The organism is Micromonospora sp. DT229, from assembly GCF_049844505.1.
In the GTDB taxonomy this organism is placed as follows: Bacteria; Actinomycetota; Actinomycetes; order Mycobacteriales; family Micromonosporaceae; genus Micromonospora.
Genome location: NZ_JBNCLD010000005.1, coordinates 146,364 through 259,742 on the forward strand (window position 1 = coordinate 146,364; position 113,379 = coordinate 259,742).

At 71.5% G+C, this 113,379-nt stretch carries 103 protein-coding genes, 1 tRNA gene and 2 pseudogenes (1 of these 106 cut by a window edge); 60 read left to right on the plus strand and 46 right to left on the minus strand.

The genetic code is table 11. The features are described from left to right. The first annotated feature begins 143 nt into the window (after positions 1-143). Together ACLQ2T_RS10040 and ACLQ2T_RS10045 are read left to right on the plus strand one after the other, a co-directional pair. On the plus strand, positions 144-380 hold the full coding sequence (locus ACLQ2T_RS10040) for a hypothetical protein (protein WP_425765718.1): 237 nt from the start codon (positions 144-146) through the stop codon (positions 378-380). A gap of 72 nt (positions 381-452) precedes the next feature. Beyond that, positions 453-1,286, plus strand: a complete 834-nt coding sequence (locus ACLQ2T_RS10045; RefSeq protein WP_425765719.1) for a phosphoribosylaminoimidazolesuccinocarboxamide synthase — start codon at positions 453-455, stop codon at positions 1,284-1,286. 18 nt (positions 1,287-1,304) lie between these two features. Here the strand turns inward: ACLQ2T_RS10045 and ACLQ2T_RS10050 are convergent. Beyond that, a pseudogene (locus tag ACLQ2T_RS10050) lies at positions 1,305-1,758 on the minus strand (ATP-binding protein); the annotation flags it as partial. Positions 1,759-1,863: 105 nt separating this feature from the next. On the opposite strand from ACLQ2T_RS10050, the gene macS reads away from it, so the two are divergent. Both macS and ACLQ2T_RS10060 read left to right on the plus strand, forming a co-directional pair. Further along, on the plus strand, positions 1,864-2,991 hold the full coding sequence (gene macS / locus ACLQ2T_RS10055; RefSeq protein ID WP_425765720.1) for a MacS family sensor histidine kinase: 1,128 nt from the start codon (positions 1,864-1,866) through the stop codon (positions 2,989-2,991). Between the two features lie 14 nt (positions 2,992-3,005). Beyond that, the gene (locus ACLQ2T_RS10060; protein ID WP_425765922.1) at positions 3,006-3,647 is read left to right on the plus strand and encodes a response regulator; all 642 of its coding nucleotides are present in this window, start codon (positions 3,006-3,008) and stop codon (positions 3,645-3,647) included. Between the two features lie 106 nt (positions 3,648-3,753). Here ACLQ2T_RS10060 and ACLQ2T_RS10065 read toward each other — a convergent pair whose 3' ends face one another. Continuing rightward, a complete protein-coding gene (locus ACLQ2T_RS10065) occupies positions 3,754-4,323 on the minus strand; it encodes a DUF5709 domain-containing protein (protein ID WP_425765721.1) in 570 nt (189 codons plus the stop codon). A gap of 72 nt (positions 4,324-4,395) precedes the next feature. Continuing rightward, on the minus strand, positions 4,396-5,394 hold the full coding sequence (locus ACLQ2T_RS10070) for an SDR family oxidoreductase (RefSeq protein WP_425765722.1): 999 nt from the start codon (positions 5,392-5,394) through the stop codon (positions 4,396-4,398). A 136-nt stretch (positions 5,395-5,530) separates the two neighbouring features. Between ACLQ2T_RS10070 and ACLQ2T_RS10075 the strand changes: the two genes are divergently transcribed. Then, on the plus strand, positions 5,531-6,733 hold the full coding sequence (locus ACLQ2T_RS10075; RefSeq protein ID WP_425765723.1) for a glycosyltransferase: 1,203 nt from the start codon (positions 5,531-5,533) through the stop codon (positions 6,731-6,733). Here ACLQ2T_RS10075 and ACLQ2T_RS10080 read toward each other — a convergent pair. From ACLQ2T_RS10080 to aroA, 4 genes are read right to left on the minus strand one after another with little or no spacing between them, the layout of a single operon-like run. Continuing rightward, positions 6,688-7,635 (minus strand): hypothetical protein, encoded by a 948-nt coding sequence (locus ACLQ2T_RS10080; RefSeq protein ID WP_425765923.1) that lies wholly within the window; start codon positions 7,633-7,635, stop codon positions 6,688-6,690. The genes ACLQ2T_RS10075 and ACLQ2T_RS10080 overlap by 46 nt on opposite strands. Before the next feature lie 59 nt (positions 7,636-7,694). Further along, on the minus strand, positions 7,695-8,498 hold the full coding sequence (gene hisN, locus ACLQ2T_RS10085) for a histidinol-phosphatase (protein ID WP_425765724.1): 804 nt from the start codon (positions 8,496-8,498) through the stop codon (positions 7,695-7,697). Positions 8,499-8,553: 55 nt separating this feature from the next. Further along, the gene (gene rsgA, locus ACLQ2T_RS10090) at positions 8,554-9,702 is read right to left on the minus strand and encodes a ribosome small subunit-dependent GTPase A (protein ID WP_425765725.1); all 1,149 of its coding nucleotides are present in this window, start codon (positions 9,700-9,702) and stop codon (positions 8,554-8,556) included. Further along, entirely contained in the window at positions 9,672-10,973 is a 1,302-nt protein-coding gene (gene aroA, locus ACLQ2T_RS10095) for a 3-phosphoshikimate 1-carboxyvinyltransferase (RefSeq protein ID WP_425765726.1), read from the minus strand. Before aroA ends, rsgA begins: the two co-directional genes overlap by 31 nt. A 103-nt stretch (positions 10,974-11,076) precedes the next feature. Here aroA and ACLQ2T_RS10100 point away from each other — a divergent pair, with 103 nt between their 5' ends. The 5 genes from ACLQ2T_RS10100 (at position 11,077) to rsrA (ending at position 14,439) form a co-directional block, all read left to right on the plus strand. Continuing rightward, positions 11,077-11,787, plus strand: coding sequence for an SOS response-associated peptidase (locus ACLQ2T_RS10100; protein WP_425765727.1), 711 nt, complete (start codon positions 11,077-11,079; stop codon positions 11,785-11,787). 199 nt (positions 11,788-11,986) lie between these two features. Then, positions 11,987-12,379 (plus strand): WhiB family transcriptional regulator, encoded by a 393-nt coding sequence (locus ACLQ2T_RS10105; protein WP_425765728.1) that lies wholly within the window; start codon positions 11,987-11,989, stop codon positions 12,377-12,379. A gap of 77 nt (positions 12,380-12,456) precedes the next feature. Next, a complete protein-coding gene (locus ACLQ2T_RS10110) occupies positions 12,457-13,071 on the plus strand; it encodes an alpha/beta family hydrolase (protein WP_425765729.1) in 615 nt (204 codons plus the stop codon). Between the two features lie 263 nt (positions 13,072-13,334). Beyond that, positions 13,335-14,150: a sigma-70 family RNA polymerase sigma factor gene (locus ACLQ2T_RS10115; RefSeq protein ID WP_425765924.1), complete on the plus strand. Its 816-nt coding sequence runs from the start codon at positions 13,335-13,337 to the stop codon at positions 14,148-14,150. Position 14,151: 1 nt separating this feature from the next. Then, entirely contained in the window at positions 14,152-14,439 is a 288-nt protein-coding gene (gene rsrA, locus ACLQ2T_RS10120) for a mycothiol system anti-sigma-R factor (protein WP_327024220.1), read from the plus strand. A gap of 81 nt (positions 14,440-14,520) precedes the next feature. Here rsrA and ACLQ2T_RS10125 read toward each other — a convergent pair whose 3' ends face one another. Then, positions 14,521-14,595 carry a 50S ribosomal protein bL37 gene (locus ACLQ2T_RS10125; RefSeq protein WP_373684233.1) on the minus strand — a complete coding sequence of 25 codons (75 nt, stop codon included), beginning with the start codon at positions 14,593-14,595 and terminating at the stop codon, positions 14,521-14,523. A 197-nt stretch (positions 14,596-14,792) separates the two neighbouring features. On the opposite strand from ACLQ2T_RS10125, the gene ACLQ2T_RS10130 reads away from it, so the two are divergent. Both ACLQ2T_RS10130 and ACLQ2T_RS10135 read left to right on the plus strand, forming a co-directional pair. Further along, complete coding sequence (locus ACLQ2T_RS10130; protein ID WP_091447276.1) at positions 14,793-15,008, plus strand: biotin/lipoyl-binding carrier protein; 216 nt, start codon at positions 14,793-14,795, stop codon at positions 15,006-15,008. Continuing rightward, entirely contained in the window at positions 15,005-15,517 is a 513-nt protein-coding gene (locus ACLQ2T_RS10135) for a GNAT family N-acetyltransferase (RefSeq protein ID WP_425765730.1), read from the plus strand. The genes ACLQ2T_RS10130 and ACLQ2T_RS10135 overlap by 4 nt, the downstream gene beginning before the upstream one ends. Here ACLQ2T_RS10135 and ACLQ2T_RS10140 read toward each other — a convergent pair. Then, positions 15,514-17,184: a tetratricopeptide repeat protein gene (locus ACLQ2T_RS10140; RefSeq protein WP_425765731.1), complete on the minus strand. Its 1,671-nt coding sequence runs from the start codon at positions 17,182-17,184 to the stop codon at positions 15,514-15,516. The genes ACLQ2T_RS10135 and ACLQ2T_RS10140 overlap by 4 nt on opposite strands. Positions 17,185-17,377: 193 nt before the next feature. Here ACLQ2T_RS10140 and ACLQ2T_RS10145 point away from each other — a divergent pair, with 193 nt between their 5' ends. The 5 genes from ACLQ2T_RS10145 to ACLQ2T_RS10165 all read left to right on the plus strand — a co-directional run bounded on the left by ACLQ2T_RS10145 (position 17,378) and on the right by ACLQ2T_RS10165 (position 24,460). Beyond that, complete coding sequence (locus ACLQ2T_RS10145; RefSeq protein WP_425765925.1) at positions 17,378-18,409, plus strand: SIS domain-containing protein; 1,032 nt, start codon at positions 17,378-17,380, stop codon at positions 18,407-18,409. Positions 18,410-18,434: 25 nt separating this feature from the next. Further along, positions 18,435-19,985 (plus strand): histidine kinase N-terminal domain-containing protein, encoded by a 1,551-nt coding sequence (locus ACLQ2T_RS10150; RefSeq protein WP_425765732.1) that lies wholly within the window; start codon positions 18,435-18,437, stop codon positions 19,983-19,985. Positions 19,986-20,221: 236 nt separating this feature from the next. Next, a complete protein-coding gene (locus tag ACLQ2T_RS10155; protein ID WP_425765733.1) occupies positions 20,222-21,883 on the plus strand; it encodes a glycosyltransferase family 2 protein in 1,662 nt (553 codons plus the stop codon). Then, complete coding sequence (locus tag ACLQ2T_RS10160) at positions 21,880-22,899, plus strand: glycoside hydrolase family 26 protein (RefSeq protein ID WP_425765734.1); 1,020 nt, start codon at positions 21,880-21,882, stop codon at positions 22,897-22,899. The genes ACLQ2T_RS10155 and ACLQ2T_RS10160 overlap by 4 nt, the downstream gene beginning before the upstream one ends. A 4-nt stretch (positions 22,900-22,903) precedes the next feature. Next, positions 22,904-24,460: a glycosyltransferase family 39 protein gene (locus ACLQ2T_RS10165; RefSeq protein ID WP_425765735.1), complete on the plus strand. Its 1,557-nt coding sequence runs from the start codon at positions 22,904-22,906 to the stop codon at positions 24,458-24,460. On the opposite strand, the gene ACLQ2T_RS10170 is transcribed toward ACLQ2T_RS10165, so the two are convergent. Then, positions 24,444-25,889 (minus strand): glycosyltransferase family 39 protein, encoded by a 1,446-nt coding sequence (locus ACLQ2T_RS10170; RefSeq protein ID WP_425765926.1) that lies wholly within the window; start codon positions 25,887-25,889, stop codon positions 24,444-24,446. The two genes, ACLQ2T_RS10165 and ACLQ2T_RS10170, sit on opposite strands and share 17 nt — an antisense overlap. A gap of 446 nt (positions 25,890-26,335) precedes the next feature. Here ACLQ2T_RS10170 and ACLQ2T_RS10175 point away from each other — a divergent pair, with 446 nt between their 5' ends. The 4 genes from ACLQ2T_RS10175 to ACLQ2T_RS10190 are packed head-to-tail and all read left to right on the plus strand — an operon-like array spanning position 26,336 to position 29,784. After that, positions 26,336-28,048 carry a nitrite/sulfite reductase gene (locus ACLQ2T_RS10175; protein ID WP_425765736.1) on the plus strand — a complete coding sequence of 571 codons (1,713 nt, stop codon included), beginning with the start codon at positions 26,336-26,338 and terminating at the stop codon, positions 28,046-28,048. A 13-nt stretch (positions 28,049-28,061) separates the two neighbouring features. Then, positions 28,062-28,223, plus strand: a complete 162-nt coding sequence (locus tag ACLQ2T_RS10180) for a hypothetical protein (protein WP_327024228.1) — start codon at positions 28,062-28,064, stop codon at positions 28,221-28,223. Then, a complete protein-coding gene (locus tag ACLQ2T_RS10185; protein WP_425765737.1) occupies positions 28,220-28,981 on the plus strand; it encodes a phosphoadenylyl-sulfate reductase in 762 nt (253 codons plus the stop codon). Before ACLQ2T_RS10180 ends, ACLQ2T_RS10185 begins: the two co-directional genes overlap by 4 nt. Next, on the plus strand, positions 28,963-29,784 hold the full coding sequence (locus ACLQ2T_RS10190) for a sirohydrochlorin chelatase (protein WP_425765738.1): 822 nt from the start codon (positions 28,963-28,965) through the stop codon (positions 29,782-29,784). The genes ACLQ2T_RS10185 and ACLQ2T_RS10190 overlap by 19 nt, the downstream gene beginning before the upstream one ends. A 138-nt stretch (positions 29,785-29,922) precedes the next feature. On the opposite strand, the gene ACLQ2T_RS10195 is transcribed toward ACLQ2T_RS10190, so the two are convergent. Together ACLQ2T_RS10195 and ACLQ2T_RS10200 are read right to left on the minus strand one after the other, a co-directional pair. Continuing rightward, positions 29,923-30,180, minus strand: a complete 258-nt coding sequence (locus tag ACLQ2T_RS10195) for a WhiB family transcriptional regulator (protein WP_007072794.1) — start codon at positions 30,178-30,180, stop codon at positions 29,923-29,925. A gap of 443 nt (positions 30,181-30,623) precedes the next feature. Beyond that, positions 30,624-31,568 (minus strand): diacylglycerol/lipid kinase family protein, encoded by a 945-nt coding sequence (locus ACLQ2T_RS10200; RefSeq protein WP_425765739.1) that lies wholly within the window; start codon positions 31,566-31,568, stop codon positions 30,624-30,626. Positions 31,569-31,610: 42 nt separating this feature from the next. On the opposite strand from ACLQ2T_RS10200, the gene ACLQ2T_RS10205 reads away from it, so the two are divergent. Continuing rightward, positions 31,611-32,000 (plus strand): hypothetical protein, encoded by a 390-nt coding sequence (locus ACLQ2T_RS10205; RefSeq protein ID WP_425765740.1) that lies wholly within the window; start codon positions 31,611-31,613, stop codon positions 31,998-32,000. A gap of 7 nt (positions 32,001-32,007) precedes the next feature. Here ACLQ2T_RS10205 and ACLQ2T_RS10210 read toward each other — a convergent pair whose 3' ends face one another. Together ACLQ2T_RS10210 and sodN are read right to left on the minus strand one after the other, a co-directional pair. After that, a complete protein-coding gene (locus ACLQ2T_RS10210; RefSeq protein WP_327024232.1) occupies positions 32,008-32,415 on the minus strand; it encodes an anti-sigma regulatory factor in 408 nt (135 codons plus the stop codon). Between the two features lie 209 nt (positions 32,416-32,624). Further along, a complete protein-coding gene (gene sodN, locus ACLQ2T_RS10215) occupies positions 32,625-33,029 on the minus strand; it encodes a superoxide dismutase, Ni (RefSeq protein WP_327024233.1) in 405 nt (134 codons plus the stop codon). A gap of 85 nt (positions 33,030-33,114) precedes the next feature. On the opposite strand from sodN, the gene ACLQ2T_RS10220 reads away from it, so the two are divergent. From ACLQ2T_RS10220 to ACLQ2T_RS10230, 3 genes are all read left to right on the plus strand, one after another. Next, positions 33,115-33,447 carry a S26 family signal peptidase gene (locus ACLQ2T_RS10220; protein WP_425765741.1) on the plus strand — a complete coding sequence of 111 codons (333 nt, stop codon included), beginning with the start codon at positions 33,115-33,117 and terminating at the stop codon, positions 33,445-33,447. 139 nt (positions 33,448-33,586) lie between these two features. Further along, positions 33,587-34,765 (plus strand): NAD(P)-dependent malic enzyme, encoded by a 1,179-nt coding sequence (locus tag ACLQ2T_RS10225; RefSeq protein WP_425765742.1) that lies wholly within the window; start codon positions 33,587-33,589, stop codon positions 34,763-34,765. A 76-nt stretch (positions 34,766-34,841) separates the two neighbouring features. Beyond that, on the plus strand, positions 34,842-35,804 hold the full coding sequence (locus tag ACLQ2T_RS10230; protein ID WP_425765743.1) for a zinc-binding dehydrogenase: 963 nt from the start codon (positions 34,842-34,844) through the stop codon (positions 35,802-35,804). Between the two features lie 72 nt (positions 35,805-35,876). On the opposite strand, the gene ACLQ2T_RS10235 is transcribed toward ACLQ2T_RS10230, so the two are convergent. Both ACLQ2T_RS10235 and ACLQ2T_RS10240 read right to left on the minus strand, forming a co-directional pair. Next, the gene (locus ACLQ2T_RS10235; protein ID WP_425765744.1) at positions 35,877-36,860 is read right to left on the minus strand and encodes an alpha/beta hydrolase family protein; all 984 of its coding nucleotides are present in this window, start codon (positions 36,858-36,860) and stop codon (positions 35,877-35,879) included. Positions 36,861-37,027: 167 nt separating this feature from the next. Then, positions 37,028-37,921, minus strand: coding sequence for an alpha/beta hydrolase family protein (locus ACLQ2T_RS10240; protein WP_425765927.1), 894 nt, complete (start codon positions 37,919-37,921; stop codon positions 37,028-37,030). Between the two features lie 125 nt (positions 37,922-38,046). On the opposite strand from ACLQ2T_RS10240, the gene ACLQ2T_RS10245 reads away from it, so the two are divergent. Further along, entirely contained in the window at positions 38,047-38,217 is a 171-nt protein-coding gene (locus ACLQ2T_RS10245; protein WP_425765745.1) for a hypothetical protein, read from the plus strand. Positions 38,218-38,296: 79 nt separating this feature from the next. On the opposite strand, the gene ACLQ2T_RS10250 is transcribed toward ACLQ2T_RS10245, so the two are convergent. Both ACLQ2T_RS10250 and pta read right to left on the minus strand, forming a co-directional pair. After that, positions 38,297-39,412, minus strand: coding sequence for an acetate/propionate family kinase (locus tag ACLQ2T_RS10250; protein WP_425765746.1), 1,116 nt, complete (start codon positions 39,410-39,412; stop codon positions 38,297-38,299). Further along, entirely contained in the window at positions 39,409-41,499 is a 2,091-nt protein-coding gene (gene pta, locus ACLQ2T_RS10255) for a phosphate acetyltransferase (RefSeq protein WP_425765747.1), read from the minus strand. Before pta ends, ACLQ2T_RS10250 begins: the two co-directional genes overlap by 4 nt. A gap of 381 nt (positions 41,500-41,880) precedes the next feature. Here pta and ACLQ2T_RS10260 point away from each other — a divergent pair, with 381 nt between their 5' ends. Next, positions 41,881-42,531 carry a hypothetical protein gene (locus ACLQ2T_RS10260; RefSeq protein ID WP_425765748.1) on the plus strand — a complete coding sequence of 217 codons (651 nt, stop codon included), beginning with the start codon at positions 41,881-41,883 and terminating at the stop codon, positions 42,529-42,531. Beyond that, positions 42,524-44,761, plus strand: a complete 2,238-nt coding sequence (locus tag ACLQ2T_RS10265) for a bifunctional polysaccharide deacetylase/glycosyltransferase family 2 protein (RefSeq protein ID WP_425765749.1) — start codon at positions 42,524-42,526, stop codon at positions 44,759-44,761. The genes ACLQ2T_RS10260 and ACLQ2T_RS10265 overlap by 8 nt, the downstream gene beginning before the upstream one ends. 290 nt (positions 44,762-45,051) lie before the next feature. On the opposite strand, the gene ACLQ2T_RS10270 is transcribed toward ACLQ2T_RS10265, so the two are convergent. The 6 genes from ACLQ2T_RS10270 to ACLQ2T_RS10295 all read right to left on the minus strand — a co-directional run bounded on the left by ACLQ2T_RS10270 (position 45,052) and on the right by ACLQ2T_RS10295 (position 53,001). Further along, complete coding sequence (locus ACLQ2T_RS10270) at positions 45,052-46,101, minus strand: glycoside hydrolase family 6 protein (protein WP_425765750.1); 1,050 nt, start codon at positions 46,099-46,101, stop codon at positions 45,052-45,054. 5 nt (positions 46,102-46,106) lie between these two features. Next, complete coding sequence (locus ACLQ2T_RS10275; protein ID WP_013735712.1) at positions 46,107-46,286, minus strand: DUF6104 family protein; 180 nt, start codon at positions 46,284-46,286, stop codon at positions 46,107-46,109. Between the two features lie 93 nt (positions 46,287-46,379). Beyond that, complete coding sequence (locus tag ACLQ2T_RS10280; RefSeq protein WP_425765751.1) at positions 46,380-50,147, minus strand: multifunctional oxoglutarate decarboxylase/oxoglutarate dehydrogenase thiamine pyrophosphate-binding subunit/dihydrolipoyllysine-residue succinyltransferase subunit; 3,768 nt, start codon at positions 50,145-50,147, stop codon at positions 46,380-46,382. 271 nt (positions 50,148-50,418) lie between these two features. Continuing rightward, a complete protein-coding gene (locus ACLQ2T_RS10285; protein ID WP_425765752.1) occupies positions 50,419-51,234 on the minus strand; it encodes an ABC transporter permease in 816 nt (271 codons plus the stop codon). Next, on the minus strand, positions 51,231-52,163 hold the full coding sequence (locus ACLQ2T_RS10290) for an ABC transporter ATP-binding protein (protein WP_425765753.1): 933 nt from the start codon (positions 52,161-52,163) through the stop codon (positions 51,231-51,233). The genes ACLQ2T_RS10285 and ACLQ2T_RS10290 overlap by 4 nt, the downstream gene beginning before the upstream one ends. 190 nt (positions 52,164-52,353) lie before the next feature. Further along, a complete protein-coding gene (locus ACLQ2T_RS10295; protein WP_425765754.1) occupies positions 52,354-53,001 on the minus strand; it encodes a hypothetical protein in 648 nt (215 codons plus the stop codon). Between the two features lie 163 nt (positions 53,002-53,164). Between ACLQ2T_RS10295 and ACLQ2T_RS10300 the strand changes: the two genes are divergently transcribed. From ACLQ2T_RS10300 to ACLQ2T_RS10315, 4 genes are all read left to right on the plus strand, one after another. After that, positions 53,165-53,866, plus strand: a complete 702-nt coding sequence (locus ACLQ2T_RS10300) for a response regulator transcription factor (RefSeq protein WP_425765755.1) — start codon at positions 53,165-53,167, stop codon at positions 53,864-53,866. After that, positions 53,863-55,416, plus strand: a complete 1,554-nt coding sequence (locus ACLQ2T_RS10305) for a HAMP domain-containing sensor histidine kinase (protein ID WP_425765756.1) — start codon at positions 53,863-53,865, stop codon at positions 55,414-55,416. Before ACLQ2T_RS10300 ends, ACLQ2T_RS10305 begins: the two co-directional genes overlap by 4 nt. Before the next feature lie 62 nt (positions 55,417-55,478). Next, entirely contained in the window at positions 55,479-57,143 is a 1,665-nt protein-coding gene (locus ACLQ2T_RS10310; RefSeq protein WP_425765757.1) for a trypsin-like peptidase domain-containing protein, read from the plus strand. A 362-nt stretch (positions 57,144-57,505) separates the two neighbouring features. Beyond that, entirely contained in the window at positions 57,506-58,564 is a 1,059-nt protein-coding gene (locus tag ACLQ2T_RS10315) for a glycosyltransferase family 4 protein (RefSeq protein WP_425765928.1), read from the plus strand. 16 nt (positions 58,565-58,580) lie between these two features. Here the strand turns inward: ACLQ2T_RS10315 and ACLQ2T_RS10320 are convergent, their stop codons facing one another. Further along, positions 58,581-60,155 carry a serine/threonine-protein kinase gene (locus tag ACLQ2T_RS10320; RefSeq protein WP_425765758.1) on the minus strand — a complete coding sequence of 525 codons (1,575 nt, stop codon included), beginning with the start codon at positions 60,153-60,155 and terminating at the stop codon, positions 58,581-58,583. 135 nt (positions 60,156-60,290) lie between these two features. On the opposite strand from ACLQ2T_RS10320, the gene ACLQ2T_RS10325 reads away from it, so the two are divergent. The 6 genes from ACLQ2T_RS10325 (at position 60,291) to ACLQ2T_RS10350 (ending at position 67,572) form a co-directional block, all read left to right on the plus strand. Next, positions 60,291-61,121 carry a patatin-like phospholipase family protein gene (locus ACLQ2T_RS10325; RefSeq protein WP_425765759.1) on the plus strand — a complete coding sequence of 277 codons (831 nt, stop codon included), beginning with the start codon at positions 60,291-60,293 and terminating at the stop codon, positions 61,119-61,121. After that, positions 61,121-62,137 (plus strand): 1-acyl-sn-glycerol-3-phosphate acyltransferase, encoded by a 1,017-nt coding sequence (locus ACLQ2T_RS10330; RefSeq protein ID WP_425765760.1) that lies wholly within the window; start codon positions 61,121-61,123, stop codon positions 62,135-62,137. The genes ACLQ2T_RS10325 and ACLQ2T_RS10330 overlap by 1 nt, the downstream gene beginning before the upstream one ends. Before the next feature lie 9 nt (positions 62,138-62,146). Beyond that, complete coding sequence (gene cutA / locus ACLQ2T_RS10335) at positions 62,147-62,467, plus strand: divalent-cation tolerance protein CutA (RefSeq protein ID WP_425765761.1); 321 nt, start codon at positions 62,147-62,149, stop codon at positions 62,465-62,467. Positions 62,468-62,514: 47 nt separating this feature from the next. Beyond that, positions 62,515-66,042: an SCO7613 C-terminal domain-containing membrane protein gene (locus tag ACLQ2T_RS10340; protein ID WP_425765762.1), complete on the plus strand. Its 3,528-nt coding sequence runs from the start codon at positions 62,515-62,517 to the stop codon at positions 66,040-66,042. A gap of 91 nt (positions 66,043-66,133) precedes the next feature. Beyond that, positions 66,134-66,427 carry a 4a-hydroxytetrahydrobiopterin dehydratase gene (locus tag ACLQ2T_RS10345; RefSeq protein WP_425765763.1) on the plus strand — a complete coding sequence of 98 codons (294 nt, stop codon included), beginning with the start codon at positions 66,134-66,136 and terminating at the stop codon, positions 66,425-66,427. Continuing rightward, positions 66,424-67,572 (plus strand): FHA domain-containing protein, encoded by a 1,149-nt coding sequence (locus tag ACLQ2T_RS10350; RefSeq protein ID WP_425765764.1) that lies wholly within the window; start codon positions 66,424-66,426, stop codon positions 67,570-67,572. The genes ACLQ2T_RS10345 and ACLQ2T_RS10350 overlap by 4 nt, the downstream gene beginning before the upstream one ends. 57 nt (positions 67,573-67,629) lie before the next feature. Here the strand turns inward: ACLQ2T_RS10350 and rocD are convergent, their stop codons facing one another. The 4 genes from rocD to ACLQ2T_RS10370 form a co-directional block, all read right to left on the minus strand. After that, entirely contained in the window at positions 67,630-68,844 is a 1,215-nt protein-coding gene (gene rocD / locus ACLQ2T_RS10355) for an ornithine--oxo-acid transaminase (protein ID WP_425765765.1), read from the minus strand. Continuing rightward, complete coding sequence (gene ddaH / locus ACLQ2T_RS10360; RefSeq protein ID WP_425765766.1) at positions 68,841-69,656, minus strand: dimethylargininase; 816 nt, start codon at positions 69,654-69,656, stop codon at positions 68,841-68,843. The genes rocD and ddaH overlap by 4 nt, the downstream gene beginning before the upstream one ends. Before the next feature lie 442 nt (positions 69,657-70,098). Then, on the minus strand, positions 70,099-70,986 hold the full coding sequence (locus ACLQ2T_RS10365) for a thrombospondin (protein ID WP_425765767.1): 888 nt from the start codon (positions 70,984-70,986) through the stop codon (positions 70,099-70,101). A 157-nt stretch (positions 70,987-71,143) separates the two neighbouring features. Then, positions 71,144-71,833 carry an SDR family NAD(P)-dependent oxidoreductase gene (locus ACLQ2T_RS10370; RefSeq protein WP_425765768.1) on the minus strand — a complete coding sequence of 230 codons (690 nt, stop codon included), beginning with the start codon at positions 71,831-71,833 and terminating at the stop codon, positions 71,144-71,146. 572 nt (positions 71,834-72,405) lie between these two features. Here ACLQ2T_RS10370 and ACLQ2T_RS10375 point away from each other — a divergent pair. The 10 genes from ACLQ2T_RS10375 (at position 72,406) to ACLQ2T_RS10420 (ending at position 84,043) form a co-directional block, all read left to right on the plus strand. Beyond that, complete coding sequence (locus tag ACLQ2T_RS10375; RefSeq protein ID WP_425765769.1) at positions 72,406-72,612, plus strand: hypothetical protein; 207 nt, start codon at positions 72,406-72,408, stop codon at positions 72,610-72,612. Between the two features lie 118 nt (positions 72,613-72,730). Next, positions 72,731-74,092, plus strand: coding sequence for a glycosyltransferase family 2 protein (locus tag ACLQ2T_RS10380; RefSeq protein WP_425765770.1), 1,362 nt, complete (start codon positions 72,731-72,733; stop codon positions 74,090-74,092). Further along, positions 74,089-75,153: an ABC transporter ATP-binding protein gene (locus ACLQ2T_RS10385; RefSeq protein WP_425765771.1), complete on the plus strand. Its 1,065-nt coding sequence runs from the start codon at positions 74,089-74,091 to the stop codon at positions 75,151-75,153. The genes ACLQ2T_RS10380 and ACLQ2T_RS10385 overlap by 4 nt, the downstream gene beginning before the upstream one ends. Then, complete coding sequence (locus ACLQ2T_RS10390; protein ID WP_425765772.1) at positions 75,150-75,944, plus strand: ABC transporter permease; 795 nt, start codon at positions 75,150-75,152, stop codon at positions 75,942-75,944. Before ACLQ2T_RS10385 ends, ACLQ2T_RS10390 begins: the two co-directional genes overlap by 4 nt. After that, positions 75,937-76,743, plus strand: a complete 807-nt coding sequence (locus ACLQ2T_RS10395) for an ABC transporter permease (RefSeq protein WP_425765773.1) — start codon at positions 75,937-75,939, stop codon at positions 76,741-76,743. The genes ACLQ2T_RS10390 and ACLQ2T_RS10395 overlap by 8 nt, the downstream gene beginning before the upstream one ends. 1 nt (position 76,744) lies before the next feature. After that, entirely contained in the window at positions 76,745-78,388 is a 1,644-nt protein-coding gene (locus ACLQ2T_RS10400) for a hypothetical protein (RefSeq protein ID WP_425765774.1), read from the plus strand. Next, positions 78,381-79,265, plus strand: coding sequence for a TauD/TfdA family dioxygenase (locus ACLQ2T_RS10405; protein WP_425765775.1), 885 nt, complete (start codon positions 78,381-78,383; stop codon positions 79,263-79,265). The genes ACLQ2T_RS10400 and ACLQ2T_RS10405 overlap by 8 nt, the downstream gene beginning before the upstream one ends. Then, the gene (locus ACLQ2T_RS10410; RefSeq protein WP_425765776.1) at positions 79,262-81,223 is read left to right on the plus strand and encodes a TOMM precursor leader peptide-binding protein; all 1,962 of its coding nucleotides are present in this window, start codon (positions 79,262-79,264) and stop codon (positions 81,221-81,223) included. The genes ACLQ2T_RS10405 and ACLQ2T_RS10410 overlap by 4 nt, the downstream gene beginning before the upstream one ends. Continuing rightward, on the plus strand, positions 81,220-83,136 hold the full coding sequence (locus ACLQ2T_RS10415; RefSeq protein WP_425765777.1) for a TOMM precursor leader peptide-binding protein: 1,917 nt from the start codon (positions 81,220-81,222) through the stop codon (positions 83,134-83,136). The genes ACLQ2T_RS10410 and ACLQ2T_RS10415 overlap by 4 nt, the downstream gene beginning before the upstream one ends. A gap of 100 nt (positions 83,137-83,236) precedes the next feature. Further along, positions 83,237-84,043, plus strand: coding sequence for an Fpg/Nei family DNA glycosylase (locus ACLQ2T_RS10420; RefSeq protein ID WP_425765778.1), 807 nt, complete (start codon positions 83,237-83,239; stop codon positions 84,041-84,043). A 42-nt stretch (positions 84,044-84,085) separates the two neighbouring features. Here the strand turns inward: ACLQ2T_RS10420 and ACLQ2T_RS10425 are convergent, their stop codons facing one another. After that, positions 84,086-85,456, minus strand: coding sequence for an FAD-dependent oxidoreductase (locus ACLQ2T_RS10425; RefSeq protein WP_425765779.1), 1,371 nt, complete (start codon positions 85,454-85,456; stop codon positions 84,086-84,088). A gap of 12 nt (positions 85,457-85,468) precedes the next feature. Continuing rightward, the gene (locus tag ACLQ2T_RS10430) at positions 85,469-86,617 is read right to left on the minus strand and encodes a carboxylate-amine ligase (RefSeq protein WP_425765780.1); all 1,149 of its coding nucleotides are present in this window, start codon (positions 86,615-86,617) and stop codon (positions 85,469-85,471) included. A 297-nt stretch (positions 86,618-86,914) separates the two neighbouring features. Here ACLQ2T_RS10430 and ACLQ2T_RS10435 point away from each other — a divergent pair, with 297 nt between their 5' ends. Continuing rightward, positions 86,915-88,339 carry a carbohydrate-binding protein gene (locus tag ACLQ2T_RS10435; RefSeq protein ID WP_425765781.1) on the plus strand — a complete coding sequence of 475 codons (1,425 nt, stop codon included), beginning with the start codon at positions 86,915-86,917 and terminating at the stop codon, positions 88,337-88,339. A 190-nt stretch (positions 88,340-88,529) separates the two neighbouring features. On the opposite strand, the gene ACLQ2T_RS10440 is transcribed toward ACLQ2T_RS10435, so the two are convergent. Beyond that, the gene (locus ACLQ2T_RS10440; RefSeq protein WP_425765782.1) at positions 88,530-89,189 is read right to left on the minus strand and encodes a DedA family protein; all 660 of its coding nucleotides are present in this window, start codon (positions 89,187-89,189) and stop codon (positions 88,530-88,532) included. A 101-nt stretch (positions 89,190-89,290) separates the two neighbouring features. Continuing rightward, complete coding sequence (locus tag ACLQ2T_RS10445) at positions 89,291-89,881, minus strand: DUF1349 domain-containing protein (RefSeq protein ID WP_425765783.1); 591 nt, start codon at positions 89,879-89,881, stop codon at positions 89,291-89,293. 61 nt (positions 89,882-89,942) lie between these two features. Between ACLQ2T_RS10445 and ACLQ2T_RS10450 the strand changes: the two genes are divergently transcribed. Continuing rightward, entirely contained in the window at positions 89,943-91,595 is a 1,653-nt protein-coding gene (locus ACLQ2T_RS10450) for an alpha-amylase family protein (RefSeq protein WP_425765784.1), read from the plus strand. A 136-nt stretch (positions 91,596-91,731) separates the two neighbouring features. Continuing rightward, entirely contained in the window at positions 91,732-92,490 is a 759-nt protein-coding gene (fabG, locus tag ACLQ2T_RS10455; protein ID WP_425765785.1) for a 3-oxoacyl-ACP reductase FabG, read from the plus strand. Positions 92,491-92,588: 98 nt separating this feature from the next. On the opposite strand, the pseudogene ACLQ2T_RS10460 reads toward fabG, so the two are convergent. Both ACLQ2T_RS10460 and ACLQ2T_RS10465 read right to left on the minus strand, forming a co-directional pair. Next, a pseudogene (locus ACLQ2T_RS10460) lies at positions 92,589-92,993 on the minus strand (hypothetical protein); the annotation flags it as partial. Next, positions 92,986-93,372 (minus strand): hypothetical protein, encoded by a 387-nt coding sequence (locus tag ACLQ2T_RS10465; protein ID WP_425765786.1) that lies wholly within the window; start codon positions 93,370-93,372, stop codon positions 92,986-92,988. The pseudogene ACLQ2T_RS10460 and the gene ACLQ2T_RS10465, both read right to left, overlap by 8 nt. 142 nt (positions 93,373-93,514) lie before the next feature. Between ACLQ2T_RS10465 and ACLQ2T_RS10470 the strand changes: the two genes are divergently transcribed. Continuing rightward, a complete protein-coding gene (locus tag ACLQ2T_RS10470) occupies positions 93,515-94,423 on the plus strand; it encodes a Gfo/Idh/MocA family protein (RefSeq protein ID WP_425765787.1) in 909 nt (302 codons plus the stop codon). On the opposite strand, the gene ACLQ2T_RS10475 is transcribed toward ACLQ2T_RS10470, so the two are convergent. Then, positions 94,424-94,621 (minus strand): DUF2795 domain-containing protein, encoded by a 198-nt coding sequence (locus ACLQ2T_RS10475; protein ID WP_425765788.1) that lies wholly within the window; start codon positions 94,619-94,621, stop codon positions 94,424-94,426. Between the two features lie 86 nt (positions 94,622-94,707). Between ACLQ2T_RS10475 and ACLQ2T_RS10480 the strand changes: the two genes are divergently transcribed. Continuing rightward, complete coding sequence (locus ACLQ2T_RS10480) at positions 94,708-95,964, plus strand: erythromycin esterase family protein (RefSeq protein ID WP_425765789.1); 1,257 nt, start codon at positions 94,708-94,710, stop codon at positions 95,962-95,964. A 72-nt stretch (positions 95,965-96,036) separates the two neighbouring features. Here the strand turns inward: ACLQ2T_RS10480 and ACLQ2T_RS10485 are convergent, their stop codons facing one another. Together ACLQ2T_RS10485 and ACLQ2T_RS10490 are read right to left on the minus strand one after the other, a co-directional pair. After that, positions 96,037-98,277, minus strand: a complete 2,241-nt coding sequence (locus ACLQ2T_RS10485; RefSeq protein ID WP_425765790.1) for an MMPL family transporter — start codon at positions 98,275-98,277, stop codon at positions 96,037-96,039. A 35-nt stretch (positions 98,278-98,312) separates the two neighbouring features. Continuing rightward, positions 98,313-98,861: a TetR/AcrR family transcriptional regulator gene (locus ACLQ2T_RS10490; RefSeq protein ID WP_425765791.1), complete on the minus strand. Its 549-nt coding sequence runs from the start codon at positions 98,859-98,861 to the stop codon at positions 98,313-98,315. 128 nt (positions 98,862-98,989) lie between these two features. Here ACLQ2T_RS10490 and ACLQ2T_RS10495 point away from each other — a divergent pair, with 128 nt between their 5' ends. Then, entirely contained in the window at positions 98,990-99,760 is a 771-nt protein-coding gene (locus ACLQ2T_RS10495) for an isocitrate lyase/PEP mutase family protein (protein ID WP_425765792.1), read from the plus strand. A 65-nt stretch (positions 99,761-99,825) separates the two neighbouring features. Further along, complete coding sequence (locus ACLQ2T_RS10500; RefSeq protein WP_425765793.1) at positions 99,826-100,788, plus strand: DNA polymerase domain-containing protein; 963 nt, start codon at positions 99,826-99,828, stop codon at positions 100,786-100,788. A gap of 83 nt (positions 100,789-100,871) precedes the next feature. Here ACLQ2T_RS10500 and ACLQ2T_RS10505 read toward each other — a convergent pair whose 3' ends face one another. Next, complete coding sequence (locus ACLQ2T_RS10505; protein WP_425765929.1) at positions 100,872-101,408, minus strand: hypothetical protein; 537 nt, start codon at positions 101,406-101,408, stop codon at positions 100,872-100,874. Positions 101,409-101,642: 234 nt separating this feature from the next. On the opposite strand from ACLQ2T_RS10505, the gene ACLQ2T_RS10510 reads away from it, so the two are divergent. Beyond that, complete coding sequence (locus tag ACLQ2T_RS10510; protein WP_425765794.1) at positions 101,643-103,022, plus strand: serine/threonine-protein kinase; 1,380 nt, start codon at positions 101,643-101,645, stop codon at positions 103,020-103,022. A gap of 1 nt (position 103,023) precedes the next feature. On the opposite strand, the gene ACLQ2T_RS10515 is transcribed toward ACLQ2T_RS10510, so the two are convergent. From ACLQ2T_RS10515 to ACLQ2T_RS10540, 6 genes are all read right to left on the minus strand, one after another. Next, complete coding sequence (locus ACLQ2T_RS10515; RefSeq protein WP_425765795.1) at positions 103,024-104,037, minus strand: hypothetical protein; 1,014 nt, start codon at positions 104,035-104,037, stop codon at positions 103,024-103,026. Positions 104,038-104,135: 98 nt separating this feature from the next. Continuing rightward, on the minus strand, positions 104,136-104,699 hold the full coding sequence (locus ACLQ2T_RS10520; RefSeq protein ID WP_425765796.1) for an RNA polymerase sigma factor: 564 nt from the start codon (positions 104,697-104,699) through the stop codon (positions 104,136-104,138). Between the two features lie 135 nt (positions 104,700-104,834). Continuing rightward, positions 104,835-104,909 (minus strand) — tRNA-Arg (locus tag ACLQ2T_RS10525). A gap of 125 nt (positions 104,910-105,034) precedes the next feature. Then, complete coding sequence (locus ACLQ2T_RS10530; RefSeq protein WP_425765797.1) at positions 105,035-105,727, minus strand: winged helix-turn-helix domain-containing protein; 693 nt, start codon at positions 105,725-105,727, stop codon at positions 105,035-105,037. Positions 105,728-105,925: 198 nt separating this feature from the next. Beyond that, on the minus strand, positions 105,926-106,582 hold the full coding sequence (locus ACLQ2T_RS10535) for a DUF305 domain-containing protein (RefSeq protein ID WP_425765798.1): 657 nt from the start codon (positions 106,580-106,582) through the stop codon (positions 105,926-105,928). 1 nt (position 106,583) lies between these two features. Next, positions 106,584-107,390, minus strand: a complete 807-nt coding sequence (locus tag ACLQ2T_RS10540) for a DUF3105 domain-containing protein (RefSeq protein ID WP_425765799.1) — start codon at positions 107,388-107,390, stop codon at positions 106,584-106,586. Between the two features lie 100 nt (positions 107,391-107,490). On the opposite strand from ACLQ2T_RS10540, the gene argS reads away from it, so the two are divergent. The 4 genes from argS (at position 107,491) to thrC (ending at position 113,082) form a co-directional block, all read left to right on the plus strand. Next, positions 107,491-109,155 carry an arginine--tRNA ligase gene (argS, locus tag ACLQ2T_RS10545; RefSeq protein ID WP_425765800.1) on the plus strand — a complete coding sequence of 555 codons (1,665 nt, stop codon included), beginning with the start codon at positions 107,491-107,493 and terminating at the stop codon, positions 109,153-109,155. A gap of 7 nt (positions 109,156-109,162) precedes the next feature. Then, a complete protein-coding gene (gene lysA, locus ACLQ2T_RS10550; protein WP_425765801.1) occupies positions 109,163-110,548 on the plus strand; it encodes a diaminopimelate decarboxylase in 1,386 nt (461 codons plus the stop codon). 8 nt (positions 110,549-110,556) lie between these two features. Beyond that, a complete protein-coding gene (locus ACLQ2T_RS10555) occupies positions 110,557-111,858 on the plus strand; it encodes a homoserine dehydrogenase (RefSeq protein WP_425765930.1) in 1,302 nt (433 codons plus the stop codon). Between the two features lie 174 nt (positions 111,859-112,032). Further along, the gene (gene thrC / locus ACLQ2T_RS10560; protein WP_425765802.1) at positions 112,033-113,082 is read left to right on the plus strand and encodes a threonine synthase; all 1,050 of its coding nucleotides are present in this window, start codon (positions 112,033-112,035) and stop codon (positions 113,080-113,082) included. Positions 113,083-113,188: 106 nt separating this feature from the next. On the opposite strand, the gene ACLQ2T_RS10565 is transcribed toward thrC, so the two are convergent. Beyond that, on the minus strand, positions 113,189-113,379 hold the end of the coding sequence (locus tag ACLQ2T_RS10565; protein ID WP_425765803.1) for a TetR/AcrR family transcriptional regulator. It continues 379 nt past the right edge of the window; the window shows 191 of its 570 coding nt (coding positions 380-570); its start codon lies off the right edge, out of view — the gene reads right to left on this strand; the stop codon is at positions 113,189-113,191.

Consider the following 113,379-nt stretch of genomic DNA (forward strand, 5'->3'; position numbering starts at 1 on the left):
ACCACTGACTACGGCCCCGGACTTACAAGTCCGGGGCCGTAGTCGTTTCTCGGGACACCCTCCGGGCCGCTGTGCCGGTCCCGTCGATTTCGACACGCAGGTATTGGTCGACGGTGGTTGCGCCCGTCAACGAGGATGACGACATGTCTTCGTTGAGCAAATGGTGCGGCCGGCTCGGCACCCTCGTGGGCGTGGTCGTGCTGTCGGTGTTCGTCCCGGTCGCCGCGTGGGCCTCTACCGGGACCGGAGAACTGGTCGTCGAGGCTGCCCGGCGGCGGCGGGGTGGCGGCTTCATCGGCTTCCTGGGGCTGCTCTGCTGCCTGGCCGTGGTGGGCGTGATCGTGCTGCTGGTGCTCCGGATGACCCGCCGACGGCGCTGACCGGGCCCGGCCCGACCTCCTCGGGGCCCTTGCCTGTCGGCGGCGTGCCCGGCACATGGTCTACTTGTCGCCGTGGAACTTCTGCATTCGGGCAAGGTGAGGGATGTCTACGCCGACGGCGAGGATCTGATTCTGGTCGCCTCGGACCGCATCTCCGTCTATGACGTGGTGCTGCCGACCCCCATCCCGGACAAGGGCAAGCTGCTCACCGCGCTGTCACTGTGGTGGTTCGAGCAACTGGCCGACCTGGTGCCCAACCACGTCATCTCGGCCACCGAGGTGCCGGCGGAGTTCACCGGCCGGGCGATCCGGTGTCGTCGGCTGGAGATGGTGCCCATCGAGTGCGTGGCCCGAGGCTTCCTGACCGGTGGGGGTCTGAAGGAGTACGAACGCACCGGGGCGGTCTCCGGTGTCGAGTTGCCGCGCGGGCTGGTGGAGGCCTCCGCCCTGCCTGAGCCGATCTTCACCCCCTCGACGAAGGCGCCGGTGGGCGAGCACGACCAGCCGATGACCTTCGCCGAGGTCGTCGACAAGGTCGGGGCCCAGACCGCCGAACGGTTGCGTCAGTTGACTATCGACGTCTACTGCCGAGGCACCGAGCTGGCTGCGGAGCGGGGCATCCTGGTCGCCGACACCAAGATCGAGCTGGGCTGGGCGGCGGACGGCACCCTGGTCCTCGGCGACGAGGTGCTCACCCCGGATTCCTCCCGGTTCTGGCCGGCCGAGTCGTACCAGCCCGGCAGGACCCAGTTCTCCTACGACAAGCAGTACGTCCGGGACTGGGCCGCCGGTAGCGGTTGGAACAAGCAGGCCCCGGCGCCGGAGGTGCCGCCCGAGGTGGTCGAGGCCACCCGTGCCCGCTATGTGGACGTCTACGAGACGCTCACCGGCAAGCGCTGGGAGTAGCTCACTCCAGCCGGTGTCGTCCGGTGTGCTGCTCGGTGACTGCGGTGGTGGTGGTGATGCGTACCGTGGTGCCGGCCGGACCGGTCGCCACCTCCATGGCGTCGGTCAGTTCGCGGGCCAGCCACAGGCCCCAGCCCCCGGCGGTGTCGGGAGCCGGTCGGTTGCGGTTGTCCAGCCGCTGAATGCTGATGCCCCGGCCGTGGTCGGAGACCTCGCAGAGGATGAGCCCGGGCTCCGCCCACATCCGCAGCCAGCCCCGGCCCCCGCCGTGCCGCACAGCGTTGGTGATCAGCTCGTTGACGGCGAGCACGAAGTCGTCCAGGCGCTCCTCGCGCAGGCCTGCGGCGTGCGCACAGGAGGCGACCGAGTGTCGAAGCTCGGTCACCTGCGCCTGGTCGAAGGCATCGGCGATCAGGAGGGCATGTTCGATGGGCACCACCGTACGCGGTGTAGGCGGTTCTGCGTTCGTCATGGCCCTGTCCCGACAGAAGATCGCGGAGCGTTCCGCAGCATTTACCACCGTACGGCAGGGTTCATTGGGTCGCAGCGGCCGAAGTGGGAACCGATCACCTGTGGCATGGTGACCCACGTGCCGACGCCCGGTGGTTTCGAGGTTCCACTCTGGCGTGCCGTCGCGGTCTTCCGGGTGGCATCGCTGGCGTACGTCTGTGTGATCGTGGCCCGCGACGCGGACCGGTACGCCCACCCGTTCGCCGCCGGTGCGCTGGTGCTGGCGATGGCGGCCTGGACCATCGTCACCGCGATCGGCTACGCGGCACCGAGCCGGCGCGGCTGGCCGTTGCTCATCGCCGACCTGGGTGTCATCGTGGCCATTCTGCTGGTCACCCCGTGGGTGATGGGCCGGGAGGCGATCGAGGCGGGTCTGCCGACCCTGGCGGTCGCCTGGCTGAGCGGGCCGGTGTTGGCCTGGGCGGTCTCCGGTGGGCGGCGTCGTGGGGTGGTCGCCGCCCTGGTCATCGGCGGCACCGACCTGCTGACCCGGGGCATGGTCACCCCTACCGCGATCAACGGCGCCATCCTGATGCTGCTGGCCGGGGTGGTGGTCGGGTATGTCGCGCGGCTGGCGGTCCGGGCGGAGCAGCGGTTGCAGCAGGCCGTGGAACTGGAGGCGGCCACCCGGGAGCGGGAGCGACTGGCCCGCGACATCCACGACTCCGTGCTCCAGGTGCTGGCCCTGGTGTCTCGCCGAGGCGAGCGACTCGACGGGGAGGCCGGCGAACTGGCCCGGTTGGCCGGTGAACAGGAGGCGGCCCTGCGGGCGTTGATCTCCGATGCGGGTCCGCGGGCCACCGACGGGCCGATGGACCTGCGGGAACTGCTCGGCCGGTACGCCTCGGCCAGCGTCTCCCTGTCCACCCCCGCCACTCCGGTGCTGCTTGCTCCGCCGGTGGCGCGGGAACTGGCCGCCGCCACCGGGGCCGCTCTGGACAATGTGGCCCGGCACGGTGGGGGACGGGCCTGGGTGCTGGTCGAGGATGAGGGTGCGACCGTGACCGTGTCGATCCGGGACGAGGGGCCGGGCTTCCCTCCGCAGCGGCTCACCGAGGCCGCCGCCCAGGGCCGGCTCGGGGTGGCTCAGGCCATCCGAGGTCGGCTGGCCGACCTCGGCGGGACAGCCACGATCAACTCCGTGCCGGGCAGCGGTACCGAGGTCGAACTCACCGTGCCGAGGAGGAGACCGTGAGCGGAGTACGGGTGATGGTGGTCGACGACCACCCGATGTGGCGCGAAGGGGTGGCCCGGGATCTGGCCGAGGCCGGCCACGAGGTGGTGGCCAGTTGCGGCGAGGGCCGCCAGGCGGTCCGGGTGGTGGCCGCCGCCCGCCCCGACGTGGTGGTGCTGGATCTGCAACTGCCGGACATCTCCGGGGTGGAGGTGATCCGTGGGGTCCGCGCGGCCTGGCCGTCGGCCCGGGTGCTGATGCTCTCCGCCAGCGGGGAGCAGCAGGGAGTGTTGGACGCGGTGAAGGCCGGTGCCACCGGCTATCTGCTGAAGTCCGCCGGACACGCCGAGTTCCTGGACGCGGTACGGCGCACGGCGGCGGGGGAGCCGGTCTTCACCCCCGGCCTGGCCGGGCTGGTGCTCGGCGAGTACCGCCGGCTGGCGGCTGCCGGTGGGCCCCAGTCGGAGCAGGGCGACGGCACCCCCCGGCTCACCGAACGGGAGACCGAGGTGCTGCGGCTGGTGGCCAAGGGGATGTCCTACAAGCAGATCGCCGGCCGGCTGGGCCTCTCCCACCGCACGGTCCAGAACCACGTGCAGAACACCCTGGGCAAGCTGCAACTGCACAACCGGGTGGAGCTGACCCGCTACGCGATCGAGCAGGGTCTGGACGACTAGGCCGTCGCTGTGCGTGGGCTAGCGCCGTTTCGCCGAAACGGCGGGGTCTGGCTCGACCGGATACCGTCACTTCGGCGAGACGGTGCCAGACAGCCGCCACCCGGAGTCACACCGAGCGAGGCGGCCGGGTCTCGTTGACGGCCAGTTCCTCGGCGCTGGCTCCGCCGCCGGCGGCTCCCGCGTCGTACGCGATCGAATCGGCTTCCTGATCGGTGTGGGTACCCTCGTCCGGCTGGACCAGGCGGCCCACGTGGTCCTCCGTGGTGCCCAGCTGCCCGTGGTCGTAGAGGGAGACCGGGGAGTTCGGGTCGGAGGTCGGTCCCGGCTCCATCACGTCGGCGTCGAGCTGTGCCTGGGCGGCCTGCTCCCGACTGTCCGCCTCGGCCGCGATGTCCGGGTCCACCGGGGCGGCCAGAGGGTCGTCGACCGGCAGTTCGAACTGCTCCCGGCTCAGCTTGTAGTCCAGCGACTCACCGTCGAGCTGCTCGTCGGCGGTGACGCCGAACTCGTCGACGGCCACCGGTACGCGGTCACCGGGCAACTGGGCGGGCGCCGGGCCGTCCGCTTCCCGTCCGGTCAAGACGTCGTCCCCGGCCGTCGAGTCGTCATCGGCGGTGTCGGGCAGACCGTCGGCCTCGGGGTCGGACAGCGGGGCGGGGTACTCGTCTTCGCGCATACCTGCTCCACTACCCGCTGCCGGCGGTGCCGTAACCGGCCGGACCGGTGCCGATCCGCGGTGTCCCGGCCCTCAGCGCACCGTACGACGCTGGCGGGCCATCGCCGCGACCGTGTCGACCGCGCTACGGGCGGCGGCCCGGCCCAGGGCGGCGGTCATCCGGATCAGCTGACGGCGGCGGCCGTGCCAGCCACCGACCGGGATGCCCTCCCCGGCCGGACGGAAGACATTGCCCGTGCTGGGCGGGCGGACGGCGGGGCCGAACTGGGTGCGCCCGGCGTACCAGGCGAGGGCGCGTTCGGCCAACGCCGGGGCCAGCCGCCACTGGAGGCCGATCAACCGGGCTGCGCCCCCGGCGTACGCCTCACGGCGCGGACGGCGCAGCAGCCGCACGATCGTCTCCGCGACCAGCTCCGGAGGGTAGACCGGGGGTGGTGGGGCCAGTATCCGGCCGGTGTGGTTGGCGGCGTGCCGGAAGAAGGGGGTGTCGATGGCGGCCGGTAGCACCGTACAGATCGAGACGGCGCCCCGACCGGTGAGCCGCAGTTCCTGGCGTACCGTGTCGGCCAGGCCCCGGATGCCGTGTTTGGCGGCGTTGTAGGCGGACTGGTACGGCATGGCCACCTCGGCCAGCACGGAGGCGTTGTTGACCACCACACCCCCGCCGGCCGCGGCCAGGTGCGGCAGGGCGGCCCGCATACCGTAGGCGGTGCCGAGCAGATCCACCTCCAGCACCCGGCGGAACTCCGTCACCGGGATCTCGTCGAAGAGCCCGACAACCCCGACCGCCGCGTTGTTGACCCAGGCGTCGATGCGGCCGAACCGGGCCACCGCGCTCGCGGCCAGCCGCTCGACCGCCGCCGGGTCGGTGATGTCCGTTGGTACGACCAGGGCCTGCGCGCCCAGTTCGGCGCAACCCTGGGCCACCGTCTGCAACGCCGGCTCAGTGCGGGCGGCCAGCACCACCCGGCACCCGCTGCGCGCCAGGGCGTACGCGGTTGCCGTGCCGATGCCGCTGGAGGCGCCGGTGATCACCACCGTGCTGTCGCGGAGCGGTCGGGCGAGAGGCATTTGACACCGATACCCCACCCGGCCGCAGCTCATGCCGCCGCTCACAACCCGATCTGCCAGGTTTCGGCTCGTCGGAGGCCGGTTAATGGGACGCTCTGACCGGAGGACCACCGCCTATTTTGCATGGAGGTGACCCATGCGCGTCGGCCTTGTCTGTGCCCACGCCGCTGCGCCGACCTCCGGCGACGGAACCGTCGTCGGCACCTACCAGCACATCGCACGGGTGGCCGCTGAACTGGCCGGTCGAGGGCACGACGTGCGGGTCTACACCCGCCGGGACGATCCGGACCTGGCCGACAGCGACATCGTGGACGGTTACCGCATCGAGCGGGCCCCCATCGGACCGGTGACCCCGATACCCACCGCCGAACTGGTGCCGTACGTGTCGGAGTTCGGCAAGTGGCTGGCCGACCGGTGGGCGGCCGACTGGACCCCGGAGGTGGTGCACGGTCACTACTGGGTCGGTGGGCTGGCCGCCGCGCACGCCGTACGGGAGACCGACATCCCGGTGGTACAGACCTTCCACTCGCTCGGCATGGAGCAACTGCGTCACCTGGGCCCGCAGTACGACGGCCCGGGTACCCGTATCCCCCTGGAACGGGCGCTGACCCGGGCGGTGGACATCGCGGTGGCCCAGTGCAACGACGAGGTGGAGGAACTTACCCGGATGGGTCTGCAACGCATGTCCGTGGCGATGGTGCCGACCGGAGTGGACACCGGCCGGTTCCACCCCGACGGGGAGGCCGCCCCCCGCGACCAGCGTCCCCGGATCCTCTCCGTGGGCGGACTGGCCCCCGGCCACGGCCAGGAGGACCTGATCCGGGCCATGCGCCTGGTCGGGGAGGCGGAGCTGGTGATCGCCGGTGGCCCGCCGGCCAGTCAGTTGGCCGGGCACGCCGAGGCCCGTCGGCTGCGCGAGATGGCCGAGCGGGTGGGGGTGGGCGACCAGGTGCACCTGGTGGGTGCGGTGCCGCACGAGCAGATGCCCACCTGGTACCGCTCGGCCGACGTGGTGGCCTGCACCCCGCACTACTCCTCCGCCGGCCGGGTGTCCCTGGAGGCGATGGCCTGCGGTGTCCCGGTGGTCGGGTACGCCATGGGAGGCATCGCCGACGCCGTGGTCGACGAGGTCACCGGCAAGCTGGTGCCGCCGGGCGACGTCCGCACCCTGGGGATGACCCTGCGCCGGCTGCTCACCGACAACGCGGGCCGGTTCGCGTACGGGCACGCCGCCGTGGACCGGGTTCGGTGCAGCTACACCTGGGAACGGACCGCGACCGCCCTGGAACGGCTCTACGAGCGGGTGATCGGGCGGCGTAAACCGGTCGAGGCGGCCTGAGCCGACACTGGACCCTCCGCAACCCTGGGCGACATCCTGGGGTTCTGCCGGGGGGCTGGGGTGGGATCCTGCACGGCACGTGCGGTCTCCTGGGCCACCGCGTGATGATGTTGCGGCTCGGCGTACCGGGTCAGCCCGATGACGGCCGCCAGGGTGACCAGGAAACCCAGGCCGGCCAGCCATTCCCGGCCCGGCCAGATCTTGTCGTTGAGCAGCACCAACCCGATGATCGCGGCGGGTACCGCACCGGCGGCGTCCATGGCGGCCACCGCGGCCGTGGTGGAACCCCGCTGCATCGCCAGCCCCAGCAGCAGTTGGCCGACGATGGAGTGGCCGATGAGCAGATAGAGCAGGGGGTCGGCGAGGAAGGCGTTCCAGGTCGGGGCCGAGGCGAGCGGCCGGGCGGCCACCGCGGCGGCGGAGAAGCCCAGGCCGGCCAGGGCACCCAGGGCCACCGAGCCGGGTACGCCCTGCAACCGGACCGCGGGGACACCCAGCACCGCGATCGCCCCCAGCGCCCCCAGCAGGGCGATCACCCCCGCCATGCCCAGGGGCTTGGAGGGTGCCGGCTGCGCGGAGAGCACCAGCGCGGTGATCCCGCCGACGAGCAGGAACAGCAGGACCACCTCGGCCACCGGCAGTCGCCACTTCAGGACGATCACCCCGAGTACGGCGGTGACCCCCAGCCCGGCGGCCACACTGGCCTGCACCAGGAACAGGGGCAGGTCCCGGCGGGCCAGGAAGGCCAGCACGAACCCGGCGACCTGACAGACCAGACCGATCAGATAGGTGCGGTGTCCGGCCAGGCGCCACAGCAGCCCGGGGTCGAAGGTGTGCTGCACGGTGGTGCGAGCGGCGGCGACCGACTGCAACAGGTTGGCGATGCCGTACGCGACGATCATCGCCGCCAGAAAACACCAACTAGCGGTAGCCACCTGGCGAGGATAGAGGCAACCGGCCGTCAGCGCGCGGTCGGCCGACCCAGCCTCCGCAGGACGTCGGGGTGCAACATGCCGTTGCTGGCCACGGCGCTGGTCTCGGTCCCGGCGGGGGCCGGAGCACCCTCCAGATCGGTCATGATTCCCCCGGCCTCGGTCACGATGGGCACCAATGCGGCCACGTCCCACAGCGACAACTCGGGCTCGATCATGACGTCGAGTGCCCCCTCGGCCAACAGCGTGTATCCGTAGAAGTCGCCGTAGGCCCGGCTGCGCCAGGTGTCCCGCATCAACTGGAGCACCGGCTCCAGCCGACCGGACTGTTCCCAACCGCCCAGCGAGGAGTAGCACAGACTGGCGTCGGCCAGTTCGCGTACCTGGGACACCCGGATGCGCTCGCCACTGTCGGCGTCCGGGCCGGCGTACGCCCCGGCGCCCCGCGCCGCCCACCAGCGGCGATCCAGCGCCGGTGCGGAGACCACCCCGACGACCGGGCGGCCGTCCTCCAGCAGCGCGATCAGGGTGGCCCAGATCGGTACCCCCCGAACGAAGTTCTTGGTGCCGTCGATCGGGTCCACCACCCACTGCCGGGCCCCGACGGCGGGGGTGGCGCCGTACTCCTCGCCGAGCAGGCCGTCGTCGGGCCGCTGCTGCGCCAGCAGGGCGCGGATCTCGCGTTCCACCGCGGTGTCCGCGTCGGAGACCGGGGTCAGGTCCGGCTTGGACTCCACCCGCAGGTCCAGGGCGCGGAACCGGGCCATGGAGATGGCGTCGGCGGCGTCGGCGAGACGGTGGGCCAGAGTGAGGTCCTCGGCGTACCCGGTCATGGGTTGCACCGTAGCGAGGCCTCCGGTGGCCCACCGGATCGGGGCCGACCTGGGCTCATTCCGGGCGCCCTCGTGGATCTTGCTCGACCTCGTCGCGGGGGTTGGTAGCGCCGCGCGGGTCGGTCTCACCGGCCCGGGAGGCCAGCAACCGGTGGTACGAGGCCAGCCGGCGCGGGTCGGCCCGGCCCTCGGCCACCCAGGCGGCCAGGGCGCAGTCGGTCTCCTCGGGGGTGTGGGCGCAGTTCACCGGGCAGTCGACCGTGGCCTCGACCAGATCCGAGAACCCGTGCAGCAGGCTCTCGGCGGACACGTGGGCCAACCCGAAGCTGCGTACCCCCGGGGTGTCCACGATCCACCCCGGGTCCTCCGCTGCCCCGGCGACACGGGGCAGCCGCAGGGCCACCGCACTGGTCGAGGTGTGCCGGCCCCGCCCGATCGCGCTGACCGTGCCGACCGCCCGGGCCGCCTCCGGAACGAGGCGGTTCACCAGGGTCGACTTGCCGACCCCGGAGTGCCCGACGAGGACGGAGACCCGACCGGCCAGCAGGCTGCGCAGCGCGTCCAGTGCGGAGTCCGGCCGGATCAGCACGTACGGCAGTTCCAGCTCGGTGTAGTAGCCGAGCACGGTCTCCGGACCGGCCAGATCGGCCTTGGTCAGGCAGAGCAGCGGCTCGATGTCGGCGTCGTACGCGGCCACCAGGCACCGATCGATGAAGCCGGTACGCGGTGGCGGATCGGCCAACGCGCTGACGATCACGAGTTGGTCGGCGTTGGCCACCACCACCCGTTCCAGCCGCCCCTCCGCGGTGCTGGCGTCGTCCTCGGCGGTACGGCGCAGCACCGACCGGCGTGGCTCGATCCGGACGATGCGGGCCAGCGCCCCCGGGGCCCCCGAGGTGTCGCCGACCAGGCCCACCCGGTCACCGACGACGACCGACTTGCGACCCAGCTCGCGGGCCCGCATCGCGGTGACCAAGGGGGTCTCCGGGGCGGCTGCGGCCAGCACACAGGTGTACCGCCCCCGGTCCACCGCGATCACGAAGCCGTCCTGCGCGTCGCTGTGTAGGGGCCGGGTGCGGGTACGCGGACGGGAGGACTTGCCGGGCCTGACCCGTACGTCGTCCTCGTCGTACTCGCGTCGCTTGGTCGCCAGGACCGCTCCTGTCCGTCTGCTCAGTTCTTGCCGGTCACCATCGCCGACCACAGGGCCGGGAACTCCGGCATGGTCTTGGAGGTGCACGCCACATCGTCCAGCACGATGCCGGGCACGGCCAGGCCGGCCACCGCGGCGGCGTGTGCCATCCGATGGTCATCGTAGGTGCGGAACACCCCACCCCGCAGCGGCCGGGGTCGGATCTCCAGCCCTTCGGCCGACTCGGTGATGTCCGCGCCCAGGGCGGCGAACTCCCGGGCGAGGGCGGCCAGCCGGTCGGTTTCGTGGCCCCGGATGTGGCCTACCCCGGTGAACACCGAGGGGGAGTCCGCCAGCATGGCCAGCCCGGTGAAGGCGGGAGTCAACTCGCTGACGTCCGACAGGTCGGCGTGCAGGCCGCGCACCGTCCCGGTGCCCCGCACCGTGAGTCCCTCCGTGGTCAGCGCCACCTGCGCACCCATCTGCGTCAACAGCGAGCGCAGCCGCTCGACCGGCTGGGCGCTGCTGCGCGGCCAGCCCTGGAGGGTCACCTCGCCACCGGTGACCAGGGCGGCGGCGAAGAAGGGCACCGCACCGGACAGGTCGGGCTCGATCTCCCAGCCCCGGCCGGTCAGCGGGCCGGGCTCGACCACCCAGACGTCCGGAGTGCTGTCGTCCACGGCCGCTCCGGCGGCTCGCAGCATCCGCACGGTCATCCGCAGGTGTGGTGCCGAGGGCACGGGCGGGCCGACATGCCGGACCACCAGCCCACGGTCGAACCGGGGGGCGGCCAGCAGCAGCCCGGAGACCAGTTGGCTGGAGGCGGAGGCGTCGATCACGACCTCCCCGCCGGTGACCTGGCCGGTGCCCTGCACGGCCAGGGGCAGGCTGCCGGTCGCCGGGGTGTCCACCCGGACCCCCAGCGAGCGCAGCGCCTCGATGAGGGGCCCGAGCGGGCGGGTACGGGCGGCCGGGTCGCCGTCGAAGGTGACCCGCCCCACGGCCAACCCGGCCACTGGGGGCACGAAACGCATGATCGTGCCGGCCAGCCCGACGTCGACATGCGCCGGGCCGACCAGCCGGTGCGGCCGGACCAGCCAGCGCTCGTCGTCGGTGATCGACACATGGGCGCCCAGGGCCCGCAGCCCGCCGGCCATCAACTCGGTGTCCCGGGCCCGCAGCGGCTTGGCCAGGGTCGAGGGGCCGGCGGCCAGCGCGCTGAGCACCAGGGCGCGGTTGGTCATGGATTTGGATCCGGGCAGCCGTAGCGAGGCCGTGACCGGATCGGTGGCGGTCGGGGCGGTCCACGGCTGTAGCGGCCGGGTCGCGGTCGGGTTCCCCACGGTTACATTCTGCCGTGTCGCGGGCGGACGGTCCGTCGGCCGTCGCTCTCGCTCCCGGTGGACGGGACGTCGTAACCGTCGCCGACGCGCTAGCGTGTGCGGCATGTGCGGGAGGTACGCCACGACCCGGAGCTCCGGTGACCTGAGCGGGATCTTCGAGGCCACCGACGAGACCGCAGGTGACCTGGTCGCCGACTACAACGTCGCGCCGACCAATCGGGTGCCCCTGGTCCGGCTCGACGCGCAGGGGCACCGGGCGCTCTCGGCGGGACGCTGGGGGTTCCTCCCCGCCTGGTCCCGGTCGCCCGCCAACGCCGCCCGCATGATCAACGCCAGGGCCGAGACGGTGGCCACCAGCCGGGCGTACGCCGCGGCCTTCGCCCGCCGCCGGTGTCTGGTCCCCGCCGACGGCTGGTACGAGTGGGTCCGCCGGCCGGGTGGAGCGAAGCAGCCCTACTACATGACCTCGGTGGAGGAGTCAGTGCTGGCCTTCGCCGGCATCTGGTCGGCCTGGGAGGCCCCCAGTGGCCCCCTGCTGACCTTCAGCGTGGTCACCACGGCCGCCCTGGGCGAGTTGGCCGAGGTGCACGACCGGATGCCCCTGCTGCTGCCGCCGCAGCGGTGGGCGACCTGGCTGGGCTCCTCGGCGGACCCGACGAGCCTGCTGGCCCCACCGCCGCTGGACTGGCTCGCCGGCATCGAGATCCGACCGGTGGGGACGGCCGTGGGCAATGTGCGAAACGACGGTCCGGAGCTGATCGCCCGGGTGTCGTCGGCACCGGTCGATGACTCCGCCGAGGTGGGGTTGTTCTGAGCGGAGCCTCCGCGAATTGTCGGGAGTGATTTGCCGCGATTACGGGTGAAAGGTCAGCCGATCGTTCTGGCAACTTCCCGGCGAACTCTTGTCTCGATGTCCACAAATGCGATACAACACAGCGCCGGTGATGGCTATCGCTCCCGTCTAGGTGAGTGGTATTCATCGATGTTGCTGGTCCCACGGGGGAGGTGGGTGGATGACCAGGGCGCGTATGCCCCGTCCACATGAGGTAGCCGCTGCGCGGCGTGATCCGCGACTGTTGCGGGCCCTGCGCGAGCGCCGACAGGATGAAGCCTGGCGCACCAGGGGCACCTGTCAGAGTGTTGATCCGGAGACGTTCTTTCCGGCGCCGAACGAGCCGGCCGACGCCGCGGTGGCCCTGTGTCGCTCCTGCGATGTGCAGGGCTCCTGCCTGGCCTGGGCCCTGGAGGTCGGCGACTGCCACGGGGTGTGGGGTGGCACCACCCCGCGGGAGCGGCGGGCGATGCTGGTGGCCTGGCGCGACGAGGTGCAGCCGGATCCCGATGTCGCCAGCGATGCGGGACCTCCCGTCCGCGATCAACTACTCACTCTCGTCACCTCGCACTGAGGGGATCGTGGCCGGGGGCGGACGCCCGCCTGCCACAGTCTGCTCCGGCCTGGGGCGGCGGCCCGCAGAATGAGGCCGTGCCGCAGGAAGACATCATCCAGACACCACGAGGCCCGGCCCGGGTGGACATCGACATCCCCGAGGGGCCGCCCCGGGCACTGCTGGCCTTGGGCCATGGTGCCGGCGGCGGGGTGGACGCCCCGGACCTGCTGGGGCTGCGCGACGCCCTGGTGACCGCCGGGGTGATCGTCGCTCGGGTGACCCAGCCGTACCGGGTCGCCGGTCGGCGTGCGCCCGCGCCGGCCGGGCAACTCGACGAGGCGTGGCGGGTGGTGCTGGCCGCGCTGCGGGACCGCTGGCCGGGGGTACCCCTGCTGGTGGGTGGCCGATCCAGCGGCGCCCGGGTGGCCTGTCGTACGGCCGGCGAGGTCGGGGCCGTGGGGGTGGTGGCCCTCGCCTTCCCGCTGCATCCGCCCGGACGGCCGGAGCGCAGCCGGGCGGGGGAGTTGGTGACCGGTCTGCCCACCCTGGTGGTCAACGGCGACCGGGACCCCTTCGGGGTGCCCGAACCCGGTCCGGGGGTGCAGGTGGTGGTGCGGCCGGGGCAACGGCACGACCTGCGCGTCGATCCCGCCGGGACGGCCGCCGTGGTGCTCGACTGGCTGCGCGGACAGGGCTGGGCCCGGGGCTGACCGAGGCCTGAGCCGATTCGGGTCGGCGGGGGCGTACCGGCCGGGTTGGTTCGTCCGCCGTTTCCGGCTGCCGCGCCGGGTCGTTGCACCCGATGGTGTCGCCTGGATCACGGGCGGTGCCGGGCTCCCAGGCCCTTCCTGGTTCCGGCCGTGGTGCCTGCAGCCACGGTCGGGACCAGGATCGGGAGGGCACGAGGCGGAATGCCCGGACCTGCGACGGATGTTGCACCCCACGGACGAACACCGTGCGGAGGGGGTGAGTGGTGCCGATCCAGTGCCGGGACCGGGAGCGCGATGAGCGGGAGGCCGAGCAGCTCAGGCAGCTGTTGGCCGGTCCGCAGTGGCCCGCGGCGATGCCGCCGGCCGAGGTGGCGACGGGCACACCCGTCGGAACCCGAACTCCCGGTAGGTCTGGGCGCGTATTCTCGGCGGGGAAGCATCCGACCCGAGGGGATGTGCGGTTGACCACCGAGAAGACGGACGAGCGCAGGGCCCGGTTCGAACGGGACGCGATGCCATTCGTCGACCAGTTGTACGCGGCGGGCCTGCGGATGACGCGCAACCCGGCGGATGCCGAGGATCTGGTCCAGGAGACCTACCTGAAGGCGTACGCGGCTTTCCACCAGTTCGAGCAGGGCACGAACCTGAAGGCCTGGCTGTACCGGATCCTGACCAACACCTACATCAACACCTACCGCAAGCGGCAGCGGCAGCCGGTGCAGGCGCCGACCGATGAGATCACCGACTGGCAGCTGGCCGAGGCGGAGTCGCACACCTCCAGTGGTCTGCGGTCCGCGGAGACCGAGGCGCTGGACCGGTTGCCCGACAGCGACGTCAAGGAGGCCCTCCAACAGTTGCCGGAGGAGTTCCGGCTGGCGGTCTACCTCACCGATGTCGAGGGGTTCTCCTACAAGGAGGTCGCCGACATCATGGGCACCCCGATCGGTACCGTGATGTCCCGGTTGCACCGCGGCCGTCGTAATCTGCGCAAGCTGCTTGAGGGCTACGCCGCGGAGCGCGGCTTCTCCGCCGCGCCGTCGGCCCGGAGTTCGGCCGCTGCCAGTGGCCGGGAGGTGTGACGTGAGCTGTGGAGATCCGCACGAGACGGATTGCCGTGAGGTGCTCGCCGAGGTCTACCTCTACCTCGACCTGGAGTGCGCGCAGGAACGCCGGGCGCTGATCCGGCACCACCTGGACGAGTGCGGCCCCTGCCTGCGGGAGTACGGCATCGAGCAGGAGGTCAAAGCGCTGGTGGCCCGTTGCTGCGGCAACGAGTCCGCGCCGGACGAACTGCGCGAGCGGCTGCGGATACGGCTGAGTGAGCTGGTCATCTTCGAGACCACCGAATCGCGCGAACTGGCCGACTGAGGTTCGCGCCCGAAACGCCGACGCCGGTGGCCCGACCTGGGCCACCGGCGTTCGTGTGTCCGGTCCGCAGAGCGGACCAGCTCAGGAGTTGGGGCGCTTGCCGTGGTTGGCGGCGCTCTTCTTACGGGCTCTCTTCCTACGGGCCTTCTTCGCCATGCTGACCTCCTCGTGATGGTCGGATCACCTGCGTACGCCTTCGGCGCCGATGCACGCACCGGTCCGTGCGGCGTCCGGGTCCGACCCGTTGATGTTAGAGCCCCTCTCCGGCGGAGGTGGGCGGGGCTGCTGCGGACCGTGGAAAACGGGCACATGATTGGATACGTCACAGGCAGCCGCGAGGAAGGGGCCCGAACATGGCCGAGGAGATCCGCGCCGAGATGGTGGCGAACGTCTGGAAGGTGGTCGCGTCGACCGGGGACACCGTCTCCGAGGGCGACACCCTGGTGATCCTAGAGTCGATGAAGATGGAGATTCCGGTGGTCGCCGAGTCCGACGGTGTGGTGCAGCAGCTCGCGGTGAACGAGGGCGACGTGGTGCAGGACGGTGACCTGATCGCGGTGATCGGTTGACCGGCCCCCTGGTCCGTACGGCCGAGCCGGCGGAGTTCCCGGCCGTGGCCCGGCTCACCGTGGCCGCGTACGAGGCGGACGGTCAGCTCAAGAGCGAGACCGGGTACGCCGAGGTGCTGGCCGACGTGGCCGGCCGGGCCGCGCACGGTGAGATCCTGGTCGCCGTCGACCCGGCCACCGGTCAGCTACTCGGCTCGGTCACCTTCGTCCTGCCCGGCAGCCCGTACGCCGAAGTGTGCGGCCCGGGTGAGGCCGAGTTCCGGATGCTGGCGGTGGACCCGGCGGCGCAGGGCCGCAGGGTGGGTGCCGCACTGGTCCAGGCGTGCGTCGACCGGGCCACCGGGCGGGGCTGCACCGCCCTGGCCATCTGTGTACGCGAGGGCTATGCCGAGTCCGCCCAGCAGCTCTACCGCCGCCGCGGCTTCACCCGTACGCCCGAGCTGGACTGGTCCCCCCTGCCCGGGGTGCACCTGTTGGCCCTGCGCCTGCCCCTGACCCCACCCGTCTAGGGGGGCGGGGAGGGCAGGCGAGGGCGGAACGGGCGCCGCAGCCGCGCCAGCAGCCCGCGCAGCGGGCCCTGACCGGGCTGGGCGGGGACGCCGGCCAACATGCGGGCCAGGGCGGCACACTCCGGGTCGAGGTCCGGGGTGGCCAGCGCCAGATGGGCCAGGGAGACGGTCACCGGTAACGGAGCCCTCTGGTCACCGGCCACCGCCGCCAACTGCTGGGTGACCAGTCGTGCCACGTCCGGCCGGATCGAGGGGTCTACCCAGGCGGCCGTCATCAGCGCGAACAGGGCCGCCTCGGTGACCTCGGCCGCCTGCGCCAACTCGACCAGCACCTGGCGTCGGGTCGAGGTGGCCCACGGTTCGTCGGTGCGGTGGTGCAGCAGACCCAGGCAGGTCCATACCTGCACGCACCGGACCCACAGCGCGGGATCCTGGCCCGAGAGCACCCGTCCCAGCGGGTTGTCCGGGGTCTGGGGGGGATGGGCCAGCAGGCCGAGCAGATCGTTCAGGTCGAGGGTGGCCAGGGCCACCGCGGTGTCGTACGCCGCGGGCGGATGGGGCCAGGCCAGGTGGGCCACCTGGCGCAGCCGCCGGGCTGCCTCCGTCGAGGGGGGCGGGGTCGTCGAGGCCGACTCGGGCCCGGTCAGGGGCAACGGCTGGGGGCGTACCGCCAGGCCGGCCGTGGGCGGGGTCAACTGCCCCAGCCAGGGACGGCCGCGACAGCACTCCGCCAGATCGGAGTGCTCGTGCGAGTCGTCCGGGTTGTCGCGGATGTAGTCGGCCAGCGCCACCAGGTGGCCTACGTCGCCGTCGCGCTGGAACCGCAGCCGGTGGGCGGTGTGCACCGCGCAGTCGAAGGACGGGTTGCGCGCCAGTGCCTGCTCGATCCAGCTCAGCGCCTCGTCCAGCCGTCCGTGGTCGGCCAGGGTGCCGGCGATGTCGGCGTACACCGCCAGATCCTCCGGGTCGTGGTCGACCGCGCGCCGGAGCGCGGCCAGGCCCTCTCGGGTCCGGCCGGCGCTGCGCAGGGCGTACCCCAGCCACACCTCGCCCATCTTGGAGGGGGCGGCGCGTACCCCCCGACTGGCCCAGCGGACCGCCAGCGGCACCTCACCGGCCCGCCGGGCCAGCGCGGACGCCGTGCCCAGCAGCAGCGCGTGCTCGGGGTGGACGGTGATGGCGTTGCGGGCCAGGGTCAGGTACGGCGCCAGGGCGGCCCGGTCGGACCGGGGCACCGGATCGGGGGCGGCGGCGCAGACCTGCATCAGCACCCGAGCCACCCGGTCCGGCCCCAGGTGTTCGACCAACTCGGTTGAGGTGACCCAGGGCACTCCCGCCCAGTCTGTGCGGGGGGCGTGCGCGGCGGCGGCGACCAGCAGGTCCAGACCCTCGGCCGGGCGGCCGGCCGCAGCTAACAGGTGTGCCCGGGCGACCACCGCCCCGACGAAGGTGTGATGGTGCAGCGGGAAGAGGTCCAGCCCGCCGGAACCGCTGGCCGCTGCCAGCCGGGCCAGGGTCTCGTGCACTTCGGGCAGGGTGGGTGCCCGGGCCAGGGCATTCGCGACATGGTCGGCGGCGTGCGTCAGGTCGCCGGCGACCAGGGCTTCCCGGGCCAGAGCCAGTTCCTCCGTCGCCGGCAACGCCCGATCGTCGGTTCCCTCGGCCACGTCGTCCTCTCACTGGTCGGTACCGGTTGGCGGTGCGGCCGGGTCAGCGTAGGCGACGGCATCGACTTTTGGTGATCGACTGCGCAAATCTGCTCACTAAATTGCCTATGGGCGTCCAAAGGTGCAAGACTGAACAGGAATCGCGCGGGGATCGCGCACGGGAGGAGTTTTCGTGACACGTCCAGGAAGCGGCATGGCGGCCGACATCGACGAGCAGCCGGCGGGTTACGAACGACTGCTGAGCGCCGAGTACGCCACCCCCATCGCCCGGGTCGCGGCAGCCATCGCCGAACGCCGCCCGCGGCACGTGGTCTTCACCGCCCGGGGCACCTCCGACCACGCCGCCCTGTACGGCGCCTACCTGGCCGAGATCCGGCTGGGCCTGCCGGCCGGTCTGGCCTCCCCGAGCGCGATCACCCTCTTCGGGGCCCGGCCGGACCTGTCCGACGCCCTGGTCGTCGGGGTCAGCCAGAGCGGGGGTTCCCCCGACCTGGCCGAGGTGCTGCGGGTGGCCCGCGAGGCGGGTGCCCTGACCCTGGCGGTCACCAACGCCCCGGACTCCCCGCTGGCCGGCGTCGCCGACCTGGGGGTGGACATCGCGGCCGGGCACGAGCGGGCGGTGGCGGCCACCAAGACCTACACGGCCGAACTGCTCGCTCTGCTGCTGCTGGTGGAGGGCATCCGGGCCGGTGACGGGGTGCTGCCCGAGGAGGAACGCCGCGCCCTGGCCGACCTGCCCGAGTTGGCCGCCCGTACGCTCGCCGACCCCACCGCCACCCAGTTGGCGCCGCGCTACCGGTTCGCCGGGCAGTTGGTCACCACCGGCCGGGGGTACGCCTACCCGACCGCCCGGGAGGCGGCCCTGAAGCTGATGGAGACCTCCTACCTGCCGGCCCTGGCCTTCTCCGGCGCCGACCTGCTGCACGGCCCGCTGGCCATGACCGACCCGGACGTGCCGGTGCTGGCCGTGGTCGGCTCGGGCCCCGGCGGTCGGGCGATGGGCGAGGTGCTGCCCCGGCTGGGCGAGCGGCGGGCCGACGTGGTCGTGGTCGGCTCGGCCGAGGTCGCCGGGGCCACCCGGATCGCGGTACCGGAGGTCGACGAGCGGTACGCCCCCCTGCTGGACATCCTGCCCCTGCAACGGTTGGCCCTGGCCCTGGCCCTGGCCCGGGGTGAGGATCCGGACGCGCCACGAGGGTTGAAGAAGGTCACCGCGACGATGTGACCGCTCGCATGGCACGCTGGTCGGCGTGTCCACGCTGCGCGACCTAGCCGAAGAGCACACCCGTCTGCGCCCGGCCGACATCGACCACCTGCACCGGATAGCGGGTGACTGGCAACTGCTGTCCGACCTCTCCTTCGCCGACCTGCTGCTGTGGGTGCCGGTGGACGGGGAGGGCAGCTTCCTCTGCGTCGCCCAGGTCCGGCCGACGACGGCCCCCACCGCCTACCAGGACGACCAGGTGGGGCGGATCGTCGGCGGGCCGGAGGTGGCGCACCTGGAGGTCGCCTACGGGCAGGGGCGGATCTGGCGGGAGGGCGATCCGGTCTGGTACGGCGACGTGCCTGCCCGGCACGAGGCGATCCCGGTCCGGCTACGGGCCGCCGACGGTGAATCCGGCGAGGTGATCGCCGTGGTGGGCCGGGACACCAACCTGTCCACCGCGCGTACCCCCAGCCAGCTGGAGTTGAACTACCTGACCACGGCCGACGACCTGGCTCAGATGATCGCCGACGGCACCTTCCCGCCGCCCCGGCACCCGGGGGAGACCACCTCGGCGCCCCGGGTCGGCGACGGCCTGGTCCGGTTGGACGCCGGTGGCAAGGTCACCTACGCCAGCCCGAACGCCCAGTCGGCGTACCGGCGGCTGGGCTACGCCTCCCACCTGGTGGGCGAGGATCTGGCGGCGCTGCACCGCCGACTGGCCAACGACCCCTTGGAGGGCACCGAGGCCGCCAACGGCATCCTCGCCGCCCTGCGGGGTGAGGCACCACCCCGGCGGGAGATCGACGCCCGGGGCGCGACCATGCTCACCCGGGCCCTGCCGCTGATGCCCGCCGGAGTGCCGATCGGTGCGTTGGTCCTGGTCCGCGACATCACCGAGGTACGCCGTCGCGACCGCGCCCTGATCACCAAGGACGCGACCATCCGGGAGATCCATCACCGGGTGAAGAACAACCTCCAGACCGTCGCGGCCCTGCTGCGCCTACAGGCCCGGAGGGTGGCCATGCCGGAGGCGCGGGTGGCGCTGGAAGAGTCCGTACGCCGGGTGGCCTCGATCGCGCTGGTGCACGAGACCCTCTCCATGTCCAGCGACGAGGCGGTCGAGTTCGACGGGATCGTGGACCGGGTGGCCAGCGCGGCGACCGAGGTGGCCGCGACCGAGGTGACCGTCGGGATGCGCCGCGAGGGCAGCTTCGGGGTACTGCCCGCCGAGATCGCCACCTCGTTGGTGATGGTCCTCAACGAGCTGCTGCTCAACGCGGTCGAACACGGCTTCCCTCCCGCCGAGGAGGCCGACGAGCGGCAGCCGCAGCCGCAGGAGCCGGTGCCGCAGGTGGTGGTCACCGTGCACCGGTCGCGCAAGACCCTGCACGTCACGGTCGCGGACAACGGTCGAGGACTGCCGACCGGGTTCGACTCCGAAGGCGGCGCCAAGCTCGGGTTGCAGATCGTCCGCGCGCTGGTCACCGGCGAACTGCGGGGCAGCATCGAGTTGCGCCCCGGCGCCGCGGGAGGCACCGAGGCCGTCCTCACCGTGCCCCTGGCCCGCGGCGGCTCGGAGCGTCCGGGAGGCTGACCCGCCGGAACAACGTCCGGTTCTGACCGGGATGGGGTGGATCGGTGTCTGCTCTATCACGATCGGTGGCATTGATGCCCGGCCGTGTTGACACCCGCCGGGCTTTCTTGAAAACGTTTCGGACGACCATCGACGGGCACGGTCGTCCGCCGTGCTCGACTTCCTTGACACCGGCACACCGATCGGCCACCACCTTTCGGCAAGATCGTGGCTGTCTGGAGAACGGGGATACGGGGATGAGTTCACCGCCGGTTGCGGACCGGCCGCCGGCCGTTGTCGATCCGACCGCCGAGTTACGGGTACCACGGCAGCTGACCAGCAGGTGGACACCGCGCTCGAACGACGAACTTCGCCAGCAGCGGCCCGCGTACGCGCCGGTGCCGTTGCCGCCGACGGACGAGGAGCTCTACTCGTACCGCAGGCGTCGGCTGCCCGGCCTGATGGTGCCGTCGCTGATCAGCTTCGCCTGTCTGATCACCAGCCAGATGCTGTTCGTCCGGCTCACTCCGTGGCTGTGGCTGCTGGCCCCACTGCTGTTCTTCACGGTCGTCTACTACGTCATCTCGCTGTGGGTCAACGCCTTCACCCCCGGCTTCGACATGGAGCGGCACAAGCGGCTGGTGCGCGAGTGGCGGCCACAGCGCTATCCGACCGTGGACGTCTTCCTGCCGGTCTGCGGTGAGCCGCCGCACGTGCTGCGCAACACCTGGGAGCACGTGCGCGCCATGCAGCGGCACTACCAGGGCAATGTGGTCGTGTACGTGCTGGACGACTCGCCCACCGAGGCCATGGAGCGGATGTCCCTGGCCTTCGGCTTCGTCTACCAGCGGCGGCCCAACCGGGGCTGGTTCAAGAAGGCCGGCAACATGCGGTACGCCTTCGAGCGCACCCTGGGCGACTTCATCCTGGTCCTGGACGCCGACTTCGTCCCGCGCAAGGACATGCTCAACCAGATGCTGCCCTGGTTCGACGCCGAACCGCGCGCCGGCATCGTGCAGTCCCCGCAGTACTTCCGGGTGCACAAGGGGCAGAGTTGGGTGGAACGGGGGGCCGGGGCGGTCCAGGAACTCTTCTACCGCTCGGTCCAGGTCTCCCGGCAGGCCCACGACTCGGCGATCTGTGTGGGTAGCTGCGCCATCTACCGTCGTACGGCCCTCAACTCGATCGGTGGCTCCACCCTGATCGAGCACTCCGAGGACGTACACACCGGTTTCGATCTGCGGATGCAGGGCTGGAACCTGCGCTACATCCCGGTGGTGCTGGCGGCCGGGCTCTGCCCGTCGGATGTCGACTCCTTCTTCACCCAGCAGTACCGCTGGTGCGCCGGCTCGATGAGCCTGATGGCCTCGCGCAAGTTCTGGCGCACCAAGCTGCGCTGGCGGGCTCGGCTCAGCTACATCTCGGGCTTCTGCTACTACCTGCACACCGGGCTGTTCACCTTCGTCGCGCCGATCATCCCGATCCTCATGCTGACCGTCTTCGCCGACCAGATCGCCCTGGCGAACTACATGTTGATCCTGCCCAGCGTGATCTACAACTTCGTCATCTTCCCGCTGTGGCATCGCGCCTCGTACCGGCTGGAAAGCTGGACCGTGAAGATGATCTACGGCTGGGCGCACGCCTACGCCATCATCGACATCATTCGGGGTCGACGGATGGGCTGGCAGCCCACCGGGGGAACCGCCAAGAAGAGCAAGACCAAGCGGCTCTGGACCGGGATGAAGGTCTGGACCGCCGGCAGCGGCCTGGTCTGGGTCGGACTCGCCGGGTGGCGGCTCGTCTCCGGAGCGGACCCGCTGATCTTCCTGCCGGCCTTCCTCAGCGGCGTCTTCTTCCTGCTGGTTGCGGCGCAGGCGCTCATGGTGGAGCCCGAGAAGGATGTCGAGGTGATCAGGTGAAGACCCGTCACCTGATCATCGGAGCTGTGCTGATCGCGCTGGCCGCGATCGAGTACGCCGTGGTGGCGAATCTGAACGTCACCCGCATGCTTGCCGGCGATGCCGCCATTCGACAGCAGAACAGCGCGGCGGTCGGTGCCGGACCGTCCGTGCTGCCGGTGTACGACCCCACGCACCTGCTCCGCCCTGAGGACGGCAAGTACCTGGGCGTGGCCATCGACGGGGCACCCCCGAAGATGCAACTGATCGAGACGTTCGCCAAGAAGACCGGCAAGAAGCCCAACGTGGTGACGCTCTACCTGAGCTTCGACGATGGGTTCGCGGCCGACGAGGTCAGGCAGATCTACGAGTACGGCGCGCTGCCGGCGGTGCGCTGGGAGCCGTTCGACGCGAAGCTGTCGGACATCGCCGCCGGCAGGTACGACGACTACATCAAGGAGTTCGCGGCAGGCGTCCGGAAGGTGAACCTGCCGATCATGCTCACCTTCGCCCACGAGATGAACGGCAACTGGTACTCGTGGGGCATGCGCCGCGAGGGGAACAAGGCCGCCCACTTCGTGGCCGCGTGGAAGCATCTCCACGGGCTGTTCGCCGAGGCCGACGCGACAAACGTCATCTGGGCCTGGACGCCGAACGTCATCAATCCGATGCCGGAGGTCAAGCTCAAGCCGCTCTACCCGGGCGACCGGTACGTCGACTGGATCGGCATCGACGGCTATTACACCCACCACGGGGCGAACACCTACGCCGCACTGTTCGGGCCGACAATGAAGCAGATCCGAGGCTTCACCGACAAGCCCTTCCTGATCGTGGAGACTGCGGCCGAGCCGGGCAGCCTACGATCCAGATGGATCGCCGACCTCTTCACCGGGGTGGCCAAGGACCCTGAAGTCATCGGGTTCGTCTTCTTCAACAACGACGGCTCGGCCAAGTGGAACATCGACCGTGACGAGGCGGCGATCCGGGCGTTTCGGCAGCAGGCGAAGAACGCCACCTACGGCTTTCCGGTGAGGTGAGCGGATGATGTCGAATCAGGTTCTCCTCTCCGGCAGGCCGACCAGTGGCACTGCCGCCGACAGCCCGGCGCAGGGGCGTGCGGAAAAGGCCTCCCCGGGCCGCCACACCGGGTGGCTGGCGCTGCTGCCGGCGCTCGCGGCGTTCACCGTCGGCTATCAAGGTGCCGCCGATCGGCAGATGTGGAACAACGAGTACGCCACCTGGCACGCCGCCGTGCTGGGTACCGCGGACCTGCGGCACCTGCTCTCCAACACCGACCTGGTGCACCTCGGCTACCTCATGATCGTGCGGGGCTGGATCCAACTGGTCGGCGACGAGCCGCTGGCGATGCGGCTGCCCTCGTTGGCGGCGATGACGATCGCTGCGGCGGCCACCACACTGATCGGTCGCCGGTTGGCGGGTACCGGTCCGGGGCTGGTGGCTGGTCTGATCTTCGTGCTCATCCCTTCGGTGAGCAGGTACGCGCAGGAGGCCAGGTCGTACGCGCTGGTGACCATGGCGGCCACCCTCGCGACCCTGCTGCTGTTGCGGGCGCTGGAGAAGCCGGTACGCGGTCGCTGGGTGCTCTACCTGTTGGCCGTCGCCCTGATGGGCTGGCTGCACTTCGTGTCGTTCCTGGTGCTCGCCGCCCACCTGCTGATGATGCTGCGCGGCACTGTCGACCGAGACGACAACCGCCGATACCAGTGGTTCGGTTATGTCGGTGGTGCCGGCCTGTTGGTTCTGCCGTTGCTGACGGTCGCCTCCGGTCAGTCCGCCTCGATCTCGTGGATCAAGGCCGATCTCGACGCCGTGTTGCGCTTTCCGAGCGACCTGTTCCTGTCTAGCCGGGGGATGGCGGCGGTGGTCGGACTCGGCGCGATCGGCGCGCTGGTGGCCTGGCGTACCGGTAACCGGATGCTTCCCGCACTGCTGACCTGGGCGTTGCTGCCGCCGATCTTCGCTTATGTGACCTTCGACGTACTGCACCTCTTCCTGCCGCGGTACGTGCTGTTCACCCTGCCGGCATGGGCCATCCTGGCCGCGATCGGCGTCTGTTCCGTGGCGCGGTTGTTGCCTCGGTCCACCACCGCCTGGAGTTGGCTGCTGCCCGCGATGCTGGTGCTGCCGGGCCTGGCCTACCTGGTCCTACCCGACCACCGGGTGGTGCGGGCAAGCCCGGTCGCCGGCCAGCCGGACTACCAGGGTGCCATCGATGCGATACGGCGGGACATGCAGCCGGGTGACGGACTGGCCTACAACGATGTCTTCGGCAAGCTCTCCGACCTCGCCCGGGAGGCGGTCGACTACGAGATGCGCAACGATGTGAAGCCTCGCGATGTCTTTCTCGCCGTCACCTCCGTCGACCGCGGCTCGTACTCTGCTTCCGAGTGCGAGGACAAGGATTCGGCCGCTTGCCTGCGCGACACGGACCGGATCTGGCTGATCAGCACGACCTACTCGTCGGATCCGTTGGAAGGGCTGCCGCCGCAGCGCGCCGGACTGCTGCGCAAATTCGAGGTGATCCAGGACGATCAGTTCGAGGGCGTACGCCTGGTCCTGCTCAGTCGGAGCGACTGAGTAGGGCGACCGTTAGGCCGGAGCGGGACCAGAGCCGCTGGACCGTGTAGGCGGTGCGCAGCGCCTCCCCCTTGGCGCCGGTGACGGTGGCCAGCGGGTGGTCGCCGTGCCCGGCGACCACCAGCCAGACCCGGTCCGCCTCGGCCAGGCAGGCGGCCGGGTGGTCGCACTCGGTGGCCCACAGGTCTCCCCGGTCCTGCTGCCCCTGCGCCAGCAGCGCGTCGCGGGGGGCCTGCCCGCGCAGGTGGTAGCGCATGCCCAGGTCGAGGAAGAGCCAGCCGTCGCGGGGGTGGTAGACCACCGCGTCACCGGCCTGTCGACCGGCGGCGATGATCTGGGCCGCCCCCTGGTAGTCGACCGTGGCGGTGCGGGGCCACTCGTGGGTACGACGCAGGGCCACATGGTCCGGCAGCCCCAGCAGCCCGGCCAGGGCCACCACGACGAGGGCGACCCTGAGGCGCGCCGAGGCCAACGCGGCGCCGGCCAGCAGACAACCGAAGGGCACCACGAAGATCAGGTAGCGGGGCACCCACAGCGGGACCATCAACCCGGCGGTGAACAGCAGCAGCACCGGCAACAGCAGGCAGGTCATCGGGATCGAGGCCCGTCGGCCGAGTCGTCCGGCGCCGAGAGCCGCCAGGGCCACCAGCAGCCCGCCCACCGCCGCGGTCTGCGCCAGCCCGCCGGGCAGCGCGGCCAGGTCCCCGAGTCGGGCGGTGTCCACCCAGTCCAGTTGACGCTCCCGCTGTTCCCGGGCGCGCAGAGCCAGCGGGGTGACCAGCAGGACCGTCGGCACCAGCGCCACCGGGAAGGACCCGACCTGCCCGAACCAGCCTGCCCGACCCCTACCTGGCGGGGCGTGTTCGGCCCGGCCCGGGGCGTGTTCGGCCCGGCCCGGGGTGGCGGTTCGCGCCCGGTAGGTGAGCACCACGACGACGTGCGCGGCGATGAGGGTCAAGGCGATCAGGTGGGTCAGCCCGAGCGCGGCCGTCACCAGGGCGTACCCCACCCACCGACCCCGGCTGGGCCGGCGCAGGGCGTCGACCAGCAGCAGGGTGCTCCAGACGGCCAGGAAGGTGGCCAGGGCGTACGGTCGGGCCTCCTGGCCGTACCGGGCGGTGGCCGGCAGCACCGCGAACAGCAGGCCGGCGAGGAGGCCGACCCGGGTGTTCCACAGCCGTTGACCGAGTACGGCGGTCAGCCCCGCGGCTGCCGTCATCGCCAACGCGGACGGCAGCCGCAGGGCGGCCACCGTGTCCCCGACGACCAGCAGCCAGAAGTGCATCAGCAGGTAGTACGGAACGGTGGCGGCGTCGATGCTGTCGGCCAGCCGGAGCAGACCGGGCACCGACCGGGTGGCGGCGCTCCAGGTAGCCAACTCGTCCCGCCAAAGCTGGGCGGCGTCCAGCCCGACCAGGGTGACGATCATGGTGAGGGTCGCCGGTAGCAGCCAGACCGGTAGGAAGCGCGGATACCACCCGGTGAGTCCTACGCCCGCCCTGGTGGCCGGGATCGACCTATCGGACAAATCCCCCATGATGCGAGCCTGCCACACCTTGGTGTCCGTCGGTGGCGGCAGCGAACGCCCGTGATGTGGGAACCCGCGCGGGCTCATTGGCCGGCCTGTCGCAGGTGTGGCAGCATGACAGTCATGACTGCCGCCGTGGTACGCCGCTTCGTGGCTCGCCGCCACGTCGATTACGGCCGCGTGCGCAGCGCCATCTGTCCGGCCCACTGACGACGCCCGACCATTCTGCCTCGGGTACGCAGCAGCGAGCCGGCCGCCCTAGACACCGTTGTCCACGGCCCTGATGAGAGCCGGGCGTCACGTTTGCGTATCCGATCGAGGCACCGCAAACAACGGAGGACGCCGCGATGGCGGTCAGCGACATTCCGGCCCGCACGGGGAACCTATCGGCGCGCCCGCCGCGGGCACCGCGCCGTGCCCGCGGTGAGGGTCAGTGGGCACTCGGACACCGCGAGCCGCTCAACCCCAACGAGCGGACCAAGAAGGACGACGACCCGCTGAACGTGCGGGACCGGATCGAGAACATCTACGCCCATCGTGGTTTCGCCTCCATCGATCCGCAGGACCTTCGTGGTCGGTTCCGCTGGTGGGGTCTCTACACTCAGCGTAAGGCAGGAATCGACGGAGGTCGTACCGCTGTCTTGGAACCGCATGAGCTGGAAGACGAATACTTCATGCTCAGGGTGCGGGTCGACGGTGGTCAACTCGACCTGGCCCAGCTGCGGACGATCGCCGAGATCTCGCGGGAATTCGCCCGGGACACCGCCGACATCACCGACCGGCAGAACATCCAGTACCACTGGATCCGGGTCGAGGACATGCCGGAGATCTGGCGGCGGCTGGAGGCGGTGGGCCTGCAGACCACGGAGGCCTGCGGCGACTGCCCCCGCATCGTGCTCGGCAGCCCGGTCGCCGGGGTGGCCGAGGCGGAACTGGTCGACCCCACCTCCGCGATCGACGAGATCGTGCGGCGGTACGTGGGGGACAAGCAGTACTCCAACCTGCCGCGCAAGTTCAAGTCCTCGATCTCCTGGCTGGTGGACACCCCGTACGAGGCCAACGACATCGCCTTCCTCGGGGTGGACCACCCCGAGCACGGCCCCGGCTTCGACGTGTGGGTCGGCGGGGGATTGTCCACCAACCCGATGCTGGCCCAACGGCTCGGCGTGTGGGTGCCGCTCGGCGAGGTGCCGGACGTCTGGGCCGCAGTGGTCGGCATCTTCCGCGACTACGGCTACCGCCGACTGCGCCACCGGGCCCGGTTGAAGTTCCTCGTCGCCGACTGGGGGGTGGCGAAGTTCCGCGAGGTGCTGGAGAAGGAGTACCTGGGCCGGACCCTGCTCGACGGACCCGCCCCGGTGCTGCCGGACAAGCCGATCGACCACATCGGCGTACACCCCCAGCGGGACGGCCGGCACTACGTCGGCGCCGCCCCGGTGGTCGGGCGGGTCTCCGGCACCCAGCTGGCCCAACTGGCGGACGTGGTGCAGGCCCACGGCAGCGACCGGGTCCGGCTGACGCCGTACCAGAAGCTGCTGGTGCTCGACGTGCCGCCGGAGCGGACGGAGTCACTGGTCGCGGGCCTGCGGGAGATCGGCCTGGAGGCCCGACCCTCGGCCTGGCGGCGCGGCACCATGGCCTGCACCGGCATCGAATACTGCAAGCTGGCCATCGTCGAGACCAAGGCGCGGGGCGAGGAACTGGTGGCCCGGCTGGAACAGCGGCTGCGCGACTTCGACGCGGACATCTCCATCCACATCAACGGCTGCCCGAACGCCTGCGCCCGCACCCAGGTCGCCGACATCGGCCTCAAGGGGCAACTGGTCACCGGGCCGGACGGCCGTCAGGTGGAGGGCTTCCAGGTGCACCTGGGCGGTGGGCTGGGCATGGCCGAGGGGCAGACCGCCGGCTTCGGACGCAAGCTGCGCGGCCTGAAGACCACCGCGGACGAACTTCCCGAGTACGTCGAGCGGCTGGCCCGGCGCTATCTGGCCGGCCGCACCGAGGGCGAGACCTTCGCCAACTGGGTGATCAGGGTCGACGAGGAGCAACTGCGATGAGCGAGGTGACGCGATGAGCAGCGAGACCCGTGCCGCACCGTTGTACTGCCCGTACTGCGGCGAGGAGGACCTGCGGCCCAGCGAGACCGGGCACGGCGCCTGGGAGTGCCACGCCTGCGCCCGGGTGTTCACCGTCCGGTTCACCGGCCTGCTCTCCCAGGCGGTGCAACGATGAGCGCCCTGGTCTCCGCCGCCGGCCTGGGGCTGGTCAACACCGCACCCACCCCGACCGGCGGCGGGCGACATACTCCCGATCAACTGCGCACCCTGGCCGAGCGTGCCGGGCGGGAGTTGGAGGGCGCGCCAGCCCTGGAGATCGCCCGCTGGGCTGCGGAAACCTTCGGGGACCGGTTCTGCGTGACCAGTTCGATGGCCGACGCGGTGCTCGCCCACCTGGTGTCCCGGGTGGCGCCCGGGGTGGACGTGGTCTTCCTGGACACCGGCCTGCACTTCCCGGAGACCCTGGCCGTCCGGGACGCGGTGGCCCGCAGGCTGCCGGTCACCGTCCGCTCCATCCGCCCCCGGCTCACCGTGGGTCAGCAGGACGGCGAGTACGGCCCACGACTGTTCAACAAGTCACCGGACGAGTGCTGCCGGTTACGCAAGGTGGAGCCGCTGGAGCGGGCGCTGGCCGGCTACGACGCCTGGGCCGCCGGGCTGCGGCGGGACGAGTCACCGACCCGGGCCAACACCCCGGTGGTGACCTTCGACGCCCGCCGAGGCAAGGTCAAGGTCAACCCGATCGCGGCCTGGAGCCAGGCGGACGTCGACGCGTACATCGCCCGATGGAACGTACCGGTCAACGAGCTGTTCCGGCGCGGCTACGGCTCCATCGGCTGCTGGCCGTGCACCCGGCGGACGAAGGTCGGTGAGGATCCCCGGGCCGGCCGCTGGGCGATGTTCGAGAAGACCGAGTGCGGGCTGCACCTCTGACCCACAGGCCAGAGCCCGCCGACCGGGCCCGACCCGCCGAGCCGGCGGGTCGGGTCGAGGTTCACGGGGCGGACCCGGTGCTCCTGGTCGCCCACGGTAGTCGTGATCCCCGGGCTGCCGAGGCGACCCGGGCGCTGGCCCGGGCGGTCTCGGTCGCCCGGCCCGGCGTGCCGGTGCTGGCCAGCTGGCTGGACCACACCCAGCCCGATCCCACCGAGGCGTTGCGTGAGCTGACCGCCGCCGGGCACCCTCGGGCGATCCTGGTGCCGCTGCTGCTCACCGCCGCCTACCACCGGCGGGTGGACATCCCCACGGCGGTGGAGGCTGCGCAGCGGTCCGGGCTGCCGATCCGGGTAGACATCACCGATGTGCTCGGCCCAGTAGGTGACCAGGTGGATCCGGCGCTGCTGGCCGCGCTGCGGCGGCGACTGGAGGAGGCGGATCCGGCCCGGTTCGACGCGCTGGTGCTGGCGGCGGCAGGCACCCGGGATCCCGCCGCACGCGCCTCCGTGGGCCGGGTGGCCCAGGCCCTCGGTGCGTCGCTCGGCACCCCGACCAGGGTCTCGTACGCCTCCGCAGCGCCCCCGACCGTCAGCACGGCGGTACGGCGATTCCAACAGCGCGGCGCGCAACGGGTAGCCGTAGCTTCGTACTTCCTGGCCCCCGGCCTGTTCCACGACGCAGTAAAGACCGCCGCCCAAGCCGCCGGCGCCGTAGCCGTCTCCGCCCCCCTGACCGACACCCCCGACCTGGTCAACCTAATCCTCCACCGCCTCACCCACCCACCCCAAGGCCCGCGTTGACCATGAGCTTGGCGGCAGTCGTTGATCCCTGAGCTGCCGCCAAGCTCATGGTCAACGCGGAGAGGGTGGGAGAGGCGGGGTGGGGTGCAGGACGCCCCGGCGGGCGCGGGGCCGGCCGGGGCGTTCTGTGTGTGTAGGTCAGGCGGAGTGAGCGCGCAGCACCCGGAGACCACCGCGACGCTTGACGGCGCGCCGTTCCTCCTCGCTCATCCCGCCCCAGACGCCAGCGTCCTGACCGGACTCCAGCGCCCACTGCAGGCACTGGTCGGTCACGGAGCAGCGCCGGCAGACGGCCTTGGCCTGCTCGACCTGCAGGAGAGCCGGACCGGACGTCCCGATCGGGAAGAACAGCTCCGGGTCCTCGTCGCGGCAGACAGCATGGTGACGCCAGTCCATGGCGGCAACACTCCTCATTCTGGATGGGTGGCAGATATTGCTGTTGGTGCTTTTCCTATATGCATCCGCAATGCCTATGGTGACGGTTCGCAACCATCAATTCAGCATTGCGTGAGCAGGCTGCTAGCCCCAGGACCTGCTGGAACGCTCAGGCTCGCCGAGCGCGTCCAGGCAATGTCCCGGTAACTCAAGTTCGCTTGTGAATACTTTCACGAACTTACGCAATGTCAAGGGTGACGCTCAGAAAAAACTCCGCGCGGTGAGCAAGCCCACAGCCCTTTTGTCCGAGTTCTAGATCACTCCAGTTACCCGGCTTACCACAGTCAAGAATCAATATAGTACAGTCCGCCGGACAATGCAGGCATTTCCGGCATCGGTTCGGGGTGTCGCGGTCGTCACGCCCTGGTCCGCGCCGGCCAACGTCGCCTGCTGGAACCGGAGACCTAACAGATTACTCTGAGTGCGGCGGGAACGGAGGTGAATCTGACTTTTTCCCGCTCACCAAGATAGTCGCCATCGAGCTGGAATGCCTGCGGACGGCTCGCGACCAGCGTGAACTCCGCTACATCGTGGCGACGCAAAACTTGGCGACCCCGGGGATTGGGCGTGGCGGACAGCAGCTGCGTCACTGTCCGTGTCGTACTGGCAACGCCAAGCTGACGAAGTGCCAGCACGTCCAGCCCCAGATCGAACGAAGCCTCCGGGTTCGGGTTGGCCTCCCGGTCCCCGACGTACGTCCAGGGGGCGGTGTTCTGCACGATGATGCTCGCCAGATCACCCTCCGTCATCTCACCGGGCTGCTCCAGCCGGATCGCCGGGTGGCGCCGCTCGCTGCCGAAGAGGAACTGTGCGGTGAAAGCGCGGAAGTAGAGCCCCGGGGAGGAGACCCGGCCCCGGCGGCGGGCCTCCTCGACCCGGTGGATGACCGAGGCGTCGAGTCCGAAACCGGCGCAGAAGGTGAAGTAGCGGTCGTCGGCGAGGCCCAGGCCGACCGTCCGGCGCCGACCCAGCCGCAGCCCTTCCATGATCATGCTGGCGGCCTCCGCCCACTCCCGGGGCAGGCCCAGGGCCCGGGCGAAGACGTTGGTGGAGCCACCCGGCACGGTGGCCAGCGCGGGCAACCGCTCGGCGGTGGGCGGCTGCCCGTCGACACTGGTCGCCGACATCAGCCCGTTGACCACCTCGTTGACCGTGCCGTCACCACCGAGAGTGACCACCAGGTCGACTCCCTCGACGGCGGCCTCTCTGGCCAGCATGGTGGCGTGGCCACGCTGGCGGGTGTACCGCACGGAGAGGTCGACTTCGCTGCGCAGCGCTCGGACCAGTACGTCCCGCGCGCGCTCGCTGGTGGTAGTGGCCTTGGGATTGACCAGCAGGACGGCCCGCATGGGCGGCACTGTACCGCGCGACGGCCCGGGTATCGTGACCGCGTGACCATCGACTCCCACCCGACCCCCGTCACGCTCCGTTGGGCGGTCCGGCTGCTACGTGTCGAGGCGGTCGCCGTCGGGCTGGTCGCCGTCTGGCTGATCGTGGCCGACCTCACGGCCAGCACCACGGACCTGACCTCGGCGCTGTTGGTCACGGCCTTCGCCATCGGCGCCGCCCTCGCCCTCTGGGCCCTGGGCAGCGCGCTGGCACGTCATCGGTCCGGTGCCCGCGCTCCCGCCATCGTGCTCCAGCTCATGCTGCTGCCGATCGGCTGGTTCATGATCCAGGGAGGGCTGGGCTGGCTCGGGGTGCCGCTGATCGGGCTCGGGCTGGGGGTCACCTGGCTGCTGGTCAGCCCGCCCACGACCCGCGCCCTGGGGTTCGAGTAGCCGCCCCTCACCAACCCGAGGCGCGGCGGGTGAGCAGAGAGATGGTCGCCCGCCCGTCGGCTGCGGTCGCCGAGGCCGAGGTGGTCAGCGCGGTGAGCACCTTCCAGGCGAACGAGGACTCGGCCGGCAGCTTGGCGCCGCGTACGGTGGGCACGGTCACCTCGACGGTCAGCGCATCCTCGGTGACCGCGAAGCGGCAGTCGAGTTCGGCGTCACCGGGCGCGATGGCCAGCAGCATGGCGCAGGCCTCGTCGACGGCGATCCGGAGATCCTCGATCTCGTCGAGAGCGAACTGCAGACGGGCCGCAAGGCCGGCGGTGGCAGTACGCAGCACCCCGAGGTACCCGCCGTCGGCAGGCACGGTGAGGTGCACGATGTCGTCGTCGGTCGTTGATTGGCCGGTCAGTTGAGTCACCACTCATCCCCCCGGTCGGGGACTCTACCCGCTCAGCGTGCGAGACGGTGGATACACGTCACCATCGCCGGCTGCGGGGCGGCCGGACGGCCACCGTCCGACACCCGGTAGGCGGTGGGCCGCAGCCCCTGCGGCGCAGTGAGGCCTGGTCAAGACGACGGCGGCCGACCCGCCCCTGCCGGGGTGGGTCGGCCGCCGTGGCCGGGAACTCAGGCCTGCTTGGTCTCCCAGAAGATCTTCGAGATCTCCTCGATCTTCTGGAGCAGCTCGTCGGCCTTGGCCGGGTCGGTGGCACCCTTGGCCCCGGCCGCACCAGCCAGCTTGGTGGCCTCGTTGAACAACTGGTGCAGGTGCGGGTACTTCTCGAAGTGCGGGGGCTTGAAGTAGTCGGTCCACAGCACCCAGAGGTGGTGCTTGACCAGGTCGGCCCGCTGTTCCTTGATCAGGATGGCACGGGTCCGGAACTCCGGGTCGGTGTTGGCCTGGTACTTCTCACAGATCATTTTCACCGACTCGGCCTCGATCCGAGCCTGGGCGGGGTCATAGACCCCACAGGGCAGGTCGCAGTGCGCGCTGACGGTCACGCGGGGCGCGAGGATGCGTGCAAGTCGCATCAGGATCCTCCATAGGACGTTTGCGATGATCCAAGACGACATTACTCCTGGATGGGGTCCCCCAGACCGGTGGAGGTGAAACAGGGTGTCCGTGCCGCAACTGCGGTGGCCGCTGTCGCCCGTACTCGTGACCGGTCCCTCCATGTCACCGACCCTGCGGCACGGCGACGCGGTGCTGGTCCGCCGCGGCGGCCGGGAGATCCGCTCCGGCGACGTGGTGATCGCGGTCTTCCGCAGCCGCCCCGAGTTGCTGGTGGTCAAGCGCGCGGTCCGTCCGACCGACGGCGGGTGGTGGGTGTACGGCGACAACGACCTGGTCACGGACGACTCCCGGGCGTACGGGGTGGCCGACGTGATCGGTCGGGTGGTGGCCCGCTACTGGCCCCGCCCCGGACGGATACCACCCCGACCGTTATGACCCTGCCCACATACTGGGCCGGTTGACCGCACTATGCTCGGAAGCGCCCGGGTGACCCCCCGCACCACGCGCCGCCGCTCGTCGCTTCACCGTGTGTTCGACCGGCTGGCCTCTGCTCGCCAGATTCCCTGGAGTCACCATGCCTTCGCCCACCGTGGATCCTGCTGATCCCGTCTTCCAACTGCACCGGGGCGGCAAGATGTCCATCGCCTCGACCGTCCCGCTGACCACCCGGGACGACCTCTCCCTCGCGTACACCCCGGGTGTGGCCCGGGTCTGCGAGGCCATCGCCGCGGATCCCACCCTCACCCACGACTACACCTGGGTGTCGAACACCGTGGCGGTCGTCACCGACGGCTCCGCCGTACTCGGCCTCGGCAACATCGGCCCGCGCGCCGCGCTGCCGGTGATGGAGGGCAAGGCCGTGCTGTTCAAGCAGTTCGGCGGGGTCGACGCGATACCGGTCTGCCTGGACACCCAGGATGTCGACGAGATCGTCGCCGTGGTCAAGGCCCTGGCGCCCTCGTTCGGCGGAATCAACCTGGAGGACATCAGCGCACCCCGCTGCTTCGAGGTGGAACGCCGCCTCGACGAGGCGCTGGACATCCCGGTCTTCCACGACGACCAGCACGGTACGGCGATCGTCGTGCTGGCCGCCCTGCGCAACGCGGCCACCCTGCTCGACCGCAAGCTCGGCGATCTGCGGGTGGCGGTCAGTGGGGCGGGCGCGGCCGGGGTTGCGGTGACCAAGATGCTGGTGGCCGGGGGAGTGGACCCCGACCAGGTGGTGGTCTGCGACTCCCAGGGCATCATCTCCGCGTACCGCACCGGGCTGAGCGGCACCAAGGCGGAGCTGGCCGAGTTGACCAACGCCGACGGGCGGCAGGGCGACATCGCCGAGGCCCTGCGCGACGCGGATGTGCTGATCGGGGTCTCCGGTGGGCAGATCCCCGAGCAGGCGGTGGCCGCCATGGCGCCCGGCGGGATCGTCTTCGCGCTGGCCAACCCCACACCGGAGGTGCATCCGGAGGTGGCCGCCCGTCATGCGGCGGTGGTCGCCACCGGCCGTAGCGACTTCCCGAACCAGATCAACAACGTGCTGGCCTTCCCGGGGGTGTTCCGGGGTGCACTCGCGGCCCGGGCCACCCGGGTCACCGACGCGATGAAGGTCGCGGCGGCGGACGCCATCGCCTCGGTGGTGGCCGATTCGCTGACCCCGGAGGCGATCGTGCCCTCCCCGCTGGACCCGCGGGTCGCCCCTGCGGTGGCCGAGGCGGTCGCCGAAGCCGCCCGCCGCGACGGCGTCGCCCGCGCCTGAAGTGCGAGGACGGGGCCCTTCCTGACGCCCTGGGCGGCGGAAGGGCCCCTTCTGAACAGGCCGGCGGCTTGTTACCGTGCCGATCATGCGTGCCGCCTTCGCCTCCCGTTTCGACGACGCCGACCCCCTGGCCGCGCTCACCGTCGGTGAGCAGCCCGAGCCGAGCCTGCCCGACGAGGGCTGGGTGACCCTGCGGGTCACCGCCAGCTCGCTCAACCACCACGATCTGTGGTCGCTGCGTGGGGTGGGGCTACGCGCCGAACAACTGCCGATGATCCTCGGCTGCGATGCGGTGGGCATCGACCCGGACGGCAACGAGATGGTGGTCTACCCGGTCATCGCCACCCCGGGGGATCCGCGTGGCGTCTCCATCCTCTCCGAGCACTTCCCGGGCACCCTCGCCGAGCGGGTGGCCGTACCCCGGTCGAATCTGCTGCCGCTGCCGGCGGGGCTGACGGCCCTCGACGCGGCCTGCCTGCCGACGGCCTGGCTGACCGCGTGGCGGATGCTGACCACCAAGGGCCGCATCGACGAGGCCGAGGCCGTGCTGGTCCAGGGCGCCGGGGGTGGCGTGGCCACCGCGGCCATCGCACTCGCCACCGCCATGGGCAAACGGGTGTACGCGACCAGCCGCGACGCCGCCAAGCGGGAGCGGGTCGCCGCCCTGGGTGCGACCGCTGTCGAGCCGGGCGCACGACTGCCCGAGCGGGTCGACGTGGTGATCGAGACCGTCGGGGCGGCGACCTTCGACCACTCGCTGAAGTCCGCCGCCGTCGGGGCCCGGATCGTGGTCTGCGGCGCGACCGCCGGGCACGAGCCGAAGGTCAACCTGCGGCGGATCTTCGCCATGCAACTGGAGATCCTGGGCACCTCGATGGGTACGCCGGCCGACCTGGCCGACCTGCTCGCCTTCTGCGCCGAACGGAACGTGCGCCCGGTGGTCGACAGCGTGGTGCCGTTCAGCCGGGTCGCCGACGCCTTCGCCCGCCTGCACTCCAGCGAGGTCTTCGGCAAGGTCGTGATCGACCACACCCAGTGACGCACGGCGGGTGACCGGGTGTTGGAAGGGCCCTGCTCTACCGGAGGCGTTAGAAAGGGGCCCTTCCTTCGGTCACAGGTGGTCGTCGAGGGTGGCGATGTCGTCGCGGGCGGCGGCGGTGGCGATGCGCTCCTTGGCATCGGTGTCGCCGTAGAGGGTCCAGCGCAGGAACTCGATGGTGGTGTCGGCGACCACGCGCAGGGAGGTGCTGTCGCCCAGCAGGGACCGGCCGTGGTCGCCGCCGGGCAGACTCAGCATCGCCTTCGGCCAGGGCACCTTGTCGTACACCGCCTTGCCGGCCGCGTACTCCACCACCTCGTCGGCCTCACCGTGCACGAACAGTTGCGGTGCCGTCGCACCCGCGAAGGCGGTACCCACACCCAGCGCGGTGCCCGCGAAGACGATCCCGGCGGCCAGCCGCTCGTCCCTGCCGGTGGTGAACAGCCCGATCGTGGTCACCCCGCCCGCGGAGTGACCGGCGGCGGCCACCCGGTCGGTGGCCAGCCGGCCCCGCAACGGATCGCCGTCGCGGCTGCCCAGGGCGAGCACCTCGGTCAGCGCGTACGACACGTCGGCCGGCTGGTTGAGCACGTCGAGCACGTTGGGCCGCTCCGAACCGGAGGTGTGCGGAAAGGTCGGCGCGGCCACCACGAAACCGGTCGCCGCCCACCGGGTCAGCAACGCCTGATAATCCTTGGGCGAGGCGCTGAGGCCATGGCTGAACATGATTACCGGGAAGGGCCCCTCGGCTGCGCGGGCCGAGTTCGTCGGCTTTCCACCCGCCCGGCCGGTCGCCGGGTACCAGATGGTGATCGGCAGGGGTCGCTCGCCGTCGCGGTTGCGCTTCAACTGTCGTACCCCGACCGCGAAGGTGTCGGACGGCGCGGTTCCGGCGGGAATCGCCGGCGCCGAGGCGCTGGCTGACGGTGCCGGGGCGGCAGACGGGGTGACCGTCGTGTTCGCCTGTGGTGCGGACTCGGTACCGGCGGAACACCCCACCCCCACGCTGGCGACCAGCACACCGGCAACCAAAACAGAAACCCCACGACGCACCATGCCCCCGATTCTCCCTCCCCCACCCACCCCACCCACCCCCACCCACCCACCCCACCCGGATCCCCGCACCGGCCCCGCCGCCCCTGTTGATCATGAGGTTGGCGGCAGCCTGAAGATCGACAACTGCCGCCAACCTCATGATCAACAGGGCGATGAAGGGGTTGGGGTTAGGGAGGGGGGTGGGTTTCGAGGGTGGCGTGGGTGGGGGGATGGGCGTGGGTGGGTAGCCGGCGGGCGGCCTGCTGGTCGCCGTAGAGGGTCCAGCGGAGGAAGTCGGTGGTGGTGCCGAGGAACTGGGTGAAGCCGGGTCGGCCGGGGACCAGGTAGTCGCCGTGTCCCTGACCGAGCAGGCTGAGGAAGCTGGCCGGTCCGATCGTGCGGCGGTAGGCGGCCCGGCCGACGCTCAGGGGCACGACCGGGTCGGCGGTACCGTGCACGAACAGCATCGGCGCGGGTGGCTCGGCGAAACTCCCCGCCATCCCACCGCCGGCGATCACGATGCCGGCCCGCAGTCGGGCCGGGCGGCCACTGGTGAACATGCCCGAGGTGGTGAAGCCGCCCGCCGAGTGGCCCGCCGCCGCGATCCGCTGCACGTCGAGGTGGCCGGCCAGGGGATCGGCGGCCCGGCGGTCGAGCCGGACCAGGTGCCGGATCACCCGCCACCCGTCGGCAGGCTGATGGCGTACGTCGGCACGGGAGAACTCGGCAGCGCCCCGTCGGGTGTGGGGGTACGCCGGGGCGGCCACCACGAAACCGGCCGCCGCCCACCTGGTGGTCAGCCCGGCATGCAACTCCGGCAGGCTGGACAGACCATGGCTGTAGAGCACCACCGGGAATCGTCCCTCGGCGACCCGGGAGCCCTGGGTCGGGTACCACAGGGTCACCGGCAGCGGGCGGGCCGAGTCGGGGTCGAGCACGAAGGTCCGGACCCCGACGGCGTACTGCACCTGGGGTGCGGCCCTGGGCGGTGTGCCCCGCGCGGCCGGGCCGCCGGGTGCGGCGCAACCCGTCAGCCACACCAACAGCAGAGCCACCGTCGACGCGGCGAGCCGCCGCCTGATCCCCACGGCATCACGGTAGATCCGGCGATCACCCGCCCGGGTCCGGTTGCCCGGTGCTGTACCCGAGCCGTTCGGCCGATCGGCACGGGCCCATTCGACCGGGCCGGTTTCGCTAAGGTTCCGGCATGGCTGAGAACTACACCGACCCCAGCGGCAACACCCAGGCATTCCGGGCCTTCGCCGCCAACACCGCCGAGACACCGACCGAGTCGCCCTCCCGCACCGGACTGTTCGTCGGGGTGGCCCTGCTGGTGGTGCTGCTGATCGCCGTGGTCGGCTGGATCGCCCTCGGCTGACCCCGGCGGTCACGATCTGTCCCGGGGTCACGACCCCCGAACCAAGAGGCCACGACCCCTCGAACGGCGGCGCGACCTGTCAGGCGGCGCCGATCACCTCTCTGGCCTCCCGGGCGATCTCCAACTCCTCGTCGGTGCCGATCACACAGACCGCCACCTCCGCGCCCTCCGGTGAGATCAGCCGGTCGCCACTGCCCGCGTTACGTTCAGGGTCGACGGTGATGCCGAGCCGGGTCAGCCCGGTCAGAGCGGCGGCCCGTACCGGTGCGGCGTGTTCACCGACCCCGGCGGTGAAGGTGATCGCGTCCACCCGTCCCAGCAGGGCGTAGTACGCCCCGACGTATTCGGTGATCCGGCGGCAGTAGACGTCGAAGGCCAGGGCTGCCGCCGGGTCTCCCGCCGAGCGCCGGGCCAGCACCTCACGCATGTCGTTGACCCCGGCCAGGCCGAGCAGGCCGCTGCGATAGTTGAGCAGGTCGTCGATCTCGTCGACGCCCAGCCCGCCCTCTCGGCGCAGGTGGAACACGATGGTCGGGTCCAGGTCGCCGCTGCGGGTACCCATCACCAGGCCCTCCAGCGGGGACATGCCCATCGAGGTGGCGATGCTGCGTCCACCGGCGACCGCGCACGCGCTGGCCCCGTTACCCAGGTGCAGGCTGATCGTGTTGATCTCGGAGTACGGGCGGTCCAGCAGTTCGGCGGTGCGCCGGGACACGTACGCGTGCGAGGCGCCGTGGAAGCCGTACCGGCGTACGCCGTACCGCTGGGCGGTGTCCTGGTCGATCGCGTACGTGGCGGCGGAGTCGGGCAGGGTGTGGTGGAAGGCCGTGTCGAAGACGGCGACCTGCGGCACCTGCGGCAGGGCCTCCCGCGCCATCGTGATGCCGGCGAGGTTCGCCGGGTTGTGCAGGGGGGCCAGCGGCACCAGATCGGCGATGGCGGCCAGCACCGCGTCGTCCACCAGCACCGGAGCGCTGAATCGTCGACCGCCGTGCACCACCCGGTGCCCGATGACGGTGAGCCCGCTCAGGTCCAGCTCGGCCAGGATCTGCCGGACCGCCGCGCCGTGGTCGGGTGGGCCACCGTCTGGTTCGCCGACCCGCTCGACCGTGCCCTTGCTGAGGACCCGTTCCCCCTCGTACAGCCGGTATTTGACCGACGACGACCCGCAGTTGAGCACCAGGACCTTGCTCACGACGCCGCCCCGTCGCCGGTCAGCGCGGCGGCCTGGATGGCGGTGATCGCCACGGTGTTGACGATGTCCGGCACGGTAGCCCCTCGGGAGAGATCGTTGACCGGTCGGCGTAGACCCTGCATGACCGGCCCGACGGCGACCGCCCCGGCCGAGCGCTGCACCGCCTTGTAGGTGTTGTTGCCGGTGTTGAGGTCGGGAAAGATGAACACGGTGGCCCGACCGGCGACCGTGCTGTCGGGCAGCTTCGTCGCCGCCACGGCCGGGTCGATCGCGGCGTCGTACTGGATCGGCCCCTCCACGGCCAGGTCGGGTCGGCGTCCGCGGACCAGCGCGGTGGCTGCCGCTACCTTCTCCACGTCCGCTCCCGCCCCGGAACTGCCGGTCGAGTACGACAGCATGGCCACCCGGGGTTCGATTCCGAACCGGGCCGCCGTGTCGGCCGAGGAGATCGCGATGTCGGCCAGCTGGGCGGCGTCGGGATCGCGGTTGACCGCGCAGTCGCCGTAGACCAGCACCCGGTCGGCGAGCAGCATGAAGAAGACGCTGGAGGCGACGGAGACCTCCGGCATGGTCTTCACGATCTCGAACGCCGGCCGGATGGTCGCCGCCGTGGTGTGGGTGGTTCCGGAGACCATGCCGTCGGCGTAGCCGGCCCACACCATCATGGTGCCGAAGTAGTTCGGCTGGGCCACGATGTCGTACGCCAGCTCGGTGGTCACCCCCCGATGGGCCCGCAGCTTCGCGTACGCCTCGGCGAACTCGTCCCGCCACTGGCTGGTGCTCGGATCCACCACCCGGGCCGCGCCGACGTCCACGCCCAGCTCGCGGGCCCGGCGGGCGACCTCCTCGGGGCGGCCCAGCAGGGTCAGGTCGGCCACCCCCCGGCGCAGCAGGATCTCCGTGGCGCGCAGGATGCGTTCCTCGGTCCCCTCCGGCAGGACCACCTGCCGGCGGCGGCTGCGAGCCCGGTCGATCAGGTCGTACTCGAACATCAGCGGGGTGACCCGGGTGGAGCGACTGACCCGCAGCCGCCCGGCCAACTCGGTCGTGTCCACGTACGCCTCGAAGGCGCCCAGGGCGGCCTCGACCTTGCGCGGGTTGGCGGCGCTGGGTCGGCCCTCGATGCGGCTGGAGGCGGACACGGTGTGGTAGCTGTCGGTGGGCACGGAGAGCACCGCCAAGCGGGCGTTGAGCGCCTCGACCAGCTGCATCGCCCGGGGATCGGGCGCCACCCCGAGGGTGAGCACCAGCCCGGCCAGGGACACCTGACCGGCCACGTGCGCCGCGCTCGCGGCCACCAGCAGGTCGTCCCGGTCACCCGGCATGATCAGCAGGGCACCCTCGGTCAGGTGCTCCAGCACGGTGGGCACGTGTGCCGCCCCGACCACGTAGTCGAGCACGTCGCGGGCGAGGGCGGTCTCGTCGCCGGCCAGCAGGGTGGCGCCGAGCGCCGCCGCCACCTCGGCCACCGTCGGCGCGGAGACGCTCGGCACCTCGGGAATCGCGTACGCGGGGACCGGCAGGCGGGGCAGTTGCATGTCGCCCGGGACCCGGTTGGCGAGTACGGCCAGCACCGTCCCGCCGAGGTCGACCACGTCGTGGTACGCCCCCCGGCTGGCCGCGGTGATCGCCGCCGGCTGCTGCCCCAGCCCGTCGACCACCGGCACCACGACACTGCCGAACTCCGTGGCCAGCCGGGTGTTGAAGGCCAGCTCGCGGGGGCCGGCACCGTCACCGGCGTCGGCGAAGTCGCTACCCACCACGACCATGGCGGGGAACCGTCGTTCCACCTCCCGGTAGCGTTCGACGATCCGGGTGATCAGTTCTTCCCGCCGACCGTCCGCGACGAGGGCGGTCGCCTCGGCGTAGCTGGTGCCGCACAGGTCGGCCACCGGCAGTCCGACCCGGTACCGCTCGCTGAGCAGGGCGAGGATCGGGTCGGGTCGGTCCGGCCTGACCAGCGGACGGAACACGCCGATCTGGCCGACCTGTCGGGACAACAACTCGGCCAGGCCGAGGGCGATGGTCGACTTTCCCCCGCCCGAGCCGACACTTGTCAGGTAAACGCTCCGGGCCACGGAACTCACGCTACAAGATCGAGGTGCCTCCCGCCCGGGTCCTGCTACCCGGGCATCCGGGCCCTACGCCGCTGTTGCACCGCCCAGGTGCCGGGCGGGTCGGTGTGCCACTGACCGGATCGGTATTTCTGGCCGCCCTGTCGACGGCGGAAATCGGTCCGGAGGGCGCTCAGCGTCATCTACCTGATCATCACTGGGCCGTTCGACCAGCCTGAACGGCTGTCAGGGCAGGTGGAGGCGGCGGTACGGGCATCAGACGGAGCCTGTCAGTGATCCTGCTGTCACGATTCGTGAGTAGTCGACAAGGTGATCATCGTCCCGGTGCACCACATGCTGTGGCGCCGGTGCCGGACGCGATCCGAGGAAGGCTCACTCCTAAACTGCCGAATCATGACTGGGGACCGGCAGAACGGTGCCGGGCGCGGCAGAGACCAGCGCGCGGTGGACGCTCCCACGGTCGTCCAGCAACCCCGGGGAAGAGCCCGGATCCTCCGGCCACCGGCGGACCCGCCGACCGTGGTCATCGTGCGGGCGGACAGCCCGACCAGCGTGATCGAGGCGGTTCCGACCACCCCTCCGGTCTTCGTCGATCCCAGCGGCCGTCGCCGCTCCCGGTTGCGGTGGATCGCGTACGGCCTGGGACTGGCCGGGGCGCTGTACACCGGACTGGTCGCGGCGAGCTTCCTCGGCGGGCCGGTCAAGTCCGAGAAGGTGCTGCCCTTCGTGGAGCCGAGCAGCCAGGAGCAGCCCTGGCAGCCACCACCGGCGCCCTCGTTGCCGGTCGCCGTGGCGCCCTCGTCGGCCGCACCGACCCGCTCGGCGGCGCCGCTGGCCACCTCGGTCGAGGTCCGCGTCTCGGCCAGCCCTTCGCCTACCGCGGCCGACGTGCCCAGCGACCCGACCTCGACACCCACCAGACCCCGCCCGACCCGGAGCACCCCGGTCCTTCCCGAACCCAGCACGGAACCGCCGTCCGCCGACCCGTCGCCGGTGACCAACCCGCCGGCCAGCCCGGACACCAACCCGCCAGTCGATGGCTGAGCCGCGTTCGCGGCGGCACCGTCGGCCCGGGCTGGGCCGCCGCGTCGTGCCGCCACCAAGCTGGACCCTGCTCGGCGTACTGGGCGCGGTCCTGACCGCCGTGCTCTTCGTCGCGGCGTACGCCAACGCCTCCTTCGCCCCGGACCGTGGCGAGGACGAGCACGAGCAGATCGCGAGCCAGCCCGTCCGGCAGCGAGAGGTGCCCACCTCGGTGGTCACCGGCGGCCCGATCATCAGCATCAGCGGCGGCCACACCCGGTCCTACCGGCTGCCACCCCGGACCATCGCCCTCACCTTCGACGACGGCCCGGACCCGATCTGGACCCCCGCCGTGACGCGGGTGCTGAACGAACACCAGGTGCCCGGCACCTTCTTCGTGGTCGGGTCACAGGTGGCCCGCTATCCGAAACAGGTCCAGGAACTGGTCGCCGGTGGCCATGAGCTGGGCGTCCACACCTTCACCCACCCGGATCTGGCCGCCCTGCCCGACTGGCGACGACAACTGGAGTACACCCAGACCCAGTTGGCGGTGGCGAGTGCCGCCGGGGTACGCAGTTCACTGATCCGATTCCCGTACTCCTCCTTTCCCGAGGCCATCGGCGACGACGACTGGCCGGTCTTCACCCACGCCGGTGACCTGGACTACCTCAGCGTGCTCAACGACACCGACAGTCGGGACTGGGCCCGCCCCGGAGTGGACGAGATCATCGCCAACGCCACTCCGACCGGGTACGCGGGCGTGGTCACCCTCTGGCACGACGCGGGGGGTGAGCGGTCCCAGACCGTGGCCGCCCTGGACCGGTTCATTCCGATGATGAAGGAACGCGGCTACCGGTTCGTGACGGTGACCGAAGGGCTGAACCTGGCCCTCGCCGAGGCCGGCATCGCGCACCGGGCCCAGGTCAACCCGCCGGCCGGGTCGGGGGAGCGCTGGCGCGGTCGGATGCTGACCTGGGCGGTGCAGGGGGCCGACTGGACCCTGGGCCTGCTCGGCTGGCTCTTCATCGGGGTGGGCGTACTCACCGTGGGGCGCACCGTCCTGCTGTTCGTGCTCGCCGGCCGGCACGCCCGGCGCCGACGCGCCAAGGACTGGGCGTGGGGGCCGCCGGTGACCGAGCCGGTGTCGGTGATCGTGCCCGCCTACAACGAGAAGGAGGGGATCGCCGCCGCGGTCCGCTCACTCGCCGGTGGGGACCATCCGGGCGGGATCGAGGTGATCGTCGTCGACGACGGCTCCACCGACGGGACGGCGGAGATCGCCGAGTCCCTCGGCCTGCCCAACGTGCGGGTGGTCCGCAAACCCAACGGTGGCAAGCCGAGCGCCCTGAACACCGGCGTGGCCCTGGCCCGTAACGAGCTGATCGTGATGGTCGACGGGGACACCATCTTCGAGCGGGACGCCCTCCGCCGGCTGGTGCAGCCCTTCGCGGACCCGCAGGTCGGCGCGGTCGCCGGCAACGTCAAGGTGGGCAACCGGGATAGCCTGATCGCCAAGTGGCAGCACATCGAGTACGTCATCGGGTTCAACCTCGACCGCCGGCTCTACGAGTCGCTGCGCTGCATGTCCACCGTGCCGGGGGCGATCGGCGCGTTCCGGCGCGAGGCGTTGACCTACGCCGGTGGGATGACCGACGACACCCTGGCCGAGGACACCGACATCACCATGGCGATCGGCCGGGCCGGCTGGAAGGTGGTGTACGAGGAGACGGCGCGGGCGTGGACGGAAGCGCCCACCACCCTGGGCCAACTGTGGAAGCAGCGGTACCGCTGGAGCTACGGGACCATGCAGGCGATGTGGAAGCACCGCCGGTCACTGCTGGACAGCGGCGCCTCGGGCCGGTTCACCCGCCGCTGCCTGCTCTTCCTCAGCCTGTTCGGGGTACTCCTACCGCTGCTGGCACCAGTGATCGACCTGCTGGCCCTCTACGGCCTGTTCTTCCTGGACCGGACCACGACGGTGATCGCCTGGCTGGGCATGCTCGGCTTGCAACTGGTGACCGCGGTGGTGGCGTTCCGGCTGGACCGGGAGAAACTGGGCGTGCTGTGGGTGCTGCCGTTGCAGCAGTTCGCCTACCGGCAGTTGATGTACCTGGTCATGATCCAGTCGGTGGTCACCGCCCTCACCGGGGGGCGCCTGGGCTGGCAGAAGCTACGCCGCACCGGCCTGAGTCCCAGCCCACCCACCGCCCCGCCCATGGCCCCGCCCCGGCTGCCGGCCCGGCCACGTTGACCGCTGCCGCCCGGCAGCCTCACCCGGAGTCGATGCGCCCGGCGGTCCTGTGCCCGGAGTCGGTGCGCTCGGAGACGCTGCGCGCGGAGCCTGAGGCCCGCCGGGTCGGCTCAGCCGGGGCGGGGACCACCTCACTGCCCCCTTTGCTCTGCTTCACCCCACGCAAAGGTCGGCGACCGAAACCGGTGCGTGGGTTGAAGCAGAGCAAAGGGGCCTGGTGGTAGTCCCGTCCGGGACTCGTCGGCGGGCGGTGGGTCCGCGCGGGTTCGCTGGCGGGGCGGCGGGGTGGTTCAGTCTGGGATGAGGGAGATGGCGTACTCGGGCCAGAACTTGCCGCTGGCGGGCTCGCCGGGACGGCAGTCGCCGTCGGACTCGCCGGGGTACTTGATCCAGAGGAGGGCGTCCACCCGAGGCAGGCCGGGCTGCGCCGTCGGATCCTCTCCGACCGCCCGGCCGGGCGGGTTGCACCAACTCGGTGCCCCCTCGACCTTGGCTGCCGGATGTGGGCCGTTGCCGTTGCGGCTGGTGTCGATCACGAACCGGGTCTCGCCGCCGAGGGCGTCGGAGATCCGGTGGCCGTAGGTCACGTTGCTCTCGGTCCGCTCGAAGTTGGCCACGTTGAGGGCGAAGCCGTCGGCCTCCTCGACTCCGGCACGCCGCAGCCCTGCCGCCAAAGCCTCGACGTCGGCGATCCAGCCGGGGTGGCCCGCGTCGAGGTAGACCCGGGCCGTGCCGGTGCTGGCCAGCACCGCGACCGCGTCACGGAGCAGGGCGAGCCGGCCTTCGACGTCGCGTACGCAGCCGGCCACCGCATCGGGCAACGCACCCGGTTCGACGATCACGATGACCGGGCGGCCGGCGATGCCGGCGGCGACCTCGCGGATCCAGGACTGGTACTCGGCTCCGGTGCGGGCACCGCCCTCGCCCTGGCGGCCACAGTCGCGCTGCGGCACATTGTGCACCACGAGGATCGGGGTCTGACCGGCGATCGCGGCCTGCCCCAGGAAGGCGTCCACCACGTCGCGGGCCGGGCCGCCGGTCAACCACTTCGCGGTCGGTCGGCTGCCGATCGCCCGCAACGCCTCGGCCTCGGCCGTACGGCCGCGCGACGCCTGACGCCGGGCCGCAGCCTCGGCCGGGTTGTTCGGATCGACGAAGAACACCGACGGTGCGGGCGGCAGGGCGGACCCGACCACCTCGGGCGGTACGGGCTGCGGGGTGGGCTGGTCGCTGCATCCGCCCAGCAGCAGTGCCAGGGCCACCCCGGCCGCCGCCACGCCACCGCGCCGTGGGCCGGTGGCCCGAGGGCTGGCCGAGCGGCCCGCCGGGGAGGTACGCACCGCGATCAGTCGTCGTCTTCGTCGTCGAGGCGGGCCAGCCAGGTGGCGAAACGTTCGATCGGCGTCTCGAACTCCGGGTTCAGGTCGACGAAGTCCCGCAGCCGCTCACCCAGCCACTCCAGGCTCACCTGCTCCTCGCCCCGTCGTTCGACCAGTTCCTCGATGCCCCGGTCGGTGAAGTACATCCGCCTACTCGCTTCCTCACCGGAGTCGTACCGGTGAAAACCGGCCGGTCCCGTCCCACCCGAGGGTGGGACGGGACCGGGATGGGTCTGTCGTCAGGGTCGGGGCAGTGCCGCCTCGATGAGCGCGACCTGCTCGACCTCGTGCATCTTCGCCGAGCCGACGGCCGGGGCGGCGGCGGCCGGACGGGAGATGCGGCGCAGTCGCACCCCGTCGAGGTGCTCCAGCAGGTTGAGCGCCACGAACGACCAGGCGCCCTGGTTGGCCGGCTCCTCCTGCACCCAGGCGAAGTCCTCGGCGTTGGGGTACTTGGCCAGCGCGGCCCGGATCTCCTCCACCGGCATGGGGTAGAGCTGCTCCAGACGGATGATCGCGGTGTCGGTGACCCCGCGCTCCTGCCGGGCCTGGAACAGGTCGTAGTAGACCTTGCCCGAGCAGAGCAGCACCCGCTTGACCTGCTCCGGGGCCGGAGCAGCCTGGTCGGCGAGCACCGGGGCGAAGGTGCCGGTGGTGAAGTCCGCCACCGAGGAGACACAGAGCTTGTGCCGCAGCAGCGACTTCGGCGTGAACACCACGAGCGGCTTGCGCTTGGGCGACAACGCCTGACGCCGCAGCAGGTGGAAGTAGTTCGCCGGGGTGGTCGGGATGGCCACCCGCATGTTGTCCTCCGCGCAGAGCTGGAGGAACCGCTCCGGGCGACCGGAGGTGTGGTCCGGGCCCTGTCCCTCGTGGCCGTGCGGCAGCAGCAGGGTCACCGCTGAGCGCTGACCCCACTTCACCTCACCGGAGGAGATGAACTCGTCGATCACCGACTGCGCGCCGTTGACGAAGTCGCCGAACTGAGCCTCCCAGCAGACCAGCGCGTCGAGGTTCTCCACCGAGTAGCCGTACTCGAAGCCCATCGCGGCGTACTCGGACAGCAGCGAGTCGTGCACGAAGAACCGGGACCGCTCGCCGCCACCGGTGAGCGACTGCAACGGCAGGTAGTCGTCTCCGGTCCGGCCGTCGACGATCGAGGCGTGCCGCTGCACGAAGGTGCCGCGACGCGAGTCCTGCCCGGCGAGCCGGACGGTGATCCCGTCGTGCAGCAGCGAACCGAAGGCGATGATCTCGCCGAAGCCCCAGTCGATGTTGCCCTCGACGGCCATCTTGGCGCGCCGGTCGAGCAGCTGCTGGATCCGCTTGTGCGGGGTGAAGCCTTCGGGCAGGTTGACGTGTGCCTCGCCGATGGCCTTGACCACAGACGTGTCGGTGGCCGTGTCCACCTGCGGCTCCGGCTCGTCCTGGCGGGGCGGCCGGCTGAGCTGGCGCGGGGCGGTGGCCGCGTCACGGGTGGCCTTGAAGACCCGCTCCAGCTGGGCCTGGTAGTCGCGCAGCAACTCCTCCGCGTCCTCCACGGTGATGTCACCGCGGCCGATCAGCTCCTCGGTGTAGAGCTTGCGGACGGAACGCTTCGAGTCGATGATCTTGTACATCTGGGGGTTGGACATCGAGGGGTCGTCGCCCTCGTTGTGCCCGCGCCGCCGGTAGCAGACCATGTCGATCACGACATCCTTGTTGAAGGTCTGCCGGTACTCGAAGGCCAGCCGGGCCACCCGGACCACGGCCTCGGGGTCGTCGCCGTTGACGTGGAAGATCGGCGCCTGGATCATCCGGGCCACGTCGGTGCTGTAGAGGCTGGAGCGGCTGTACTCCGGGGCGGTGGTGAAGCCGACCTGGTTGTTGACCACCACGTGCACGGTGCCACCGGTGCGGTAGCCGCGCAGCTGGGAGAGGTTGAGGGTCTCGGCCACCACACCCTGACCGGCGAAGGCGGCGTCACCGTGCACCGCCAGCGGCAACACGGTGTAGCCCTCCAGCTTGAGGTCTATCCGGTCCTGCTTGGCCCGGACGATGCCCTCCAGCACCGGGTCCACCGCCTCCAGGTGCGACGGGTTCGCCACCACCGAGACCTTGACGGAGTGGTCGCCGTCCGGGGTGGTGAACTTGCCGTTCTGGCCGAGGTGGTACTTCACGTCGCCGGAGCCCTGGGTGGAACGCGGGTCCAGGTGGCCCTCGAACTCCGAGAAGATCTTCTCGTACGGCTTGCCGACGATGTTGGCCAGCACGTTGAGTCGACCCCGGTGGGCCATGCCGATGACGACCTCGTCCAGGTCGTTCTCGGCGGCGGACTCCAGGATCTCGCCGAGCAGCGGGATCAGGGACTCGCCGCCCTCCAGCGAGAAGCGCTTCTGGCCGACGTACTTGGTCTGGAGGAAGGTCTCGAAGGCCTCCGCCGCGTTGAGCCGGTTGAGCACGTGCTTCTGCTCGTCGGTCGACGGCTTCTCGTACTTGCGCTCGACCCGTTCCTGGATCCAGCGGCGCTCGGCCGGGTCCTGGATGTGCATGTACTCGATGCCGACCCGTCGACAGTACGAGTCGCGCAGCACCCCGAGGATCTCCCGCAGCCGCATCCGCTGCTTGCCGGCGAAGCCGTTGACCGGGAAGGTGCGGTCCAGGTCCCACAGGGTCAGCCCGTGCTGGAGCACGTCCAGATCCGGGTGCTTGCGGATCTTGAACTCCAGCGGGTCGGTGTCGGCCATCAGGTGGCCGCGGACCCGGTAGGAGTGGATCAGCTCGTGCACCCGGGCGGTCTTGTTGATCTGGCCTTCGCTGTCGACCGCGACGTCGCGCACCCAGCGCACCGGCTCGTACGGGATGCGCAGCGAGGTGAAGATCTGGTCGTAGAAGCCGTGCTCGCCGAGCAGCAGCTCGTGCATGACCTTGAGGAATTCGCCGGACTGCGCGCCCTGGATGATCCGGTGGTCATAGGTGCTGGTCAAGGTGATGACCTTGCTGACCGCCAGCTCGGCCAGGGTGGCCTCGCTCATGCCCTGGTACGGCGCCGGGTACTCCATCGCGCCGACCCCGATGATCGCGCTCTGCCCCTGCATCAGGCGGGGCATCGAGTGCACCGTGCCGATGCCGCCCGGGTTGGTCAGCGAGATGGTGGTGCCGGAGTAGTCGTCCATGGTCAGTTCGTTGCGCCGGGCGCGCCGGACGACGTCCTCGTACGCCTGCCAGAACTGCCGGAAGTCCATCTGCTCGCAGCCCTTGATGGAGGGGACCACCAGGTTGCGGCTGCCGTCCGGCTTGGCCAGGTCGATCGCGATGCCCAGGTTGACGTGCTCCGGGCGGACCATGGTCGGCTTACCGTCGACCTGGGCGTACGAGTTGTTCATCTCCGGGTGCGCCACCAGCGCCCGGACCAGGGCGTACCCGACCAGGTGGGTGAAGCTGACCTTGCCACCCCGGCCCCGGGCCAGGTGGTTGTTGATCACGATCCGGTTGTCCACCAGCAGCTTCGCCGGGACGGCACGCACGCTGGTCGCGGTGGGCACGGCCAGCGAGGCGTCCATGTTCTGGACGATCTTGGCGGCGACACCGCGCAACGGGGTGTTCTGCGGGCCGGTGGCGGTCGGGGCGGTCTTCGCCGACGTGGCCTTGGCCGGGGCCTTCGCGGCCTCGGTCCTGGCGGGCTGGGCCTTCGCGGCCGGAGCCTTGGCCGGCTCGGTCTTGGCCTTCTCCGGAGCCGCCGCGGCGCGCGGTGCGGTCTTGTCAGCGGCCTCGGTCTTGGCGGCCGGCGCGCTCTTGGCCGGGGCTGATGCCTTGCTGGCCGGCTCGGGGGTGCTGGTCTTCGACCGGTCGGCGCTCTCGCCGTCGGTCGCGCCCGGCCCGGGGCGGTAGTCGGCGAAGAAGTCGTGCCAGGCCGGGTCGACGCTGCCGGGGTCGGCGAGGTAGCGCTGATACATCTCCTCGACGACCCACTCGTTCGGGCCGAAACCCGCCAGTGGGTTCTCCTGCGAAGTCTGCTGGGTCGACACGGCCGGTAATCGCCTCTTTCACGCGGGTTTGTGTGTCACGCGGGGTTCGTCCGCGCCGTGACCGGCGCAGAGAACGGATCCCAGGCTACGCCGTGCCGATCGCCAAGGCATTTCCGCCTCCGCAGCGTGGTCCGATTCACAGATGATGTTAGAAGTTCAGTACCGTCCGCGTGTCCAGTTGCTACCGGTAGCCACCCGATGGGCCCGGTGCCCGGCTGTTCGCCGGGCACCGGGCCCATCGTGCAGCGGATGACCTACGCCACCCCGCGATTCAGGAGATGTCGCGCCGACGGGTGAGCAGCAGCCCGACCAGGCCGCTGACCACCGCGTACCCGACGAGCACCAGCGCACCCACCCACCAGGGCGGCAGCATCTCGTTCTCACCTGGGGTGATCATGATCTGGGAGGCGGCAGCCGGCCAGATCACCTGCCACTTGAGCACGGCCATGCTGTCCAGCCAGCTCGACAGCAGCAGGAAGAGCACCCCGACGACCTGGGTGCCGATCAGGTAGAGCACCGAGGCGGTGATCACCGCACCGAGCTGGTTGGTGATCAGGGTGCCGATGCCGACGCCGAGCACGGTCCAGATGGCGTACGCCATCAGGTTGAGCAGCAAGGCCCGCTGGACCTCCCACTCGCCGAGCAGGGCGCCGTGGTCGTTCAGGGTCAGGAAGGCTGCTCCCGCACCGAGGTCGATCACCGTGGTGACCAGCCAGAACGCGAACCCGAGCAGGCTCGCCGCGATCAGCTTGCTGACGATCACCGCGGTGCGCCGCGGGGTGGCCAGGAAGGTGGTGGTCGCGGTCTGGTGGAAGAACTCGTTGGTGACCATCAGGATGCCGATCAGCATCACGAACATCAGGCCCAGGTACTGCCCGGAGGTGTAGAGGTTCGCCGCCTGGGCCGGGGCGGAGGCGGCGTCACCGGTGACCCCGAGTTCCTCGCCGCCGCCGGTGACCGTCGAGTGGAACAGCCAGGCGTTGAGCGGGAAGGCCATCGCGATCGACAGGAACGCCCCGATGGCCAGCCACCACCAGGTGCTGGTCGTACGGATCTTCAGCAGTTCGGAGCGGACCAGGTTGCTCATCGAATGCCCGCCTTTCCAGCCGTCAGCTCCAGGAACACGCGTTCCAGGTCGGGTCGTTCGGTGGTCAGCTCGTGCAGTTCGACACCGGCGGTCAGCGCCGCCCGGCCCACCGTCGGGGCGTCCACCCCGCCGATCAGCAGCGCGCCGTGCTCGTCGGTCTGCACCGTGGCCGGCCCCTCGGCCAGGGCCCTGGTCAGCGCCTCCGCCTGCGGGGTGCGGACCCGGACCCGGACGCTCTGCGCCATCGAACCGATCACCTGCTCGACCGGACCCTGCCGGACCAGTTGACCCGCCGCGATGATCACCACGTCGTCGGCCAGCAGCTGCATCTCCGACAGCAGGTGGCTGGAGACCAGCACGGTACGGCCCTCGGCGGCCAGCCCCTTGAGGAACCCGCGCATCCACCGGATGCCCTCCGGGTCCAACCCGTTGGCCGGCTCGTCGAGGATCAGCACCCGCGGGTTGCCGAGCATCGCGGCGGCGATGCCGAGGCGCTGCTTCATGCCGAGTGAGTAGCCCTTGAACTTGCGCTTCGCCGCCGGAGTCAGGCCGACCAGGGCCAGTGCCTCGTCGGCCCGCTGCGGCGGCAGCCCGGCCGCCGCGCAGATCACCCGCAGGTGGTTGATCCCGGTGCGGCCCTTGTGCGCGCTGGACGCCTCCAGCACCGCGCCGACGTGCCGCAGCGGCTCGGAAAGCTCCGGGTACCGGCGTCCGCCGATGGTCGCCGTGCCGGCGGTCGGGGTCACCAGGTTCAGCAGCATGCGCAGCGTAGTGGTCTTGCCCGCGCCGTTGGGGCCGAGGAAGCCGGTGACCCGGCCGGGCTGGACCGTGAACGACAAATTGTTCACTGCGAGTACGTTGCGGTACTGCTTGGTCAGGCCGGATACCACGATCTGCGCGTCATTGGGGCGTGACTGCCCGTCGGACATCATTCTCCTCCCGTGGCGCCGGGAAGCGCCGTTGCACAGCGTGACGGTAACTGTCAACCAAATCAATCGGGCGCGCTCCGGAGATCGTTGTCCGCCCCAGGCAGGAGGCGTCTCCTCCCCAGGCAGGAGGCGTCTCCTCCCCAGGCAGGAGGCGTCTCCTCCCCAGGTACGAGGCGATCGACGATCGTGACTACCGGGCGATCCAGGTGGCCCGGGCCCGGCCCAGCAGTTCACCCTCCGGTCCGTACAGGCTGGTACGCACCATCGCCTTACGCCCCACGGCTTCCACCACCGCCCCGGTGATCACACACTCGTCCCCGGGCCGGGGCAGGGCCTCGATGTGGGCCGCGATCCGGCCCAGCAGGTACGGTCGACCGGCCTCGATCACCGCCCAGCCTCCCGGGCAGTCCAGCGCGGCCCAGACAGTGGCGACACTCACCTGCGCGGGCACCTGGAAGGGGGCGGCCGTCCGCCCGTCCGGCAACCGCCCGGGAAAGATCCGGAGCCCGTCCGGCCGCTGCGGCCCGCAGACATAGCAGCCGGGAAAGGGGTGATCGGTCAGGCCGGGGTACGCCGCCGCGGCGGCACGGGCGGTCGCCGGGTCGACCGGCGGCACCGGGTCCTCCAGATCCTCCGCGGTACGGAGTTCGGCGATCACCTCCCCGTCCGGATCGCGTACCTGGTCACCGGCCAGGGTCAGCGGGGTGTCCAGGGGTGGCGGCCTACGCAGGGTCACCTCGGTCGGCCCTCCGCCGCCGTACGCCTTTGCGAAGACCCCCGCACTCCAACCGCCGTTGCCCGAGCCGGGCGGTCCGTTGAACCGGGACTCGATGATCATGGTTTACCTCCCGCCGTACCGGCCCGTTCGCCGGCCGTCCCGGCAGCCTCGCACGGCCCCGTCCGATGGGTGCCCGCCGGTCGACCGAGGGGCCGTACGGGTCCACAGGTTTTTTTCAGGTACCGCCCAGCGCAGGCGCAGCGATGGCGCGGATGATGGCGACATGGCGGCTACCCAGACCGAGGCCCGACTGCTCGTCGTCGAGGACGACCCCAACATCCTCGAACTGCTCTCCGCGAGCCTGCGCTTCGCGGGTTTCGACGTGGCCACCGCCACCAGCGGCAGTGCTGCCCTCAACGCGGCCCGCGAGCACCGGCCCGACCTGGTGGTGCTGGACGTGATGCTGCCGGATCTGGACGGCTTCGAGGTGATCCGGATGATGCGCGAGGGCGGCACCCGTACGCCGGTGGTCTTCCTCACCGCCCGGGACGCCACCGACGACAAGATCCGTGGCCTGACCCTGGGCGGGGACGACTACGTCACCAAGCCGTTCAGCCTGGAGGAGTTGACCGCCCGGATCCGCGCGGTGCTGCGCCGCACCAGCACCGGTGAGCAGGCGCCGGCCCGGCTCACCTTCGCCGACCTGGAACTGGACGAGGAGACCCACGAGGTCTACCGGGCCGGTCAGCGGGTCCAGCTCTCGCCGACCGAGTTCAAGCTGCTGCGTTACCTGATGCTCAACGCCAACCGGGTGCTGTCGAAGGCCCAGATCCTCGACCATGTGTGGAACTACGACTTCCGGGGTGACGACAACATCGTCGAGTCGTACATCTCGTACCTGCGGCGCAAGGTCGACACCACCGAGCCCCGGCTGATCCACACCCTGCGGGGGGTCGGCTACGTGCTGCGCAAGCCGGCGGCGTGAACCCGCTCCAGCAGGGCAAGAGCCGGCTGCGCGCGGTACCGCTGCGGGTCAAGCTGGTCGCGGCCGTGCTCACCCTGGTCGCCGCCGCACTGCTGGTGATCAGCTCGTTGACCACCTTCTTCCTGCGCAGCTACCTGGTCGGCGAGGTGGACGCGGAACTGGCGATCCAGGCGCGCAGCATTGAGCAGGTGGTGGCCCTGGAACGGCCCAGCGCGCCGTTTCCCACCGACTACCTGCTGGCGACGACCGACGCCAGGACCGGGAAAGCCGACTGGATCTTCTTCGACGACTGGCGGTTCAGCAGCGCCGACATGCCCCTTTTCCCCGAGGACGCGGCGGGATTCGACCGGCTGGCCGGCGCGCCACGCACTGCCCGAGCTCAGGGCAGCGAGGTGCGCTGGCGGGTCGTCTACACCCAACTGCCCAACGGGCAACGGGCCGCCATCGGCCAGCACCTCATCGACGTCGACCGGGCGGTCACCCGGTTGGTCTGGACAGACGTCATGGTCGGTGGGGCGGTGTTGATCCTGCTCGCCTCGATCGGCGCGGCGATCGTCCGGACCAGCCTGAAACCCCTTGTGGAGATCGAGCGCACCGCCGCGGCCATCGCCGGGGGGGACCTCAGCCGTCGGGTGCCCGACCCGGAGCACGGGCAGCCCTGCCCCACCTCCGAACTGGGCCGGCTCTCCCGGGCGCTGAACGCGATGCTAAGCCAGATCGAGATGGCCTTCACCGCCCGTGCCGCCTCGGAGAGCGCCGCCCGCTCCGCCGAGGCCGCGGCCCGGGACGCGGCCGAGGCGGCCCGTGCCTCCGAGGCCCGGTCCCGCCGCTCGGAGGAACGGATGCGGCAGTTCGTCGCGGACGCCTCCCACGAGTTGCGTACCCCGCTGACCACCATCCGGGGGTTCGCCGAGCTGTACCGGCAGGGCGCCGCACGCGCCCCCGAGCAGACCGCCGACCTGCTGCGCCGCATCGAGGACGAGGCCGCCCGGATGGGGCTGCTGGTGGAGGACCTGCTGCTGCTGGCCCGGCTGGACCGTGAGCGCCCGCTCTCCCTGGCCCCGGTGGAGCTGCCCGTACTGGCCGCCGACTCGGTGGCGGCCGCCCGGGCGATGGCCCCGGACCGGCGGATCGAGCTGGAGATCGCCTCCGGCTCAGGGACACTGGTGGTACGCGGCGACGACGCGCGGCTGCGGCAGGTGATCGGCAACCTGATGACCAACGCGCTACGGCACACCCCGCCGGAGGCCGCAGTGACGTTGCGACTACGGGCCGAACCGGGCAATCTTGCGGTGATCGAGGTGGCCGACACCGGCCCGGGACTCACCCCCGATCAGGCGGAGCGGGTCTTCGAACGCTTCTACCGGGCGGACGCCTCGCGGACCCGCCGGGTGGGCGGACAGACCGGCACCGGCCTGGGCCTGGCCATCGTCGCCGCACTGGTGACGGTGCACCAGGGCACCGTGGAGGTGACCGACACCCCCGGCGGGGGTGCTACCTTCCGGGTCCGGCTGCCGCTGGCTCAGGACATCGACGGGGAGTCCGAGTGACTTTCAGCGAACCTTCAGGCCAGCCTAAGGCGGGATGCAGAGCGATGGGAGAAGGTGGGGACATGACCGAGCACGAGTCCGACCCGCGCCGGCCGGCCAACACCGACGCCGAGCCGTCGCACCCCGAGCTGCCCCGCGCCGAATACGCGCGGTCCGACTCCCCATCCGCTGCGCCGGCCGGCACCGGCGCCGACTCCGGCGGCGAGGCACCGACCATCCCGGTCCGGGCCGTCGAGACCTCGGGCCCCGGTGGCCAGGACGCCGAGCCGACCATGGTGGGCCTGCCGGTGGCCGGTTCGCCTCCGCCCCCGCACTCCGGCCCGCCCACGTACTCCGGCCCGCCCGCCCCGCAGGCTCCCGGCCAGCAGCCGCAGGTTCCGGGCCAGCCCTCGCAGACTCCCGGCCAGCCGCAGACCCCGGGCCAGCAGCCGCAGGGTCCCGGCCAGCAGCAGTGGGGTCCGGCCGGTCCGCAGCAGTACCAGCCCGGGACGCGTTATCCCGCCGGGCCCTGGTATCCGAACCAGTCCGGTTGGGCCGCCCAGACCCAGCAGAGCCCCTCCGGCGGATACCCCGGCTACCAATCCGGACAACCGGGTACCCCTGGCTACCAGCCGGGACAACCGGGTACCCCTGGCTACCCCGGCCAACAGCCGCCGTGGGCGGCGCCGCAGTCCAGCGGGCCGCGTCCGGGCCGGATCGCCAAGTTCGTCGGTGCCGGTGTCGCGGTGTTCGCGCTGATGCTCGGCAGCGGTGTGGCCGGTGGAACCCTGGCCCTGGCGCTCAGTGACGGCGGTTCGATCACCCGTACCTTCTCCGCCGCCCCCGTGATCGACGGGGCCGATCTGCCGCGCATCGCCGCCTCCGTGCAGGACAGCGTGGTGTCGATCAGCACCGGCAGCGGCGAAGGCTCCGGGGTGATCCTCACCGCCGACGGCTACGTGCTGACCAACAACCACGTGATCGCCGGGGGCGGTGACACCGTACGGGTGATCTTCGCCAACGGCACCAACGCCGATGCGCAGATCATCGGCACCGATCCCAGGACCGACCTGGCGGTGGTGAAGGCCAACGGGGTGAGCGACCTCAAGGCGGCCACCTTCGGCGACAGCGACGCCATGCAGGTCGGTGACCAGGTGCTGGCCCTGGGTAGTCCGCTGGGCCTCCAGGGCTCGGTGACCGCCGGCATCCTCAGCGCCCGGGACCGCACCATCCAGGCCGGCAGCGGTGAGCGGTTGCCCGGTCAGGCGGTCAGCTCGATCTCCGGGCTGCTCCAGACCGATGCCCCGATCAACCCCGGCAACTCCGGTGGGGCCCTGGTCAACACCCGTGGCGAGGTGATCGGCATCAACACCGCGATCGCCACCGCCGGGCAGGGCAACACCGGCAACATCGGTGTCGGTTTCGCCATCCCGAGCAACAAGGCCAAGGACATCGCGGACAAGCTCCAGCGACGTGAGAAGATCAGTCATCCGTCGCTCGGAGTGAGCGTGACCGGCACCACCGAAGGCGGAGCGCTCATCAACGCTGTCGCACCCGGCAGTGCGGCCGAGCGGGCCGGGTTGGAACGCGGCGACGTGATCATCCGGTTCGGTGACAAGGTGATCAACGACTCGAACGACCTGGTCGGTGCGGTACAGGCCGGCAAGGTCGGTGATCAGGTCGAGGTGACCTTCCAGCGAAATGGTGCCGAGTCGACGGCAACCGTGACGCTCGCAGAAGCGTCATAGTCAAAGACCTGCCTCCATACCGGGCGGCGGGTGGCGTGGCCAAGGGGGTTGGTCGCGGCACCCGCCGCCCATCTTCGTCTCTCACCCGAACCGGATGAGCCCGGCTCACCCCGGCCCCCGGCAGCCTCGGTGGAGCAGACCGCGAGAGACCTGGGGGTGCCATGACCCACACCGTCACCCGGACCCGCCGGTGGGCGGCGGTCCGGGGCGCACCAGCCGTGTCCGGTTTGCCGGTGCCCGGATTCGGGAAACCGGCCCGACCCGGCCCCGCGCAGTAGGGCGGACCGGGTCGACCCACAGACCGACGGGGAGGACTCGTGGCCCACAACCACGCTGCGGGCGTACGCCAGCTGCGGATCGCGATGGTGGTGCCGCCCTGGCTGTCGGTGCCGCCGCCCGGCTACGGCGGGTTGGAGCAGGTGGTGGCCAGCCTGGTGGACGCGCTGGTCGATCGGGGCCACGCGGTGACGTTGATGGGCGCCGGTGACGGACACGGCACCAGTGGCGATTTCCTGGCCACCCTGGACGAGTTGCAGTACGACCGGCTGGGTGAATCCCTGCCCGAGTTGGCCCACCTGGCCCGGGTGAACCACCTGATCAGCCCGGCCGACTTCGACCTGGTCCACGACCACAGCACCATCGGCCCCCTGGTCGCCGGTCGGCGCGAAGTGCCCACCCTGGCCACCGTGCACGGCAACCCGGTGGGGGAGTACGGCACCGTGCTCAGTGACACCGACCGGGGGGTGGGTCTGGTGGCCATCTCGCACGCCCAACGTCGGCTGAACCCCCGCCTGCCCTGGGTCGGCACGGTGCACAACGCGATGGAGGTCGGCAACTTCCCGCGCAAGCGAGAACCCGGTCACGGGCCGGTGCTGTGGCTGGCCCGGTTCAGCCCGGACAAGGGACCGGAGTTGGCCATCGAGGCGTGCCGGGCGGCGGGACTGCCGCTGGTGCTGGCCGGCAAGTGCAGCGAACCCGCCGAGCAGCGTTACTACCGTGAGGTCGTCACCCCGCTGCTGGGCCCGGACGTCACCGTCATTCTCGACGCCGACCGGGAGGCCGTGCTGCACCTGCTGGTGCAGGCCCGGTGCCTCATCATGCCGATCCAGTGGGAGGAGCCGTTCGGCATAGTGATGCTGGAGGCGATGGCCACCGGCACCCCGGTGGTGGCCCTGCATCGGGGAGCGGTGCCGGAACTGGTCCGGCCCGGTGTGACCGGACTGATCTGCCGGCGCCCCGAGGAGTTGCCGGCGGCCCTGCGCGAAGCCCCACACCTGGATCCGGCCGACTGCGTGGCGCATGTCGCGCGGACCTTCTCCGTCGAGCGGATGGCCGCCGGGTACGAGGAGGTGTACCAGCGCTTTCTGGTGGCGGCCCCTCGGTCGGCGATCCAGGAACCGGCCCGAATCACCCCGAACTGACCGACGCCGCCCCGGGTCAGACCTGGGCGGCGCTCAGCGCCGTGATCGCCTCCTCCAGTTGCCGCGCGTACGCCGGGCTCAGCCCTTCCTCCCGGAGTCGGGTGGACACCTTCTCGCGCAGCCGCGCGACGCCGGGACCCAGCTCTCCCTCGCCGAGACTGACCGCGCGGGTCAGGTTGCGCAGTTCGTTGCGCAGGTCCAGGCCGACGTCCTCCCGGATGCCACCGTCGGCCAGCCCCGCTCCGATGATGTCCTCCAGCCGGTTCGCCGCCTCCACCAGGGTGTCCCGGGTCGTCGGCGCGGCCGAGGGAGCCACGGTCGGCGGGGGTGCGGGGGTGGGACTTGACGGCGGGGCGACCGGCGGCTGTGGGCTGGGACTCTCCGTGGCCGGTGTGGTCGGCTCGGCCGATCCGGTCGGCCTGTTGGTCGGCAGGGCGGTGGGGGGATCGGGGTCGTCCGGCCACAGCGCCGGCGCCACCAGGGCCGCCCCGACGAGCAGCACCAGCACCGCGAGCACCGGAACCAGCCACGACCGGCGCCGGTCGGCGGTGTCGGTCGGCCCGCCGCCGGGTCCATTCGGGGGGCCGACCGGTGCGGTCCCGGCAGCGGTCGACTGCGGTACCGCCTCCACCTGAGCCGTGACCGACCCCGGCGCGCCGGCCGGGGCCCCGGCGTACGCGGCCCCGGCGGTCACCGGTACCCCGACCGCGGGCAGGGCGACCGTAGGGGCGCGCATCGTCTGCGTCTGGGGGTCGGCGGGCAGCATCTGCTCCCGCAGCACGGTGGCCACCTGACGGGCGGTGGGCCGGTCGGTCGGCTCCCGGGACAGGCAGCGCAGGCAGATGTCGACCACCGCCGGCGGCAACCCGGGTACCTCGGTGAGGGTGGGTGGCGGGCGTTCGGCCAGGGCTACGGTGAGTTCCTCCCAGGTCTCCGCCGGGTACGGCACCCGACCGGTCAACGCCTCGTGCAGCAGTACGCCCAGGGAGTAGACATCGGTGGCCGGCTGGGCCGGGGCCCCGTCGAGTCGCTCCGGGGCGACATAGGCCGGGGTGCCGAAGGTGGCGCCGTCCTCGTCGTCGTCCGGGGCCCCGATGCGGGTCGCGATGCCGAAGTCGAGCACCTTGGCCCCGACCTGGGTCATCATCACGTTGGCCGTGGTGACGTCCCGGTGCACGATGCCGAGCCGGTGCGCGGCGGCGAGGGCGTCGGCGATTTGTGCGGCGATCTCGACCGCCTCCGGCCACGGCAGCGGACCCTCGATGAGGCGGAACTCCAGTTCCTCGCCGGAGAGCAGTTCCATCACCACGAAGGAGGTGATGGTGCCGTCCGGTGACACGGTCTCGCCGTAGTCGTGGACCGAGGTCACATGTGGATGGACCAGTTGTGCGGCGGCCCGGGCCTCCTCCCGCACCATGTCGCGGAACCGGGCGTCGGCGGCCAGGGAGGGGGCGAGCACCTTCAGCGCCACCACCCGGTCGAGGACCTCGTCGTGGGCTCGCCAGATGACCGACATGCCGCCGGCACCGATCTGGTCGATCAGCCGGTAACGGGTGGCCAGCAACCGGCCGGGCTGCAGTGCCGGCTTCACGTTTTGCACCTGCCTCATCGCTGGGAGCGGTATCAGGTTGCGCGAATGTTCCCGCCCTGTCAACGGGCATGGATCGGCACCGGGTGCCGTACCAGGGTGAATGGGTTGCGGCGCGGGCGTGCCAGGATGAAGGGCATGGGGCGGGGACCGGTGGCGTTCGTGCTCGGCGGCGGGGGAGTGCTCGGCGCGGTCGAGGTGGGCATGTTGCGTGCGCTGTTCCGGGCGCGGATCCGCCCGGACCTGGTGCTGGGCACCTCGATCGGGGCGGTCAACGGTGCCCTGGTGGCCGCCGACCCGTCCGAGGCGGTCACCGACCGGCTGGTCCGGCTCTGGGCCTCACCGGAGGCCAGTGAAGTGTACGGCGACTCGGTGGCCCGGCAGTTGCGTCGCTTCGCGGCCCGTACCCACCTGCACTCGCCCCGACCGCTGCGCAAGCTGCTGGAGAGCGAGCTGGGTGCGGAGACCACCTTCGCCGACCTGAAGATCCCCTTCCGCTGCTGCGCGGCGAACATCGAGCGGGCCGCCGAGCACTGGTTCGTCAGTGGTCTGGTGGTGCCGGCCGTGCTCGCCTCAGCCTCCGTACCGGGGCTGCTGCCGCCGGCCCGCATCGGTGACCAGCACTATGTCGATGGTGGAATCGTCAACTCGATCCCGATCGGCGAGGCGGTCGCGGCGGGCGCCACCCGCATCTTCGTACTCCAGGTGGGCCGGATCGAGCGGGCCCTGACCCCGCCCCGGCGACCCTGGGAGATCGCCCAGGTGGCGTTCGAGATCGCCCGCCGACACCGGTTCGCCCGGGAGATGGCCGCCCTGCCCGAGGGGGTGGAGGTGCATGTGCTGCCGACCGGCGGCCTGGAACCGCGCGACGACACTCCCTGGGCCTACCGGGACATGGCGGCGGTGGGCCGGCGGATCAGTCGCGCCTACGCGGCCTCGCGGCACTACCTGGCGAACCTGGACCGCTGATGCCGCTTCCGCCCAGGTGGCTGCGTCGGTTGGTGCTGGCGCCCGGCCTGGTGCTGCTGGCCGTGCTGCTGGTGGTCACGGTGCCCTTCTGGGCGCTGCTGGCGCTGGTCGCCTCGCCGTTCGTACCCGGGCGGTTGCGTCCGCTGCGACTGCTCTGGCTCGGTCTGCTCTACCTGCTCTGGGACGCGGCCGCGCTGATCTGCCTGTTCGCCCTCTGGGTGGCCGCCGGGTTCGGTGCCCGGGTGCACACCCCGGCCTTCCAGCGTGCCCACTACGTGTTGGCGGGCTGGTTCCTGCGGGTGTTCTTCTGGCAGGCCCGGTGGACGCTGCGGCTGAACATCGAGGTGGTCGGCACCGACCCGGACACCGCCCTGCCGGGCCGTCCCGAGCTGGTGGTCAGTCGGCACGCCGGGCCGGGTGACTCGTTCATCCTGATCCATGCCCTGGTTAACTGGTTCCAGCGGGAGCCACGGATCGTCCTCAAGGACAGCCTCCAGTGGGATCCGGCGATCGACGTGCTGCTCAACCGGCTGCCGAGTCGCTTCATCGCACCCGGCCGCGACGGTCAGGGGTCGGTCAGCGAGCAGATCGGGCACCTGGCGACCGGACTGGACGACGACGACGCCTTCGTGATCTTTCCCGAGGGCGGTAACTTCACCCCCAGACGCCGGGTGCGGGCCATCGAGCGGCTGCGGGACCTGGGGCACCATCGGATGGCGCGTAAGGCGGAGGCCATGCGGCACGTACTCGCCCCGCAGCCCGGTGGACTGCTGGCGGCACTGGACGCTGCCCCGGACGCCGGGGTGATCTTCGTGGCGCACACCGGCCTGGACAAGATGCTGACGGTCGCCGACGTGTGGCGGGAACTGCCGATGGACAAGCAACTGCTGATGCGGTTCTGGTCGGTGCCGCCGGAGGAGATCCCCACCGAGCGGCAACAACGCATCGACTGGCTGTACGACTGGTGGAGTCGAATTGACGAGTGGGTCGCCGCGAACCGCGACGGTGCCGCGTAGGGTTCGTGAATGGACCAGATCAGCGTGGTGACGACCGTGGTCGACGCGCGTTCGGTCGCGGACCTGTTGGCCGCCGCCGCCGTGGCCGGACGGCTGGCGGCCTGCGCGCAGGTGGGCGGCCAGGTGGAGAGCACCTACTGGTGGCGGGGCGGGGTGGAGACGAGCACCGAATGGTCGGTGCAGTTCAAGACCGCGCCGGACCGGGCGGGCGCCCTGGTGGAGCAGATCCGGGCAAGTCATCCGTACGAGGTGCCGGAGATTCTGGTCAGTCAGGTGGACTGCGGCAACCCCGAGTACGCCGTCTGGGTGTTCGAGCACACCCGCCCCTGAGTACCTGGGCTCTGGTGCACCCGGCCAGGTAGGTCAAAGATGGCTGCGTGAATGCCTACCCCTGCCCGGCGTGTGGCGCGTCGGCGAACCTCACCTCGGGTTGTTCGGGCTGCGGCCGGCCGCCGTACCCGGCCGCCGCCGAGGTGATCCGGCTAGACCAGGAGATCGTCCAACTCGGTACCCAGACGCAGCGGGCCCGGGCGGCGTACGAGGAGCTCAGCGGTCGGCTGGTGGTGGCACAACGGCGACGCGCCGAGGTGGCCGCCGCGATCCGCACCGAGTTCCCGGTCACGGCCATGACCCGTGCGGCCGGTACGCCCGTCGTCCGCCTCGGTGCCGTACCGGCGGCTCCGGCACCGAGCGCCGTGGCGCCGGTCGGGCCTGCCGGATCAGGCGGGCCGGTCGGTTGGCCCGGCATGTCCCCGGTCGACCCGGCGGCAACCGGCCCGGGTGGAGCGGAGGCCTCGACCCGGACCGTGCAGGGGCTGCTGTTCACCCTCGGTGGACTGCTGCTGGGCACTGCCGTGACGGTGTTCACGGCGGTGGCCTGGGCTTCCGTGGGGGTCTCCGGCCGGGCCCTGATCCTGCTGGCCCTGACCATGCTGCTGCTCGCCGTGCCGCTGGTGGCCCGCTGGCGTGGGCTGCGGGGCACCGCCGAGACCTTCGCCGCCGTCGGGCTGTTGCTGGTGGTGCTCGACGGGTACGCCGCCTGGTCGGTGAACCTGGGCGGGGTGACCGACTGGCCGGGCAGCCGGTACGCGGCCCTGGTAGCGGCCGTCACCACGGCCCTGGCCGCCGGGTACGCCCGGCTGAGCCGGCTGACCGTGCCCTGGTTCGCCGCCCTGCTGGCGGTGCAGCCGGTGCTGCCGTTGGTGGCCGCCGAGGCCCGGCCGGGCACGGCCGCGCAGTCAGTGGTCTTCCTCGGGGTGGCCCTGGTCAACCTGGCGGTGGCGATCACGCTGCGGTACCGACTCGGCGAGGTCGCGGGCGAGGGGGCCACGACGAACTCGCCGATGCGGATCGCCGGTCAGGTGATCGCCGGAGTCGGGTACGTCGTGGCGCTGCTGCTGGCCTGGAGCGCCGCGCTGATGACGCTGCGGGCCGGTCAGGCCGGTGGGCTGGCCGTGCTGGCCGGGGTGCCGATGCTGCTGGTGGCGCTGGCCCTGTTCGGTACGGCGCTGCTGCTCGGGGGAGCGACCGCGCGGGCGGTGACGGCCGGTCTCCTGGTGCCGGCCCTGGCCTTGGCCCTGATCCGCCCGGTCGGGGAGCTGCGGGGGTCGGTGCTGTTGGTGGTGTCGGCACTGGTGGTGGCGGCGCTGGCCGGTGCGGTGCGGCTGCTTCCGGTGGATTGGCGGCCCGGTCCCCGCATCGGTGCCATCCTGGTGGCTGCCGTCGCGATGCTGTTCACCTGGCTGTGGGCGCTGATGTTGGCCGGTGTCACCGTGGTCCGGTCGTTGCCACCCTGGCGGGGGGCCGACGCCGGGCCGGTCTTCGCCTGGGGCTGGCAGTTGCCGGTGGCGGTGGCGTTGAGTGCGGGGACCCTGGCCTGGCTGCTGCCCCGGGCCGTGCAGTCGACGATCGTGGCGATCGGTGTCGCCGCCACCGTGCTCGCCCTGCCGGCGGCCTGGCCGACGCCGTGGTCGGCCGTGGTCGCCCTCGACCTGCTGGTCGCCGTGGCGATGCTGGTCGCCGTGATGGTCCGTCCGGTGGGCGGGGCGACGGTGTCCGCCACCGCCTCGGTGGCGGCCGCGCTGCTCGGGCACGGGCTGCTGGTCGGCCTGGCCGCCCCGGCCGGGGCCGGTGCGGCCTGTGCGGTGGTGCTGCTCGCCGGGCTGGGGGTGGCCGCCGTGGGGCGCCGGGGCAGCCCCGCGCACCGGGTGGTGGCCGGGTGCGCCCTGCTGGCGGCGGTGCTCGTGGTGCCGGCCGGTGCGGCGATCGCGCTGATCGGTGCGGGCGCGCCGCCCTGGTGGCAGTCCCGGGCGGCTCTGGCCGCCCTGGCCCTGCCGGCGGTCGCCCTGCTTCTGCTGCGTGGACGCTGGCCCGATCTGCGGGCGTACGCCGCCACCGGTCTGGCCCTGGCGGTGACCCTGACCGCTCTCGGGTCGATCGTCGTACCGGCCGAGGAGCCCCTGTCCCTCTACGCGGCGGGAGGGGCGTTGCTCCTCGCGGTGGCCGGATTCCGGTCCCGCCCCTCGGTCCCGTTGTGGGTGCCCGGTCTCGGCCTGACCGCCGTGGCGGTCCTGGCCGCCCTCCCGGTCTCCCTGAAGGCGCTGGTGACCCCGTACGGGCCGCCGCCCGCGGTCTGGTCCGGTGCGCCCTCGGTGCGGGCGGTGGCGGGCGCGGTGCCGGTCGGCCTGGCCCTGGTGCTGTTGGCCCTGGCGGCGGTGCTGGTGACCTGGCCGACCGGCCGGGCCGGTGGGTGGCGTCGCGCCGCCACCGTGCTGCCCTTCCTGGTCTTCGCCGGGACGGTGCTGCTGGTGGCCGCCGGCGCACCCTGGCCGGCGGTGCCGACCACGGGGCTGGTCGTCGGGGTGGCGTTGCTGCTGGTCGTCGCGGTGCGGCCGGTCGGGGCCACCTTCGCCGCGGTGGGTGTGCCGGTCGGACTGGTGCTGATCGGGGCCGGACTGCTCAACCTTCAGGCCACCCGGGCCGGGACCCTGTCCGGGCTGGGGCTGCTGGCGGTGGCGGCGACCGTGGCCGCGGTGGGCGCCCGACGCTTCACGATGCGGATGGCCGGTTGGCTGATCGCGGTGGCCTCGACGACCGGTTTCGCGATCACCGCCCCGCTGGCCGCCGGGCAGCCGCTGCGGGTGGCGGCCTTCGCGGTGCTGGGGGTGGCCGCCGTCGTCCTGGCGCTGGCCGCGATCGTGCCGACCCGCGCCGCCTCAGGCGGGCCCGCCGGGCAGGTGGCCCTGTTGGGTCGCAGCCTGGACGCCGCCGCCCAGACGGTGGCGCTGATCGCCCTCCTGCTCACCAGCGGTGCCGCCCGGCACGCCGCCACGGTCTGCGTGCTCTGGGCCCTGGTGGTCGGGCTGCGGCTGCTGCGCCGAGACGAGTCGAGGGCCCGGCGATGGGCCTTCGCCGCGATCTCCGCCGGCAGCGTGCTGCTCGCCAGTTGGCTGCTGCTGGCGGCCGGTGGGGTGACCCTGCTGGAGGCGTACACGGTGCCGCTGGCACTGCTGGCGCTCGGCGCGGGTGTGGTGGCGTTGCGTACCCGGCCGGGGTTGACCAGTTGGCTGGCGCTCGGGCCCGGCCTGGCCGCGATGCTGCTGCCCACCCTGGTCACCGTGCTGTTCGGCCCGGACCCGCAACCCTGGCGGCGGCTGCTGCTGGGCGCCGCCGCCCTGGCGGTCACCCTGCTGGGAGCGGTCCGGCGCTGGCAGGCCCCGGTGGTGCTCGGCGGGTTGACCCTGGCCGTGCTCGCCCTGCACGAGCTGGTCCGCAGTTGGGACCTGCTGCCCCGCTGGGCCTACCTCGGCGTGGCCGGGCTGGCCCTGATCGCGCTGGCCACCACCTACGAGCGTCGCCGCCGTGACCTGATGCGCCTGCGGGCGACGGTGGGCCGGATGAGCTGAGGAAGGGGACCCGGGCGGTCGACTCGACGGCCCACCCGGTCGATCCTTGCTGCTCGGCGTCGTGGGGAAGGTCAGCGGTAGGGTCGGGCCCATGGCAGAGGTGCTCACCGCTGAGGCGGTACGAGACGAGCTGGGTCAGCTGGCGGGCTGGTCGTACGACTCCACCGGGATCACCCGCACCGTGGAGCTGGCCAGTTTCCCGGACGCCATCGGACTTGTCGACCGGGTCGCCGTGACGGCCGAGGAACTGGACCATCACCCGGACATCGACATCCGCTGGCGTACGGTCACCTTCCGCTGCGTGACCCATTCGGCCGGCGGGGTCACCGGGCGGGACATCGAGTTGGCGCGGCGGATCGACGAGATCGTGGGAGGGCCCCGATGAGGTTCGAGATCAGCAAGGTGCTGGACGCCATCGAGGGACGGGTCTGCACCGACCCGCAGTTGGTCCGCGCGGTGGTCGATCTGGCCGAGATCATCCGGTATCAGGACCTCGATGGTGGCCGACCGGCCAACACCCTGCGCCTCGGCATGGTCATCGACGCCCTGGCGCGCAGCCTGGAGGAGGACAGCGTTCCGGTCTACGCGGTGGTGCACCGGGGGGTGCTCTCCGACGCCGACCTGACCTCCAACGAGCGCATGGTGGTGCGTCGCTGGGCCGACGACGGCCTGGTTGAGGTGCTCGACAACCCCGGTGACCGGATGCTGGAGGTGGCCGACCTGCTCGGCCTGCCGGTGCTCAGCCGGGTGCGCTTCGATGGCCTGCGCGGGCGGTTCCCGTGGTTGGCCGAGCAGCCCGGTCGGGTGGTGGCCCCGGTACCGGGGGCCGGCGGGCCGGTGTTCATCGCCCATGTCGGGGGCGGTCACACTCCGGTGGCCGGGCCACCCGCGCCGTTCGCGGCGAAACTGCTCGCGCGGCAGTGGCGTTGCCCCGAGTCCGGGTGCAACCTGTTCGGCGGTGGGGGCGGCGGCGGGGCCTTCGCCGACCTGGCCCGGGTGGACCGCGCCCCGGCCGGTCAGCCACCGCCGTCGCTGCGCAACGGCGTACCGACCTGCCCCCGGCACGGCGCCCGGCTGCGCGACGCGGGCCCCCGCCCGCGCAGCGAGGTCCTGGCGGTACGGGTCGGTGGTCTGATCCGGCGTCGGTTCGTCCTGACCGAGGAGCAGCCGGTGCTGGTGGGGCGGGCACCGGAGGGCACCGGCGGCATCATGCTCGGGCAGTGGCTCAACGACGAGGCGCGCCGCTGGATCAGCCGCAGCCACCTGCGGTTGGAGCTGCGCGGCGACGAGGTGGTGGTCACCGACGTGAGCACCAACGGCTCCGGCATCCGCCCGGCCGCGTCGATGGCGGAGGCGGACCGCATCCCGCTGGCCCCGCAACAGTCCCGGGTGCTGGCCAACGGGGACATGGTGGAGCTGTACCCGGGGGTGCAGGTCGGTCGCCCGACCGAGTTGCCGGCGGGTGCGCCGTACAACCCCGACTCGGTGATGTCCGAGGCCCCGACGATGGCGATGCGCCTGCCCCGCTGAGACGCCTCGACGCGGGTGGGGCCGGGACCTGGCACCCACCCGCGTCGGTTCGGCTGCTCAGCCCGCCAGGACCGCCGCCAACTGGGCGAGGGCGTGGTCGATCTCCTCGGCGGTGATGGTCAGCGGCGGGGCCAGCCGGATGGTCGAGCCGTGGGTGTCCTTGGCCAGCACCCCGCGTTCCATCAGCCGTTCACAGGCCTCCCGGCCGCTCATCAGCGCCGGATCGATGTCCAACCCGGCCCACAGACCCCGGCCGCGTACGGCGACCAGGCCCTTGCCGATCAGGGCGCGCAACCCGGCGTGCAGCCGCTCGCCCAGCTCGGTCGAGCGGCGCTGGAACTCGCCGGTGGCCAGGAGCCGGACCACCTCGGTGGCCACCGCGCAGGCCAGCGGGTTGCCGCCGAAGGTGGAGCCGTGCTGGCCGGGTTGGAGCACCCCGAGCACCTCGGCGTCGGCCGCCACCGCGGAGACCGGCACGATGCCCCCGCCGAGCGCCTTGCCCAGCAGGTACATGTCCGGTACGACGCCCTCCTGCTCGCAGGCGAAGGTGGCCCCGGTACGCCCCAGACCGGACTGGATCTCGTCGGCGATGAACAGCACGTTGCGCTCGGTGCAGAGCTGACGCACCCCGGGCAGGTAGTCGGTCGGGGGCACCACCACACCCTGCTCGCCCTGGATCGGCTCCAACAGCACCGCGACGGTGGTCTCGTCGACCGCCTCGGTCAGCGCGGTCAGGTCGCCGTACGGGACGATCTTGAAACCCGGGGTGTACGGCCCGAAGTCCGCACGGGCGTCTTCATCGGTGGAGAAGCTCACGATCGTGGTCGTACGCCCGTGGAAGTTGCCCTCCGCGACCACGATGGTGGCCTGCCCGGCCGGTACCCCCTTGACCTGGTAGCCCCACTTGCGGGCCACCTTGATCCCGGTCTCCACGGCCTCGGCCCCGGTGTTCATCGGCAGCACCAGGTCCTTGCCGCACAGCGCGGCCAGTTCCCGGCAGAAGTCGGCGAACTGGTCGTGGATGAAGGCCCGGCTGGTCAGGGTGAGCTTGTCGAGCTGGGCGTGTGCGGCGGCGATCAGGGCCGGGTGGCGGTGGCCGAAGTTCAACGCGGAGTAGCCGGCCAGGCAGTCCAGGTAGCGCCGACCGTCCACGTCGGTGACCCAGGCGCCCTCGGCGGAGGCGATCACCACCGGCAGCGGGTGGTAGTTGTGCGCGGTGTGGCGCTCCGCGTCCTGCACCGCGGCGGGGGTCCGCAGCATGTCCTCGATCATCGGTTCGCCTTTCCCTGACGCAGTCGCAACGTGCAGCACTTCGGGCCACCGCCGGCCTTACGCAGCTCGGACAGGTCGACGCCGATGGTCTGGTAGCCCCGCTCGCGCAGCTTCGCGGCCAGGTCGGTGGCCTGCTCGGGCAGCACCACGTGCCGGCCGTCGCTGACCGCGTTGAGGCCGAGCACCTCGGCGTCGGCCATGGTGGCGTGCACCGCGTCCGGGAAGAGTCGGCGCAGCACGGCCTGGCTGCCGGGGGAGAAGGCCTCCGGCAGGTACGCCAGGGTCTGCTCGTCGAGCACGGTCAGCGCGGTGTCCAGGTGGTAGAAGCGGGGGTCGACCAACTGGAGGGTGATCACCGGGTAGCCGAAGACCTCCTGCAACTGGGCGTGGGAGGCGTGCGCGGTACGGAATCCGGTGCCGGCCAGCAGGTGGTCACCGGCCAGCAGGATGTCGCCCTCACCCTCGTTGACGTGCTTCGGGTCGTACATCTCGAAGCCGGCTTCCTCGAACCAGGCGCGGTAGGCGGGGGCCTCGTCGGCGCGCTGCGGGTCGCGGAACTGCACCGCCATGGCCTTGCCGTCGATCACGGTGCCGCCGTTGGCGGCGAAGACCATGTCCGGCAGGCCGGGCAGTGGGGTGATCTCCTCGACGGTGTGGCCCAGATCCCGGTAGACCTGCCGCAGCTGTTCCCACTGCCGGATGGCCAGCTCGGTGTCGACCGGGGCGGTCGGGTCCATCCAGGGGTTGATCGCGTAATCGACGGCGAAGTACGTCGGCCGGCACATCAGGAAGCGCGCTCGGGTGGCGTCCATCGTCATTGTCCTGCTCCCAGGGTCTCCGCGCGCCCTGACCACGGTCGGCCAACGGGCTGGCGCGTGGTTCAACGCTATGCGGCCCGGACCCGCAGGTTCCACCGCAAAGCATTGCGATGAACGACTGATCGTTGCGTCTGAGTAACTTCTGTCGGCGGTTCGTTGCGTCGGGCCCTCTCCGGCCGTCGACGGACCGGCTCGTCTGTTCGAGGCGGGCGGGGCGGCACCCGGTCCGCTCGTCCGTCAGCGACGGGCGGTGCCGGATGCCGCGCGTCCCGTCGGAGGCGGGCGGACCCGGGCCGAGACAGCGGTCAGGGGCGGCGAAGTCGCCGCCCCTGACGAGGAGTGCGCCCGGCTGGTGAACCACCAGAACTGGTCGGGCTGCGACCGGTAACTCGCCGGCCGGGCGCCGGTGCACCACCGGCGGGCCGAAATGTGCCCACTAGAAGCGACCGACAAACTGTGAATCAAGCCACTCGCGGAAGCGGGCCACCAGATCACCGTCGGTGCTCGGCCAGTCGTACATGCCGGTCATCGCCAGCACCCCGATGACCACCGCACCGAGGCCGAAGGCGATGCCCAGCAGGGCGTCGGACTTGCCGGCGATGTGCCGCCGCCGAGTGCTGATCATCCCTAGTACGGCGAGGATCGCGCCGATCGCGCCCAGGGCGATGCCATAGCCGGCGAGGGTGCCGGTGAACACGAAGCCCAGCCCGGCCAGCCCGACGACCAGGCCGAAGGTGGCCAGCAGGCTGGCCCGGGGGCGTGGCCCGACGGGGGCCGGCGGGGCATCCGGGGCCGGCTCCCGGTCGGCGGTGCGGACCGGCTCGACGGTGACCTTGCCGTCGCGGTCCCGCTCGGTCTCGCGGGTGGTGTCCGGCGCGAGGGTGGTGTCCGTGGCCACGGCGGGGGCGGGGGGCACGGCGGGGGCTGCGGTGGCGGAACGGCCGCGCGGGGCGGACCGGTCCGAGATGGTGTTCTGGTCCGGGTCCGACCGGACGGCCGGAGGGGCGTTGCGGGCCCGACGGGAACCGTCGACCCCGGATCGGGCGGTGACGGCCCGGGCGGCGGCTGCCCGTTCGTTGGGGGTGCGGTCCGCAGCAGCGGGCACCCGCGCCCCATCAGGGCCACGGTCCGACCCGTCGGCGCGGACGTCCGTGCCCCGGGCGTCGGCCGTGCGGGTCTCCGTGCTCCGGGCGTCCGTGCGGGTCTCCGGGCTCCTGGTGTCGGTGTCCCGGGTGTCGGTGGCGACCGCGCCAGCCTGGTCGGTGTCCCCCTCGGCCGCCGGGGGCGCGGGCTCCGTACGGCGCGACAGCGAAGGAAATCTCATGGCTGTACCTCCCTGATAGGTGCGTGCGGGGTGCCGCGAGCCCCAGGAACCGCCACCACCCACGCCTGATGTCCTCGGAGGTACCCAGCCACCGCGCTGCCGACACTCCCGCGCCCGGCGGTGCTCCCGACCAGCGGCTATCCGCCCAGGGGGAGGGTCATCGGGGGCGGGTGAAGGTGGCCAGCGCCGAGGTGAGCAGGGCCATCCGGCGGGGTCGGGAGACCAGGACGGGCCGGGTGCGTACGCACCGGACCAGGATCTCCACCGCCCGGTCGACCGAGATCATCAGGGGGCGTACCGGGCCCTTGGCCATCTTGGTGTCCACGAACCCGAACCGGACCGTGGTCACGCTCACCCCCCGGTCACGCAGGGGCCGGGACAGCCCCAGGAGGTACGACGAGAGACCGGCCTTGCTTCCGGCGTAGCCGGGCGACCCGCTGGAGACCATCCGGTCGGCGAGGCTGGAGATCCCGAGGAAATGCCCCTCGCCGGCATCGATCATCCGCGGCACCACCGTGGCCACGGTGCGTACCGCACCCATGAGGTTCACCTCGAAGGTGTGCGTCTGTGCGGGCAGGTCGGCCAGGTCGATCGGCTCCCCGACCCCGGCGGCAAACACGCACAGGTCCACCCCGCCCAGTTCGTCGATCGCCTTGGCCAGCACCTCGGGGTAGTCCGGGGCTGTCACGTCGACGGTGTGGTGGGTGTACGTCGGGACGTTTATGACGTTGTCCCGGCGGGACAGTCCGGCTACCCGCCACCCGTCCGCCAGCAGCCGCCGGGTGAAAGCCAACCCGATCCCGTCGCTGTTGCCGACCAGTACCGCACGGCGCACCCGATCCGTCATGTCCACCGTCCTCGTTGCCGCTGACCCACTGCTCAGGATGCCGTCGGTCCGAGTGGCACCCCTGGCCACCCCGGCGGCCCCCGCCATCCCGCCACCCCGGCGGCCCCGCCACCCGGCGGTCCGGCCGGCATCCTCGCCGTACCGGTGGCCTGACCGGCAATTGAACCAGACAGCCTGGCCCAATCGTTACCGCTCGGTAGTCGGATCCGGCCCCTCGGCGGCGCTGGTAGCGGCCGGGCCGGGGCCGCGGGCTTCGCGGACCAGGCCGGCGGAATTCGACCCCGGCGTACTCCAGGAAGGTGGCGGGCCGCTTTCCGAAAAGGCCACTCAAAGGGGGGCTGCCTATTGTGGAGCGTTCTCTATTGAAACTGCGTCGTCAGCTTGGCGTATCGCGCCAAGTAGTCGAACGCTCATTCTCTGTAGCCATTTGTTGGGTGGTGCCGGAGAGGGGCGGGGTCGGCTTCTCGGGGATGTATTTCGTGGTTAACCATTCCGTGACCATCGTGTGGGAGTGAGCCATGGGAGCGCTCCCTAAAATCGACGACGACAATCCCGTCAACTGGAGGTGGGACATGAAGGGTCCGCTTGACCTGACCGCTCTGGACATCACTGAGGTGTCCTGGACGGAGCAGGGCGAGGAGTCGAACAACCTGTACGCCGCCGCCCCCACCGGCAGCGTCGCGGTCACCGACGGTGCGACCGACGGTCGGAGCTGCGGTTGCAGCGGCTGCGGCTGCGGCGGACGACCCATCCAGTGGTGCTGCGTCAACTGCCACTGATCCGGTGATCGGCGTGCCCGGTGCCGCCAGCGGTTGGCGCCGGGCACGTGTCGCAGGCGGGGGTGCCGGCACTGCCGGCCCCCGCCGTCACGAAAGACCAGCTACGGAAGGAAGTCGGATGGCGACAGGCGGGCACTACGCGATCGAGTTGAGTGTGGTCATACCCACCCACCAGGACGCTCACTGCCTGGCGCTGACGCTGCGCTCGCTGGGGCGGCAGACGCTGAGTCCCGAGCGCTTCGAGGTCGTCGTGGTTCGTGACGGCGGCTCCGCCTCGGGGTACGAGGACCTCGCCACCGATTTCCCCGGGCTCAACCTGAACCTGGTGCACGCCACCGAGCAGCGGGGCCGGGCCGCCGCGCGCAACGAGGCGGTTCGACACAGCCGGGCGCCGCTGCTGCTCTTCCTCGACGCCGACTCCTACACCTCGCCGCAGCTGTTGGAGCGTCACCTGGCCCACCACGCGATCCCGGGTCGACCCCCGGTGCTGCTGGGCCGTCGCGACGAGTTGCACCTGGAGCACATCGAGACCGCACTCGACGGCAAGGATTTCCTCGATCTGCCCCGACTGCGTACCGAGGGTGGCGGCGACCTGCGATTCCCCGGCGGCGAGCCGGTGGGACAGGACTGGCTGCGGGTGGGTTGGTTGTTCAGCTACACCCACAACATCTCGGTTTCCCGGAGCCTTTTCGATCTGGCCGGTGGCTTCAAAGAGGCTTTCGGGCTCCGTTGGGGTCTGGAAGACGTCGAACTGTTCTATCGGGTGCACAAGCAGCTCGGAGTCAACGAGCTGAATTTCGCCTTCGACGACGAGGCGCGCGCTTACCATCTGCCGCATCACCGCCGGATCGAGCGCGACTGGAACGATTTCGCCGCGAACCGCGAACTCATTGTGGAGCAGGTGATCGAGTGGGAGTTCTTCGGCATGATGGAGGTGTACGGGTCAGTCGAGCGAATCCTGCGATACCGCGCTGCGATCGCTGACTGCGTACAACAATCCACCTGCCGGATCGGGCCAGCGGTGCAGCGGCTGGCCGGCGCTCTTCCCGGGCCGCGGGTGCTCTGGGTGGGCACCGGCAGTGCGGAGGCCGGCCTACCGGCCGAGGCGATCACCTTCGACTACTCCGCTCCGCCCGGCCCGACCAACTACCACCTGGTCGGTATGAACCCGCCGATCGAACCGGGCAGCCTCGACGCGGTGGTCAGCGTGGACTTCTGGCGGCACCTGCGGTGGAGCGACCTCTGCCAGTTCGTCAACGTCGCCGGCCACCTGGCCGCCGAGGTGCATCTGCTGCGCACCGACGATCCGGCGACGGCTTCCCTGCCGCCGGGGGTGGCCGCGCTCGACTACGTACGCCGGGCCTTCGAGACGGCTTTCGCCACCGAACTCACCCGCGTGGACGGGCTCGGTGACGTGCTCATCCTGCGTCCCCTGCCGGCTGCCGACGGGCCGGCCCTCGTCGAGCCGGCCGGATCGTGACGAGCACGCCGCTGATTCACGCTCGCGGCCTGACCAAGACCTTCCGGATGCCGGACAAGCCTCCCGGCCTGGCCGGGTCGCTGCGGCATCTGGTCCGGCCGCGACACCACGAGCGAACTGCGGTCGACGGTGTCGACCTGACCATCGGCGCCGGTGAGGCGGTGGCGTACGTGGGACCCAACGGCGCCGGCAAGTCGACCACGGTGAAGCTGCTGACCGGCATCCTGCATCCGACCTCCGGGCAGGTGCAGGTGTGCGGGGTGGTCCCGCACCGGGACCGGCACCGTAACGCCCGCAACATCGGGGTGCTCTTCGGCCAACGCAGCCAGCTCTGGTGGGACCTCCAGGTGCGGGACTCCCTGGCGCTGCTGCGGGACATCCACCGGATCCCGCAGCAGCGGTACGCGCAGCGGCTGGCCGAGTTCGACGACCTCCTCGGGTTGGGTGAGCTGCTGCCGGTGGTGGCGCGGCGGCTGTCGCTCGGGCAGCGGATGCGAGCCGACCTGGCCGCCGCGCTGCTGCACTCGCCCCGGGTGGTCTTCCTGGACGAGCCGACAATCGGACTGGACATCATCGCCCGGCAGACGGTCCGGGACTTCCTGCGGGCCCAGTGTCAGGCGGGTACGGCCCTGCTGCTCACCACCCACGACATCGGCGACATCGAGCAGGTGTGCCGCCGCCTGGTCGTCCTCGACGGGGGTCGGGTCATCTTCGACGGTCCGATGGAGTCCGTCCGGCAGATGCTGGCCCGGGACCGGACGCTGCACCTCTGTCTGGACCGGGACTGGCCCGCCGGCCTCGACGTCGGACTGCCGGGCACCCGGGTCGCCCTCGGGGAGTCGCCCCGGCAGCTGTCGATCACGTTCGATCGGGACCGGCTCGGTGCCGGTGAGGTGGTCTCGGCGGTCTCGGCGGTGGTCGAGGTGGTCGACCTGCGCATCGACGAGCCGTCCCTGGAGGACGTGGTGCGTCGCGCGTACGCCGGCGAGCTGTCCCGGACGCCGGGAGCGGCCGGCGCGGTCGGATCGGCCGGGACGCCGGGCGCGGTCGGAGCGCGATGATCGCGTACCTGAGCCTGAGCCGGATGGCCTGGTCCACGGTGCTCGTCTACCGCACCGAGTTCCTGCTGCAACTCGTCGGCAGCGTGGTCCAGGCGGTGGCGCTGTTCGCGGTGTGGCGGGCGCTGTTCGCCGGGGACGCGGACGGCAGCCTGGCTGGGCTCTCCTGGGACCAGATGAAGGGATACCTGTTCATCTCGTTCCTCACCGGCACCATCCTGTCCAGCTTCACCGATGGTCAGCTCGCGTTGCGGGTGTTGGACGGCTCGGTCGCGTTGGACCTGGTCCGGCCGATCGACTACCAGCTCGCCCGCTTCGCCGAGGCGATCGGTTACCTGCTCGGCGAGCTGATGGTGGTCGCGGTGATGGGCGGCGTCCTGCTGATGGTCTTCGGCGGCGCCCCGCTGCCCGACGCGCCGCAGGCCGCCCTGTTCCTGGTGAGCCTGGCCGCCGTCGTGCCGCTGAAGTTCGCCCTGGTGTACGCGGTCGGACTGGCCTGCTTCTGGACAGGCAACTTCCACGGTCTCAGCATGTCCCGGATCGCCGTGACGAGCATCCTCTCCGGTGCGCTGGTGCCGATCGCCCTCTACCCGCAGTGGTTGCAGACGATCTGCGCGTTCTCGCCCTTCCCCGGCATCGTCTCCACTCCCGCGCTGATCTTCCTGGGTGAGGTCCGGGGCACCGAGGCGCTGTCCCTGGTCGGGCTGCAACTGCTATGGATCGTGCTGCTCTGGCTGGCGACCCGACTGTTGTGGCGGGCCGCCCTGCGCCGGCTGGTGGTGCACGGTGGATGATCGCTTCCGGCCACCGGGAACCCTGGGTCTCTACCGCCGGCTGCTCGGCGCCCACCTGCGAGCCGTGCTCGAGTACCGCGCCGACGCCCTGCTCACCGTTGCCGCCACGGTGCTCGGCCAACTCGCCGGGCTGGTGTTCGTCGTGACGATCTTCGCCCAGACCCCGGTGCTGATGGGGTGGACCAGGTGGGAGGTGCTCTGCGTCTGCGGGATGGTGATGCTGGCCGAGGGCATCGGGTCGCTGTTCTGCGAGGGCGCCTGGCAGCTCAGCGGCATGGTCAACATGGGTGCGCTGGACTACTTCCTGATCCGCCCCTATCCGGTGGTGCTCCAGGTGACCGGCTCGGCGGTCGGCGTCAACGGGCTGGGCAACGTACTGATCGGGGTGTCGCTGCTCGGCCTCTCCGCCGGGCGGATCGAGGTGGCCTGGACGCCGCTCACCCTGCTCTGGGCGGGTGTGCTGCTGGTCAGCGGGGTGCTGGTCAAGACCGCCCTCAGCCTCGGCACCAACGCTCTGGCGTTCTGGCTGCTCAGCCCGTCGAACTCGGTCGCGGTCAGCGTGCACATGCTCGGTGACCTGGCCCGTTACCCACTCACCGTGTACGGCCCGGGGATGCGATCGCTGTTGACCGTGATCCCGGTGGCCTTCGTCGGGTACTTCCCGGCTGCGGCCCTGCTCGACAAGGGTGGCTCGGCCACCATCGGCGCGTTCAGCCCGCTCGTCGCCGTAGCCGCCACCGGGGTCGCGTTGGCGCTGTTCAGCCGCGGGCTGCGCCGTTACGAAAGCGCGGGCAACTGAGATGACCGGGCAGTGGGCGACGCCCCCCGACGGCATCGTGGCGGGTTATCTGGCGGCGGTGGCGAGGCAGTCCGGCGGCCTGCCGGACAGCTACCCGCTGCCGCGCGACAAGCGGTACCCGGAGAGCCGACGGTGGCTGCTGCGCTGGCCGGGGCCGGGCGCTGCGCCGCTGGGTGGTACCCCCGTCGACCGGCTCAGCGCCCTGCTGCTCGGGCACGCGCCCCGCCGACTGGAGTTGGTCACCAACGCCGCCTTCGCCGCGATGAACGGACGGCCGAGCACTGTCGCCCCGTTCACCCGGCTGCTACCGCTGTGGTTCACCGCCCGACGCGGGGTGCCCTCCGGCGGCGCGTTCCATCCGGCCGAACTGTATGTCGTCTGGGGTGGTGCCGCCGGACTACCGGCGGGGGTATACCACCACGATCCGGCCCACCACGCGCTGGAACTGATCCGCCCCGGCGCCTCGGCCGCCGACTTGGATCTCCTGCTCGGTGACACCGGTCCGCAGCCGCGTCATGCGCTGGTGTTGACCTGCCGGGTGTGGAAGAACGCCGGCAAGTACCGGAGCTTCGGCTACCAGTTGTCCCTGATGGACACGGGTGTGTTGCTGGGCCAGCTCGCCGGATCATCCCTGGCCAGCCGGGTCCGCCTGCTTCGCCGCCCGGCACCGGTCGACGCCCTGCTCGGGCTCGACGGCGAAGTGGAGACCGCCGTGGCGGTTCTCGAACTACCGGCCACCGCCCTCGGCGAGGCCGCCGCATCCGCCCTGTCGGTGCCGGAAACCGAGCCGCTGCCGACCGGCGTACTCCCGGCTCCGGGGGGCCTGGACGGCGACTGGAGCAACCGGCCGGAAGCCGACCTCGCCGTCATCGCCCTCCACCAGGCGATCCGCTCCGGCACCGAGCCGCTCCCGGCACCGGAAGCGGGCCGCCCGGCGGCATCGGAGGTCAGCCAACCAACGGCATCGGAGGCGAGTCGCCCGGCAATGCCCGGTTGGGTGCCGGCGGACGGTGAGCCTGCGCCGGTCGAGCTACCGCGACCGGTGGCGCCATCCCGAGCCGCCACCGCCCGCCGGGCGTCGGCCCTCGACCTCGCGCCCGGCCTGACCGTCGGGCAACTCGCCGCCATCTGCGCGTACGCGGGCGGCCATCGACCCGAGGGCGCGCTGGCCGAGTTGACCGGAGACCGGCATCATCCCGCCCTGTGGTGCCTGGTCACACAGGTCGACGGGCTCGCCCCGGGCGGCTACCGGTACGACCGGGAGCGGCACCGGTTGGCGCCCACCGCCCCGGCCACCAGCACGACCGCGGTCGGCAGGCTCAGCGGGCTGAACCCGGTGATGAGCACGGCCGGCGCCAGCCTCTTCGTGGTGGTCGAGGGGCAGCCGTCGATCGACCAGCTCGACCCGGTCGCCCTGCGGGACCTGTACCTGCGTACCGGGGCGACCGTCCAGCTTGCCGCGCTGGCCGCGGCGACCGTCGGAGCGGCCACCCGGCCGTTGGGTGGCTTCGACACACAGGCGGCGACCGAGGCGCTGAGATTACCGCCCGGTGCCGTCCCTCTGCTGCAACTGCTGCTCGGCAGACCGAAACCACGAGCCGGCGCGTTGGCCGTGGCGCTCACGGAGGGAAGTGCGGATGCATGACAGCCAGGTCCCGGTGCTCACCGGGACACCGGAACCGCCAGAGATCCTGGCGACGGTCGCCGAGCAGGGGGTGGTGCTGCTCCGCGACGGCGGATGGCAGCGGGACACCTTCGTGGCGCTCGGCGACGCGCTGATGGAGCCAGTGGCGTACGCGGGTGGCTTCCAACAGGAGCGAGACGTCATCGGCGGCGACCGCACCACCACCTCGGTCACCCGGGGCACCATGGGGATGCCGCTGCACCGCGAGGCCTCCTACGGGCCGGGCTCGCCCGACCTGCTCACCTTCCTCTGCGAGCGGCCGGCCGATGACGGCGGCCGGACCACGCTCTGCGACGGCGTGGCCCTGCTCAACGCGCTACCGGACGAGGTGCGTGCCGAGTGTGAGCAGATGGAGATCGTCTGGGAGAACACGCTGCCCGCCGAGGACTGGCAGCGCACCTTCGACACCGACGACCCGGAGACCGTCCGACCGGCGCTGCGCCAGTGGGAGCCGTACCTGCGGCCGTGGGAGTCGCTCGGCGTGCACACCGCCGGCACCGCGCTGGTCATCGGCTTCGGCACCCGGTGTACGCCGCCGACGCGCTTCGGCGGCGTACCGGCGTTCTGCAACTCGCTGTTCGTCAGTCGGCCGGACGAGGACGAATACCACGACCAGCGGCTGCGGGTGCGTACCGCGGCGGGCGCACCGGTGCCGGCGCGGCTGCTGTCGATCGCGGCAGAGGTGGCGCAACGGTTGACGGTCGCGGTGCCCTGGCAGGCCGGCGACGTTCTGATCGTCGACAACTCCCGCTACCTGCACGGCCGGCAGTCGTTCACCGACACTGGCCGCTCGGTGATGGTCCGGATGGGACACCTGCACCAGAAGGAGGAGGCATGAGGGCGAAGCTCCGCGACGACCTGCTCTACGTGGCGGTCGAGGACGGCGTCTACCTGGAGACCGGCCGGAGCAGCACCGAGATTACCGGCGGTTCCGCGTACCAGTTGGTCGCGCAGCTCGCCCCGCACCTGGATGGCAGCCGTACGCTCGAAGAGCTGACCGGCGGCCTGCCACCGGCCCAGCAGCGGGTGGTCGCCGACATGGTCGGCATGCTGGTCCGCCGCGGCCTCGCCCGTGATCTGGACGCCGAGCCGCCGCACGGCCTGCTGGACTGGGAACTGGACCGGTACCGGCAGGCGATCTCGTACGCCGAGCACGTCGCCGACGCTCCGGTGCACCGCTTCGAGGCATTCCGCAACGCCCGGGTGCTGCTCGTCGGCGCCGGGGCGCCGCTGCACAGCCTGGTGCAGACCCTGTTCGACCTGGGGCTGCGGGCTGCGACGTTGATGGAGACCGGTGAGGAGCCGGTCGACGACGAGGCGTACCAGCGGATCCTGGACCGCTGCCGGGACGGCGACCCGACGGTGACCCTGACCCGGGTGCCGGACGCCATGGCGGGACCCGAGGCGGCGTTGACGGCGGTCTTCGGCGGGTTCGACGCGGTGCTGCACTGCACCGGCCGCGAACTGGCGGGCCGCGCCCTGGCGGTGACCCGGGCGGCTCGGGCCGCCGGAATCCCCGCCCGGCACGCGGTACCGAACGGCGACGCCGTCTGGGTCGGGCCGAGCAGCGGCGGCGTCACCGCCGGTTGCTGGGAGTGTGGCGTACGCGCCGCCCACGGCGCGGGCCCGGCCGGTGCCCCGCTCGCCCTGCTGGATCGGCCGGAGCAGCGGTCGGAGCAGCTGAGCGCCCCGATGGCCGCGCTGATTGGCGGGATTCTGGGCTTCGTCCACTTCCGTGCCGCGATCGGCGGACCGGGTGCCGCACCGAACACGATGACCCGCCTCGACCTGGAATCCGGCCGGACCAGTGAGCACCCACTCGCGGCACACCCGCGCTGCGGCAGCTGCGCCGAGCGGACCGCACCGACGCCGCTCGCCGAGCGGGTGGCCGCGGTCGCCGGCCGGACGCCGATTGATCCGGACACCTTCGCGACCCGGGTGATGGCCGTGATCGACAGGCGGCTCGGACCGGTCATCGAGGTCGGCACCGGCGAGTATTCCCAACTCTCGGTGAGCTGTCTGACCGCGACCGTCGCCGACCTGACCGGCGCGGGAACCGGCCCCCGGGTCGTGACCGCCGTCGGCGGCGACCGCCGGCAGGCCCTCGCCCGCGCCACCGTCGCCGGCCTCGAACTGCTCGCGTCTGAGGCCGCCACCCCCTCGGCCGAGTCCGCGCCGTCGTCCATCGCCGAAGCCACCGACGCGGACGCCTGGTGGGATCCGCTGACCGGAGCCGAGGTGGCGGTGCCCGGCGGGGTGACGTACCCGAGGATCGTGGCCGGCGGTCTCAGCTGGGCGGAGGCCCAGGGCCGGGCCGCGCTGCGGCTGGCGTACGCCACCGCCGGTGAACCTCCGCTGCCCGCAACGGCCGATGCCGGCGGCGAGTGGAGTCGGGACACCTGGCCGACCGCGGTCCGGCACCTCGCCGACGACATGGCCGTCCTCGGTCACGAACTGCACGCCTGGCGGGACGTCTCCGACGTACCGACGGTTTTCGTCGGCACCGGTGACCGCTGGCTGTCGCACGCCTGCGCCACCGACGCCGAGACGGCGCTGGAACTGGCCACCCAGACCGCCGCCGCCCTGCTCACCGACCGCGTCCCGACCGGCACCGACATCGGACCGGACGTCGGCACGGACTCCTGGGACGGCGACCTGGAGACCCTGCTCAAGGGGTTCACCACCGGTGGGCGACGCCTGCTGCTGCGTCCCGTCGACAACCTGCCCGCGCTGCGGGCCGTGCTCCCGTTCATCGTCGAGGCGACCCTCACCGACGGCACCGGAGGAAACCGATGACAAGCACCATCGCGGCGGCCCTGCGTACCCTCGGCGAGGGGGGTGACCTGCACGCGGCGGTGACCGCGCAGCTGGATCCGCAGCACGCGCCGAACCTCGACCTCATCGTGCTCGACCGGCCGGAGACCGACCGGTTGCTCGCCGCCGCGACCGCGGCGCAACAGGCCGGGCGGGACTTCCTCCCCGTCTATCCGACCCCGCGTGGCATCCGGATCGGCCCCTACACCGTCGCCGGTACGCCCGGCTGCCACAGCTGTGTCCAGACCAGGGAACGTCGGGCCCGGACCACCGGCACCCCGCTGCGGTCGGAGCTGTGGAAAGCCCTCTACGCCGACACGGTGCAGCCGCCCTCACCCGTCCTCGCGCCCCCCGTACGGTCGGTGGTGGCCGCCCTGGTCGCCGACGAGGTGGCCCGCGCCGCCGCCGGCACCGGACCTCGGTGCGCCGGTGCGGTGCTGGAGGTGGACACCGCGACTCTGGAGATCAGCCGGCACCGTTTCATCGCCGAGCCGGAGTGCGGCCTCTGCGGCGGCCTGCCCGACGACAGCCCGACGGCGGGCAGCCTGACCCTGGTCTCCCGACCAAAGCGCCGTCCCGACGACTACCGGGCGCGCAGCCTCACCGCCGAGTACGAGCAACTGCTCGACCTGATGGTCGACACCGAGACCGGCCTGCTCTCGACGGTCACCGCCCACCACCACCATCCGATGATCCTGGTCGCGGCGATCGGCGGACCCGTCTGCTGCACCGAACTCTCCGGGTACGGCCGTACCTTCAGTTACCCGGCCAGCGTGGCGGTCGCCATCGCCGAGGCCCTGGAACGCTTCGCCGGCACCCTGCCCCGGGCCCGGCGCACCTGCGTCACCGCCTCCTTCCGGGAACTGGGACCGGAGCGGGCCGTCGACCCGGTGACCCTGGGACTGCCCCCGGAGCCGTCGACCCACGGCGCCGTCCGATACCACCCGGACCTGCCGGTCGAGTGGGTGTACGGCTACTCGTTCCGGCGCGGCGGCCCGGTGCTGGTGCCGGAGACCTTCGCCTACTACGGCGCCCATCAGACCACCTTCGGTGGGGAGAGCTCGAACGGTTGCGCCCTGGGCGGGACGATGGAGGAGGCCATCCTGCACGGCATCTTCGAGATCGCCGAGCGGGACGCCTTCCTGGCCACCTGGTACGCCCGACTTCCGGTGCCCCGGATCGACCCGATGACCTCCGCCGACCCGATGACCCGGCTGCTGGTGCAGTGGCTGGAGCGGACCACCGGCAGCCGGCTGCACGTCTTCGACATCACCATGCCGGAGCAGATCCCCTCGCTGTGGTTGATGCTGGTCGACGAGGAAGGCCGGCCGGGACACCCGAAGGCGTTCTGTGGGGCCGGCGCCCACCTGGACCCCGAGCGGGCGCTCTGGTCCGGGCTGGTCGAGCTGGCCAGCGTCGCCGACGCGACCAGGCAGGAGGTCGCCGCGGACACCACGGCGCCGCGCATGGTCGCCGACCCGGAACTCGTGGTGCGGATGGAGGACCACCTGCTGGTGGCCGCCGCGCCGGAGAGCTGGCACCGGTTCGACTTCCTCTACCAGCGGGACGAGATCCTGTCGATGGAGCAGGCATTCCCGGTCGCCGACCGCCACCAACCGGCCGACGACCTGCTCGACGACCTGAACAGGGTGGTCGACCGCTACCTCGGCGAGGGCTACGACGTGGTGGTGGTGGACCAGACCGCCGTCGAGCAGGCCACGGTCGACCTGACCGCCGTGCGGGTGATCGTGCCGGGGTTTCTGCCGATGGTGTTCGGGCACCGCAACCGTCGGGTCGACCTGCCCCGGTTGCGTGACCTCCCGGTCCGACTCGGCTACCGGGACACCCCGCTGGACCCGGCGGAGATCAACCCGTACCCGCACCCCTTCCCGTGACCGGGCCGGGCAGGCGCGCCTGAGCAGGTGGCGCAGGTCATCCCGGTCTCCGGGCGCGGGCCCGATTCGAGTGAGGTCCCTCTGGCTACGCTTGGCAACCGTGCCAGAGGGACACACCATTCACCGCCTGGCGGCCCGGCACGCCGAGCTGTTCGCCGGGGACAAGGTCCTCGCCGCCAGCCCGCAGGGCCGGTTCGCCGAGGGAGCCGCCCTGCTCTCGGGCAGCGTGCTGGAGGGCACCGAGGCGTACGGCAAGCACCTGCTGCACCACTACGCCGGTGAACGGATCCTGCACGTGCACCTCGGCCTGTACGGCAAGGTCACCGACGGTGCGGGTGAGCCGCCGGAGCCGGTGGGGCAGATCCGGCTGAGGTTGACCAGTGACCGGCACTGGTTCGACCTGCGTGGGCCGACCGCCTGCGAACTGCTCACCCCGCCCGAGGCGGCGACGTTACGCGCCCGCCTGGGCCCCGACCCACTGCGCGCCGACGCCGACCCCCAGCGGGCGTACGATCGGATCTCCCGTAGCTCGACCCCGCTGGCGGCGCTGCTGTTGAACCAGTCCGTGGTGGCCGGCACCGGGCTGATCTTCGTGACGGAGGCGCTGTTCCGCGCCGGATTACCGCCTACCCTGCCCGGCCGGGCGTTGACCCGCCCCGACTGGGCGGCCCTCTGGGCCGACCTGGTGGAGCTGATGAGGCCGGCGGTGGCCACCGGCCGGATCGACACCGTCCGCGCCGAACACCTGCCCGAGGCGATGGGCCGCCCGGCCCGGGTGGACCGGCACGGCGGAGAGGTGTACGTGTACCGCCGTCCCGGCCAGCCCTGCCACGTCTGCGCCACCCCGATCAGCAGAGGCACCATCACCGCCCGCAACCTCTACTGGTGCCCCCGCTGCCAGGGGTAGCGAAGGGCACCACCAGCGCCGTACGACCAGCGCTGCGAGGAGTCAGCGGGCCAGGGCCTCGACCGCCTTGCGGGCGGCGACCAGCACCGGATCCCAGACCGGGGCGTACGGCGGGGCGTAGCCGAGATCCAGGGCGGTCATGTCGTCCACCGTCATCCGGTTCCACAGCGCCACCGCCAGGGTGTCGATCCGCTTCGCCGCCTCCGACAAACCGACGATCTGGGCTCCCAGCAGGCGACCACTGGGCCGCTCGGCGATCAGCTTGACCGTCATCGGGCGGGCGCCCGGGTAGTAGCCGGCCCGGCTGGTCGACTCGGCGATCACCGAGACGAACTCGAAACCGGCCGCCTGGGCGTCCTGCTCACGCAGCCCGGTACGCCCCACCTCCAGGTCACAGACCTTGGTCACCGCGGTGCCGATCACCCCGGCGAAGGTGGCGTACCCGCCCCCGATGTTGATGCCGGCGACCCGGCCCTGCTTGTTGGCGTGGGTGCCCAGCGGTACGTGCACCGGCATCCCGCTGACCCGGTGCAGGGTCTCCACACAGTCCCCGGCGGCCCACACCCCGGGCACCCCGAGCACCCGCATCCGGCGGTCCACCCGCAGCCCGCCGGTCGGACCGAGCGGCAGGCCGGCCGCCTCGGCCAGGGCGGTGTTGGGGCGTACGCCGAGGCCCAGGACGACCAGGTCGGTCGGAATCGGGCCGGCGTCGGTCTCCACGGCGGCCACCCGGCCGTCGCGCTCGGACAGCCCGGTGACCTGCACCCCGGTACGGATGTCCACCCCCAGCCCGCGCATCGCGTCGGCGACCAGCCCGGCCATGTCGGGGTCGACCGTGGACATCGGCTGCTCGCCCCGCTCCACCAGGGTGACCGACAGCCCACGCCGCACCAGGGCCTCGGCCATCTCCACCCCGATGTAGCCGCCGCCGACCACCACGGCACGCCGCGGCTGCGGGTCGCGGTCCAGCCACTCGCGCAGCGCCGAGCCGTCGTCCAGGGTCTGCACCCCGAACACCCCGGCGGCCTCGGTCCGCGCCCAGTCCGGCTTGGTCGGTACCGCCCCGGTGGCGTACATCAGGATGTCGAAGGGTTCCCGGACCTCGCCGCCGCTCTCCAGGTCCACCGCGGTCACCTCGCGACGGTCCAGGTCGATCGCGACCACCTCGTGGCGCAGTCGTACGTCGATGTCGTACTTCTCCCGGTGGGTCGCCGGGTCCCGGGCGATCAACTGCTCGGCTTCGGGCACCAGCCCACTGATCCAGTACGGGATCCCACACGCCGAGTACGAGGTGAAGTGTCCCCGCTCGAAGGCGACGATCTCCAGGTCCTGGCGGTCCCGACGCCGTCGGGCCTGGGCGGCGGTCGCCATCCCGGCGGCGTCGCCACCGATGACGATCAAACGTTCGGCCACGGCAACCTCCTGTCAGGCCGGGGTCTCGCCCCGGGTCTGTCGTGCCACCTGCGCCACCACATCCTCCAACCGTCCGGTCCGGGCGTACGTCATCCGCTGCCGCGCCGCGCCGGTGCCGTGCTCGCGCAACCCCTCCAGCAGCCCGGTCACCTCGGCGTGGTCACCGTGGCGTTCCAGGGCCGGCCCGAGCCGCCCGACGAGTTGGTGCAGCAGGTCCCAGGCCGGTCGCAGCTCACCGTTGGTCGGGTCGACCGCCGAGCCCTCCAAACCGTCGTGGGCGGCCCGCCAGTGCGCCCCGACCAGCAGGTGATGGTCGGTGGGCAGGGGTGGCCGACCGGCGGCGATGTCGTCCAGCGCGGTCGCCACCAGGCCCCGGACCAGGGCGGCGACCAGGACGGCGTCGTCCACCGTGGGGCACACGTCACCGATGCGCAGCTCCACCGTCGGGTACTTGGCCGACAGTCGGGCGTACCAGTAGAGCATCCCCTCGTCGAGCATCACCCCGCTGGCGATCAGCTGGCGGATCAACCGTCGGTAGTGCTCGTGGGAGGCCAGGTAGGGGGTCGGGGCCACCGAGGGCCACCGTTCCCACTCGACCGAGCGCCAACTGGCGTAGCCGGTGTCCTCCCCCCGGCTGAACGGCGAGTTGACCGTGACCGCTTGCAGGATCGGCAGCCAGGGGCGTACGTGGTTGAGCACCTGCACCCCGGTGTCGGGGTCGGGCACCCCGACGTGGACGTGCATCCCGTTGTTGCCCGGCCCGGGGACCAGCAGGCGGTACCGCTCCACCATCCGGTCGAAGCGGGGCTTGTCGACCACCGGCGGCACCGGCCCGTCGACCGGTCCGGTGCCGATCGCCAGCAGCCGGGCACCGGCCCGCTCGGCGGCCTCGGCCAGGGCCGAACGCAGCAGGCCCAGGGAGTGCCGGATCGAGGAGAGCTCCACCCCCGGCGGGCTGCCGATCTCGATCTGACTGGTCTGGAACTCGCGCTCCACCTGCCCGCGCAACTCCGGGGGTACCTGCTCCAGTACCTCGTCGACGGCGGGCACCGCTGCCCCGGAGTCCGGGTCGACGAGCAGGAACTCCTCCTCGACACCCACCGTGAGCAGGTCGGCCTGTTCCGCCGGAGGGTTCGGAGCCACCGCAGGCTGCCTGACCATCGCCACCACCGTCCGCACCTCAGCCGGGGCGGTAGGTCCGCACCGGGTCGCGGCGGCAATTACCCGCAGTGGCGGTCCCCGGAAACGCTGCCCGCGCGTGGCGTACGGCTCGTCTCCTGCGGCGTGGCGGCGCGGGGTGGCGGCGCGGGGTGGCGGCGCGGCGTGGCGGCGCGGGGTGGCGGTGTGGCCCTCGACCGGTCCGGCGCGGACCGGCTCATCGACGTTGACAACTGTCCGGATGGGCCGTACAACTCATCGAGAGAGCGCTCTCTCATCCGTCCGTAGAGAGGCAGACCGATGAACCCTGTCCCGGCGGCCGCGCCCGCCCTGCCCGCCAGACGCCGGCTGCCGCTGGCGTTGGCCCTGCTCATCACCGCCACCACCGGCCTGGCCGGGCTCACCGCGACCGCCGACGCCGCCGTGCCGCCGCCCGCCTCCGGCTGGAGCCTGGTCTGGAGCGACGACTTCACCGGTGCCGCCGGCACCCTGCCCTCCGCCGGCAACTGGATCATCGACACCGGCACCAGCTACCCGGGCGGCCCGCCGAACTGGGGCACCGGCGAGATCCAGACGTACACCAACAGCACCGCCAACATCAGCCACGACGGTGCCGGCAACCTGCGGATCACCCCGCTGCGCGACGGGGCCGGCAACTGGACCTCGGCCCGGATCGAGACCGTCCGCAGCAACTTCAAGGCCCCGGCCGGCGGGGTGCTGGCCATCGAGGGCCGCATCCAGATGCCCAACGTCACCGGTGCTGCCGCCTCCGGCTACTGGCCGGCGTTCTGGGCGCTCGGCTCCCCGTACCGGGGCAACTACCAGAACTGGCCCGGCATCGGTGAGTTCGACGTGATGGAGAACGTCAACGGGCTCAACACGGTGTGGGGGGTGCTGCACTGCGGGGTGGCCCCCGGCGGGCCCTGCGACGAGTTCAACGGCATCGGCGCCTCCCGGGCCTGCCCGGGCAGCACCTGCCAGTCTGCCTTCCACACCTACCGATTCGAGTGGGACGCCTCGGTCAGCCCACAACAACTGCGCTGGTACGTCGACGGGCAGCTCTACCACACCGTCAGCCAGAGCCGGGTCGGTGAGCCGTACTGGTCCCAGATGACCAACCACGCCGGTTACTTCCTGCTGCTCAACGTGGCGATGGGTGGGGCCTTCCCGAACGGGGTGGCCGGCAGCACCACCCCCACCTCGGCGACCGTGCCCGGTCGGCCCATGCTGGTCGACTACGTGGCCGTCTACAGCCGAGGAGGCGGCAGCACCCCACCGCCGACGACTCCGCCGCCCACCACCCCGCCGCCCGGTGGGGTGCGGGACGCGTACGCGACCATCCAGGCCGAGTCGTTCGACGCCCAGAACGGTGTGCTCGTGGAGGCCTGCTCCGAGGGCGGGCAGAACATCGGCGCGCTGCGCAACGGCGACTGGGTGCGCTACGACAACGTCGAGTTCGGCTCCAACGGGCCGCGTGACTTCGTGGCCCGGGTCGCCTCCGGCGCGGCGGGCGGGGTCAGTGGCCTGGTCGAGGTGCGACTGGACAGCCCGACCGGTACGCCGATCGGCAGCTTCGCCATCGCGAACACCGGCGGCTGGCAGAGCTGGCGATCCGTGCCGGGCAATGTGTCCTCGGTGACCGGGCGCCGCACGGTCTATCTGACCTTCAGCAGCGGCCAGCCCAACGACTTCGTCAACGTCAACTGGTTCCACTTCCGCCGCTGACCCACCAGCAAGCCCCCCTCCCACCCCACCCTCCCCCCACCCGCCCCGCCCCCTCGCTCCGCGATCTTGCACTTTCGGTCGCTGATACGAGGCTTATATCCCTTATGCCCCGACCAAAAGTGCAAGATCGACGGGCGAGGTGAGGCGGGGCGGGGCGGGGCGGGGCGGGGCGGGGCGGGTGGGGGAGGGGTTAGGGGTGGGTGGGGGTTCGGGGGTGGGTGCGGCGGCGGTGTTTTTTGACGGCCCAGGAGACGATCATCAGGGCGAGGATGGCCAGGATGGCGTAGTCGAACCAGGAGCTGTAGCGGTCGATCTGATCCCAGCGGGAGCCCAGGGCGTAACCCAGGGCGATGAAGATGCCGTTCCACAGGGCGCTGCCCAGGGTGGTGAGGGTGATGAACTCGACCAGGGGCATCCGGTTGGCGCCGGCCGGGATCGAGACCAGGCTGCGGACCACCGGGGCCATCCGGCCGAAGAAGACCGCCCAGCGGCCGTACCGTTCGAACCACCGGTCGGCCTTCTCCAGGTCCTCCAGGTCCACCAGGGGGAGCCGGTCCAGCCAGCGTTTGAGCCGTTCCTCACCGGCTGCGGCGCCCAGCCAGTAGAGCACCAGGGCGCCCAGCACCGAGCCGACAGTGGCCGCCACGGTCACCACCACCACGTTGAACCGGCCCTCCCCGGCCAGGTAGCCGGCCATCGCCAGGACGATCTCACTGGGGATCGGCGGGATGATGCTCTCCAGGGCGACCAGCAGGGCGACACCCAGCGGGCCGGCCGCGTCGATCACCCCGGCCACCCAGCCGGTCAGGCCGCCGACCTGACTGGGGTCGACATCCTGGGCGAGCGCCATGGCGATGCCTCCGTGGGTAGTCGGCGTAGCCTGCCGCGAGCAGACGGCGTACCGACGTTCCTACCCGGTGCGACCCCGGTGGACACCCGGCTTCGGAGTCGTCACTCCTGCGGGTGCAGTGCCGCGTCGGCCGGGCCCTGCCGCCAGCCGCTGAAGCGTACGGTCAGTCCGGCTCGGGTGGGCGAGCAGCAGTAGGGGCCGGCGGCGGCCGGTGCGTCGGCGGGCAACGGGGCCAGCCGGACCAGTTGCCACCCTCCACCGGCCGGGCGGGCGCGTACGGTCAGGGCGTCACCGGCCCGGCTGACCCGTACGGTCACCTCCCGGCCCGCCCACTGCGGCACCGGGGCGACCGACCAGTCGGAGAACTCCCGGGTCACCACCGCGCCGACCTGCGGCTGGCCGTCGCTGACCTCCACCCCGGCCTTCACCCAGTTCCGGTCGTCCACCCGCACCAGCACCCCGGCCTGGTCGAACTGCTCGGCGTAGTCCAGCCGGAAGTCCACCTCCATCGCGCCGCCGACCGGGAGGTCGACGAGCAGGGCCGGGGCGTCGTCGTGCACGAACCCGTAGCTGGTGTGCCGCCACAGGTCACTGCCCGGGCCCGGTTCGACGCGCAGTCCGCCGTCGGCGTCCTCGATCGCCTGCACCGGTCGTCGGTGCCAACTGCCACTGGACCAGTCGATGTCTCGCACCACGGAACCGTAACGGGCCGTCGGGTTTGCCGTGGCCCGGCCGGGGAGAAGGTACGGGGGCATGTCTGACAGGTGGTACTCAGAGGCGGTCGTGTACTGCCTCGACATCGACACCTTCGCCGATTCCGACGGCGACGGGGTGGGTGACTTCCAGGGTCTGATCGGTCGCCTCGACTATCTGGCCCGGCTCGGAGTCACCTGCCTCTGGCTCAACCCCATCCATCCCTCACCCAACGAGGACGACGGGTACGACGCCACCGACTTCTACAACGTCGACCCCCGACTCGGCACCCTCGGCGACTTCGCCGAACTGCTGCACCAGGCGAGCAACCGGGGCATCCGGGTGATCATCGACCTGGTGGTCAACCACACCTCCAACCAGCACCCCTGGTTCATCTCCGCCCGCTCGTCGCCGGATTCGCCGTACCGGGACTGGTACATCTGGTCCGATCACGAGCCGGCGGACCGGCACCAGGGCATGGTCTTCCCGGGCGAGCAGCACGAGACCTGGACCTACGACCGCACCGCCAAGGCCTGGTACTACCACCGGTTCTACAAGTTCCAGCCCGACCTGAACATCGAGAACCCGAAGGTCCGGGCGGAGATCAAGAAGATCACCTCGTTCTGGCTTCAGCTCGGTGTCTCCGGCTTCCGGATGGACGCGGTGCCGTTCATCATCGAGCGCACCGAGCCCGGCAACCCGGACTCGCCGAAGGACTTCGACTTCCTCACCGACCTGCGCCAGCATGTGCAGTGGCGGCGCGGTGACGCGGTCCTGCTGGCCGAGGCGAACGTCGAGCCGGATCAGCTGCCGGCCTTCTTCGGCGACGGCAGCGGCTCGGGCAACCGGATCCACATGCTCTTCGACTTCATGCTCAACGGTCGACTGATGCTCGCCCTGGCCCGCGAGGACCCCGAGGTGATCATCGAGGCGCTGCGGGACACCCCGAAGCTGCCCACCGGCGGCCAGTGGGCGACCTTCCTGCGTAACCACGACGAGATCGACCTGTCCCGGCTCACCGCCGACCAGCGCAACGACGTGTTCGCCAGGTTCGGCCCGGACGAGAACATGCAGTTGTACGGCCGGGGCATCCGCCGTCGGCTGGCCCCCATGCTCGGCAACGACCGTCGGCACATCGAGCTGGCCTACTCCCTGCAGTTCTCGCTGCGCGGTACCCCGGTGCTGCGCTACGGCGAGGAGATCGGGATGGGGGAGGACCTGTCCCTGGAGGGGCGGGACGCCATCCGTACCCCGATGCAGTGGTCCTATCAGGACAATGCCGGCTTCTCCACCGCCGAGCCGGAGAAGCTGATCCGCCCGGTGATCGACAAGGGGGAGTACGGCTACCAGCACGTCAACGTCACTGCCCAGCGCAGGGATCCGCGTTCGCTGCTGGGTTGGTTCGAACGGATGATCCGTACCCTGCGGGAGGCACCGGAGACCGGCTCGGGCAGCACCACCTACATCGACGTACCGATGCCCCCCGGGGTGCTGGCACACCGGGCGGACGGGCCTACCGGGACGATGGTCTTCCTGCACAACCTGGGTACCGAGGACGTCGAGGTCGACCTGAGCATGTTGGCGCCGGAGGCGGACCAGCCGATCGACGTGCTCAGCGACCACAACTACGACGACCTCGGCAAGCTGGACCGGCTCAAGCTGGCCGGCTACGGCTACCGGTGGATCCGGCTCTGCCTGGGCCACGACCGGTAGGCGGGGCGTTCGAGACCGCAGCGAGGCACAGCGAAGGCGGGGCCGGCAACCGTCCGGCCCCGTCTTCACCGGCCCTGATCGGGCGTACGGCTGAGTTAAGCTCCTTCGATCGAGCCCAAGTTACCGGGAGGTAAGCATGTCGGAGGAGCCCCGCGTCGCCATCGTGACCGGAGCCGCGCGCGGCATCGGCGCGGCGACCGCCCGCCGGTTGGCCGCCGACGGCCTGGCCGTCGCCGTGGTCGACATCGAGGAGTCGGCGACGAAGGAAACCGTGGACGCGGTCAACTCGGCCGGCGGCCGGGCCCTCGGGGTGGGCGCGGACGTGTCCGACCGGGCCCAGGTGGAGGCCGCCGTCGACCGGGTCGTCGCCGAGTTGGGCGCCCCGACCGTACTGGTCAACAACGCCGGTGTGCTCCGCGACAACCTGCTGTTCAAGATGACCGACGCCGACTGGGACACCGTCCTGGGCGTACACCTGCGGGGTGCCTTCCTGTTCAGCCAGGCCGCGCAGAAGCACATGGTCGAGGCGAGGTGGGGTCGGATCGTCAACCTCTCCAGCACCTCGGCCCTGGGTAACCGGGGGCAGGCGAACTACGCCGCGGCCAAGGCCGGTATGCAGGGCCTCACCAAGACCCTGGCCATCGAGCTGGGCCCCTTCGGGGTGACCGTCAACGCGGTCGCGCCCGGGTTCATCGTCACCGACATGACCGCCGCCACCGCGGCCCGGATGAAGATCGACTTCGAGGCGATGCAGAAGCACGCCGAGGCGGAGATCCCGGTCCGGCGGGTCGGTCGGCCCGAGGACATCGCCCACACCATCTCGTTCCTGGCCAGCGAGGGCGCGTCCTTCGTCTCCGGCCAGGTGATCTACGTGGCCGGCGGCCCCCGGGACTGACCCCTCAACCGGCCGCTCCGCCGACGTCGGCTCGGCTCTTCCGATGTTAGGAAGGGTCCCTTCCTATGCACCAGGCGTTAAGAAGGGGCCCTTCCTTACCGGGTCTTGTAGAGCCAGGCCAGGCCGAGGACGGGCAGGACCAGCGGGATGTAGCCGTAGCCGCTGCCGAAGCCGGACCAGACCGTCTCGTCCGGGAACAGGTCCGGCCGGGCCAGGCTGAAGGCACCCACCCCCAGCACCCCGATCAGTTCGACGAGACAGCAGGCCAGGGCTACCCGACGGCCGGCGTGCCCAGCCCGGGCCAGGCCCACGGCCGCCACGATGTAGACCACCGCGGCCAGCGCGGAGAGCAGGTACGCCAGCGGGGCCTCGTCGAACCGGGTGACGATCTGCAGGGTGGCGCGGCTGGTGGCGGCGATGGCGAAGATCAGATAGACCGCGATCAGCAGCCGGCCGGGCCCGCTGTTGGTCCGCAGCGGCTGGGCGGTACGCGACTCAGCCACCGAGCACCTCCCAGGTCTGCTGGAGACGTACCACGACCACCGGGGTGACCAGGCAGATCGCGCAGACGATCGCCGAACCCCAGCGGGTCGGTTCCATCCGGGCCAGCACCCCGGCCAGCGGCGGCAGACAGACCAGGGTGACCAGGTAGCCGAAGAAGGCGCCCGGTTCACCGGGCTGGTCGCCACCGGCCAGGGCCACCCCCGTCATGATCGCCAGCCCCAGCAGGGTCAGTTCCAGGACCCCCAGGCCGATCAACTGGATCCAGTCCGGGGGCCGGTGGCGCAGGGTGGCGATCAACGCCCATCCCGCCACCAGCAGGGACAACACGATGGCGGCGACGGCCAGTACGCCGTCGACCGGCGACCCGGCGGCGTTCACCTGAGCCCTCCGGTGCTGGTTCCGATCACCGGCCCACTCTACTAATCCGCGTAGTAAGACGAGTCGGCACGCCCGCCGTACCGCGTGCCGACGCCTCGGCGGGCAGCGGTTAGCGTGGGCGCGGACGAGGGCGGAGGTACCTGTGATGCGGTTCGGGTTGTTCGGTACGGGGCACTGGGCGGCCCAGACGCACGGGGCGGCACTGGACGCGCACCCCAGGGCGGAGTTGGTCGGGGTGTGGGGGCGCAACCGGGACCGGGCCGCCGCGCTGGCCACCCGGTACGGCGTACCGGCCTTCGGCGAGGCGGAGGCGTTGATCGAGGCGTGTGAGGCGGTCGCCGTGGCGCTGCCCCCGGACGTGCAGGCGGAGATCGCCGTACGGGCCGCCTCCGCCGGACGTCACCTGCTGCTGGACAAGCCCCTGGCGTTGACCCTCGCCGACGCCGACCGGGTGGTGGATGCGGCCACCCGCTCGGGCGTGGCCTCGGTGGTCTTCTTCACCGGCCGGTACCACCCGGAGGTGGCCGGTTTCGTCGCCGCGGCGGCGGCTGCCGGTGGCTGGCACACCGCCCGGGTGATCCGCTTCGCCTCGATCTTCCAGTCCGGCAGCCCGTACGCCCAGTCGGCCTGGCGGCGCGAACGCGGTGCCCTGTGGGACGTCGGCCCGCACGCTCTGGCGGTCCTGCTGCCGGTGCTGGGCCGGGTGACCCGGGTGGCGGCCGGCGACGGGGTGGGTGGCCTGGTGCATCTGCTGCTCACCCACTCCGGCGGTGCCACCAGCACGGTGTCGCTGAGCCTGGACGCCCCGCCCGCCGCGGTGGCGGCGGAGTTCACCTTCTACGGGACGAACGGCATCGAAACCCTGCCGTCAGCGGGCGCCTCCGCGGCGACCGCCTTCGGGGTGGCGATCGATCAACTACTCGCGGAGGTGGACGCCGGCACCCGGGATCACCGCTGCGACGTGCGGTTCGGCCGGGAGGTGGTCGGGGTGCTCGCCGCCGCGGAGACCGCCCGCACCCTGGGCACCGTCATCGACCTGCCGAACCCCTGATCATCTGCCCCAGGGGACGGGCAGGACGTCGGACAGCTCGGCGGCGGAGCCGATCTGGTCCACCGGCAGGGCCCGTACGGCCTGCAACTGTTCGGTGCTGGCGCCGTTCTCCTGGCACCAGCGGATCAGGTCCTCGCGGGAGACCGGATACTCCAGCCCCGCCAGGTACTCCGGTAGGGCGCCGCCGCGGTCGGTCATACCGTGCGTTCTACCCACCCGAGTGCCCCGGCACACCACCGGAGCACCCTCGCGTTTGCCCGTGCGGGTCCCGGGTAGCCGCAGGCATGCTGGTACAGCGGCTCGGTGCGCCGAGCGACCTCGACCCGTTGCTGGAGCGAGCCCGGGACGCTCGGGTGGTGATGATCGGGGAGGCGACGCACGGCAGCCACGACTACTACCGCATCCGGGAGCAGCTCACCCGGCGGCTGATCGCCGAGTGCGGGTTCGACTTCGTCGCGGTGGAGGGGGACTGGCCCGACTGCGACCGGGTGCACCGCTGTGTGGTCGGCGCGGCGGGCGGCGCGGTCGATCCGCTGGTGGCCCTGAAGCGGTTCGAACGCTGGCCGACCTGGATGTGGGCCAACGGCGAGGTGGCCCGGTTCTGCAGTTGGCTGCGGGCGTGGAACGTCGAGCGGGTCGAGGCCTCCCGGGTGGGCTTCCACGGCCTGGACGTCTACAGCCTGTGGGAGTCGATGCAGGCGATCTTCGATTACCTGGGCGAGGAGGACCCGGCGTCGCTGGAGGCCGCCCAGGAGGCGTACCGGTGCTTCGAGCCGTACGGCAAACGGGTCGAGGAGTACGGCCTGGCCAGCCGGTTCGTCTCCGCCCGCTGCGAGCAGGAGGTGGTACGGCTGCTGGCGCGTACCCGGCAGATCGCCGCCACGGACGGGCCGGACGCCTTCTCGGCCTGGCAGAACGCGGAGGTGGTGGCCGGCGCGGAACGCTACTACCGGGAGATGGTCGCCGGTGGTCCGGGGTCCTGGAACGTGCGGGACAGCCACATGGCCGACACCCTGGATCGACTGCTGGAGCGCTACGGGCCGGACGCCCGGGGGGTGGTGTGGGCGCACAACACCCACATCGGTGACGCGCGGGCGACCGACATGGCCGCCGACGGGATGCTGAACATCGGCCAGTTGGCACGGGAACGGTACGGCGCCGACGAGGTGGTGCTGATCGGCTTCGGGGGGTGGCGGGGCTCGGTGATCGCGGCACCCAAATGGGGCTCGCCGGCCGAGCCGATGGTCGTACCGCCCGCGCGGGCCGGTTCGGTGGAGGATCTGCTGCACCAGCTCATGCCGAAGCGGGCGGTGCTGGTCTTCGACGGCCCCGGCCAGCCGGGCTGGGTCACCGACACCCTCGACCACCGGGCCATCGGGGTGGTGTACGACCCCACCTTCGAGTCGTGGGGCAACTACGTGCCGACCCGGCTGGGGCAGCGGTACGACGCCTTCATCTGGTGCGACGAGACGACCGCCCTGCATCCCCTGCCCGCCCTGACCACCCCCGGGGAGATGGAGACGTACCCGGCCGGGGTGTGACGCCCTGCCGGGTACCCGGGACGTTAATAGGGGCCCCCTGCTATACGCGAGGCGTTAACAGGGGGCCCTTCCTTACACCGTGGGCTTGCTGTCGAGTTGGGCGCGCAGCTTCTCGCCCTCGATGTCGACATTGGGCAGTACCCGGTCCAGCCAGCGCGGCAGCCACCAGGCGGACTTGTTGAGCAGGGACATCACCGCCGGGACGATGGTCATCCGGACCACGAAGGCGTCGATCGCCACCCCGATGGCCAGCGCGAAGCCCATCGACTTGATCACCGGGTCGTCGAGGAAGACGAAGCCACCGAAGACCGCGGTCATGATCAGTGCGGCGGCGGTGACCACCCGGGCGCCGTGCCCCATCCCGTTGATGGTGGCCTGCTGGGCGGTGTCACCGTGGACGAAGTCCTCCCGCATCCGGGAGACCAGGAAGACCTCGTAGTCCATGGCCAGGCCGAACAGGATGCCGATCAGCAGGATCGGCAGGAAGCTGATCAGGGGGCCCGGGGTGTCCAGGCCGACCAGGTCGGCCAGGTGGCCCTGCTGGAACACCGCCACCGTGATGCCGAAGGTGGCGGCGACGGTGAGCAGGAAGCCCAGCGCGGCCTTGACCGGCACCAGCAGCGAGCGGAACACCAGCATCAGCAGCAGGATCGACAGCCCGACCACCAGGCCCAGGTAGATCGGCATGGCGTCGGAGAGCTTCTCCGAGATGTCGATGCCGACAGCGGTCACGCCGGTCAGCAGTACCTCGGCACCGGGCACCTCGGCCACGGCGTCGCGGATGTCGTGCACCATCGTCTCGGTGGCCGGGTCGGTCGGACCGGTCTGCGGGATCACTCCCAGCAGGGCGGTCTTGCCGTCCGGGCTCAACTGCGGCGGGGCCACCGCGAGCACGTTCTCGGTGCCCTGGACGAGGTTGGTCACCTGCGGGATCGCCGCGGCGGTGGACTGGGCGTCGTCCCCGGCCACGACGACCGCGAGCCGACCGGTGAAGCCGGGCCCGAAGCCCTCGGTGATCAGGTCGTTGGAGACCCGGGCGGCGGAGCCGGCCGGCGCGGTGCCGGCGTCCGGCAGGGCCAGCCGCATGTCCGGCGCGGGCAGCGCCAGCAACCCCAGCCCGAGCACCCCGACCAGGATCACCGGAATGCGGAACTTGGTGACCAGCCGGGCCCAGCGGAACCCGAAGGCCGAGCGGTCCTCACCGGCCAGGGTGGCCGCCTCCGGTGCCGCGTGGTCGGTCGAGGCGCTGCCGGCGCCCTCGGTGGTCCGGGAGCTGTCCTCGGTCGTCACCGGGACCACGGAGCGCAGCCGTCGGGGCAGCACCCGGCCCCCGGCGAAGCCCAGCAGGGCCGGCTGGAGGGTGATCGCCACCAGCACCGCGACGGTCACCGTGCCGGCGGCGGCCAGACCCATGACGGTCAGGAACGGGATGTTCACCACCGCCAGGCTGGCCAGGGCGATGACCACGGTGGCTCCGGCGAAGACCACCGCCGAGCCGGCGGTGCCGACCGCCCGGCCCACGGCCTCGTCGGCGGGTAGCCCGTCGAGCAGGTTCTGCCGGTATCGGGAGGTGATGAACAGCGAGTAGTCGATGCCGACGGCCAGGCCGAGCATCAGCGCCAGGATCGGGGCGGTGCTGGTCAGTTCGACGACGCTGCTGAGGGCGAACAGACCGGCCATGCCGACCCCGACGCCGATCAGGGCGTTGAGCATGGTCATGCCGGCGGCCACCAGCGAGCCGAAGGTGATGATCAGGACGACGAGGGCCACCGCGACACCGATGACCTCGGTGGAACCCACCTCGGGTTCGGCGTTGAGCACCTCACCACCGGGGGCCACCTGCCAGCCCTGGGCCTCCGCCTGGGCGCCGACCTTCTCGTAGGCGTCCCGCTGTTCGTCGGTCACCGTGTCCACGCCGCCGCTGAACTGCACCTGGATCAGGGCGTACTGGCCGTCGGGGGAGACGGCACCGACCTGGAAGGGGTTCACCGCGCCGAGCACCCCGGGCACGGTGCTGGCCTCCTCGGTGACCGTCTGGACCACCGCCTGCCCCTCAGGTGTGCCCAGTTGACCGGGGTTGGGGGCCTTGACGGCGATCGTGCCGGTGGCACCGGCCGCCGCCGGGAACTGCTCGGCCAACAGGTCGATCGCCTGCTGGGACTCCGTGCCGGGCATGGAGAAGTTGCTGGCCGTCGGGCTGCGCAGGGTCGCCGCGGCCAGGCCGAGTCCGACGAGTACGACGAGCCAGATCGCGGCGACGAGTCGCCGCCGGCGCATCGAGCCCCGGCCTAGCCGGTAGAGCAGGGTCGCCATGAGGTCCTTCCCTCAGTGTCAGGTGGTGCAATGGGTCAGCGGGCGGGCTCCAGGGCCCGCCTGAGCAGCGCCAGCAGGGCGGCGCGCAGGTCGTCGTCGGGTATGTCGGCGAACTCGCCGCAGGTCTCGGCGATGCCGGCGAGCAGCACCAGGGCGCAGATCCGCGCGGCGGCCCGCCCGGAGCGCCCGGCCAGGGCCTCGGCCAGCCGTTCGGAGATCTGCTGGATTGGCGCGAAGACGGGCTGTTGCAGCAACTCCGGGAACTCGCCACGGAGCAGGGCGATCTCGGCCCGGAAGCGCACCGCCAGGTCCACGAACCCCTCGGCGGCGACCTGCTGGGCCCGCGCCGGGTCCGGCTGGGCCACGATCTGTTCGTCGAGGGACCGCAACATCTCGATCGCCGGGGCCATCAACTCGGTGAGGATGGCCTCCTTGTTGGCGAAGTGATAGAGAACCGTCGCCTTGGAGCAACCCACCTCGCTGGCGATGTCCTGCAACGAGGTGCCCCGGTAACCGGTGACGCCGAACCGTCGCGCCGCGGCGGCGAGGATCTCGTCATGGGTCTGCGGGGTGGTGCGGGCCATGGCCACCAGAATGCCTGACCGTTCGGTCAGGTGCTGACCGAACGGTCAGATCAGTGGCCTTCCCCACAAACCACGGCCGGAGGATTGGACCTCCGCCGACCTTCTGTCGATCGCCGAGAATCATCATCATGACCAGTTCCCCGGCCCTCCGGGCGGCCACCCTGCGTGCCCTGCACCACCCCGGCGACCCGCTGGTGCTGCCGAACGCCTGGGACGCCGGCTCGGCCCGTGCGGTGGTCGAGGCCGGTTTCCCTGCGGTGGCCACCGCCAGCGCCGCCGTCTCCCGGTCCCTGGGGTACGCCGATGGAGAGGGCACCCCGGTCGGGGAGATGCTTGCCGCGGTCTCCCGGATCACCCGGGCGGTCGAGGTGCCGGTCACCGCCGACCTGGAACGGGGCTACCGGCTGCCCCCGGCCGAGCTGGTGCAACGGCTGCTCGACGCCGGAGCCGTAGGACTGAACCTGGAGGATTCCGACCCGACCGACGGGTGCCTCGTGGACCCGGGGGCCCAGGCCGAGCTGCTGGCCGGGGTGCGGGCGGCGGCCGAGGTCGCCGGGGTGCCGATCGTGATCAACGCCCGGACGGACGTCTTCCTGCGGGCGTACGGTGAGTCGGCCGGACGACTCGACGAGTCGATCCGCCGGGCTCGGCGCTACCTGGCCGCCGGTGCCGACTGTGTCTACCCGATCATGCTCGCCGACCCCGCCGAGCTGCGTATCTTCATCGAGGCGGTGGCGGCGCCGGTGAACGTGCTGGCCCACCCGGCGGCACCCGCCCAGGCCGAGCTGGCCGCCCTCGGAGTGGCCCGGATCAGCTACGGCCCGGCCCTGTACGCGGCCACCTACGCGCACACCGCCGAACTGCTCGCCTCGGTGGCCGCCGGAGACCGGCTCGCCTGAGCATCTGCGTGAGACATCGCTGTGTTGCGATTGACCGCGGGGCGTCGAGCCGGGATGGTGGTCGGGTGAGCGGGGCGGATGAGACTCGGGACGGGGTGGCGCTGACCAACCTGGACCAGCCGTTGTTCGACGGGTCCGGCGCGACCAAGCGTGACCTGGTCGACTACCTCGACGCGGTGGCCGACCGGATCCTCCCGCCGCTGCGTAACCGACCCCTGTCGGTGATCCGGGTACGCCCCGGGCAGCCGCCCTTCATGCAGAAGAACCTGCCCCGCTACACCCCGGACTGGGTACGACGGGTGCCGATCTGGGCCGAGGCCTCCCGGCGGGAGATCTCGTACGCCCTCTGCGACGACCGCCGCACCCTGCTCTGGTTCGCCAACCAGCGGGCGGTCGAGTACCACCCCACCCTGGCCACGACCGATGACCTGGGCCGCCCCACCCACCTGGTGCTGGACCTCGACCCCCCGGAAGGCGACGGTTTCGCCGCCGGGGTGGCCGCCGCCCTGCTGGTCCGGCAGGCCTTGACCGAGGCCGGGTTGGCCGGTGCGGTGAAGACCAGCGGCGCCAAGGGGGTGCACGTGTTCGTCCCGGTGGCACCCGGCCCGGACGCCGAGCAGCTCGCCGCCGCCACCCGGGCGCTGGCCGCCCGGGCGCAACGGCTCGATCCGGCGCTGGCGACCACCGCCTTCATCCGTGAGGACCGGGACGGCAAGGTCTTCATCGACCCCACCCGCACCGGCGGGGCGACCGTCGTCGGCGTCTACAGCCCACGGCTGCGTCCGGAGGTACCGGTCTCCTTCCCGGTGCCCTGGGCGGAGTTGCCGTCGGTGGCCCCGGCGGACTTCACCATTCGTACCGTCCCGGGCCTGCTGGCCCAGGGCGACCCCTGGGCGGAGCTGATGCCGGCACCGCAGTCCCTTCCCGCCGACCTGGTCGAGGAGGGGCGGGCGATCCCGGTGCCGAGGGTGCAGGCCATGCACGAGGGCAGGCGTCGGGCCCGCGCCCGCCGCGCCGCCGCCGACTGAGCAGGCCCCAGCCCTGAGAGGGCTCCGGACACAGCGGTGCGCCGGACCGTGGTGACGGTCCGGCGCACCGGTGATCGAGAAGGTCAGAGCATCCAGCGGTTGCGCTGCACGAAGGGCAGCTTCGCCCAGCGCCGTCCCAGACCCCAGGTGTGTCCGGCGTACGCGGCGGCCAGGACGACCAGCACCACGGCGTAGATCAGGTGGGAGTCGACGAACGGGTTGGTCGAACCGGTCGGGTCGCCGGCGGCGTTGAACCGGGCCAGCGGGAAGTCGGCCAGCCACATCAGCGCCATCATCAGGGTGCCCGAGGCGGCCGCGAGGCGCAGGCCGATGCCGGCGAGCAGAGCGACACCGATGGCGGCCAGGCCGATCATGAACAGCGCGTTGGCCCACCAGGCGCCCGCGATCGAGTGGGCGATCGACTGGAACGGGCCGACATCGACATTGGCCAGGAAGCCCTTGGTGGGGGAGCCGCCGTTGATCCAGGCCCGCTCGGTCGGGGTGGAGTAGCCGAGGCCGAACATCTTGTCCAGGAAGGCCCAGCCGAAGATCAGACCGGTGGCGACCCGCAGCACGGCCAGGGCGCGGGCGGCGGTGGTGGTGAGCATCGCGCCGGGCATCTCGGCGCGCTCGAGGGGGCGTTCGATCGAACGGTGGGTGTTGCGCTGGATGGTCATCGTTGCCTCCGGTGTCTGTTTCTTTCCCCCTTACTGTCGCCGTCGAGGGGGTCCCGGCGCGCGGGCCGGAACACCTCAAGACACCGGGACCAAGGTCCCGACCTGAGGGGGTACCTTCGCCCGGCTGATCGACGCTGCCGGGACGACCTGGACCTGGTGGTTGGTACCGTGCGGGCTGTGCAGCCCACCAAGATCGGCTCCTACCGCATCGAGCGGCTGCTGGGGGTCGGTTCCTTCGCCACGGTCTGGCTGGGGTACGACGAGTCCCTCGACGCCCGCGTCGCGATCAAGGTGCTGGCCGAGAACTGGAGTCACGACCTGCGGGTACGCGAACGGTTCCGCCAGGAGGCCCGACTGCTGTGGCGGCTCGACCACGAGCGGCTGGTCAGCGTGCACGCGGTCGGTGAGCTGGACGACGGTCGGCCGTACGCGGTGCTGGCCTGGGCGGACGGCGGTAGCCTGCGCGACCGCCTCGCCACCGGACCCTTGCCGGCGGAGCAGAGTCTTCGGCTGCTGCGCGAGGTGGCCGCGGGCGTGGCGGTGCTGCACGACAGCGACATCGTGCACCGGGACATCACCCCGGGCAATGTGCTGTTCCGGACCCGCGCCACCGGTGAGGAACAGGTGCTCATCGCGGATCTCGGCCTGGCCAAGGCGCTCGCTGCCGCGTCCGGTCTGACCGCCCGGGCCGGTACCCCCGGTTACATGGCGCCGGAACAGGACGATCCACTGGCGATCGTGGACGCCCGTGCCGACGTGTACGGGCTCGGTCGTCTCGGTGTCACCCTGCTGGCCGTACCGCAGGAGGGGCAGCAACCCTCGGCGAGGTTCCGGTTGCGTCCGGGGATGCCCTCGGCGGTGGCGGCGGTGTTGGATACCGCTACCGCTGCGGCCCCGGCTGATCGGTACCCGGACGCGGGAGCCTTCGGCGCGGCGCTCGACGCGGCGCTCGCGGTGCCGTCGGAGGTGGCCGAGCGGGAGGTTCCCACCCCGCCCCGGCGCCGCCGCCTGGCGATCGTGAGCGTGGCCGTCGCCGGTCTCACTCTCGCGGGGACCATCGGCGGGGCGGCCTGGGCGTGGTCTCAGCGGGGGCCGCAGACCGGCACGGACACCAGTGGACGGGTCAGCGTCACCCTGCCGGAGGGTTGGCGGGTAGCCGGTTCCGGCTGGTCGGGGCAGCGCACCGCGGACGGTGGACTGGAACCGGCGATGCTGATCTCACCCGACCCGGACCGCTGGGCGGCGGACCCGGGAGTGCCGGGTGCGTTCGTCGGGGCCTCCGCTCGGCTGGCAGCTCAGACCACCCCGCGCCGGCTCGTCACCGACCGGGAACACGCCCAGTGTGTGGCCTCGGGGGTGCGTAGCACCCGCCAGGCCGGCATCGACTGGGTGGTGGCGTCGTTCACCGGCTGCGCGACCGGCAAACCGGAGGTCATCGAGGCCGCCGGCCTAACCCCGGACGGCGGCCAACTGGTGTACGTGCAGGTCGCGCCCCCGGCAGGCGGCGGGACAAGCTTCATCGACTCGCTGCTTGCCGGGGTACGCGTGACCGGGTGACTCAGGGCAGCGGCACCGGGATCCGGACCTGCTTGCCACCGAGACCGCCCCACTCGATCTCGACCTGACCGGAGTCGGGGATGTCGAAGACGAGGTACTGGCGGTCGGTGGCCGCGGCGGAGACGTTCGTGGTGCCGCTCAGCTCGGGGTAGTCGCCCAGCCGGTCGCCGTCGACGATCAGGTGGACGTCACCGCCGCTGCCGGTGGCGATGAAGCAGCCGCTCCGGTCGGCCGGCCCGGTGACCGCGAGCCCGAGGTGAAGCTTGAGCCGGCCGACCTCCGCCTGCTTGGTGGTGTGCGACCGGCCGTCCTCGTCGAAGCCCACCCAGTGCGCCAGGTACGCCTCCTCCACCTCGACCTTCAGCGGGCAGCCGCTGTTACCGGTCAGCACGGTGCCCGGTGAGGCCACAGTGATCGCCTTCGGGTACTCCGGGTTCGGCAGGTCGCCGATCAGCGGCAGCCGTTCCTGCCGGTGACCGGCCGGGCCGAACAGCAGCGACGCATCCGCCAACGTCGCCCCGGCGGGCAGTTCGAAGGCGTACCACCCGTTGGCGGAGGCACCGGGAGCGATCACGTCGGTCGCCGGGCTGCCCGATCCGTCGAGCGGGATCGGTTCGCCGTCGGCCAGCGACAGGAAGACGCCGTCCTGGATGAGAACGGTGGTGAAGTTGAGCCGGTTGGTCACCTTCACGGCCAGGTACGCGTAGTGGGCGTCGCCGTACTCGGCGGGGTTGGTCGTGTCGCCGTAGCTGCGCGGGATCTGCTGGGACACCTCCACCCCGGTCACCGCGATCTCGGCGTTCAGGTACGAGATCGACCGGGGGAGGAAGCCCTCCAGCGGGACCGGTGCGCCCGGCGTCGGCGACGGCTCGGGTTCGGCATCGGGGTTGACGGCGGCTTGTTGACCGTCGAGCGGGGCGACAGGCTCCTCGGTGGCGCATCCGGCCGCGAGCACCGGGATGGCCACCGCCAGAGCGATGGCCTGAGCGAGACGCCGGAGGGGGCGGCGAGGCATGCGGTCATCTCCTTGGGTCAGTGGATCTTCATGGTGTTGGTCCTCTGCCGCGTCGAGATTGTTCGGGCTACTCGGTGTGACCTGGCCCTCAGTGGCGATCAGGAGCCGTCCGGGTGCGGCCCGGTGTCGGTGAGCCGGGCGCGTAGCCGACGCCGTCCCTCGTGAATGCGGGACTTCACCGTGCCCTCGGGCAACCCCAGCAACTCGGCGACCTCTCGGTAGCTCAGCCCCAGCACGTCCCGCAGCGCCACCGGCTCCGCGAGGTCGGCGCCGATGGCGTCGAGCCCCTCCAGCAGGTCCAGCCGGGTACCGGCGATCACGCTGGTGCGAGCGGGATCGGCCCGGTCCGGCGGCAGGGCACTGGCGGTCTCGACCAGCCACCGACGTCGCAGTGCCTGATAGGTCGAGCGGGACCGGTTGGCCGCGACCCGGTAGAGCCAGGTCCGGAAGGATGCCCGCCCGTCGAACCCCCCGATGCCGGTGGCCAGCGCGAGCAGGGTGTCCTGGCAGGCTTCCTCGGCATCCTCCCGGTTGGGTAGGAACCGCCCGCAGAGCCGGAGCACCTCCGGCCGCACCTGCGCGAGCAGCGCCTCCAGGGCGTTCCGGTCGCCGTCGGCGGCGGCTCGCGCCAACCGCTCGACCACGTCATGATCATCTGGCATCAGGGCAGTGTATGAGCCGCCGTTGAGCAGGGCGAACGCCCTCTGCAGGGCCGACGGTGCAGGTGCTGCGGCCGGACACAGATAAGGCCGCTGACCTGGTTTCCCCGGTCGGCGGCCTTGCGTGCTGAGCGGCTCTGGTGCCCCCGGCAGGATTCGAACCTGCGCCCCCGCCTCCGGAGGGCGGTGCTCTATCCCCTGAGCTACGGGGGCTCAGCGACTGGAGAAGACTAGCAAACTCCTCCTGGGATCGCCGAATCGGTACTCCGGCCGGTCGTGATCACCCTTGCGACCGGGGCCGGACCGCTCCAGCCCCTGGTCGCCCCTGGTGGGCGCACTCAGGCGGCCACGGCGCGGCCGCAGCTCGGCAGTGGGTGCGGCACGATGCGCCGGGGCAGTCGGCGGGGCCACTCGTTGCGCGCCCAGGAGCCGTCCACGATCAGGTGCACCGTGCGCTGCTCGGCGCCGCTGAGCCGCAGGACGAAGTCCCGGGGCAGGGCCGGATCCAGCGAGGGTGTGGTGATCATGAAGCGGACCCGACCTCGGGAGGAGACCGCGGAGACCACGTCGGCGGCCGGCATGGTGCCGCGCAGCCGCACCCGGCCGAGCCAGTAGACCTCGGCGAGGTGCTCCTGGGCGGCCCGGGTGATCGCTGGGTACTCGCTGCGTACCCAGCGCTCGACCGCCCCGACGCAGAGGCCGCAGGCTCGCTCGCGGGGCTCGCGGGGACCCAACCCCCAGGCCCGCAGGTACGCCCCGACCGCCCCGGTCTCCAGGGAGAGCCCGAAGTGCTGCTGGATCAGCGCCTGCAGACTCTGTCGGGTCCAGAGCTCCTCGTCCAGGCCGAACTGGTCTGGGTGGACCCCCCGGAGGGTGTCGATAAGTTCCAACTCCTGCTCGCGGCTGAGCGTTCCCGGCTCGCCCTGCCGCTGTCCGCGACGGACGGTTGCCACCGTCCCGTCACCGCCGATGGTGTGGCGCCGGCACCAACTGGTGACGGAACGCCGTGCGTCTCTGAGTGCAACCCCCACGTCCTGGACAACGAGTGCACTTCTCTCTAAGTAACCCCTAGAGGGAAAATCGGTCGTATGCCTCAAGTCGTGACGGAAGCTCTGATCCCCGGCTTTATGGGTTGTTCGTCATGGGTGGCCATCCCGGGGGCGCAGACAAAACGGTGCCGCCCCGCTCGGATGAGCGGGGCGGCACCGGTCACGCCGTGGGTACCGGCCTCAGCCGACGCCCTGCTGGAGCTTGCGCAGCTCGTTGATCTCCTTCTGCTGCCCCTGCTTCATCGACTGGGCCATCCGGACCACCTCGGGGCGGTCGGAGGCCTCAAGCACCCCGTCGGCCATGTGCACGCCGCCGATGTGGTGCTTGATCATCAGGTCGAGGAAGAGGCGGTCGACCTCGGCGCCCTGGGCCTCGTGCAGGCTGGTGATCTCCTCGCGGGTGGCCATGCCGGGCATCAGGCCGTTGGCGTCCACCGTGATCCCGTCGGGCATCCACTCCATGGCCGGCCGGGAGCCGGTGGGCAGCAGATTCCACTCCTGCAACCAGCGCTGCATCTGCCCGATCTGGGCCTGCTGGGTCAGGGCGATGTCGTACCCGATCTGCCGGATCGCCGGATCCTGGCCCTTGGCGTACGCGACCATCGCCATCTCCACCGCCTGGGCGTGGTGCCGGGACATGTCCCGGGCGAAACCGGCCTCGGCCGAGGTCTCACCCGGGGTCCGGCCGGCGTACAGGGTGGCTGCCGTCCAGCCGACGCCGAGCAGCAGCAACGCCGTCATGGCCAGGGTCAGGTAGCGCAGCGTCCGGGACGCCGACCGAGGTTCGGCCGATGCGCTCCGCTCCTCGGCCGTCGCCTCCTGCACCGCGCTGGGCATGTCAGCCGCCCATCGACGGCTGGAGCTCACGCGGCTCCGTGCCGGTGCCGGTGGTGTAGTTGCCGGCGGAGCAGGTGGCACCCGGCTCCACGGAGGCGTTGCGCGCCAGGGTGGTGGCGAACTCCTTGATCCGCGGGTCGTCGGCGCTGTCGACCTTGAGCTGGTAACCCCAGGCCTGGGCCGAGACCGCCTTGTCGAGACCCTCGTACGGGCTCATCAGCATGAAGTCGTTGCCGCGAACCACATCGGCCAGCTTCTCCACGTCGGCGGCGGGCAGGTCGGGGCGGTAGGTGATCCAGACCGCGCCGTGCTCCATGCTGTGCAGCACGTGCTCGTTGGCGATCGGCGCGTCGTAGACGTCACCGAGGCAGCGCTGCCAGGTGTTGTTGTGCGGGCCGCCGACCGGCGGGCTCTGCGCGTACTCCTGCTTGCCGGGCCGGTGCTCCGAGTTGGCGATGGCCTCCGGGTCGGTCTCGCGGAAGTTGACGATGCCCTCGATCTGGGCCGCCTTCTCCTCCCAGGTCTGGGCGCCCCGGATGGCCGCCCAGGCGCCGTACCCGATGATCGAAGTGGCGAGCACGCCGACGGCCACGAACAGGGCGATCGGACCCCAGGGTCGACCCTGGCTGACCTTGACGGGGGTGATCGGCTTACGTGGCCCCTTGCCACCTCCACCAGCGCGTTTGGGCGTTGCTGGCTTGGTGGAGGCGGCCTTGGTGTCGGCGGCCGGCCGTCCCGCCGCCGGCTTCTTGCCGGTGCTGACCACGGTCGGGCGGCGCTGCGGGCCGCCCGGGGTGCTGATGCTCATCGGTCCTCGTCAGGTCGGTCGGTCAGGGGATTCGGCGGCCCGGCCCCCGATGCCGGGTCGCCGCCGCGGAGGCCGAGTCTACCCCCGATAACATGGTTCGGTGACTCCCGCAGAACTCGCCGAAGCTGTCCTAGCCGCCGCTCACGCCGTCTTTGCCGAACGAGGGCTGGACCGCGCGGCGCTGCCGGAGCAGACGACGGTCGAGCGACCGCGTAATCCCGAGCACGGTGACTACGCCGCCACACTCGCGTTGCAGCTGAGCAAGAAGGTGGGCGTACCGCCGCGCGAGCTGGCCGCCGGGCTGGCCGCCCAGCTCGCCAGCATGTCGGGGATCAAGTCGGTGGAGATCGCCGGTCCGGGCTTTCTGAACATCCGGCTCGACGCCGCCGCCGCCGGCCAGCTCGCCCGCACGATCGTGACGGCGGGCGAGGCGTACGGCCGGGGCGACGTGCTCGCCGGACTGAAGATCAACCTTGAGTTCGTCTCGGCCAACCCGACCGGCCCGGTGCACATCGGCGGGGTCCGGTGGGCGGCGGTCGGCGACGCGTTGAGCCGGCTGCTGCGGGCCACCGGCGCGCAGGTCGGCACGGAGTACTACTTCAACGACGCCGGTGCCCAGATCGACCGGTTCGCCCGTTCCCTGCTCGCCGCCGCCAAGGGAGAGCCGGCTCCGGAGGACGGCTACGGCGGGGCGTACATCGCCGAGATCGCCAATGAGGTGACCGCCCGGCGGCCGGAGGTGCTGTCGCTGGACGAGGCCGCCGCCCAGGAGGTCTTCCGGGTCGAGGGCGTCGAGCTGATGTTCACCGAGATCAAGTCCTCGCTGCGGGACTTCGGGGTGGAGTTCGACACCTACTTCAACGAGAAGGACCTGCACGACCGGGGTGAGCTGGAGCACGCCCTGAACCGGCTGCGCGAGCAGGGACACATCTTCGAGGCCGACGGCGCCACCTGGCTGCGGACGACCGACTTCGGTGACGACAAGGACCGGGTGCTGCGCAAGTCCAACGGCGAGTGGACCTACTTCGCCGCGGACTGCGCGTACTACCTGGACAAGCGGGAGCGCGGCTTCGACCGGGTCGTGATCATGCTTGGGGCGGACCACCACGGCTACATCGGCCGGATGAAGGCGATGGCGGCCTGCTTCGGCGACGACCCGGCCCAGAACCTGGAGATCCTCATCGGCCAGCTGGTCAACCTGGTCCGGGACGGGGCACCGGTACGGATGAGCAAGCGCGCCGGCACGGTGATCACCCTGGAGGACCTGGTCGAGGCGATCGGGGTGGACGCTTCCCGGTACGCCCTGGCCCGTTACTCCAGCGACTCCCCGATCGACATCGACATCGAGCTGTGGACCCGGGCCACCCGCGACAACCCGGTCTACTACGTGCAGTACGTGGCGGCCCGGACGGCCAGCGTCGGGCGCAACGCCGCCGAGGTCGGGTTGACCCGGGGCGAGGCGGACGCCTTCCGCCCCGAGCTGCTCGACCACGACAAGGAGAACGAGCTGCTCAAGGCGCTCGCCGAGTTCCCCACCGTGGTCGCCGCCGCCGCCGAGCTGCGCGAGCCGCACCGGGTGGCCCGCTACCTGGAGGACCTGGCCGGGGCGTACCACCGGTTCTACGACAACTGCCGGATCCTGCCGCGCGGTGACGAGGAGGTCACCGACCTGCACCGGGCCCGGCTCTGGCTCAACGACGCCACCCGGGTGGTCATCGCCAACGGCCTGCGCCTGCTGGGCGTCTCGGCCCCGGAGAGGATGTAGTTCTCGAATGCGTGCTCATGAGGCCGGTGCCCTGCACGGCGACATCGGCAACCGGGGGCCGGCCTGGCTGCGTACCCCGGCCGACGTCAACGCCCTGATGCCGCAACTGTGGCCGCGCAACACGACCCGCGGCGCCGACGGCGACCTGGTCGTCGCGGGCCTGCGGGTACGCGACCTCGCGGCCGAATTCGGCACCCCGGTGTACGTGCTCGACGAGGACGACCTGCGCTCGCGCTGCCGGGACTTCCGGACCGCCTTCCCGAACGAGGACGTCTACTACGCCGGCAAGGCCTTCCTCTGCCGGGCGGTGGTCCGGATGATCGCCGAGGAGGGCCTGTTCCTCGACGTGTGCAGCGGCGGTGAACTGGCCGTGGCGCTGTCCGCCGGGATGCCACCGGAGCGGATCGGCTTCCACGGCAACAACAAGTCCGAGGCGGAGCTGCGGCGGGCGCTGGACGCCGGGGTGGGCCGGATCATCGTCGACTCGTTCGCCGAGATCGACCGGCTCAACGCGCTGGCCCGGGAGCGGGAGATCCGGCCCAGGGTGCTGATCCGGGTCACCGTCGGTGTCGAGGCACACACCCACGAGTTCATCGCCACCGCCCACGAGGACCAGAAGTTCGGCTTCTCCCTCGCCGGTGGAGCGGCCATCGCCGCCGCCCTGCGCATCCTCGACGACGACGTGCTGGAGCTGCGCGGGCTGCACTCGCACATCGGCTCGCAGATCTTCGACACCAGCGGTTTCGAGGTCTCCGCCCGTCGGGTGCTGGCCCTTCAGGCGCAGATCCGCGACGCCCGGGGGGTGCAGCTGCCAGAGCTGGATCTCGGTGGCGGCTTCGGCATCGCGTACACCAGCCAGGACGACCCGGCCACCCCGCACGAGCTGGCCAAGCGGTTGCGCAAGATCGTCGACTCGGAGTGCGCGGCGGAGCAGTTGGCCGTACCGCACCTGTCCATCGAGCCGGGTAGGGCGATCGTCGGCCCGGCCGTGTTCACCCTCTACGAGGTGGGTACGGTCAAGGACGTCGATGGCATCCGGACCTACGTCAGTGTCGACGGGGGGATGAGCGACAACATCCGCACCGCCCTCTACGACGCCTGGTACTCGGCCACCCTGGCCAGTCGGGCCAGCACCGCCGAGCCCATGCTCGCCCGCGTGGTGGGAAAGCATTGTGAGTCCGGGGATATCGTGGTGAAGGATGAATTCCTGCCCGCGGACGTGCAGCCCGGAGATCTTGTCGCGGTGCCTGGCACAGGTGCCTACTGCCGCAGCATGGCCAGTAACTACAACCACGTTCCCCGACCCCCGGTGGTCGCGGTACGGGATGGCCAGGCCCGGCTGATCGTCCGGCGGGAGACCGAAGCTGACCTGCTCGCCTTGGATGTGGGATGAAACAACCTGTGCGCCTGGCCCTGCTCGGCTGTGGCACCGTCGGTGCCGAGGTGGTCCGGCTGCTGCACGAGCAGTCCGCTGACCTCGCCGCCCGGATCGGTGCCCCGCTGGAGATCGCCGGCATCGCCGTACGCCGGATCGGTCGTGACCGTGGTGAACTGCCGGTGGACCCGGCGCTGTTCACCACGGACGCCCTCGGCCTGATCAAGCGCGACGACGTCGACGTGGTGGTCGAGGTGGTCGGCGGCATCGAACCGGCGCGCACTTGGCTGGTGGAGGCGCTGCGGCGCGGCAAGAGCGTGGTCACCGCCAACAAGGCCCTGCTCGCCGAGGACGGTGGCGCCCTGCACGACGCGGCCGTCGAGGGCAGCGGCGACCTCTACTACGAGGCCTCCGTGGCCGGGGCGATCCCGCTGTTGCGCCCGCTGCGCGAGTCGCTGCACGGGGACCGGATCACCCAGGTCACCGGCATCGTCAACGGCACCACCAACTTCATCCTCTCCGCCATGCACGCCACCGGCGCCGGCTTCGCCGAGGCCTTGGAGGAGGCGACCGAGCTGGGGTACGCCGAGGCGGACCCGACCGCCGACGTGGAGGGCTTCGACGCGGCGGCCAAGGCCGCCATCCTCGCCTCCCTGGCCTTCCACACCCGGGTCGGCGCGGCCGACGTGCACCGGGAGGGCATCACCGAGGTGACCTCCGCCGACGTGGCCAGCGCCAAGGCGATGGGCTGCACCATCAAACTGCTCTGCATCGCGGCCAGGGGCATGGACGCGCAGGGCCGGGAGTCGGTGAACGTCCGGGTGCACCCCGCGATGATCCCGCTGACCCACCCCCTGGCCAGCGTCGGCGACGCCTTCAACGCGGTCTTCGTGGAGGCCGACGCGGCCGGTCAGCTGATGTTCTACGGGCGGGGAGCCGGTGGGGCGCCGACCGCCAGCGCGGTCCTCGGTGACGTGGTGGCGGTGGCCCGCAACCGGCTGGCCGGGGTCCGTTCGGCCAGCGAGTCCGCCTACGCCGACCTGCCGGTCCGGCCGATGGGGGAGGCCCTGACCCGCTACCACATCAGCCTGGACGTAGCCGACCGTCCGGGTGTGCTGGAGGCGGTGGCCGGGGTGTTCGCCCGGCACCACGTCTCCATCGCCACCGTTCGGCAGGGCCCGTCAGGTGGCGACAACGGCGACGCCGTACTGGTGATCGTGACCCATGTGGCGTCGGACGCGGCGCTGGCGGCGACCGTCGACGAGCTACGCGGGCTGGAGATCGTCCGGTCGGTGGCCAGCGTGCTGCGGGTCGAGGGCGGTCTCTGAGGCCCTCGACCGACACGGGTGGGGACGGCCGCTGCCAGGGCGGTCGGGCCGGCTGGTTGACTGGTGGGGCCGTCCCGCCAGGTGGTTGGCGCGGGGTGCGCCGGCCTCCGCGCGGTGCGGTCGCGCGAGGCTGATAATTGCCAACGGGGCAGACCTGAGACTGAGGAGAACGACATGTGGCGGGGCCTGATCGACGCCTACCGGGACCGACTGCCGGTCACCGACGCCACGCCGGTCGTCACCCTGCACGAGGGGAACACCCCGTTGCTGCCCGCCCCGGTGCTCTCCGCCCGGCTCGGCTGTGACGTCTACCTCAAGGTCGAGGGGGCCAACCCGACCGGCTCCTTCAAGGACCGCGGCATGACGATGGCCGTCTCCAAGGCGGTCGAGGCCGGCAACAAGGCCATCATCTGCGCCTCCACCGGCAACACCAGCGCCTCCGCCGCCGCGTACGCCGCCCGCGCCGGGGTGACCTGCGCGGTGCTGGTGCCCCAGGGCAAGATCGCGTTGGGCAAGCTGGCTCAGGCGCTGGTGCACGGCGCGAAGCTGCTCCAGGTCACCGGCAACTTCGACGACTGCCTGGCACTGGCCGCCAAGCTCGCCCAGGACTACCCGGTGGCGCTGGTCAACTCGGTCAACATCGACCGACTGCACGGCCAGAAGACGGCGGCCTTCGAGATCGTCGAGGCCCTCGGCGACGCCCCGGACATCCACTGCCTGCCGGTCGGCAACGCCGGCAACATCTCCGCGTACTGGATGGGCTACACCGAGGACCTGGCGGCCGGCAACGCCACCCGCACCCCCCGGATGTACGGCTTCCAGGCCGCCGGGGCCGCGCCGATCGTCACCGGGCAGGTGGTGCCGGAGCCCTCGACCATCGCCACCGCCATCCGGATCGGCAACCCGGCGAGCTGGACGAAGGCCCTGGACGCCCGGGACGCCTCCGGGGGTCTGATCGACGCGGTCACCGACCGGGACATCCTGGCCGCGTACCGGCTGCTGGCTCGGGAGGTCGGGGTTTTCGTCGAGCTGGGCAGCGCGGCGAGCGTGGCGGGTCTGCTCCAGCAGGCCGCCGCCGGTCGGGTGCCGGCCGGTTCCACGGTGGTCTGCACGGTCACCGGTCACGGCCTGAAGGACCCGGAGTGGGCCATCTCCACCGCCCCCTCCCCGGTCACCATCGCCAACGACCCCCTGGCCGCCGCCCGCTCCCTGGACCTGGCCTAACCCCCCACCCCGCCCTCTGGCCGCCCGCCCCCGCCCGACCTCCGCGTTGATCAAGAAGTTTGCGTCTTGGTCGGCGTCATACCTGACGCAAACCTCTTGATCAACTTCAAGCAGGGTGGGGTTTCACTGCGTTGGTGAGGGTGCGGAGGACCAGGGTCAGGGCTTCGTGGCGGGAGACCTCGTGTTCGGTCAGGTAGCTCCAGCCGGCGTAGAGCTGGGACCAGAGGACCGACTGCAACCACGTCGCGGGTAGTGCCGGGTCGATGCTGCCGTCGGCGTGACCCCGGGCGACCATGG

Bases quoted from the DNA above. Each gene is read 5' to 3' on its own strand.
- ACLQ2T_RS10040 (WP_425765718.1), top strand. From the start codon at position 144: ATGTCTTCGTTGAGCAAATGGTGCGGCCGGCTCGGCACCCTCGTGGGC.
- macS (WP_425765720.1), top strand. From the start codon at position 1,864: ATGGTGACCCACGTGCCGACGCCCGGTGGTTTCGAGGTTCCACTCTGG.
- ACLQ2T_RS10060 (WP_425765922.1), top strand. From the start codon at position 3,006: ATGGTGGTCGACGACCACCCGATGTGGCGCGAAGGGGTGGCCCGGGAT.
- ACLQ2T_RS10065 (WP_425765721.1), bottom strand. From the start codon at position 4,323: ATGCGCGAAGACGAGTACCCCGCCCCGCTGTCCGACCCCGAGGCCGAC.
- ACLQ2T_RS10070 (WP_425765722.1), bottom strand. From the start codon at position 5,394: ATGCCTCTCGCCCGACCGCTCCGCGACAGCACGGTGGTGATCACCGGC.
- ACLQ2T_RS10075 (WP_425765723.1), top strand. From the start codon at position 5,531: ATGCGCGTCGGCCTTGTCTGTGCCCACGCCGCTGCGCCGACCTCCGGC.
- ACLQ2T_RS10080 (WP_425765923.1), bottom strand. From the start codon at position 7,635: ATGATCGTCGCGTACGGCATCGCCAACCTGTTGCAGTCGGTCGCCGCC.
- hisN (WP_425765724.1), bottom strand. From the start codon at position 8,498: ATGACCGGGTACGCCGAGGACCTCACTCTGGCCCACCGTCTCGCCGAC.
- ACLQ2T_RS10100 (WP_425765727.1), top strand. From the start codon at position 11,077: ATGTGCGGGAGGTACGCCACGACCCGGAGCTCCGGTGACCTGAGCGGG.
- ACLQ2T_RS10105 (WP_425765728.1), top strand. From the start codon at position 11,987: ATGACCAGGGCGCGTATGCCCCGTCCACATGAGGTAGCCGCTGCGCGG.
- ACLQ2T_RS10130 (WP_091447276.1), top strand. From the start codon at position 14,793: ATGGCCGAGGAGATCCGCGCCGAGATGGTGGCGAACGTCTGGAAGGTG.
- ACLQ2T_RS10145 (WP_425765925.1), top strand. From the start codon at position 17,378: ATGGCGGCCGACATCGACGAGCAGCCGGCGGGTTACGAACGACTGCTG.
- ACLQ2T_RS10155 (WP_425765733.1), top strand. From the start codon at position 20,222: ATGAGTTCACCGCCGGTTGCGGACCGGCCGCCGGCCGTTGTCGATCCG.
- ACLQ2T_RS10165 (WP_425765735.1), top strand. From the start codon at position 22,904: ATGATGTCGAATCAGGTTCTCCTCTCCGGCAGGCCGACCAGTGGCACT.
- ACLQ2T_RS10170 (WP_425765926.1), bottom strand. From the start codon at position 25,889: ATGATCGTCACCCTGGTCGGGCTGGACGCCGCCCAGCTTTGGCGGGAC.
- ACLQ2T_RS10175 (WP_425765736.1), top strand. From the start codon at position 26,336: ATGGCGGTCAGCGACATTCCGGCCCGCACGGGGAACCTATCGGCGCGC.
- ACLQ2T_RS10180 (WP_327024228.1), top strand. From the start codon at position 28,062: ATGAGCAGCGAGACCCGTGCCGCACCGTTGTACTGCCCGTACTGCGGC.
- ACLQ2T_RS10185 (WP_425765737.1), top strand. From the start codon at position 28,220: ATGAGCGCCCTGGTCTCCGCCGCCGGCCTGGGGCTGGTCAACACCGCA.
- ACLQ2T_RS10195 (WP_007072794.1), bottom strand. From the start codon at position 30,180: ATGGACTGGCGTCACCATGCTGTCTGCCGCGACGAGGACCCGGAGCTG.
- ACLQ2T_RS10200 (WP_425765739.1), bottom strand. From the start codon at position 31,568: ATGCGGGCCGTCCTGCTGGTCAATCCCAAGGCCACTACCACCAGCGAG.
- sodN (WP_327024233.1), bottom strand. From the start codon at position 33,029: ATGCGACTTGCACGCATCCTCGCGCCCCGCGTGACCGTCAGCGCGCAC.
- ACLQ2T_RS10225 (WP_425765742.1), top strand. From the start codon at position 33,587: ATGCCTTCGCCCACCGTGGATCCTGCTGATCCCGTCTTCCAACTGCAC.
- ACLQ2T_RS10235 (WP_425765744.1), bottom strand. From the start codon at position 36,860: ATGGTGCGTCGTGGGGTTTCTGTTTTGGTTGCCGGTGTGCTGGTCGCC.
- ACLQ2T_RS10245 (WP_425765745.1), top strand. From the start codon at position 38,047: ATGGCTGAGAACTACACCGACCCCAGCGGCAACACCCAGGCATTCCGG.
- ACLQ2T_RS10260 (WP_425765748.1), top strand. From the start codon at position 41,881: ATGACTGGGGACCGGCAGAACGGTGCCGGGCGCGGCAGAGACCAGCGC.
- ACLQ2T_RS10265 (WP_425765749.1), top strand. From the start codon at position 42,524: ATGGCTGAGCCGCGTTCGCGGCGGCACCGTCGGCCCGGGCTGGGCCGC.
- ACLQ2T_RS10275 (WP_013735712.1), bottom strand. From the start codon at position 46,286: ATGTACTTCACCGACCGGGGCATCGAGGAACTGGTCGAACGACGGGGC.
- ACLQ2T_RS10285 (WP_425765752.1), bottom strand. From the start codon at position 51,234: ATGAGCAACCTGGTCCGCTCCGAACTGCTGAAGATCCGTACGACCAGC.
- ACLQ2T_RS10290 (WP_425765753.1), bottom strand. From the start codon at position 52,163: ATGTCCGACGGGCAGTCACGCCCCAATGACGCGCAGATCGTGGTATCC.
- ACLQ2T_RS10295 (WP_425765754.1), bottom strand. From the start codon at position 53,001: ATGATCATCGAGTCCCGGTTCAACGGACCGCCCGGCTCGGGCAACGGC.
- ACLQ2T_RS10300 (WP_425765755.1), top strand. From the start codon at position 53,165: ATGGCGGCTACCCAGACCGAGGCCCGACTGCTCGTCGTCGAGGACGAC.
- ACLQ2T_RS10310 (WP_425765757.1), top strand. From the start codon at position 55,479: ATGACCGAGCACGAGTCCGACCCGCGCCGGCCGGCCAACACCGACGCC.
- ACLQ2T_RS10315 (WP_425765928.1), top strand. From the start codon at position 57,506: ATGGTGGTGCCGCCCTGGCTGTCGGTGCCGCCGCCCGGCTACGGCGGG.
- ACLQ2T_RS10325 (WP_425765759.1), top strand. From the start codon at position 60,291: ATGGGGCGGGGACCGGTGGCGTTCGTGCTCGGCGGCGGGGGAGTGCTC.
- ACLQ2T_RS10330 (WP_425765760.1), top strand. From the start codon at position 61,121: ATGCCGCTTCCGCCCAGGTGGCTGCGTCGGTTGGTGCTGGCGCCCGGC.
- cutA (WP_425765761.1), top strand. From the start codon at position 62,147: ATGGACCAGATCAGCGTGGTGACGACCGTGGTCGACGCGCGTTCGGTC.
- ACLQ2T_RS10345 (WP_425765763.1), top strand. From the start codon at position 66,134: ATGGCAGAGGTGCTCACCGCTGAGGCGGTACGAGACGAGCTGGGTCAG.
- ACLQ2T_RS10350 (WP_425765764.1), top strand. From the start codon at position 66,424: ATGAGGTTCGAGATCAGCAAGGTGCTGGACGCCATCGAGGGACGGGTC.
- rocD (WP_425765765.1), bottom strand. From the start codon at position 68,844: ATGATCGAGGACATGCTGCGGACCCCCGCCGCGGTGCAGGACGCGGAG.
- ddaH (WP_425765766.1), bottom strand. From the start codon at position 69,656: ATGGACGCCACCCGAGCGCGCTTCCTGATGTGCCGGCCGACGTACTTC.
- ACLQ2T_RS10365 (WP_425765767.1), bottom strand. From the start codon at position 70,986: ATGAGATTTCCTTCGCTGTCGCGCCGTACGGAGCCCGCGCCCCCGGCG.
- ACLQ2T_RS10370 (WP_425765768.1), bottom strand. From the start codon at position 71,833: ATGACGGATCGGGTGCGCCGTGCGGTACTGGTCGGCAACAGCGACGGG.
- ACLQ2T_RS10375 (WP_425765769.1), top strand. From the start codon at position 72,406: ATGAAGGGTCCGCTTGACCTGACCGCTCTGGACATCACTGAGGTGTCC.
- ACLQ2T_RS10380 (WP_425765770.1), top strand. From the start codon at position 72,731: ATGGCGACAGGCGGGCACTACGCGATCGAGTTGAGTGTGGTCATACCC.
- ACLQ2T_RS10390 (WP_425765772.1), top strand. From the start codon at position 75,150: ATGATCGCGTACCTGAGCCTGAGCCGGATGGCCTGGTCCACGGTGCTC.
- ACLQ2T_RS10400 (WP_425765774.1), top strand. From the start codon at position 76,745: ATGACCGGGCAGTGGGCGACGCCCCCCGACGGCATCGTGGCGGGTTAT.
- ACLQ2T_RS10405 (WP_425765775.1), top strand. From the start codon at position 78,381: ATGCATGACAGCCAGGTCCCGGTGCTCACCGGGACACCGGAACCGCCA.
- ACLQ2T_RS10410 (WP_425765776.1), top strand. From the start codon at position 79,262: ATGAGGGCGAAGCTCCGCGACGACCTGCTCTACGTGGCGGTCGAGGAC.
- ACLQ2T_RS10415 (WP_425765777.1), top strand. From the start codon at position 81,220: ATGACAAGCACCATCGCGGCGGCCCTGCGTACCCTCGGCGAGGGGGGT.
- ACLQ2T_RS10430 (WP_425765780.1), bottom strand. From the start codon at position 86,617: ATGGTCAGGCAGCCTGCGGTGGCTCCGAACCCTCCGGCGGAACAGGCC.
- ACLQ2T_RS10435 (WP_425765781.1), top strand. From the start codon at position 86,915: ATGAACCCTGTCCCGGCGGCCGCGCCCGCCCTGCCCGCCAGACGCCGG.
- ACLQ2T_RS10440 (WP_425765782.1), bottom strand. From the start codon at position 89,189: ATGGCGCTCGCCCAGGATGTCGACCCCAGTCAGGTCGGCGGCCTGACC.
- ACLQ2T_RS10450 (WP_425765784.1), top strand. From the start codon at position 89,943: ATGTCTGACAGGTGGTACTCAGAGGCGGTCGTGTACTGCCTCGACATC.
- fabG (WP_425765785.1), top strand. From the start codon at position 91,732: ATGTCGGAGGAGCCCCGCGTCGCCATCGTGACCGGAGCCGCGCGCGGC.
- ACLQ2T_RS10475 (WP_425765788.1), bottom strand. From the start codon at position 94,621: ATGACCGACCGCGGCGGCGCCCTACCGGAGTACCTGGCGGGGCTGGAG.
- ACLQ2T_RS10480 (WP_425765789.1), top strand. From the start codon at position 94,708: ATGCTGGTACAGCGGCTCGGTGCGCCGAGCGACCTCGACCCGTTGCTG.
- ACLQ2T_RS10485 (WP_425765790.1), bottom strand. From the start codon at position 98,277: ATGGCGACCCTGCTCTACCGGCTAGGCCGGGGCTCGATGCGCCGGCGG.
- ACLQ2T_RS10490 (WP_425765791.1), bottom strand. From the start codon at position 98,861: ATGGCCCGCACCACCCCGCAGACCCATGACGAGATCCTCGCCGCCGCG.
- ACLQ2T_RS10495 (WP_425765792.1), top strand. From the start codon at position 98,990: ATGACCAGTTCCCCGGCCCTCCGGGCGGCCACCCTGCGTGCCCTGCAC.
- ACLQ2T_RS10505 (WP_425765929.1), bottom strand. From the start codon at position 101,408: ATGCCCGGCGCGATGCTCACCACCACCGCCGCCCGCGCCCTGGCCGTG.
- ACLQ2T_RS10515 (WP_425765795.1), bottom strand. From the start codon at position 104,037: ATGCCTCGCCGCCCCCTCCGGCGTCTCGCTCAGGCCATCGCTCTGGCG.
- ACLQ2T_RS10520 (WP_425765796.1), bottom strand. From the start codon at position 104,699: ATGCCAGATGATCATGACGTGGTCGAGCGGTTGGCGCGAGCCGCCGCC.
- ACLQ2T_RS10535 (WP_425765798.1), bottom strand. From the start codon at position 106,582: ATGCCCAGCGCGGTGCAGGAGGCGACGGCCGAGGAGCGGAGCGCATCG.
- ACLQ2T_RS10540 (WP_425765799.1), bottom strand. From the start codon at position 107,390: ATGAGCATCAGCACCCCGGGCGGCCCGCAGCGCCGCCCGACCGTGGTC.
- lysA (WP_425765801.1), top strand. From the start codon at position 109,163: ATGCGTGCTCATGAGGCCGGTGCCCTGCACGGCGACATCGGCAACCGG.
- thrC (WP_425765802.1), top strand. From the start codon at position 112,033: ATGTGGCGGGGCCTGATCGACGCCTACCGGGACCGACTGCCGGTCACC.